A 113,017-nucleotide genomic window follows, 5' to 3' on the forward strand; every position below is an offset into this window, starting at 1 on the left:
CGTAGGCCGCTTCGATGCGAGCGATGGAGTCATGCAGGTTGTAGGGGTTGGTCGCCACGTCGCCGATATCCGCCACGCGCAGCGAGTCGAACGGCGCTGCGCGCGTCGCCATGTTGTAAAGCCGCAGCAGCACCGATTCGCTGCGAATCTGGCGCGGCCCGAAGCGCGCGCCCGTGCGGTTCGACGTGCCCAGATCGAACGGCACGCCGACAAAACAGGCGTCGAGCCCCTGCGCGCTTTCCGCGTGCGGCAGACGCATCATCGTGGCGATGCCGCCGAAGCGGGGCATCGCGTTGCCGCTCATGGGCTGGAAGTATTCGTCGCTCATCGCCGTTCCTCGTGGTTTGCGGGTGGGTTTTCGATATTCATCTGTTGTGGCCTATCATGCTAATGACCCTTTGCAGCAGTAGTTTGTCGCGCCAGAATCGAAACTTGAATCGCTAATTTTCAACGTTCACATTGATGAATTCATATGTATCTACAGGCGCCCTGGAGTTGACATGCTCGGCGCGCTGACCGATCTCGACCTGCGCCTGATACGCGTGTTCGTCGCCGTGGCGGATGCCGGCGGCGTGAGCGTCGCGCAATCCACGCTCAACGTGAGCCAGCCCACCATCAGCACGCAGCTTTCCACGCTGGAGACGCGGCTCGGCTTCCGGCTCTGCGAGCGCGGCCGCGGCGGCTTTCGGCTCACGACGAAGGGCGAGCGCTTCTACGCGCTAGCAAAGAAGCTCTACGCAGCCGTGGACGAATTCAGCAGCGAGGCGCGCCATATGGACAAGCAGCTCGTGGGCGCGCTCCACATCGGCCTGATCGGACATACGCCCGTGAGCCATAACGCGCGTATCAGCGAAGCCATTGCGCTCTTCAGGCGGCGCGACGAAGCGGTGCGTTTCTCGATTTCGGTGCGGCCGCCGGGCGAACTCGAAGAGCGGTTGCTGGCGGGCGACGTGGACATCGCCATCGGCTATTTCTGGCACCGCGTGCCCACGCTCGACTACACGCCGCTGTTCGAAGAGCGGCAGGTGGCGTACTGCGGGCGCGGCCACCCGCTGTATCGGCAGGCGGGGCGCGTCGACCCGGCGAAGGCCGCGGACTTCGAATGGGCGTGGCGTACGTATCCGCTGCCCGAGGTGCAGCTTTCCACGACGCCCGCCAAGGTGACCGCCCAGGCGGACAACATGGAGGCCGTCGCGCTGCTGATTCTTTCGGGCCACCACCTGGGATATCTGCCCCAGCATTTCGCGGCGCCGTATGTGAAGCAGGGGCTGCTCGCGGCGCTGAACCCCGCGAAGCTACGCTACGACGTAACGTTCCACATGGTGACGCAACAGCGCAGCCGCCGGGGGCCGATTGTCGAGGCGTTTCTCGAAGACATGCGGCGGGCGCATGGAGGGACGCCAACGCCAACGTGACAGGGGCAGAGGGGCACATGGGCACGTGGGCACATGGGCACTACAGGGGGCAACGCTCATCCTTATCCAAGCCGCATAAAACGGCCTCTTTGCGCGCGAATTCCGGAAGGGGCGTCCGTCGCGCGCCATCCCACGCCTCGCAATCCACGCGAACGGGCCAGCCTTGCGCCTATCCGTTCAATCCCTCCCGGCTGTCCCGGCCGCGCGCCGCCGCCGTGCAGCGCCGGTTCAGTTCCGACCGGATGAAGCGATCCGCCAGCAGCCGGCGAGTTTCGAGCAGCCCGTAGCGGATGCACAGAATGCCCTCGATGGCCTGCCAGTCGGCATAGCGTCCGCTGTCGGCCAGGCTGTAAGCCACGTGTCGTATCGTTTCGCGTCGTCCGGTCCTGAGCACGTCTGTCGTGGTCCTCACGATCTGCCCCCTTCGGCTTGGACATGTGCAGTGATGCGCCGGTGCGCGGCACCTCGTGCGTGCGCACCGGCATGTCGATCTTTTCAATATAGGACTGAGCCTGCGGATGCGGCAAGGCGGCAAGCTTCGGCACGCTTCGGCACGCTCCGGCAAGCGGCACAGGGCCGCGCATGCCCGCCGCATGCCCTGTGCTATGTTTGCGGCTCGCCCCACCTTCTGGCTGCTTTGTCCCCATGCCGATCATCAGCGAACTGTTCGTCTATCCGATCAAGTCGTGCGCAGGCATTGCGCCTGCCCGTGTCCGCCTCGGCGAAACCGGCTTCGATTACGACCGCAACTGGATGCTCGTCGATGCCGCGGGCGCGATGCTCACGCAGCGCGTTCATCCGCGGCTCGCGCTCGTGAAGCCTGCCCTCGGCGACGGCGTGCTGACGATCAGCGCGCCGGACCGCGCCCCGCTCACCACGCCGCTCGCTGCCCACGCGCTTCTCGAAACTCTTGCCGGCGCACCCACCGTGGCAGCCACGGTATGGAAGGACACGGTCGAAGCGCTCGATACCGGCGCCGAAACTGCCGCATGGTTCAGCGACTTCCTGGGCTTTCCCGCGCGGCTCGTGCGCTTCGCGCCCTCGGCGCGCCGCGAGGTGAGCCGCAAGTGGACCGGCGAATTCGTTTCAACGACGCAATTCGCCGACGGTTATCCGCTGCTCGTGCTGGGCCAGGCGTCGCTCGACGACCTCAATGCGCGGCTCGCGGCGAGGGGCGCGCCGCCCGTGCCCGTGAACCGCTTTCGTCCCAATATCGTGGTGACAGGGCTCGACCCTTACGAAGAAGACTACGTGGAGCGCCTCGAGATCGACGCGAACGGCGTGCCCGTGGATGTGCGGCTCGTGAAGCTCTGCACGCGCTGCCCGATGCCCACCATCGACCAGCAGACCGGCGCACCTGACCCGGCGTGGCCGCACGAGCCGCTCGACACGATGCAGGCCTATCGTGCGAACCCGCGTTTCGACGGCGCGCTCACGTTCGGCAACAACGGCATCGTGGTGGCCGGCAGCGGGACCTGGCTCGAAGTGGGCATGACCGTGAATGCCGAATTGGGCTTCGACGCCTGAGCGCCGGCCCTCGGGCAAGCGCGCGTGAGGCGTTGATCGCGGCGCCCGCGCTTGCCGAACATCACGCCGTAGCCGCCGCTTCCTGCAAGATCCAGTCGCGAAACAACTGCATCGCGGGCGACAGGCGGCGCGACTTCAGCCACGTGAGCCAGTAGGCGCCCGCACGCAGTTCCGCGTCGAACACGCGCGCGAGCGTGCCCGTCTGCAGTTCGTGCACGAACATGCGCGGCGGCGCGAGCGCCACGCCCGCGCCCTGAACGGCCGCTTCCGCCATCAGCCGCGACGAATCGAATACCGGCCCTGTTGCCGCGAGGGGCGTCATGCCGGCCGCCGCGAACCAGTTCGGCCATTCGTCGATGCGATACGAACGCAGCAGCGTTTCGTTGGCGAGATCGGCGGGCTTCTTGAGGCGTCTCGCGATAGCCGGTGCGCAGAGCACCGCGAGCGGGGCATCGAGCAGCAGCGTGTTGTGGGTGGCGGGCCAGCCGCCGTCGCCGAAGCGCACTGCGAAGTCGAGCCCTTCAGCCGCGAGGTCCACGAGGTTGTTGTGCGTGAGAAGGCGCAGTTCCACGAACGGATGCGTTTCGCGAAACTGCCGCAGCCGCGGAATCAGCCAGCCCACCGCGAACGTGCCCACGGCGCCTACCGTGAGCACCTGGCGGCGCCGTCCGCCTTCGAACTGCTTGAGCACAGTCTCGATGCGCCCGAACGATTCGCTGAGCACGGGCAGCAGGGCGAGCCCTTCGTCGGTGATGGCAAGGCCGCGCGGCAGGCGCTTGAAGAGCGCGCAGCCGAGCCGCGCTTCGAGCGTGCGCACCTGCTGGCTCACGGCGGCTTGCGTGACGTTGAGTTCCTGCGCCGCGCGCGTGAAGCTCAGATGCCGCGCCGACGACTCGAATGCCCGCAGCGCGTTGAGGGGAAGATGAAGACGCATGGTCGCCGAAGCCGATAGATTTTCTTTTGCGTGGCGGCAATTATCGTCGATTGTGGACTGCCCGCAACGGGCCGATAGTGCTGTTCCGGCAGCCCCCTTGCCCGACCATCACGACAAGAGACGACCCATCATGACCCATCGCCCGCATCGCCCACATCGCCCTTCGCGCCGTACCCTGTTGCTTGCCGCCGGCATGCTGCCGTTTGCGTTCACCCTGGAAACGCGAGCGCAGACTCCGTCAACGCCTTCGCAGGACGCTTCCGTGCGAGACGCGCTCGCTGCGCTGGAACGCACGTCGGGCGGGCGTCTGGGCGTATGCGCCATCCCGACCTGCGCGGGCGGTGAGGCGGGCAGCGAGGCGGGCTGCAAGCCGCGCGAAATCCGCTATCGCGCCGACGAACGGTTTCCCTTTTGCAGCACTTTCAAGATGGTTCTGGCCGCGGCGATTCTCGCGCGAAGCCTCGACGTGCCGGGCCTGATGCAACGGCGCATCCGCTACACCAAGCACGATCTCGCGCACTACTCGCCGGTTTCCTCGAAGCATGTGGAAGGCGGCATGACAGTAGCCGAACTATGTCAGGCCGCCATCCAGTACAGCGACAACACGGCGGCGAACCAGCTCATGAAAGTGCTGGGCGGTCCGCAGGCCGTGACGGCCTACGCGCACGCCACGGGCAACGCCGCCTTCCGGCTCGATCGCTGGGAGACCGAACTCAACACGGCCATCCCCGGCGACCTGCGCGACACGTCCACGCCGGCCGCGATGGCGCGAACGCTGCAGACGCTTACGGTGGGGCAGGCGCTGCCGTCCGCACAGCGCGATCAGCTCGTGACATGGCTGCGCGGCAACACGACGGGCGCGCATCGCATTCGCGCGGGTGTTCCGGCAGATTGGCAAGTGGGCGACAAGACGGGCACCGGCGACTACGGCACCGCCAACGATCTGGCCATTCTCTGGCCGCCCGGGCGTGCGCCGGTCATGCTCGCCGTCTACTTCACCCAGCGCGAGCCGAAGGTGAAGGCGCGCGACGACGTGATCGCGGCAGCGGCGCGCATCGTGGCAGGGGCGTTGGGATAGGGCGGTTGCGGGCGCGCTTCGGTTTCGGTGTCGGCTTTTGTTTCGGGCGGCCGCTTCAGGCGACAGGCCGCAGGCAGCCCGCAGCAGACGGTGTTCAAGCCGCCTGCGTGATGCGCCGGAACGCATTCGGCGCTACGCCGAGCGCTTCGCGAAAGCGATGGCTGAAGTGCGCCGCGTTCGCGTAGCCGCATTGCGCGGCCACCTCGGCTAGCGGCAGCGCCGTGTTGCGCAACAGTGCGCGCGCCCGCTCGATGCGCCGGCCCGCAATCCACGCATGCGGCGCTGCGCCGAACGAGATGCGGAACATCCGCGCGAAATGGTATTCGGAGAGCGCGGCCTCGCGGGCCAGATCGCCCAGCGTGACGGGCTGCGTGAGATGCGCGTCGATGTAGTCGCACAGGCGCCGGCGCACAGCCGGCGCGAGGCCGCCTTTCAGCGCGAGGCCGGCGCGCGTGGCGCTCTGCCCGCGCAGCAGCAGGCTCAGCACTTCGTGCGCGGTTTCGTTGACGCGCAGCCTGCCGTCGGCGTCGTCCCAGTGTTCGTCGATCAGCATCCGGCACAGCGCCGCGATGCGTTCGTCCTCGAAATAGGTGCGGTCGGCGAGCGTGAGTTCGCGCGGCTCGCGGTCCAGTTCCTGCACCGCGCGGCGCGTGAAATGCTCGGGCAGGAAGTAGAGGTGCAGGAAGTGCATTTCGCCGCGCACCCACCACGACGACTCGTGATCGCCCGGCAGCGCGCACAGGCGGCTCGGCGCGCCATAGCGGCCCGGCAGCTTGCGGCGCTCGGTGCGATAGCCGCCGTCCAGGTAGCACGACAGCGTGTGATGGCCCGGGTGGTCGTAGGCGGTTTCGACTTCGTCGGTGAAGCGCGACCATTCGGCGATGGCGAGCTGGTCGCCGAGCCACGCGAAGCGTTCGAGCTTCGCGTCCGTTTCACTCAATGTGCGGCACACCGAATGCAGCCCGAACGGCATCTCGCCGGCCTCGCGCAGGCGGGCGAGGATGTCGGGCGTGCCGTCGTTCGCGGGGGCAAGGGTGGGATCGCGCATGGTCGCGCCAGTATAAGGCCCGGCGCGGGCCCCTTGCCGGCGAGCTACCGGCCAGCCCAGAAAAGACCGCAATTCTGGACAACGGACTGCCCGCGCAGGGCGGCATAGTGGGTGTTCCTGGGCAGCTTGCGCCCGCGGCTCGCTGCGCGTCGAGCCGCGCGGCGGGGCGAACACGACAACCGATGCCCAGGCTCGCTACCCACCACCGTTCATTGCGCCATGAATCTCTTTCTTTACGCCGTCACCGTGCTGATCTGGGGCACCACGTGGATTGCCATCAAATGGCAGCTCGGCGCCGTGCCGCCGCCGGTTTCCATTGCGTGGCGTTTCTGGCTCGCGGCCGCCGCGATGTTTCTGCTGCTGCGCCTGCTCAGGCGGCCCATGAAGCCGCCGCGCGGCGCGTGGCGCTTTCTCGTCGCCCAGGGCCTTGCGCTCTTCTGCATCAACTTCCTGTGCTTCTACTACGCCGAGCAGGCGGTGCCGAGCGGGCTCGTGGCCGTGGTGTTCTCCACCGCGCCGCTGCTCAATTCGATCAACGGCCGGCTGTTCATGGGGCGGCCGCTCCAGCCGTCGGCCATTGCCGGCGCGGTGCTCGGCCTCGCCGGCATTGCGTGCCTCTTCCTGCAACAAATGGCGGGGCACGTCGGCGATCACGGCACGTGGTCAGGCCTTGCCATCGCGTTCCTCGGCACGATGTGCTTTTCGGCGGGCAACCTGCTCTCCAGCCGGATGCAATCGATCGGTCTCAATCCGCTCGTCACCAACGGCTGGGCCATGCTGATCGGCGCGGCGGTGCTCACGCTGGGCAGCGCGCTCGCCGGCCTGCCGTTCACGGTGGAGCTCACGCCGCGCTATCTGGGCGCGCTCGCCTATCTCGCCGTGCCGGGGTCAGTGATCGGCTTCACCGCATACCTGACGCTCGTGGGACGCATTGGACCGGAACGCGCGGCCTACTGCACGGTGCTGTTCCCGCTGGTCGCGCTTGCGGTGTCCACGGTGTTCGAGGGCTACCAGTGGTCGCCTCTCGCTGTGGTGGGCCTGCTGCTCGTGGTGGCAGGCAACCTCGTAGCGTTCGACGTCACGCGCCGCGTCTTCGTGCGGCGCGCGAGTTCGTAGGCTGAGAGTGGGTGAGCGCGACAGGTTGGCGCCGGAGCGCGTGGCATTCGGCATAGCCTGCGAGGGGCTCGTGTTGAGCGTGTTGGCGTCTTTTGAGGGCCGGAAGCAACTGCTGGACTGAAGCGCGAGGGAATAAAGTACGTGGGCCAGGCGTTATCGCTGGCAGTGCCGCGCGTCTCTTGCGCGGTGTCCGGCGGCGGGCTTTCATCCGCGCGGCCGTTATGCACCCTGGTACGCACCTTGGTACGCACCCTTCGAGCTTCCAGCAGAGCCACGATGAACACCAACACCCTACGAGCCCAGGCCGAACGCGCGCGCCCCGGGCCGGCCGCGCGCTACAGCCGCGTCGCCATCCTGCTTCATTGGGCCATTGCCGCAGGCATCCTCTGCAACGTGGTGCTGGCCTGGACGGTGGATGCCTTGCCCGACGACTGGGTGCGCCCCGTCATCGACACGCACAAGTCCATCGGCATCACGGTGCTGGGCCTCGTGCTCATGCGCATTCTGTGGCGCGCATCGCACCGGCCGCCGCCGCTGCCGCTCGCGTTTCCCCGGGCCGAGCGTTTCGCGGCGCACGTGGCGCACGGGCTGCTCTACGCGATCATGCTGGGCCTGCCGCTCTCGGGCTGGTTCCACGACTCGGCCTGGAAGGACGCAGGCACGCACCCGATGACGCTCTTCCATCTCGTGCCGTGGCCACGCGTGGGCTTCATCATGCATCTCGAACCGCAGTTCAAGGAGCACATGCACGACGTGCTTGGCGCCGTGCATACGTGGTTCGGCTACGCGCTCTATCTGGTGCTGGCGTTGCACGTGGGCGGCGCGCTCAAGCACGAGCTGATCGATCGTCATTCCGTTTTGCGGCGGATGTGGCCATGAGTTCCGTGCCCGATTTTGCAGCGCTCGAAAGGCGCAATGGCGAGCGCGACGTCAAGTGCAATCCCAGGCGCAACGACGAGGGCAATCCGGTGAGCCCGGCGGCGGACACGCACGCTCGCCCGCCGCGCTGCGCGTCTTCCATGACTCGATCGGCGGCTGCCGCGACCCATACGCTCGGCGACGCCTTCGCCCAGGCCTCGTCGCGCATCACGCCGCGCGGCACGCCGCTCGTGAGCGTGCTGATCCACGGCGGCGTGCTTGCTGTATGGATCGTGCTGTTCGCCCGCGCGTTCTTCCTGCACAACGTGGTGGCGTGGTCCGTGGGCATTGCCTATGTCGTGTACGACACGCTGCTGCTCGCGTTCGTCGCCTTCAAGACGCTGCCGCTGATGAAGTCGCAGACCTCGCACGCACCGGACGCCGCAGCGCAAGGCGCGCAGCCCACGCTCGGTGTGATCGTGGCGGCCTGGAACGAGGCGTCGGTGCTGCCCGTCACGCTCAAGGCGCTGCTCGAACAGGACGCGCCGCCCGCGCAGATCGTGATTGCCGACGACGGCTCCACGGATGGCACCGCCGCGCTGCTCGCGGGACGCTACGGTCTCGTGCCGCCGCTCGAAGGGCAGATCAGCGCGCCGAGCGTGCTGTTTCCCACGCTGCGCTGGCTGCGTCTGCCGCATGCGGGCAAGGCGCACGCACTGAACGCGGCAATTGCGCTGATGGAGACGGACACGGTGCTCACCGTAGACGCCGACACGCGTCTTGCCGGCACGGCGTGCGCCGCGATGCGCGACGCGTTCGCGCGCGAACCCGAACTGGTCGCGGCCACGGGCATCATCACGCCGATGTGTGCGCGCACGCTGACGGGCCGCTTTTTCCAGTGGTTTCAGACCTACGAGTACATCCGCAACTTCATTTCGCGCTTTGCGTGGATGCGGGCGGACAGCCTGCTGCTGGTCTCCGGCGCGTTTGCCTGCTTTCGTCGCGACGCGCTCGTCACGGTGGGCGGCTTCGACACGCAATGCCTCGTGGAAGACTACGAACTGATCCACCGGCTGCGCCGCTACGCCGTGGAGCACGGCAAGACGTGGCGCGTGCGCGTGATCGGCACCGCGCACGCGCACACCGACGCGCCCGGCACGCTCGCCGCGTTCCTGCGCCAGCGCCGCCGCTGGTTCGCTGGCTTCCTGCAGACGCAGTACTGGAACCGCGACATGGCGGGCAATCGGCGCTATGGTGCGCTGGGTCTGCTGATGATGCCGGTGAAGGCCATCGACACGTTGCAGCCCATCTACGGACTCACGGCGTTCGTGCTGCTGCTGACGTTCCTGTTTACGGGGCGCATCGGCATTGCGCTTTCGGTGTCGGCGGTGATCGTCGCGAAGATCGGGGTGGACCTCGCGTTTCACCTGTGGTCTGTGCACCTGTACCGACGCTGGACCGGCGAGCGCCGCGGCTCGCATTTCGCGCTCGCGGTTCTCGCGGCGCTGGCCGAGCCGTTCAGCTTCCAGTTGCTGCGGCACACGGGCGCGGCGCTCGGCTGGCTGCACCTGCTGACGGCGCGCAAGAGCTGGGGCGTGCAGGAACGAACAGGACTCGTCGACGAGGCGCGTCGGTGAAGGGCTGAAGAAGCGCTGAAGAAGAAGGGCTGAAGCGTTGCGCTGCTCAGCGGTCGCAGCGCTTTTACGTCCGCTTTTACGCCCGCTTTTACTCCCCCTTCTACGCCCGTTTCTACGAGCTGATGAGCCCAGCCGCCGGACGACGTAGCCGCCGCAAACACAAAGGGCCGCTTACGCGAGAATCTCCGAAAGGTGGTCGAGGCGCGAAGCCATCTCCGGGTCGCTCGGCTTTTCGAACACGTCGCAGAACGCGACGGTGGCCGCCTGGGCGCTGTTCGTGCTCTTCACCGCGGAAATGGCGCCCGATTCCGAGGTCTCGAGTTCCTGCTTCAGATAACCGTAATTGGCCGCCTGGCTCGACGGGTCGAGCCCGTGCTCGTGCGCGTAGTCGATGAGCCCCTGCTTGCGCGAGCCGCCCCACTGGGCAATGCCGTAGCCGTTGCCATTGTCGTCGGCCATGTTGGAACTGGGCGCGCCGATCGCGCCGCCCTGATTGATGCCTGAATTCATGCCGCCGCTCTCGTGCCAGAGGTTCGCCACGATGCCGGCGGCCTGGTCGCGCGTCAGACCGAAATCGTGCTGGAGGTTCGACACGTAGGCGTCCGCGGTCTGCTTGCTCTGTTCGGGCGTGAGCGCCGTGGTTTGCGGCGCAGTGCTGAGCGCAATGACCGAGCCCGTTTGCTGCGGCGAACCCGATTGACCGTTCGGCGTGCCGCTGTTGCCGGTGACGGGGGCGTTCGTGGTGCCGGTCGTGGCGGGTGTCGTGGTGCCGCCGGTCGTGCCGGTTGCGGCGCCGAGGTTGAACGCCGGCGCCTGGAAGTTCGAGGTGCCTGAACCGAAGCCGCCGCCTCCGCCACTGCCCGTGTTGCCGCTGCTGGTGTCGAAGTCGCCGTTCGCGGTGGCGACGCTGAGGTCGGCGAGCAGCTGTTCGATGTCCTGCATGATGCGCAACTCGATGTCCGACGCAGACGGCGTGTTGCCGGCCTGCGCGTCGTCCACGGGCGTCTGCGTGCGGAGGTACTGATTGGTGATGGTGTTGCTCATGGTAGTGACCGGGTCGTGAGAAAAAACGGAAAGCCGGACAAACGAAAGCACGAACGACACGTACGGCGGGAACGACAGGGCCGCGCGCAGGCGAGGGCGCACCGCCTGGTTGCTTCAGGACACTTTATTCATGCGTCATGGCAGCGCCGGTAAGGGCGCGAAGCGGCGTGTCGCGAAGCGAACGCAGGCGTGCCGGGAGGGACCCGGCGAGGGGACTCCCGCGAGGGACACCTGAAGCGGCAAGACAAGGGAAGGACGCGCCGCCGTCAGCGGCCGACGGCGCTCCAGGAGGTGAGGTGGGGTTGTTTCGGATGATGCAGCGCCGGAGATTAATCGCCGCCGCCGTACAGCGCGTTGATGCGGTCGAGCGTACCGTCCTGCTTCGCGCGCAGGAAGTCCTGATAGACCTCGGCGCGTGTCTTCGCGTGAGGCGCGCCGCTCGCGCTCATGCCGGGCAGCTGGCCGCCCACGGCGTCGTTCGTCATGGCTGCGTTGTCGCCTTGCGTCGCCGCCGTGCTGGTGGCGTCGGTCTGTGCGTAGGCCTGAGCGGCGCCGAGTGCGAGCGCGGCTGCTGTAATCAGGAGTGAAAGCTTCATGATGTGCTCCATTCGCCGAAATGGGACCGGAGTCGGTCGTCCCGATGCGATGCGTCCGTCGTAGCTGGAACGCGATATGCACGGGTTCGCGTGCGGCTTTGTGCGGATGAAATGACCGCGGGGGAGGCTGCGGCACACGCACGAAAGCGGCACGTGCAGGGTGAACCGTGCGTGGACGCGGGTTATTCCCGCTCAGGAACATTTATTTAGTCGGGGGCGAGCGATCAGTTGCGGCGCTCATCACTCGCCGTTGTTCGCCTCGCTGCGGTGCTGCGCGGCGAGCCGCTCCTGCTGGCCCGGCGGCACCGGGTCGTAATGACTGAACTGGATGCTGTAATTGCCGTCGCCGCCCGCCATTGCGTTGAGCCGCGACTGGTAGTCGTTAAGTTCCGCGAGCGGCACCTTGCCCGCCACCACGATCGCGTTGCCGCCCAGGGTGCGCGTGCCGTGCACCTGGCCGCGGCGCGCGGAGAGGTCACCTATCACGTCGCCCATCGCGGCTTCGGGCGCCATCACTTCGATATCCACGATCGGTTCGAGCACGATGGGCTGCGCCTTCAGCACGGCCTCGATGAAGGCCTTGCGCCCCGCCGTGGCGAAGGCTACTTCCTTCGAATCGACGGGATGGCTCTTGCCGTCGTAGACCGTCACGCGCACGTCCTGCATCGGAAAGCCCGCGAGCGGGCCGTTCTCGATCACCTGAAGAATGCCTTTCTCCACGGCGGGAATGAACTGCCCCGGAATGGCGCCGCCCTTCACGGCGTCCACGAATTCGAAGCCCGCGCCGCGCGGCAGCGGCTCCACGCGCAACATGACTTCGCCGAATTGCCCCGCGCCGCCGGTTTGTTTCTTGTGGCGGCAATGGCCCTCGGCCTTGCCGCCAATCGTTTCGCGCCATGCAATCCTGGGCGGGCGCGTCACGACTTCGAGCTTGTACTGCTCCGTGAGGCGTTCCAGCATGTAGCGCAGATGCAATTCGCCGAGGCCGCGCACCACGGTCTCGTTGGTGCCCACAGGGTGATCGATCACGAGGCACGGGTCTTCGGCGGCCAGCTTTTGCAGTATCTCCCACAAGCGCTGCTCGTTGCCGCGCCGCGCGGGCTCGATAGCGAGGCCGTAGATGGGCGTGGGGAAATCGAGCGGCGTGAGGTGGATGTTGCCGTCCTCGGGGGCGTCGTGCAGCACGGCGTCGAAGCCGATCTCGTCCACCTTCGCCACGGCGCAGATGTCGCCGGGGCCGGCGCGCTGGATGTCGGCGTGGTCCTTGCCCTGCAGCATCAGCAGGTGCGCCACCTTGAACGGCTGACGTCCTTCGCCGATATACAGCTGGCTGTCACGCGTCACGGTGCCCTGATGGATGCGAAACACCGCCATCTTGCCGATGTACGGGTCCATCACGATCTTGAAGACATGCGCGAGCACGTGCTTGTCCGCCACGGGTTGCGCATGCACGACTTCGACATGACCTTCTGTTTCGCGATAGAAGAGCGGCGGATTGCCTTCGGTGGGATTCGGCAGGAGCCGCACGAAGATGTCGAGCAACGCACCGATGCCCGCGCCCGTGGCCGCCGACGTGAAGCACACGGGCACGAGGTGCCCTTCGCGCAGCGCGCGCTCGAACGGTGCGTGCAACTGCTCGGGACGAATGGCCTCGCCTTGCTCCAGATAAAGCTCCATCAGTTCCGGGTCGAGTTCGATCACCTGATCGATGAGCGCGTCGTGCGCCGCCTCCACCGAAAGAAAGTCCGCTTCGCCCGACGGATTGAAGAAGCAGTCCACCACGTCGCGCCCCTGCTGCGCCGGCAGATTGATGGGCAGACAGGTCTTGCCGAACGCTTCCTGAATCTCGGCGAAGAGACGCGGCAGATCCACCTTTTCGCCGTCGATGCCGTTCACGACGATCATGCGGCACAGCTTGCGTTGCTCGGCGTACGCCATCATGCGCCGCGTGGTCATCTCGATGCCGGTGCGCGCGTTGATGACGATGGCCGCGGTCTCCACGGCGGGCAAGGCGCTGATCGAAAGGCCGGCGAAATCGGGATAGCCCGGCGTGTCGAGCAGATAGATGCGGGTGTCGTGGTAGTGGAAGTGGGTGACGGCGGAGGAGAGGGAGTGGTGGTACTTGCGTTCGAGCGGATCGAAGTCGCACAAGGCGGTGCCGCGCTCCACGGTGCCTTGCGTATGTACTGCGCCGCCCTGAAACAGGAGTGCTTCCGCCAGCGATGTCTTTCCGCATCCTGCGTGTCCCACCAGCGCAATGGTGCGGATGGCTTCGGGGCTGTAGTGCATGGCCGCCCTCGTCCGGAGATGGAGGTGCGGCCATTATTGGCGAAAAAAGCGGGCACGGCTAGTTGGGTATTCGAGCGTGGCCGGCAGAACGCATGAGCGCGGCCGCTTACGCTGCAACGCAATAACGGCGTGGCGCCGCTCCCGCTATGCGTTGCCGGCGAAGAGCGAGTCGTCTATCGGCAACGCGCGCAAGGCCGCTTCGACGAGCGCGAGGTCGGCTTCGCGGCTGCTCGCCTGGATGTCGCGCAATGGCGAAACGTCGAGCGCGATGGCGCGGCAGTGCGGGTAGTCGCGCACGCGCAGTTCCGGTGCGACGGTGGTGAAGAACGCGGTGGTGGGCACGTCGAAGCCGGCGGCGATGTGCACGGCCGCCGTGTCCGACGTGACGAGATGGCGCGCCTTGGCGACCCAGGCGAGAAAGTGCGCGGTATCCGGCGACAGTGCGCTCACGTCGATGTAGCGAGGATGATCCACCGCGCCGAAGCCGAGCACAGGCAGATCGAACCGGCGCGCGAGCGCATCGACGAGCCGTGTATGCGCCGAGGCCGGAATGCTGCGCACCGGCGTGCTCGCGGTGGGGCAGAACATCACGTACGGAGCGGTTTGCCAGGCCGCGGGCAACGCGGGCAGACGCAGCCGTTGCAGCCAGCGGTTGGCTTTGTGTGCGGCCGGGACCGTGGCCGCATCCACGCCGAGCGCTTCGAGAAAGAAGTCGATCATCGGCAGCCTCATGAACGCGGGCCAGAACAGATGATTGCCCACGTCGATGCGCGGCCCGTCTGCGGGCAGCGCGGCGAGCGGCCAGGGCAAGGCGCGAAAGTCGGCGATCACGCCTTGCGCGAGTGCGTAGAGCGCTTCGACATAGCGCGGCGCTTCGGCGGGCCGGTACACGGTGAAGCGCACGTGAGGATGTGCATGCGCGATAGCCTGAATCGCCGTGAGCCCGATGATGGAGTCGCCCAGCGTCACGCCCATGCCGTTGATGATGTGCGCCGCATGCGCTTCGCTGTAGTTGATGCGCAGCGGTTCGGCGAGCGCGCTGACGATGCCGTCTTGTACGCCGAGCGCGCGGGCGCCTTCGATGTCGCGGCCGGTAACTTCGAAGTCGTACGGCGCGACGATCTGCGCGTCTGCGCTCAGCAGTGAGCCGGGATGCGTAAGCGCTTCGTCGGGGCGCAACGTCGTCATTGTCCTTGTCCTCTGGCGGGCCCGTTTGTCGATCTGTCGATCGATGCGGATCGTACACGACTGCGTTCAGACACGCAGTCGAGCGCGCAATGCAGGGAGATGTGCGAGCCGCGCGACTCCTATGATGAATGCTTCACGGAACGCCAAATCGAACGTTCAAACGTGTTCCATAGAAAACTGTGCCGGGGGCCAAAGTGGGAACAAGGGGACGGGGTTCATCATGGGAGGCCGGGGCGCAGGCATGCGAAGACCGCGGCGCGATTCTTCAGCAGTCGGTGCTGTTTCGCGACATGCCTCAGGCATTGGTGCGGCATGCCGCGACCCACGTGGTGGAGCGCCGCTTGAACGACGGGGAAGCGCTGTTTCTCAAGCACGACCCGGACGACTTCGTCGCGTTCGTCGTATCGGGCCGCGTGTATTCGGTCATGTACGGGCCCGACGGACGCGAGCTCATCATCAACAGCACCGAGCCGGGCGATGTGGTGGGCGAGACCGCGCTCGTCGAATCCGGCGTGCGCGAATCCGCGGCGTTCGCGTGCGGGCACACGCGCATTTTCATTCTCGGCCGACGCCACTTTCCCGAACTCACGAAAGAGCCCGTGTTTCTGCAGCGTCTACTCATGCTGCTGCGCCTGAAGCTGCGCGAAGCGGCGGCGTTCGTGGAATCCGTCTGCCTGTATCGGCTCGAGTCGCGGCTTGCGCGCTATCTGGTTTCCGTGGTGGACCGGTGCGGGCGCGCCGAATACGGCGGCATCGTCGTGCCGCTGCCGCCCAGCCAGAGCAGCCTTGCCGCGATGGTGAACGCGAGCCGCCCCAAGCTCAATGCGCAACTGCAGACGTGGCGCCGCAACGGCCTTGTCACGTGGACGCAGGACAAGCTGCTCATCGTCGATGTCGATCAGTTGCGCTACATGGCCAACGTGGCCGGCGGCTGATGCACAACGCGCGCCCTTGAAACGAAAGCGCCGAAGCGGTGTGCCGCTTCGGCGTGCTGCCTGCGAGTTTCACGACTGTGACGAGTGTCGCCCGTGAACGCCACTCGCAAGGGCCGACCGCTCAGATCGCGCTGCCCGGAGGGTTCAGCGCGTTGAGGATCGTGAGGAGGCTCGTGAGGTTGTCGGCGACGCCCGTCTGCGCGACCTTTTCGGTGGCGCCCGCAGCAGCCGTCGTGTCGAGCGTGTAGACCTGCATCACGCCCTGGTTGGCGGCGGCTTGCGACAGCGTGTTCTGCTGCTGCTGCGACGACACCGAGTTCTCGAACAGGATGCCGGTGGAGTGGGCCATCGTCTGGTAGATCGAACCCATCGCCATGGCCGGAGCCTCGGCGACGACTTTCACGTTCGACTGCGTGACGGCGTCGGTGATCTGGTTATTGACGGAAGTGGGAAAGGCCATTGCTGTGCTCCTGAATCATGCGTTTCATGCGTTGAGGATGATGCCCTGCGTATCACGCGTGACGGCGGCGCGCCTTAGCGCTGACGGAACGCGTTGAGCACCGTGAGCAGGCTCGTGAGGTTGTCCGAGACGCCCGTCTGCGCGACCTTTTCGGTGGCGCCCGCGGCCGCGGTCGTGTCGAGGCTGTAGATCTGCATCACGCCCTGGTTGGTGGCGGCCTGCGTGAGCGTGTTCTGCTGCTGCTGCGCGGACACGGCGTTTTCGAACAGGATGCCGGTGGAGTGGGCCATCGTTTGATAGATGGAACCCATCGCCATGGCGGGCGCTTCGCCGACCACCTTGACGTTGGACTGCGTGACGGCATCGGTGACCTGGTCGTTCACGGAAGTGGGAAAGGCCATGTTGAGACTCCTTGAGGTTGGTGCACGGCACGTGCCGCGCTGGTTGCATGAACGTCCACCATGGGACTCTGTGAAGCTCTCAGGCCGCGGGCGGCGGGGCGGGCTGCGCGGCGCTGTTGGGGTTGGGCGCGGCGTTGCCTGCCGTGTTGCTCGTGGCGGTGTTTTGTGGCGTTGAGGCGTGTTGCGTCGCTAGGCCTTGCTGCGGTGGGGCTTGTTGCGTAGAGGCCTGTTGCGTAGAGGCTTGCTGCGCGCTGTCCGTCTGCGTGTCCGCTGGCGTTTTGTTCGCGTCGTGCAGTTGTGTGAGCGCATTCGCAAGCTCGCGCTGCAAGGGGCCGAAGTTCTGCTGGAAGCAGCGTTCCACCTCGCTCTTCACGAGATTCGCGAGACGGTCTGCGATCTGCGGCAGCACGAGTTGCGCGGCGGGCGGCACGCCGCTGCCTGGAAGGCTCAGCGCGGAAGGCCGCAGGTCGTTCAGCGAGCGTGCGCTCTCGACGATCTTGAGGATGGCGGCCTCTTCGTGCTCGTGGGCCTGCAACGCCTGCGCCGCCGTGCTCTGCAGTTTCTGCAGGATGTCGCGGATGACGTTCTCCGAGCGCTGACGTCCTTCAGCCAGTGCCTGTGCGGCCTGCGCGCGTGCGTGGTCGGCAGGGTCGCTCGACGTCGTGTTGCCTTGTACCTGAGTGGTGGCAGGCATCGCGGCAGGAGCGTCGCCGCTTGCCCACGACTGCTGGAAGTTCTCCAGTTCGCGCGCCTCGGCCGGCGTCAGGCTGCGTTTGAGCCAGGTCTCCGCGAGACGGCGCAACGAGGAGGAGACCTGCGATTCGATATCGCTCATGGGGTGTCCTTGTGTTCTTCGTGAATGGGCTGAATCGGCCTGAATCGGTGTGAGTGGGCGTGGTGCGATTCAGCTTGCCTTGCGGTTCGCGAGTGTCTGGCTGTACTTCGCGATGCTCTGATCGATCTTGTCGATGGCGAAGCTCGCGGCATCGGCCTCGATCGCGCCGGCCGCGGCGGCGACGGCGGCCGCAGCGCCCATCAGCAGATCGGTGGCCAGTGCACCCAGTGCGTCTTCGGCGGCGCCGGTCAGGTTCTCTTTGGCGATGTCTTCGGTCATCTTCTTGAGCAGCACGGCCTGGCTTGCGAGCGCGAGCTTGCTCACGCCGTCGAAGTAGTTCGCCGCCGACTGCGCGACGAGCCCCGATGCCTGGCTGATCATCATGTCCGGCGCAGTCGCGATCTGCGACGCCGCGTAGCTCGCGGTCTCCGCGTTCGTGAGCTGGACCGCCTGCACGATCTGGCTGTTGAGCGCATCCGTGGGCGGCGTGGCGGCTTGCATCTGCGCGGCGAGCAGCGTGTTCATGCGCGACAGCGGAGTGGGTTGTTGGGGCATGGGTATCGGCGTTGGTGTTGGCGTCGGGGTCGGCGTTGGTGTTGGTGTTGGCGTTGGCGTTGGCGTTGGCGTTGGCGTCGGCGTCGGCGTCGGCGTAGGCGTAGGCGTAGGCGTAGGTGTAGGCGTAGGCGTAGGCGTAGGTGCAGGTGCAGGTGCAGGCGCAGGCGCAGGCGCAGGTGCAGGTGCAGGTGCAGGCTCTGCCGTGCTGCCCGAAGCCGGCGCGGCGTCTTGTGCCTGCTGGGCAGGCGGCGCGTCCTGCGTCGTGCCCGTACCCGTAGCAGCGCCTTTGCCCGCATCGGCCCCCGGCGCCGCGCTTGAGCCCTGCGTCGCAGCCGCCGGCCGCGCGCCCTTCGTAAACAGATCCCAGATAGCCATGACGGAGTGCTCCAGTGTTGACCTCGACCGCTCGCGTTATGCGCATCGGCTGCGCTATTCGCCGATGGCCATGATCAGCGCCACGGCTTTCGACACCACAGCGGTCGATATCTGGTTCAGCGACTGCTGGCTCTGCACCGCGTTCTGCAGCGACAAACCCGCGGAGTGGCTCGCAACCTGGTAGAGCGATGCGATGGCCTGCGCCGGCGCCTCGGCAACGACCTTGACGTTGGTTTGCGTGACGGCGTCGGTGATCTGGGCATTGACTGCGGTGGAATCCGCCATGGAGTTTCTCCTTGAGGTCGTGGGTCCGTTGGATCGCGAGGCGCGGCTCGGGTAACGGCAGTAAGAACGTCTCAGCCGCGCATTCGTGAATGCCGGCGTGGCTGCGTGTGACGCTTTTCCACGGCGGCGCGCAGCTTGCGGCGCAATAGCTCGACACGTTTGCGCGCGAGCGCTTCGTTGATGTGCAGCTCCTCGGCAATCGCGGCGTAGGAAAGCTCGTGTTCGAACTTGAGCGAGAAGAGCTGGCGCTGCGCGGGCGTGAGCCGTTCGATGGCCTCGGCGATCAGCGCCAGTCCTTCGCCAAGCTCCACGATGTGCGCGGGTGAAATGGTGGTGGCCGCGGCGGCGCCCAGGTAGTCGGCATCGGACTCGTCGCAGTAGTACAGCACGCGGCCCTCGCGGCTCGCGTGGCGCACGCTGTCGAGGAACACATGATTGAGCACGGTGAAGAGAAACCCTTCGGGGTTGCGGATGCGATCGGGCATGCGCCGCATGTAGAGCAGGGCCTTGAGCGCGGTGTTCGCGACAAGATCGTCTGCGGCGACGCGATCGCCCTTGGCAAGGTTGCGCGCGCGTTGTTCGAGGTGGCCGCGAACGGAACGCCACGCGCGTTCGAACGCGGCATTCGCCGTGCATGACGCATCGGCGCGCGGGCGAAACGTGCCCGTGGGTAATACGTTGGTCTCGGGTCTCATCGCTATCTCGCGTGATGGGGTGCACGTGAGATTGGCGATGCGCAGAGTGCGTAGCTGTTACCTGGGTGACAACAAACGCCCCTCGTGTTCGATTCGACCCAACTTCATGCCCACTGCATCTGAATGCGGGCAGCGCTCATGCGCGCTGGTTGAATCGGATACTATGTGCGGCTTTTGCGAGCCTGCATGGCCCGCGCATAAGAGGCGACCATGGCTGCCAGTTCCTGGGCGGCGGGCGTGAGCGGCGCGTCCGCACGTTGCAGCAGGCCTATGTCCGTGCGCTTGACGCGCTCGCGAATGGGAACGGTGGTGAGCATGCGCGAGAACGACCGGTGCCGCGTCACTACCGAAGGCTCGAGCGAGAGGCAATCGGTTTCGATGATCAGGTGCAGCGCGTCGAACAGCGCCTCGGTGGTCACGAAAATTTTGGGCGGCGGCAGACGATGTTCGGCGAACAGATCGACGAGGCGGCTGGCGGGTGCCGTGCCCGCCGCGATGCCGGGCTGATGCGGCGCACGTGTCGCGATCCATTGGCAGCCCGCGAGCTGGCGCAGCGACGTGGCGGCGGCGAGCGGGTGCCCGCGCCGACACACCACGACCGGGTCCGACGCATAGAGCTTCGTGACTGTCAGCCCGGTGACGTCCGTATGTTTCGACACGGGGGCCACGGCGAAGTCGAGCGTGCCGTCGCGAATCCACGAGACCATCATGCGCGACGTGCCGCTCATGAGATGCACCGCCACGCGCTCGTAGCGCGCGCGAAACTCGCTGAGTACGGGAGCGAGCGTATCGACGAGCGGTTCCGTGGTCATGCCGAGCGAGACGGTGCCTTCGAATGCACCGCGCAATTGCGCCATCTCCTGTTCGGTGCGCTCGCACTCGCCCAGAATCGCGCCGGCGCGCGCGAGCAGCCGCTGGCCGAACGCCGTGAGCGCGATGCCGCGGTTCGTGCGCGTGAAGAGCGTGGCGCCCAGCGTGCTCTCCAGGTTTTGCAGCTGTTGCGTGACGCCGCTCTGCGCGGTGCCGAGCGCGCGCGCCGCGGCGCGCAGACTGCCGTGCTCCACGACAGCGGTGAAGATGCGCAATTGCGTGAGCGTGAGGGCCATGGCGATGGACGATCGGAAAAAACGATCATGATAGCGGGATCAGCACTCGTGCAGGCAGGCGGCCGAACGTACCATGGCGTTCCGTCGCGGCGGCCCCATGCCTCAACGAAGGTCGCACGCGAACCCTCCCGCCGTTTGCCCGGCTCATCACGATCGTCACGTCCATCATGCACACACGCATCACGCCCTTGCTCTCGCCTGCCATCGGCACGCGGCGCGAGCTTGTCAGTTTCCATTTCGGTTCTTCGTCCCTGGGGGACGGCGCCAAGATCTACATCCAGTGTTCCCTGCACGCCGACGAAACGCCGGCCATGCTGACAGGTGTGATGCTGAGACGCCGCCTTGCCGCGCTCGAGGCGCAAGGCGTGCTGGCCGCGGAGATCGTGCTCGTGCCGGTGGCGAATCCCGTGGGTCTTGCGCAGAACGTGCTGGGGCAGTTCGTCGGTCGCTTCGAATTGCTGAGCGGCAAGAACTTCAACCGGCATTTCCTCGATCTCGCCGCGCTTACGGCAGGCGTCGAAGAGGCCTTGACGAGCGATGCCGGGCGCAACGTCCAGATCGTGCGCGAAGCCGTGCGAGCGGCGCTTGCCGCGCAGACGCCGCAGACGGAGTTCGAATCGCTGCAGCTGGAATTGCTGAGGCTTTCGTTCGACGCGGACGTCGTGATCGACCTGCATTGCTCGCTCGAAGCCACCATGCACCTGTACACGAGCGACGCCGGATGGGAGGCGTTCGAACCGCTTGCGCGCTACCTGGGCGCGCGGGCGTCACTGCTCGCCACGGATTCGGGCGGCCTCGCGTTCGACGAAGCGCACAGCCTCTTCTGGTGGGGTTTGCAGCAGCGTGCGCCGGCAGGGCGGCCCGTGCGGGCGGGCACGGTGGCGACGACGGTGGAGTGTCGCGGTCAACGCGACGTGACGTGGGAGACGGCGCAACAGGACGCCGACGCCATTGTCGATTTCCTCATGCTGCGCGGCGCGATTCGCGGCGAGCCGAAGCCCTTGCCTGCGCTGCTCGCCGACGCTACGCCGCTTGCGGGCAGCGAGCCTTTTTACGCGCCGGTGAGCGGCATTCTGGTGCATCGCGTGGAGCCGGGCGCTGCGGTGCGCGCCGGTGATGCACTCTTCGATATTGTCGATCCGATCACCGACGAAACGGTCACGCTCACGAGCCGCACCGACGGCATCCTTTACATGCGGCGCGCCGTGCGTTTCGTGACGACCGGAGCGCCGCTGGGTCGCGTAAGCGGCGTGCGGCCCATTCGCAGCGGAGTGCTGCTGAGCGCGTGAGCGCATCCATTGCGCACTGAGCGTGGGCACGTGTTGCCCACCTCGTTCATCAGAGCGCGAGCGCGGCCGCGACGCCTGTCGCGATACCCGCCACCGCCGCGGCGATGGTCACGCCTTGCAGCCAGTTGCGCCGCGTGAGCAGCGTGATGGCCGCGAGTGCAATCGAGATCTGGATCAGCGTGGTGGCCTGCGCCCAGCGGTGGTGCCGGTGCAGTTGCGTTTCGGCTGCGGCGTCGTTTCGTTCCACTTCCTTTTCGAGCGCTTCCGCCTGCGTGCGGATGGGCTCCTTCTGGTCGCGATACTTTTTCACGTCGGCTTCGAACTTCGCACGCGCGGGCGAATCGGCGGGTGCGAGCGCCGCGCCCAGTTCCGCGAGATTCTGCTTTTCGCCCTTTGCCTGGTAGTAGGCCCACTGATTGGCCGCTTCGGTCTTGCGGATGGCGGCCTCGTTCTTGTAGTAGAGCGCGAGGTTCTCGGTCGTGCCGCTCTGGTAGGAGAGGATCGCGCCCACCGTGGCGAGCACCGCGGTCATCACCGCGATGCGGCCCGGCAGCGGGTCTGCGGACGGTTCGCCGCCGTGGGCGCTGTGTCCGCTGTGTCCATGTGCCGCGTGCTCCACGGCGTGATCATGGGGTCCGTGAACTTCGTATTCTTCAGGCATGGCTCGAGGCGTTCCGAGGAGACGTAAGAAAGGCGTTAGGGTAAAGCAAAGCAGGCCCGCGCGGTCAGGCGGGAAAACCATGGCGGGCGCGTCTTGTCGCAGCGACTCGTCGTGGCTGCCGGAGGTGACCGCCGGGTAGTGGTCACAGGGCTGTGGTCAGAGGGCTGTGGTCACGACAGTCGGCCGTAGGCGTTACGAGGCGGTCGTGCGGCGCTGCTCGATGCGCTCCGTGACCCAGCACACGGCGAGTGCGCACACCGTGCCGAGTGTGACTTCCGCGAAGCGCACGAGCGCGATGTTCCATGCCGGACCGCTCGCGGGCACGAGCAGCACGATGGTGGTCGTAATCGCGCCGAGGCGCGCGGCGCTTCCCATGTTGAAGCACCAGCAGCCCGCAATGACGATGGCCACGCTCGCCATATAGACCGCGAAATGCAGCCACGCGTGCGTGAAATGCGGCCACGCGTTCGTGGCGCCCGGGCCGCCGCCCAGCATGGCGCCCGCGAATCCGACCAGCCCGCCCGCTATCGCCCCGATGAACTGGTCGCGCGAGAGATGCATCGTGTCGCTGTAGCTGTTCTGCGTGACGGCGATGGCCGTGATCGCCGCCCAGAACGCCTGTTCGGTATGCAGCGCGAGGCCGATGCCATAGGCGAGGCTCGCGCTCAACACGGCCTGCAACGCCATCAACAGACCTTGGGCCAGACGTCCCTTGAACGGCAGCCCCTTGATGAGATCGAACATCGACCGTTGCAGGGCGTCGAGGGCATCGATGCGGTTTTCTTCGCGTGTCTTCATCGGTGAACGAGGGGGGGCTTCAGGAGGTGTTTTCATACGCAGAGCGTCCGCAGGTATTGGGCCGCGTGTTCGAGATCGTGTTCGATGGCGCGCCGCACGCCGGCTGCATCGTGTTGCTTCAACTGTTGCATGAGTTCGTCGTGGGCGTGGTTGAGCGTTTGCGCGAAAGCGGCGTCGCCGAACAGCAAGTTCGAAATCGGGCCCACCTGGAGCCACACCGTTTCGATCAGATCGACGAGCAGCGGCGAGCCGCCTGCGCGATAGAGGATCAGATGGAACTTCTCGTTGGCGTCGAGGTAGCGCTTGTGCTTGCCTTGCGCGAGCGCGTCGGCCATGGCGGCGGCGAGTGTGTCGAGGCGGCCGATGTCGCGTGCCGAGAGGTGCGGCACGCCGCGCTCCGCGGCCTGGCCTTCGAGTATCAGGCGCACGTTGAGCACGTCGTCGAATTGCGCCTTCGTGAGCTGGGGCACCACGACGCCGCAGTTCGGCACATTGACCACGCCCGATTCGGCCGCGAGCCGTTGCAGCGCCGCGCGCACGGGCATTTCGCCCACGCCGAGCTGCGCCGCGAGGTGATGGATCTTGAGCCGCTCGCCCGGCATGAAGCGGCCTACGGTGAGCCACTGACGCAGCGTGGCGTAGGTCTCGTCCTGGAGCGAATGATGATGGCGGGTTTTCATTGAACTCGATGTGTCTTTACGTGGGTCACGTGAGCGCGGCGAGGCACGCGGCGAACGTATCGACGAGGCGATCCACGTCTTCGGCCGTCGTTTCCGGACACACCAGCATCATGTTGTGGAACGGCGTGATGAGCACACCGCGGTTGAGCAGGTACAGATGAACGATGTGCTCGAGTTCGTCGTCCAGTTGCGCTCTCGCCTCGCTGCCGTTGCGCGGCGGAGTGGGCGTGAACTGGAATTCGGTGCGCGCGCCCACGCGCGTCACGCACCAGGGCAGCGTGTGGCGCGCAATCGCCTCGTTGAGTCCGTTTTCGAGACGGCTCGCCAACGCGAACATATGGGCATAGGCCGCTTCGGTCATGACCTCGGCGAGTGTTGCCCGCATCGCGCTCATGGCGAGCATGTTCGCGGTAAGCGTGGTGCCGATACCCGAGTGACCGGGCGGCGCGGCGCGCTTCGCCTGCTGCGCGCGGGCCGCGAGTTCGGCGCTGAAGCCGTAGACCGCGCACGGCACGCCGCCGCCCACGGGCTTGCCGAGCACGAAGAGGTCCGGCTCGATGCCGTGCGCCTTCGCGTAGCCGCCGGGGCCGCTGCTGATGGTGTGCGTTTCGTCGATGGCAAGCAGTGTGCCGTGGCGCCGGATGAGCGCCTGGGCTTCCTGCCAGTAGCCGGCCTCGGGTAGCACCATGCCGATGTTCGTCATGGCCGGCTCCGCGAGCACGCAGGCCACGTCGTCGTGCTTCAACGCATCGGCCAGCGCGGCGAGGTCGTTGAATTCGACTACGCGCGTGTGTTCGAGCAGGTCGTGCACCTGGCCCAGCAGGCTCGCGCGCTGGGTGGGCCGTCCGTCGATCAGATCGACGAACACGTCGTCCACCGTGCCGTGATAGCAGCCGTTGAACACGACGATCTTGTCGCGCCCCGTGGCGGCGCGCGCCCAGCGCAGCACGAAGCGGTTGGCGTCGCTCGCTGTCATGGCGAACTGCCAGTAGGGCAGGCCGAAACGGCGCGCGAGTTCGGCGCCGACCCACACCGCGTCTTCGCTGGGCAGCATCGTGGTGAAGCCGCGTTCGGCCTGGGCCGCGAGCGCACGTGCGACGGGTGGCGGCGCGTGGCCGAACATGGCGCCCGTGTCGCCGAGGCAAAAGTCCACGTAGCGGTGGCCGTCCACGTCGGTGAAGCGGGCGCCGCGTGCTTCGTCCACGTAGAGCGCGAAGGGCGTGGACCAGTCGTTCATCCAGTGCAGCGGCACGCCGAAGAGCAAATGCTGCGCGGCTTGCGCGGAGAGCGCCTGCGACTTCGGCCGCGCGGCGGCAAAGGCATGACGTTCGTGCTCGAGCAGCGCTTGCGCGCGTTCCCAGTTCACACCGTGACGAATCTTCAAGCGACGCTCCTTCGAATAGTGACCCACGCCTGGGTGCGTGTGAGCCACACGCACCGGTTCGTGGCGACATTGGATTTGATCAAATCCTGGCACGGAAAGCGGACGCTGTAAATTTGATCAAATTGCCCGTGCGCGCACGGCGCCCGGGTCCAGGGTGGCAGGGAGCGAAGGCGCGGCGTTGTTTGTCGTGTGGCATCGCGAAACCGTCATAAACCGCGGGCTCCCGCTGCGCCGGCCATGCCGGTGCCCTCCCGCCGCGCTCCGGCGAGCGTCGCGCGGGCAGGGTAAAATGCCGCCGAGCCCCGTCTGGCGCGGCTCAGCAGGCGATAGGGATAGGCAATTCCCGCGATCAAACTAACCAATTTTGCAGCGGTGCAGCATTCCCGTAATCTTCGTCTGTCGCAGTTTTATTCACGTTTCAACCCAAACGTCTCAACCCAACCGCGTAAGGAAAGCACGCATGTCTCTCATCAACACGCAAGTCAAACCGTTCAAGGCCACGGCATACCACAACGGCGAATTCGTGCCGGTTTCGGAAGAGAACCTCAAGGGCAAGTGGTCGGTCGTCGTGTTCTACCCGGCTGACTTCACGTTCGTGTGCCCGACGGAACTGGGCGACCTGGCCGATCACTACGCCGAGTTCCAGAAGCTGGGCGTCGAAATCTACGGCGTGTCGACGGATACGCATTTCACGCACAAGGCGTGGCACGACACGTCGGACACGATCAACAAGATCCGCTATCCGCTCGTCGGCGACCCGACGGCTACGCTTGCCCGCAACTTCGAAGTGTTGATCGAAGAAGAAGGTCTCGCGCTGCGCGGCACGTTCGTGATCAACCCCGAAGGCCAGATCAAGCTGTACGAAGTGCATGACAATGGCATCGGCCGCGACGCCAAGGAACTGCTGCGCAAGGTGCAGGCTGCGCAATACGTGGCAGCGCACCCGGGCGAAGTGTGCCCGGCGAAGTGGACGCCCGGCGCCGAAACGCTGAAGCCGTCGCTGGACCTCGTCGGCAAGATCTAAACGCTCTCATAACGACCACGGTCGTTCCCGACCGGGCCACTTTCCCCGCTCATTTGCATGAGCCGCAGGCGCCATTCGCGCCTGCGGGTGGCCCGGTGTTTGCCTTTTTTCTGTACCGCCATTCGCCGGAAATCGCCATGCTCGACGCCAATCTCAAGAATCAACTCAAGAGCTATCTCGAAAAAATCACGCAGCCTATCGAGATCGCCGCATTTCTCGACAACGGCGAGAAGTCGGCGGAATTGCAGGGGCTGCTGCAGGAAATCGCTTCCCTGTCGGATCGCATCACGCTTGCCGAGCATCGCGACGCGGCAGCCCAGGGCGAGCGCGCGCCTTCGTTCACGCTGCGCCGCCCCGGTACGGACATCGCCGTGCGTTTCGCGGGCATTCCGATGGGCCACGAATTCACCTCGCTCGTGCTGGCGCTGCTGCAGGTGGGCGGGCATCCGGTGAAGCTCGAGCCGGAAGTGATCGAACAGATTCGCAACCTCGACGGCGATTTCGCCTTCGAAACCTATGTGTCGCTGTCGTGCCAGAACTGCCCGGAGGTGGTGCAGGCGCTCAACGTGATGTCGGTGATCAATCCGCGCATTCGCCACGTGACGATCGACGGCGCACTGTTCCAGGACGAAGTGGAAGCGCGCCAGATCATGGCGGTGCCCACGATGTACCTGAACGGCGAGGTCTTCGGCCAGGGCCGTTGCAGCGTGGAAGAGATCCTCGCGAAGCTGGATACTGGCGCGAGTGCGCGCGCGGCCGAGAAGCTCAACGCGAAGGAAACCTTCGATATGCTCGTGGTGGGCGGCGGCCCCGCGGGCGCCGCAGCCGCGATCTACGCGGCGCGCAAGGGCATCCGCACAGGTGTGGTGGCGGAACGCTTCGGCGGCCAGGTGCTGGATACGCTCGCCATCGAAAACTTCATCTCCGTGCAGGAAACCGAAGGACCCAAGTTCGCGGCGGCGCTGGAGCAGCACGTGCGCGCCTATGACGTCGACATCATGAATCTGCAGCGTGCCGAGGCGCTCGTGCCGGGCGAGCAGATCGAGATTCGCCTCGCGAGCGGCGCGGTGCTGCGCGCGAAGAGCGTGGTGATTGCGACGGGCGCGCGCTGGCGTGAAATCGACGTGCCGGGCGAGCGCGAGTACCGCAACCGCGGCGTGGCGTATTGCCCGCACTGCGACGGCCCGCTCTTCAAGGGCAAGCGCGTGGCTGTGATCGGCGGCGGCAACTCCGGCGTGGAAGCGGCGATCGACCTCGCCGGCATCGTGAGCCACGTCACGTTGCTCGAATTCGGCGCCGAACTGCGTGCCGATGCCGTGCTCCAGCGCAAGCTGTTCAGCCTCAAGAACGTGACGGTCATCAAGCAGGCGCAGACCACGGAAGTGGCCGGCGACGGCAGCAAGGTCACGGGCCTGCACTATCTGGAGCGCACCACGGGCGAGAAGCGTCATCTCGAACTGGAAGGCGTATTCGTGCAGATCGGCCTCGTGCCGAACACGGAATGGCTCAAGGGCACGGTCGCGCTCTCGAAGCACGGCGAGATCGAAGTGGACGCGAAGGGCCAGACGTCGGTGCCGGGCGTGTTCGCCGCCGGCGACGTGACGACGGTGCCGTTCAAGCAGATCGTGATCGCAGTGGGCGAAGGCGCGAAGGCTTCGCTGGGCGCGTTCGAGCATCTGATCCGCTCGTCGGTGGAGCGTGAGCAAGACGCGCAGCAACTGGCCGAAGTGGAATAAGCCGACGCCGGCACAGCTGGTCAGCTCAGCAAAAAAGAAACGGCCCGCCATGAATGGCGGGCCGTTTTTTCATTGGGCGCGACGGGATGCGATCGCGTGGAATGCGGCGCGATCAGCCGCGCGCGTTTAGCCGCCCTTAGCCGCCCTTAGCCGCACTCAGCCGCACTCAGCCGCGCAAGCCGATCTGCTTCTTCCAGCTATCGACGATGCGCTTCGCGAGCGCATCGTAATTGCCGCCGAAGTGATGGTCGCCCGGCGTGCGCACGAGTTCGATGCCCTTGCCCGCGAGCGACGGACACAGCGAATCGGGCTCGCGCTCGCCGTACACGCACTGCACGATGGCGGGCGGCATCTTCGCGAGTTCGGGGCTCACCGGCAGCGCCTTGTCGCTTGCAGGCATGCCGAGCCAGCCGGTCACGCGAATCTGGAAATCGGCGTCGGGCGCGAAGCCCAGCAGCGACACGAATGACACCTTCGCCCGCATCGCCTCGGGCAGGCGGTTGTACGCGAACGGCATGACGTCGGCGCCGAACGAATAGCCGACGAGCGCGATCTGGCGCGTGTGCCAGCGCGCGCTGTAGGTCTTCAGCACGCGGGCCAGATCGTGGCTGGTTTGTGCGGGCGTCTTTTCGCGCCAGAAATAGCGCAGCGAATCCCATCCCACCACCGAAACGCCTTGCCGCTGCATCGCTTCGGCAATGGTCTTGTCGAGATCGCGCCAGCCGCCGTCGCCGGAAATCACGACAGCGAGCATGTCCGAAGGGTGCGCCGCAGGCAGTTCGACGAGCGGCAAGTCGGAGACGTCCTCTTCGCTCTGGACCTCGGCGCGCAGATGCGGCTCGGTCAGCGCGACGAGGCGCGCGGCCTTCGTCATGCCGGGGGCGAACGTCTCCTGGGTGATCTGGTGTGCACCGGTTGTCGTCGCAGGAATCGCGGAGCCGGCTGCGGAATTCGCCGCGCGGGTCATGCCTTTGGCGAGGAATCCAGGCAGTCCGGGGCCGCGGCTCAGAGCCGGGTCGGCGGGGCAGGGCGCGAAGCGCGCGTCGAGCGTCTTGTCCGCATCGACCGATACCGCGCCTGCAATCGTATTGGCCGGCGCCTGCGCGAGCGTGCGTTCCGCGAGCAGCGCGCCTTCGCCCGTGCCGGCGACAATCGGCGAGTAATAGCGGTTCGATTCCACCTGGCGTTCAAGCTGATGCCCGATCGCTTCGGCGTCGCCGTAAAGCTTGTGGCAGTTTTCGCGCGTGGCGGCGGTGAGCTTCGCGGCGTAGCGCGCCGTATCCACGCCCACCACGAGGGCGCCGTGGCGCGCGAGCGCGTCCGCGGCCTGCTGGTCGGACGGCGCCCAGCCGCTTGCCTGCGAAAACAGCACGACGAAGCCACGCATGTCGCCCGCGGGCTTCGTGACGGTGACGTCGCCATAGCGGCCGCCCGCTACGTGGTCGGGTGTTTCGGCGTGCGCGGAAGGCGCGAAGGCGAGGGCCGAAGCGAACGTCAACAGCGCGGCCGACGCCGCGCGCACGAGGCGCGGCGAGCCGGCTACCTTGCGGCCTGCCGAAGCCGAAGCCGGCTCACGAACCACGCGTGCTGCCCGGATCAAACCTACTTGAATCAACCCAGTAGCCTTCACGACCGCGACCCTCCCGCCAAAAGCGAAAGATCGGCCAGCGTGAGCAGCACGCTAACCGACCCGGAAGCCGCCAGATAACGTGGCTCCCAGTGCGGCTGAAACTTGTTCTTGAAGCCGCGCAGGCCGCGGAAGTTGTAGAACCAGCCGCCGAAGCGCCAGGCGAGCGCCGCGGCGCGGTGCCAGGGCGAAGCGAGCGGTGTCGGCTGCATGCCCGAGAGCGGCGCGACGCCGAGGCTCAGCGAGCGGAAGCCCGCGCTCTTCAGATGCAGCGCGAGCTGTGTGAACAGATATTCCATGGCGTAGGGCGAAGCGTCGGGCAGGTGGCGCATCACGCCGACCGTCGCTTCGGTATGGAGGTCGGTGGTCATGAAGGTGACGAAGGCGAGCGGCTTGCCCTGCTGGCGCACCAGCATCACGGATTGCGCCGCGAGGTAGCCCGCCGTGAAGGCCGCCACCGAGAAGCTCTTTTCGCGCGCCACGCGGCTTTCCAGCCACGCGTCGGAGATCTCGCGCAGGATGGGCAGGCAGTCGGGCACGCGGTCCGGCTCGATCAGCTCGATGGAAAAGCCGTCGCGCTCGCCGCGCTTCAACGCGTAGCGCAGATGCGCACGGTGCGAGCCCTTCAGTTCGAACTCGGGCAGCGCGATGTGCGCTTCCTCGCCGAGTTTCATGAGCGTGAGACCGGCATCCAGATAGAGCGGCAGCGCATCGGCGCGCACCTGGTAGAACGCGGCGCGCCCGCCGTGCGCGTGAGCGAGTGCGACGAACTGGCGGATCAGGTCGGGCCATTCGCAGCGCGAACCCACCGGGTCGTGCAGCGCGGCCCACGTGCGTCCGCGCTTGGCGTACATGAGGAAGGCTTCGCGCGACTCGGAGAACAGGAAGCTCTTGTCGCCCATCATCGCGAGCACGGCGTCGCTGCGCTCCTGGGCGCGCACGATACGCGCGGCTTCGAGCAGATCGGCCTCCTCGGGCTTTTCGAAGCGGCCCGGCGCGGGCCGCAGCAGTTGCCAGCACGCGAGCGCCGCCGCAAGCAGGCCGGCGGCGAGTGTGGCGCGCAGAGCGCGCGGCGCGCGTTCGTCGAATGCGAACTGCCACCAGAGGTGCTGTGAGTATTGAACGTCGCGGAAAGCGAAGAAGAGCAGCCACACCGCGAGCGCGATCACCATGCCCACCGAGACCAGCCAGCCCGGCGTGAAGCGTTCGGCGAACAGCGACGAATGACGGTTGAAGCGCTTGCGCGTGGCGAGCAGCAACGCAATCAGCACGCACAGCACGCCCGCTTCCACGAACGCAAGACCCTTGGCGAGCGAGAGCGCGAGGTTCAGCGACGCAATGATGAGCGCGAACCACCAGGCCGCGTCGAGGCGCCGCAGCAGACCGCGGGCCACGAAGAGCAGCAGCACGCCGAACAGGCTCGCGAGCATCTGCGAGCTTTCCATGACCCACAGCGGCAGCACCGTTTGCAGGATCGCGATGCGCTTCATGAACGCGGGCGTCGCGCCCGAAATCACGAGCATGCCGCCCACCACGAAGGTGCAGATGGCGAGAAAGAGCGGCGCGAGCTGCGAGACGCTTTGCGCACCGCGCTGCGCAAACCCGGACGCGAGCGGTGCCTTGAGCGCGCGTCCTTCGAAGACGGCGAGCACGCCGGCGGAGAGCGCGAGCGGCACGCCGAAGTAGATCGCCCGATAGGCGAGCAGCGCGGCGAGCACCTGCGGCATCGGCACGCTGCCGCCGAGCGCGTAGACCATCGCCGCCTCGAAGACGCCCACGCCGCCCGGCGTGTGGCCGATCATGCCGAGCAGCATCGCGGCCGCGTAGACGGTGACGAACTGGACAAAGCCCACGTGCGCGGTTGCCGACGTGTCGCCGTGCGGCAAGAGTGCCCAGAGCGCGAGGCCGGCCGCGACCACGTCGACTGCGGCGAGCGCGAGTTGCGCCACGAGGTCGCGGCGTGCCGGAATGTTGAACGAGAGGGCGTCGCGACCGAAGAGTCGCAGCTTTTTAGGCGCCGTGCCGCACGCCGCGATCAAGGCGCCGCTGCCGGCGAGCAGCACTGCGCCGAAGAGCCGCAGCGTGTCGGGCGCGAGCCCCATCATGCCGGCGAGCGTGCCGGCCGAGGCGACCATGCCGGCCGACGTCATCATCGCGAGGGCCAGTGCGAGCGTGACGCTCGTGAACACGGTCATGCGGCCCACCTGCACGGGCGTGACGCCCGCCACGCCGTACACGCGACAGCGCACGGCGCCGCCCGTCAGCGCGCCGAATCCCGTGGCGTTGCCCAGCGCCGAGCCGACGGTGGCGCCCACCCACAGCGGCAGGCGCGGCACTTTGGCATCGACGTAGCGCAGCGCCACCGCATCGCGGCCGACGAGCGCCACGAAGCTCGCGGCGGTGGCGCCGAGCGCGCCGATCCACTCGCTCGCGCTCAGGTGATACAGGTGCGAGACGACGGAGCGGTAATTGACGGTTTGCGAGAGGTGTTGAAAGACCAGCAGCAGGAGCGCGCACACGCTTGCCGCAAGGACGGGCACCGTAAAGCGCTGCAGGTGCCGCGAGCCACAGACGCGCCGCGCAAGAGCACGGACGCGGGCGAAGCGGGATGAATCAGTGTCGGACATGTATCGGCAAGGATATGGACTGGCATCGTGCCGCTGTGACCTCGAAGTTCGAGGCGCTGTCCGGCGGCGGCACGGTCGATCCTTTACAGCTTGTTTACGCGTGTCGGGCGGGCGGAGCTTCCGCCGACCCTTCTAGCGCGTGACCGCGCGCCTGCGTATGCGCCCACCGGCGTGTTCCGCCCGTTAGCGCGCGTAAAGATTTCGTAAAAGACAGCAAACGCTTATAACGGCCGAATGGTTGACGGGCTTTAGGGAAATGTCTGGATTTGTTGTGTTAATGAAAGATTTAATCCGGGCCGGCGTTTATTTGTGTTTTGCGGACGCTTTGTCGATCGGGCCGGCGATGAGCGGGGCCAGCGCGGGAAGTCGGTGCCGCTGAAGGTGGGCCGGTAAATGGGGGGGCAAATGGGGGCAAATGGGGCGCGTCGAAGCGAGCGCTCAGGGGACCAGGTCCCAGGGATCAGGCCTCCGGAACTAAGCCTTGGCCCGGCCTTGCGTGGTGAGCCGCACGGCGGCGACGCTTGCGGCCATCACGGCGAGCATGCCGAGCAGTTGCGTCGCCGAGAGCCGTTCATGCAGCACCACGAAGCCCAGCGCCGCGCCGATCGCGGGCTCAAGGCTCATGAGCACGCTGAAGGCGCCCATGTTCATGCGCCGCAGCGCCATCATTTCGAGCGAATACGGCAGGAGCGGCACGAGCAGCGCGAGGCCTGCGGCCGTCGGCCACAGGGCGGCGGGCAAGCCGGCCGGATCGAGCGTGCGCGCTACCGGCAAGGCGACGACGGCGGCAACGGCGAGCGACAGCGCGAGTCCTTCCTGCTGCGAAAACAGCTGGCCGACGCGACGGGTAAGGACGATGTACGCGCCCCAGCCCAAAGCGGCGCCGCACGCCAGCAGCATGCCGGCCGGGTCCAGCGGACCGTGGGCGCTGCCCGTGCTCATGGCAAGCACGCCGGCGCCGGCCAGCACCGGCAACGCGAAGCGCGGCCAGCCGCGCAGCGCCGTGGCGGCCACCGCGAGCGGCCCCAGAAAGCCGATGGTCGCCGTGGCGCCAAGCGGAATACGCAGCACTGCCTCGAAGTAGCAGAGCGTCAAGCCCGCCATCGCCGTGCCGAGCGCGAGCGCCGCCCGCCATTGGGCGCCGGTCAACCGCAAGAGACGCGGCCGCGCCAACAGGAGCAGTACAAGGGCGGCGCACACCAGCCGCGACGCGGTGACGGAGGCGGAGCCGTGCGCGGCCATCAACGGCTCGGAGAGCGCCGAGCCCAACTGCACGCTGATCATGGAGCCCGTCGCGAGCGCGGGGCCCGCGAGGCGCGGCGATGCGGATTCGGTGGCTTGCGGTGTCACGGTCGAGTCTCCGTCGATAGTGTCACCACAGTACGCGCGCGCTGGGTTCAAAGGAACGTGGCAGAATCTATCGCCTCCCATAACGTTCTCTTATGGCTATGGATCTCGATATCGGATCGTTGCGCGTCTTTCTTGCCTGCGTGCGGCTCGGCAGCATCAGCCGCGCGGCGCAGGCGTTCGGGCGCACGCAGCCGGCGCTCAGCCAGCAATTGCGCCGGCTCGAAGAACTGGTGGGCGACGCGCTGTTTCAGCGCGCGGCCAAAGGCGTTTCGCTGACCGATGCGGGGATGGCGTTGCTGCCCTACGCCGAGCGCATCGTCGCGCTTTCGGGCGAGGCGCTGGCGGCCGCGCCCCGCGCCACGTTGTCGGGGCGTTGCAGCGTGGGTCTCCTGGAAGACCTCACCGGTACTGCGTTGCCCGCCGCGTTCGCGGACTTCAGTTGTCTGCATCCCTCGACGACGCTCGAACTACTGGTGCTGGGCGGTGCCGAGACGATGGCCGCGCTGGAGGCGGGCCGCATTCAGCTTGCGCTCTGCGATGCCGCGTTTCTGGAACGGCCGCTGCGCTGGGGCACGCATGTGCCGCTCTGGTGGGCGGCGGCCGAGGGCTTCGATGCGTTCTCAGACCCGCTGCCGCTCGTGCTGTTCTCGGAGCCGTGCCGCTGGCGCAACGTCATTTTTTCGGCGCTCGCGCAGGCGGGGCGCCAGTGGAAGGTGGCGTTCGAAAGCGGCAGTCTTTCGGCGGTTCAGGCGGCGGTGCGGGCGGGCGTCGGCGTGGCTACGCTGTTGCCCACGGCGACCGGACCGGGCATCGCGCGCGTGCCCGACGCGGTCGGTCTGCCCGTGCTGCCCGACATCGAAATTGGACTCGCGCGGCGGGCCGGCAATGAAGAGGACGGTCTCGTGAACGCGGTGGAGGCGTTGCTCAAGCAGTTGGTGGCGTAGAGAAAGCGCGCAGAGCGCACGTGGCAGAGGCCGCTGAATGGGAAAGAGGTGCAGCCGAAGTCCGAGAGAGAAAGGCGCAGCCAGAATCGCCGAATGGGAAAAATGCGGCCGAGGCCATTAAAAGGGAAGAACGCGGCCGAAGCCACCGAAAAAGAAAAACGCGGCCGAAGCCACCGGAAAAGAAAAACGCGGCCGAAGCCGCGTAAGCGCATCATGCGGCCGGACGGGCCGAATCAGCGTGGAGATCGAGGAGATCGCCTTCGGGAAGACGATGCAACAAAGCCGCCCGAATATAGCGAAATCCACTGACGATATTGATTCCGGAAATGGCAATTCAGTGTTGAATGTGATGCAGGAATGACGATGCCGATCGCTCGCGGGCTCGCCTGATGCCCGTTTAGCCGCTGTTTCAGGACGAATGCCGTACAAAGCGACAGGTCCTGCCGATACACCGCATGCAGGTACCGTCATTATTTCTTATCCGTCGAATAACAATTGTGCGGAATAATGGGAATTTCATTGGCCGCTCGTCACCATTTTGATACAACGCGTTTAGTCAGCGAATCGACTGGAATTAAGGCGGGTTAGTCTCCTCGGGCAATTGCAGCATGGGTCAATCTCATTGGTTAGCCTCATTGGCTACCCATTTCGCGCGCATTGCCTCGTTTATAAACAGGAGAACATCAATGAAAAGACTCGCCCTTACCATGCTGGCGCCGTCCGCACTGTTTGCGGCCGGCGCGGCCCACGCGCAGACCAGCGTGACGCTGTACGGCACCATCGATACCTCGATCACCTACGTGCACAACGCTCAGGGCAACCAGAATCTCTGGGCGCTCGGCAACAGCAGCAACGGCAACCTCTCCGGCACGCGCTGGGGTATCAAGGGTTCGGAAGACCTGGGCGGCGGTCTCCATGCAATCTTTCAGCTCGAAAACGGCTTCAATCCTTCGACAGGACAACTCGGCCAGGGCAGCCGCCTGTTCGGCCGTCAGGCTTATGTCGGGCTGGCGAGCGCGCAGTACGGCTCGCTCACGCTCGGGCGTCAGTACGATCCGCTGATCGACCTCGTGCAGGGCCTCACCGAAGACAACTACTTCGGCAGCGCCTTCGCCACGGCGGGCGACGTGGACAACTACGACAACAGTTTTCGCGTGAACAACGCCGTGAAATACGCGTCGCCGGTCTGGTACGGCCTGCAGGCCGAGGCGATGTATTCGTTCGGCGGCGTGGTGGGCAGCACGGGCGCGGGGCAGTCGTACGCGGCGGCGGTGTCGTACACGAACGGGCCGCTCGGCGTGGCCGCGGGCTACTTCTATGCCGCCAACAGCCAGGCGACAGCAGTGCCGCGTACGACATGGGACAGCACGTCGGACGGCACCTTCGACGGTCCCGTCAACACCGGCTACCAGACTGCCCACTCGCTTTCCATCGCGCGCGTGGCGGGCCAATATGCGCTCGGCCAGTTCACGTTCGGCCTCGCCTACAGCAACGCGCAATACCGTCCCGACAGCAGCTCGACCTTCGTTTCCAGCGAGAAGTACAACACGGGCCAGGGCTGGTTGAACTACCAGGTTGCCGCGCCGTTGCTGGTGGGGCTCGGCTACAGCTACACGAAAGCAAGCGGCGATACGTCCGCCACTTATCACCAGGTTTCGCTGGGCGCCGACTACAACCTCTCGAAGCGCACCGACGTCTATTTGACCGCCGCATATCAGCACGCGAGCGGCCAGACGGGCAACGGTACGGGCGGTTCGATGCCGGCACAGGCGTCCATCGGCTCGTACGGCTATGCCGGCACGAGCACGCAGGAGATGGTCAATCTGGGGCTGCGCCACAAGTTCTGACCGGTGTTGGTCGCGCCATGCACGTCGCCGCGCGGCCGCGTTGCCCCGAAAAGGGTGAAAAGGGCGAACGCGGTACGCGGCGGCGGCTCCGCATCGTCGTGACCGGATGGCGCTTCAATACGGCCTCCCGTCACGTTGCGAACACGCGGAACAAGCCGGCGAACAGGCCCGAGAAACGCGCGAGCACCGTGCGCGGTGCCCGCCACGCACTCGTCAGCGAGACCCGTGCGGCTTCGTGGCTGTCGGTGCTGAGCCAGATCCGCTCGCCGCGTTGCAGGCGCATTGTCTCGCCCGCCTTCATCCAGTAGTCGTAGGGCGAGCGAATGCGCGTGAGCCAGATGCGTTCGCTGTGCACGCGCAGTTCGGCATCGGCGGTGACGCGCCAGGTGACGGTGACGGCCGGGTTCACCGCGAAATGGAGCACGAGCTTCGGCAATGCCTCGTCGTCGCGCGGGTTTTGCTGCGCGGGCCGGCGGCTTAACAACTGAGATGCGGACTGCAAGCTGGACTGCTGTGACGCCTCTTCCATCTTCTTTCTCCGTCAGTAGAAGCCGACAGAGGAAGGGCGCCGTCACCACAAACTAAAAGGCCCCAAACCTTGTCGGCGGGGCCTTGTGATACGCAAGTGATGCTACCTGCTATCGCGCACGCGTCCCCCATGACTCGAACCAACGGGCGTAACCCCAATGGTTGTTCATTGGCTTATTAATCGCGATGGTGGCGAGGGCTGGCGTATGCATGCGAACGAGTGTGTCTCGACTGGCGGGTAATTGTCAATCTTTGTGTCAACCTGCGCCGAAAAAACATTCGCGAGCAGGCTCGCCGCAGCGGACGCAGCCCTTCATGCGGTCACTCATGCAGCCCTTCATACGACCCCTCATGCGGCCCTTCATGCAGCCCTTCATGCAGCCTTCCACGCCGATGGGAAATGCAGATGGAACCGCGTGCCTGCCTCGTCGCTTTGCACGCTCACGGTGCCGCCGTGCAGGTCCATGATGGTCCGCACGATCGCGAGGCCGAGACCCGTGGAGCCGGCCGCCGTGCTCGTGCGCGATTCGTCGGCGCGGTAGAAGCGGTCGAAGATCCGTTCGAGATGCTCCGGTGCGATGACGGGCCCGGGGTTGGCCACCGTGACCGTGATGCCCTGGGCGTCCGGCGCGGCGCTCAGCGTCACGGTCTCGCCGCGCGGCGTGTAGCGCAACGCGTTGGCGAGCAGGTTGCTCACCGCGCGGCGGAACAGGTCCACGTCGGCGCGCAAGGTGCCCTTCGCGTCCACGCGAAGGGCAATGCCGTTTTCGTCCGCGATGCCTTCGAAGTAGTCCGCAATGCGCGTGAGTTCTTCCTGCGCTGCGAACGTGCTCGCACTGCGCGCGAATTGCGGATGTTCGGCGCGCGCGAGGAACAGCACGTTTTCGACCATGCGCGACAGGCGCTCGCATTCCTCGATGTTCGACACCAGCAGCGCCTGATATTCGTCGACGGAACGCGGCCGCGCGAGCGCCACCTCGCTCGCGCCGCGCATGTTGCCTAGCGGTGTGCGCAGATCGTGGGCGAGGTCCGCCGTGAACTGCGAGAGCCGCTGATAGCCGAGTTCGAGCCGGGCGAGCATCGCGTTCAGCGCGTTGGCCAGCGCGCGCAGTTCGGCGGGCGCTTGTGCCGCATCGATGCGCGTATCGAGCGCGCCCACCGTGACGCGCGCGGCGCTGCCCGCCATGTCGCGCAGCGGCTTGAGCGTCTCGCGCACGGCCGCGTAGCCGAGTATGGCCGCCGCCGTGAACGCGCACAGCGTGATGCCCGCAATGATGAGCCGGTAACGCGCGAGCAACGCTTCGCGGTCGCTCATCTCGCGGCCCACCACGGCTTCGATCACGCTGCCGTCGCGCAACTGCATGCCCGTGGCGACGCCGCGCAGGCTCAAGCCGCCCGCACCGCGCCACGCAGTCACGTCGTGTTCGAGAATGCGGTGCGTGAAGGAGACCTGCTTCAGCGTGCCGATCGCAAACTGCGACGGGTTGCGTTCGAGCAGCACGTTGCCGGCCTTGTCCGTGATGCGCATGAAGAACGCCTGGTTGCCGAGCACGAGGCTGTTGAGCCGCGACTCGTGCTCGCGGATGTCGTCGATGCCCTGCAGTTCTTCGGCGAGGCGGCGCAGGTGGCGCGCGGTGAGCACGAGATCAAGGTCGTCCTGCGCGCGGATCTGATCGGCGAGCGCGTCGTAGAGCACGGCGCCGCCCGCCGCGAACACGAGCACCGTGATGGCGGCAAACCAGAGCGCCAGCCGCGCGGTAAGCGACAGCGGCCGGCGCATCAGCCTTCTCTCGCTTCGAGCACGTAGCCGACGCCGCGCACGGTATGAATCAGCTTCACGGCGAAGTCGTCGTCAATCTTCGCGCGCAAGCGGCGAATGGCGACGTCCACCACGTTCGTGTCGCTGTCGAAGTTCATGTCCCAGACGTAGGAGGCGATCTGCGTGCGGCTCAGCACCTCGCCGGTGCGTCTTGCGAGCAGATGCAGCAGCGCGAACTCGCGCGGCGTGAGGTCGATGCGCTTGCCCGCGCGCCGCACGCGCCGCTGGCTCGCGTTGATTTCGAGGTCGGCGATGGTGAGTGCGTCGCCCTCGCGCGCCTGGCCGCGCCGCGCGAGGGTGCGCACGCGCGCGAGCAGCTCGACGAATGCGAACGGCTTGATGAGGTAGTCGTCCGCACCGAGTTCGAGGCCGCGCACGCGGTCTTCCACTTCGTCTCGCGCGGTGAGGAACAGCACGGGCGTGTCCTTGCGGCCGCGCAACTGCTGCAGCACCTGCCAGCCGTCCATGCCGGGCAGCATGACGTCGAGCACGATCACGTCGTGTGCTTCCTCGAGCGCGAGGTGCAGCCCGTCCACGCCGTTGCGGGCGACGTCCACGACAAAGCCGGATTCTTCGAGGCCCTTCTTCAGATAGTCGCCGGCCTTGGGCTCGTCTTCGATCACGAGAATCTTCATTACGGCACCCTCGTTGGTGAACTGGAAAATGAGCTAAGAAAATAAGCTGGAAAGAGCTGGAAGTGAGCAGACAAACGAGCCAAAAACTGTTGCCGATGATACCCGGCGCGCGGCGCGGCCATCATTACATCTTTGTCATTCTTGCGCCATGGAGCCGCAAATGCAGACCCCGCAGACTGCGCACATCTTTTCTGCGCCCGGGTCTTCGCCATGTGGATCGTCAAAGTCGCGCTGCGGCGCCCCTACACGTTCATCGTTCTCGCGCTGCTGCTCGCGATTCTCGGGCCGTTGATGATCCTGCGCACGCCCGCCGACATCTTCCCGAACATCGACATTCCCGTCATCAGCGTGGTGTGGAGCTACAACGGTCTCTCGTCGGAAGACCTGTCGCGCCGCATCGTGGCGCCGTACGAACGCGCGCTGACGTCCGACGTGGAAGACATCGAACACATCGAATCGCAGTCGCTGAACGGCGTGGCGGTCGTCAAGATCTTCTTCCATCCGGGCGCGGACATCACGCGTGCGATGAGCGAAGCGTCCACGGGCGCGCAGTCGCTCTTGCGCATCCTGCCGCCCGGCACGCTGCCGCCGCTCGTGCTCACGTACAACGCCTCGACCGTGCCCATCATGGAACTCGCGCTGTCGAGCAAGACGTTGCCCGAACAGCAGCTCTACGACCTCGGCAACAACTTCATCCGCACGCAGCTGGCCACGGTGCAGGGCGCCGCGGTGCCCATTCCGTACGGCGGCAAGGTGCGGCAGATCATGGTCGACATCGACCCGCAGGCGCTCGCCGCAAAGCACCTCACACCGACGGACGTGGTGAACGCCGTCAACGCCCAAAACCTCGTGCTGCCCGGCGGCACCGCGAAGATCGGCACGTTCGAATACAACGTGAACATGAACGGCGCGGCGCGCTCGGTGGCCGAACTCAACGCGATTCCGGTGCGCGCGAATCCGGACGGCACCGTGATCTATCTGCACGACGTCGCTACCGTACGCGACGGCTACGCGCCGCAGACCAACATCGTGCGCCACGACGGCCAGCGCGCGGCGCTGCTCGAAGTGGAGAAGAGCGGCAGCGTATCGACGCTCGACATCATCTCGAACATCAAGCAGCTCCTGCCGCGCATCCGCTCGCAAATGCCGGCGGCGCTCGACATCCGCACCGTGACGGATCAGTCCACCTTCGTGAAGTCCGCCGTGTCGGGGGTGGTGCGCGAAGGCCTGATCGCGGCGGGGCTCACGGCGGCCATGATCCTGCTCTTTCTCGGCAGCTGGCGCGCCACGCTCATCATCGCGATCTCGATTCCGCTCGCCATTGTCTCGTCGCTGATCGCGCTCTCGCTGCTCGGGCAGACCATCAACATCATGACGCTCGGCGGACTCGCGCTCGCGGTGGGCATTCTCGTGGACGACGCGACGGTGGCCATCGAGAACATCACGCACCATCTCGAGCAGGGCGAGCCGCTGCTGCAGGCCATTCTCTACGGCTCCGGCGAAATCGCGGTGCCTACGCTCGTCTCCACGCTGTCCATCTGCATCGTGTTCGTGCCCATGCTGCTGCTCTCCGGCGTGGCGCGCTATCTGTTCACGCCGCTGGCCGAAGCGGTGGTGTTCGCGATGCTCGCGTCGTACTTTCTCTCGCGCACGCTGGTGCCCACGCTCGCGATGTATCTGCTGCGACACACGAAATCGACAGGCGAGGCGGGTCTGCCTGACGCGGGCAGCGCGCCGCGCTTCCAGGCGCTGCGGCGTTTCCAGCAGCGCTTCGAGGCCGCGTTCGAAGGTCTGCGCCAGCGCTATCGCCGCACGCTCGAACGGGCGCTCGCGCAGCCGCGTCGCTTCGTGGCGGGCTTCATCGTGATCGCGTTCGGTTCGCTCGCGCTTGCCCCGTTCCTTGGCCGCGATTTCTTCCCGCAGATCGATTCGGGACAAATCCGCCTGCACATGCGGGCGAAGACGGGCACGCGCATCGAGCAGACGGCGCGTCTGACCGACGAGGTGGAAGGCACCATCCGCACCGTGATTCCGCCTGCCGAGCTTTCCACCATCGTGGACAACATCGGGCTGCCGGCGAGCGGCATCAACCTCTCCTATACGAGTTCGGGGCCCATCGGCAGCGCGGATGCCGACATTCTCATCACGCTCAACGCGAAGCACCATCCCACAGCGCAGTACGTGGCCGCGCTGCGGCAGAAGCTTGGCACCGCGTTTCCGGACATCACGTTTTCGTTCCTGCCTGCGGACATGGTGAGCCAGATCCTCAACTTCGGACTGCCCGCACCCATCGACATCCAGGTGATCGGCACGAACCTCGACCAGAACCGCGCGTTCGCCGATGCACTGCTCGCAAAGCTGCGGGGCGTGGACGGGCTTGTCGACCTGCGCATTCAGCAGCCCGCCGACCAGCCTGCCATCAACGTGGACGTGGATCGCACCAAGGCATTGCAGGCGGGCCTGCAACAGCAGGACGTGGCGCGCAGCCTGCTGATCGCGCTCTCGGGCAGCGCGCAGACGTCGCCGAACTTCTGGTTGAATCCCACCAATGGCGTGAGCTACCCCGTCATTACGCAGACGCCGCAGTACGACATTCACTCGCTGCAGACGCTTGCCAACATTCCGCTCGCGGCCACCTTCACGCCGGGCACGGGCGGATCGGGCAGCAACGCGGGCGCGGTCACGGGCATTCTCGGCACGCTCGGCACGTTCTCGCGCGGCTCGCAGCAGGCGGTGGTGTCGCACTACAACGTGCAGCCCGTCATCGATATCTACGCCTCTGTGCAGGGGCGCGACCTGGGCGGTGTGGCCGCGGACGTCACGCGCATCGTCGATGCGGCCAAAGCGCAGTTGCCGCGCGGCGCGCGCGTCGTGATCCGCGGCCAGGTGCAGACCATGCACGACTCGTTTGCGGGTCTGGCGGCCGGCATCACGTTTGCCGTGCTGCTCGTGTACCTGCTCATGGTCGTGAACTTCCAGTCGTGGCTCGATCCGCTCGTGATCGTCTGCGCGTTGCCCGGCGCGATGGCCGGCATTCTCTGGATGCTGTTCGTCACGCACACCACGCTCAGCGTGCCCGCACTCACGGGCGCCATGATGTGCATCGGCGTGGCGACGGCGAACAGCATTCTCGTTGTGAGCTTTGCGCGCGAGCGGATCGCCGAAGGCATGGCGCCGCTGAAGGCCGCGCTCGAGGCCGGCGTGAGCCGCTTCCGTCCGGTGCTGATGACGGCGCTCGCCATGGTGATCGGCATGGTGCCGATGGCGCTCGGTCTCGGCGACGGCGGCGAGCAGAACGCGCCGCTGGGCCGCGCCGTGATAGGCGGACTGCTTGCCGGCACGCCCACGACGCTGCTCCTTCTTCCCGTGGTGTTCGCCCTCGTGCACGGCTGGCTCGCCTCGCGGCGGCGCCATGCGGTGGAGCAGCCCATCGATACCAGCATCCTGAATTGAGCGGAGTTGACCATGTCTCCCAGCGATTTCGACACGGCCGCGCGCGACGCGCAGGCACCCGGCGAGGCTTCGGCCGGTGAAAACACGGACCGGACGAGCCAGACGAGCCAGACGAGCCAGATGAACGACAGCGAGCGCAGCGCCGCCGCCGACCTGCCTGCCGGCAAACCGGTCTCAGCACGGAATCGGTGCGGTCGGCGTGGTCGACGTGGTCGACGCATTGCCTTGGTGGCCGCCGCCGTGGCGGCAGCGCTCGCGGCGGGCATCGTGCCGCGCCTGTCCGCCCACGCGGCGTTGAAGAAGCAGACCGCGATGCTCGAAGTCCCAACGGTGCAGGTGACGAAGCCTACCGTGGCGCCCGCTGACCAGCCGCTCGTGCTGCCGGCCGACATCGAGGCCAACCAGCAGACGCCCGTCTTCGCGCGCACGAACGGTTATCTGAAAGCGTGGTACGCCGACATCGGCACCCACGTGAAGGCGGGGCAACTGCTCGCCGTGATCGATGCTCCCGAAGTGGACGCAGCCCTGCGCGCCGCGCGCGCCGACGAAGCGCAGGCACGGGCAAACGACCAGCTTGCGCAGGTAACGGCCTCGCGCTGGCAACAGCTCGTGGACACGCACGCGGTCTCGCAGCAGGAGACGGACATCAAGGTGAGCGACGCGCAGGCGAAGCATGCCGCGCTGCTCGCGGCGCAGTCGAACGTGGCGCGGCTTGCGCAGATGCAGTCGTACGAGAAGGTCTATGCGCCGTTCGACGGCGTGGTGACGGCGCGCAACGTCGACGTGGGCGCGCTGATCGATGCGGGCAGCGCGGGCGGTCCGGCCAAAGAGATGTTCGACCTCGCGCAGACGCGCACGCTGCGCGTCTATGCCGACGTGCCGCAGAACGATGCACCGGCCGTGAGCGACGGCACGCCGGCGTGCCTCATCCTCACGCAGCAGCCGGGCGAATGCCATGCCGGCACCGTGGTGCGCAACAGCGGGGCGATCAATCCGTCCACCCGCACGCTGCGCGTGGAAGTGGATGTGCCCAACAACGACGGTGCGGTGCTGCCCGGCTCGTACGGCCAACTGCGGCTGACGTTGCACCGCGCGCGGCCGGGGCTTTCGGTGCCCGTGAACGCGTTGCTGTACCGGCCGCAGGGCGTGCAGCTCGCGACCGTCGATGCCGGCCATCGTGTCGTGCTGAAAACGATCACGCCAGGGCGCGACTTCGGTACGCGCATCGAGGTGGTCACCGGCGTGGGGGCGAACGATCAGGTCGTCCTGAATCCGTCGGACTCGATCACCGATGGCGAGCAGGTGCGCATCGCGCAAGCGGGTGGGGCGCAATCATGATAGACGATGTTTTCTGCGGGCTCGTCGGGCGTATCAGGCAGCGTGTCGGCGCCAGGGCGGCAAGCGAGGGTGGACTCTGCGCTGCGGACCAGCGCTGCCGCCACAACGATGAAGGCACGATGCGGCACGCTCGTGTCGCGCTTGCGGGCGTGCTCGCCGCGCTGCTGCTGGGTGGCTGCATGATCGGCCCTGACTACGTGCGCCCGCAGGTCGATGTGCCTGCGGCGTACAAGGAGGGCGCGTTGTCCACCTCGTCGCCGGCCGCTGCCACTGCCGTTGCCACTGAGGTAGCGGGTGGCGACGCGGCGTCGTCCGCCTGGACGCACGCCACGCCTGCCGATGCCGCCGCCCGCGGCTCATGGTGGACGCGCTTCGGCGACGCGCAGCTCGCTGCGTTGGAGTCGCGTGTCGACGTGTCGAACCTGACCGTGCAGAAAGCCGCCGCGCAGTGGCGCGAGGCGCGCGCCATGGTGGCCTCCGCGCACGCGGACTGGTTCCCGACCATTGGTGCCTCCACGGCTGCGTCGAACCTGCATGACTCGGCGAACGTCATCGGTCACCAGCAGACGGCGGGCAAGACGTTCCAGGACTACGCCGTGGTGGCCGACGCCACGTGGGAGCCGGACCTCTGGGGCCGCGTCGCGCATGAAAACGACGCCGCCCGCGCGAACGAGCAGGCCAGCGCCGCGGATCTGGAAAGCGTGCGGCTTGCCATGCAGTCCGAGCTGGCCGTCGACTATTTCAATCTGCGCACGCTCGACGCCACGCAACGCCTGCTCGACCAGACGCTCGCGGACTACCGCCAGGCGCTCAATCTGACCACGAGCCGGTATCGCATCGGCATCTCGTCGCAGGCGGACGTGGAGCAGGCGCGCACGCAGCTGCAAGCCACCCAGGCGCAGGACCTCGACCTCGGCGTGGCGCGCGCGCAATACGAGCACGCCATTGCGACGCTGATCGGTCAGCCGGCCTCCACATTCACGCTGTCGCCCGCCGCAGCCGACTTCACGCCGCCTGCGATTCCGCCCGGCGTGCCATCGCAGCTGCTGGAACGCCGGCCCGACATCGCCGCCGCCGAGCGGCGCGTGGCCGCGGCCAACGACGAGATCGGCATCGCGGAGTCGGCGTTTTTCCCGAACCTCGTGCTCTCCGCGGCGGGTGGGCTGGAAAGCTCGGCGCTCTCGAACTGGCTGATGGCGCCTTCGCGCGTGTGGTCGCTCGGGCCAGCACTGGCGGGCACCCTGTTCGACGGCGGCCGTCGCAGAGCGGAGACCGACCGCGCGAAGGCGCAGTACGACGCCAGCGTGGCCGACTACCGGCAGACGGTGCTCGCGGCGTTCCAGCAGGTGGAGGACAACCTCGCGGCGTTGCGCATCCTGCAGCAGGAGACGACGCAGCAGGATGCGGCGGTGCAGTCGGCCGACAAGACGCTGCAGCTGGAACTCGAGCAATACCGCGTCGGCACCGTGAATTATCTGGATGTGGTGGTGGCGCAGAACACGGCGCTCACGAACGAGCGCGCAGCCGTCGACTTGCGGCGGCGCGAAATGGACGCGAGCGTGGATCTCGTGAAGGCGCTGGGAGGTATCTGGTAAGGCGGAATGGCCGCGGCGCGTGCCGTGAGAAAGGGCGGAGCGCGTCCTGGCATTCGTCGGCCGACTGTTGTAATCTACCGACAGGCTATCTGATATACTACATACGGAATATTGATTTTTGCGGCGACGCACCATATGATTGAGTCATCCGTTCTCTCAATCTTATGGAGCTTCAAATGGAATTTGTATCTCTCGGGCTTTTTGCCCTCGCCGTGGTGGGTCTGGGCGCTGCCGCAACTGTGCTGCTGACCCGGTGGGTGCCGACATCCGTGGCGCGCCAGGCCGCTCTGCACGGCCGGTTTGCCGATCTGGGCGACGTGCCGGCTGCCGTTCCCGCCGCTTCGTATCGTCCTGCTGTCCGTAAAGAGGCGATGAATGTCGTCGGAACTTCGAACTGAAGCGAGAGTAACGCCGATGGCGACCCCTCTCACGCTCGCGTTGCAACCCATCAACGCGAGCGCCAGCTTGCGCGATCAGGCCTACGCGATGCTGCGTCAGGCCATTGCCGATGCGGACATCTACCAGTCGCACGACGAAATAAGGCTGGACGAGCGCGAACTGAGCGAAAAGCTCGGCGTGAGCCGCACGCCGGTGCGCGAGGCGATGACGCTGCTCGAGCAGGAAGGTTTTCTGCGCATGGTGCCGCGCCGCGGCATCTATATCGTGCGCAAGAGCAAGCGCGAGATTGTCGAGATGATCCAGATGTGGGCGGCGCTCGAAAGCATGGCGGCGCGTCTTGCCACGCTGCATGCGAGCGACGGGGAAATCGCGAAGCTGCGCCACATGTTCGACGACTTTCGCGACACCACGCCCGCCGAGCACATCGAAGAGTACTCGGACGCGAACATCGCCTTTCACCAGGCCATCGTGGAACTCTCGAAGTCGCAGATCATTCTGGACACCATCAAGAACATCTTCATCCACGTGCGTGCGATTCGCCGCATGACCATTTCGCAGAGCGATCGCGCGTCGCGGTCCATCGTCGATCATCTGCGCATCATCGAGGCGCTGGAGAAGCGCGACACGGAACTCGCGGAAAAGCTCGTGCGCCAGCATTCGCTCGATCTGGCCGCTTACGTCGAAGCGAACTGCGACTTCCTCGATTGAACACGGCGGCGGGCGGCGCATGCGCCGCCCGCCGCTTTAGTTCATCTTCCACTCACGCCGAATCACATCGCCCGCAGCGCTTCGACCATCGTTGCGCCGAGCGCCGCCGGCGACTGCGCGACGTGCACGCCCGCCGAGCGCATGGCCTCGATCTTCGCGCCGGCCGTGCCCGTGCCACCCGAAATGATTGCGCCCGCATGGCCCATGCGCCGGCCGGGCGGCGCGCTGACGCCCGCGATGAAGCCCACCACGGGCTTCTTCGTGCGCGCGTCTTTCAGGAAGCGCGCGGCGTCTTCCTCTGCACTGCCACCGATCTCGCCAATCATGATGATGCCTTCGGTGTCGTCGTCGGCGAGGAACATTTCGAGACAGTCGATGAAGTGCGTGCCGTTCACGGGGTCGCCGCCAATGCCGATGCACGTGCTTTGCCCGAGTCCCGCCGCGGTGGTTTGCGCCACCGCTTCATAGGTGAGCGTGCCCGAACGCGAGACCACGCCGATTTTGCCCGGCCGATGAATGTGGCCCGGCATGATGCCGATCTTGCATTGGCCCGGCGTGATGACGCCCGGGCAGTTCGGACCCACGAGCCGCGTGCGCGAACCGGCCAGCGCACGCTTCACGCGCACCATGTCGAGCACGGGAATGCCTTCGGTGATGCATACGACGAGCGGCACGCCGGCGTCCACGGCTTCCAGGATCGCGTCGGCCGCCACGGGCGGGGGTACGTAGATCACCGAAGCATTCGCGCCCGTTCGTTCCACTGCGTCGGCCACGGTGTCGAACACGGGCAGCCCCAGATGCGTCGTGCCACCCTTGCCGGGGGTGACGCCCCCCACCATCTGCGTGCCGTAGGCGAGGGCCTGTTCCGAATGGAACGTGCCCTGCGAGCCCGTGAATCCCTGGCAAATCACCTTCGTACCACTATCGATGAGGACGGCCATGTCAGTGCACTCCTTCAACGGCCTTGACCACCATGGCGGCGGCATTGGCGAGATGATCGGCGGAAAGAATGGGCAGGCCCGATTCGCGCAGGATCTGTTTGCCCAGTTCGACGTTGGTGCCTTCAAGCCGCACCACGAGCGGCACGTCCAGTTCCACTTCGCGCGCCGCGGCAACCACGCCTTCGGCAATCACGTCGCAGCGCATGATGCCGCCGAAGATGTTGACGAGAATGCCCTTCACCTTCGGGTCGCGCAGAATCAGCCGGAATGCCGCGGCCACGCGTTCCTTCGTGGCACCGCCGCCCACGTCGAGGAAGTTGGCGGGCTCGCCGCCGTAGAGCTTGATGATGTCGAGCGTCGCCATCGCAAGGCCGGCGCCGTTCACCATGCAACCGATGTTGCCGTCGAGCGTCACGTAGTTGAGCGCATGCTGCGCGGCTTCGAGTTCGGCCGGGTCTTCCTCCGCTTCGTCGCGCATGGCTTCGATCTGCGGATGGCGGAAGAGGGCGTTGTCGTCGAAGTTGATCTTCGCGTCCAGCGCGAGCAGGTCGCCGTCTTCCGTGACGACGAGAGGATTGATCTCGACGATGGAGGCATCCAGTTCCACGAACGCGCGCCACGCAGCCAGCATGAACTGCGTGGCTGCATTGATCTGCTTGCCTGAGAGCCCCAGCGCAAACGCCAGCCGGCGTGCGTGGTAGGCCTGCATGCCCGTAGCCGGATCGATGGCGAGCTTCACGATCTTCTCCGGCGTGCGGGCGGCCACGTCCTCGATCTCCATGCCGCCTTCGGTCGATGCCATCACGGTGACGCGCGAGGTGCTGCGGTCGATCAGCATTCCCAGGTAAAGCTCGCGTGCAATCGCGCAACCTTGCTCGACGTAGACGCGTTTCACCTCGCGCCCGGCCGGCCCCGTCTGCTTCGTTACCAGCACGGAAGACAGCATTTGCTCCGCGTGGCTCGTCACTTCTTCCGCTGAGCGCACGACGCGCACGCCGCCCTTGCCGTTGGGGTCGTCGGCGAAACGGCCTGCGCCGCGCCCGCCCGCATGAATCTGCGCTTTCACGACCCATGCCGGGCCGCTGAGCGCCCGTGCCGCCTCGCCGGCTTCGTGGGCCGTAAAGGCCACGCGCCCTTCGGGCACCGCCACGCCGTACTGCCGCAGCAGCGCCTTCGCCTGATATTCGTGAATGTTCACTGTCTCCTCGCTCGCGTTCGTCCGTTCCAAAGGGCACCGCAGCCGGTGCGGGAAAGATCGTGCTTGACGACCTTAAAAATATGGTATGTGATATATCACACGTCATCAAGACGTGACGAAGTCCAGGGTTTTCCCGGAAATGCAGGGCGCGAAGGCTGGAAAATTTGAGTTAATCACTTGAACCAAAAAGAGATTTGGCTCGAACCACCAGTGAATGGCACGGGAAAATTCGTCTTGATTGAATGTGATATATCACATACGGTGTATTGAAAAGCGGTCGCAGGCTATCCGCGTGCCGGGTGTCTTCGATGTGAGCAGCAGTCGCCGTTGAACAAACCGATCGACCAGGAGACGACCATGTCCGCAGTGGTTTCACCCGTCAGCCCCAGCGGCACCACGACCGCAGAAGACACCCTCAAGCAGAAAAGCCGTGACGCGAACATCGTCTCGGGCGGCCATCTGGTTGCGCGAGCCCTGAAGAACGAAGGGGTGGACACCATCTTCACGCTGTGCGGCGGCCACATCATTGACATCTATGACGGCTGCGTCGACGAAGGCATCCGCATCATCGACGTGCGTCACGAGCAGGTAGCCGCGCACGCGGCAGACGGCTATGCGCGCCAGACCGGCAAGCTCGGTTGCGTGGTGACGACGGCCGGCCCCGGCTGCACGAACGCGGTGACCGGCATCGCCACGGCGTTCCGCTCGGAAAGCCCGGTGCTGCACATTGGCGGCCAGGGCGCGCTGGGTCAGCACAAGATGGGTTCGCTGCAAGACCTGCCGCACGTGGACATGATGTCGCCCATCACGAAGTTCGCGGCCACGGTGCCCAGTACCGAACGCGTGGCCGACATGATCTCCATGGCTGCACGCGAGTGCTTCAACGGCGCACCCGGGCCCGCCTATCTCGAAATTCCGCGCGACGTCCTGGACCGCGAAGTCGACCTCACGCGCGCCGTGATTCCGCAACCTGGCCACTATCGCGCGTCGACGAAATCCATTGGCGACCCGCGCGACATCGAGAAACTGGCCGACATCCTCGTCAACTCGGAACGGCCGGCCATTCTCTACGGCCAGCAGGTATGGACGGCACGCGGCCACGAAGAAGCCATCGCGCTGTTGCGCGGCCTCGACATTCCCGGCTACTTCAACGGCGCAAGCCGCGGCCTGCTGCCGCCGGGCGACCCGCATCACTTCGACCGCACGCGCTCGCAGGCCTTCGCCAACGCGGACGTGCTGATCGTGGTGGGCACGCCGTTCGACTTTCGCATGGGCTATGGCCGGCGCATCAGCAAGGAGCTCACGCTGGTGCAGATCGACATGGACTACCGCACGGTGGGCAAGAACCGCGATATCGACCTCGGCCTCGTGGGCGACCCCGGTGCGATTCTCAATGCCGTCTTGCAGGCCACGAGCGGCCGCGTCAAGAACGACCGGCGCGAAGCGCGGCGCAAGTGGATGGCACAGCTTCAGGATGCCGAAATGACGGCCACCGAAAAGCTGATGCCACTCTTCAAGTCGAACAACACGCCGATTCATCCGTACCGCGTCGCCTATGAACTCAACGCGTTCCTCGGCGAGGACACCATCTACATCGGCGACGGCGGCGACGTGGTGACGATCTCCGCGCAAGCCGTGCGTCCGCGCCGGCCGGGTCAATGGATGGACCCGGGCGCACTCGGATCGCTCGGCGTGGGCACTGGCTTCGCGATTGCCGCGAAGCTCGCGCATCCCAACAAGGAAGTGCTCTGCTACTACGGCGACGGCTCGTTCGGCATGACCGCCTTCGACATGGAAACGGCCAATCGCTTCGGCGTGCCGTATCTCGCCGTGATCGGCAACAACTCCGCGATGAACCAGATTCGTTACGGACAACTGGCGAAGTACGGCGAAGAGCGCGGCAACGTCGGCAACCTGCTGTCCGACGTGCCCTTCAGCAAGTTTGCCGAAATGCTGGGCGGCTACGGCGAGGAAGTGCGCGACCCCGCGCAGATCGCGGGCGCCCTGCAGCGTGCCCGTGAAGCGATTCATCGCACCGGTCGCTCGGCGGTGGTGAACATCTGGGTCGACCCGCGCGAATATGCGCCGGGCACGAAGAACCAGACCATGTACAAGTGACGCGCCGATCACGCGAATCAGGAGAAGGAGACATCAAATGGGCAAGGCACTCGATGGTGTGCGCATTCTCGACTTCACGCACGTGCAGTCTGGCCCCACCTGCACGCAATTGCTCGCGTGGTTCGGTGCGGACGTAATCAAGGTGGAACGCGCAGGCGCAGGCGACATCACGCGCGAGCAACTGCGCGACGTTCCCGACGCGGACAGCCTCTACTTCACGATGCTGAACGGCAACAAGCGTTCGATCACGCTCGACACGAAAAACCCCGAAGGCAAGCGCGTGCTGGAAACGCTGATCCAGCATTGCGATGTGCTCGTGGAGAACTTCGCGCCGGGTGCGCTGGACCGCATGGGTTTCACGTGGGAGCGCATCCAGGAACTCAATCCGCGCATGATCGTGGCTTCGGTGAAGGGCTTCGGGCCCGGGCCGTACGAGGACTGCAAGGTCTATGAGAACGTCGCGCAATGCGCGGGCGGTGCGGCCTCCACGACCGGCTTCGACGATGGGCCGCCCGTTGTGACCGGCGCGCAGATCGGCGACAGCGGTACGGGCCTGCACCTCGCGCTCGGCATCGTGACGGCGCTCTATCAGCGTGTGCAGACAGGCCGCGGTCAAAAGGTGCTGGCAGCCATGCAGGACGGCGTGCTGAACCTGTGCCGCGTGAAGCTGCGCGACCAGCAGCGGCTCGAACGTACCAGCGTGCTCAAGGAGTATCCGCAGTATCCGAACGGCACCTTTGGCGAAGCCGTGCCGCGCGCCGGCAATGCATCGGGTGGCGGGCAACCGGGCTGGATCCTGAAGTGCAAGGGCTGGGAGACCGATCCGAACGCTTACATTTACTTCATCACCCAGGCGCCGGTGTGGGATCGCATCTGCAATCTGATTGGCCGGGAAGACTGGATCAGCAATCCTGACTATGCAACGCCGAATGCGCGCCTGCCGAGGCTCAAGGAAATCTTCGCCGAGATCGAGCACTGGACCATGCAGCGCACCAAGTTCGAAGCGATGGAGCTGCTCAACAAGTACGACATTCCGTGCGGACCGATCCTCTCGATGAAGGAGATCGCTGAGGACCAGTCGCTGCGCGCGACAGGCACGATCGTCGAAGTGGACCATCCGGTGCGCGGCAAGTACCTGACGGTCGGCAACCCGATCAAGCTTTCCGACAGTCCGACCGACGTGAAGCGTTCGCCGCTCCTTGGCGAGCACACCGACGAGGTCATGGCGGAACTCGGTTACTCGTCGGAGCAGATCAGCGCGCTGCGGGCTGCGGGCGCGATCTGAAGGCTGTTCTGACGACCGCTTTCAAGCGCGACGCCGCCACCCTGGAATAGCCGGCCTCTCGCGCTCGCCGCCGCTCTTCGTTGTCTGCCCGGCAGAGGACATGCAACGCGACACCCGGGCGCCGCATCGCGGCGCGCAGGGCGGCTCTTCTTCAACCTGTTTCGGAGACGGCAGGACATGGCATACGAAGACGCACTCACGCTCAAGGAACGCGGCACGGCCGCCGTTCAGGACGCAACCGGCCGCGCGGGGAAGACGCACAAGGACATCGTGCGGCACATTCTCGATCACGTGAAAGCCGAAGGGCGCAACGCGCTCACGGCGCCGGAAGGCAAGCTCATTTGCGACGTCTACGGCATCGCGGTGCCGAAGGAAGGCGTGGCGGCCACCGCTGCGGACGCGGCGCAGCTCGCGAGTGAAATCGGATTCCCAGTGGTACTGAAGATCGTGTCGCCCGACATCCTGCACAAGACGGAAGCGGGCGGCGTGCTGGTGGGACTCGCGAACGCGGAGCAGGTAACGCAGGGCTTCGCGACCATCATGGAAAACGCGAAGCGCTACAACGCCAACGCGAATCTCGTGGGTGTGCAGGTGCAGCAGATGGTGGGCGGCGGCCAGGAAGTGATCGTGGGCGCCGTGACCGACCCCTCGTTCGGCAAGCTCGTGGCGTTCGGTCTTGGCGGTGTGCTGGTCGAAGTGCTCAAGGACATCACGTTCCGCCTTGCGCCGGCCACACGCGACGACGCGCGCTCCATGCTCGACGGCATCGCTGCTGCGGAAATGCTGAAGGGCGTGCGCGGCGGCGAGCCGGTGAACCGCGATGCGCTCGCTATGCTGATCGAAAACGTGTCGCGGCTCGTCACGGACTTCCCTGAAATCGCGGAGATGGATCTGAACCCCGTGTTCGCGAGCAAGACAGGTGCGATTGCCGCGGACGTGCGCATCGTGCTCGACTTTTCACCGCCCGTGGAGCGCTATCGTCCCGGCCAGGAAGACATCGTGCGGCAGATGAACCGCATCATGCGGCCGGATCGCGTCGCGGTGATCGGTGCCTCGTCGGAAGACGGCAAGATCGGCAACTCGGTGATGAAGAACCTCATCAACGGCGGCTACCAGGGCGATATCTATCCGATCCACCCGAAGGCCGACGAGATCATGGGCCGCAAGGCGTATCGCAGTGTGCTCGACGTGCCGGGCGATATCGACGTGGCGGTATTCGCGATTCCCGCGAAGTTCGTTGCGGCGGCGCTCAAGGAAGTGGGGCAGAAGGGTATTCCGGGCGCGGTGCTGATTCCGTCGGGCTTCGCGGAAACGGGCAACGTGGAAGGCCAGCAGGAGATCGTGGCGATTGCGCGCGAGTACGGCATCCGCCTGATGGGGCCCAACATCTACGGCTTCTACTACACGCCGAAGAACCTCTGCGCGACGTTCTGCACACCGTACGACGTGAAGGGCAAGGCCGCGCTCTCGTCGCAGTCGGGCGGCATCGGCATGGCGATCATCGGGTTTTCGCGTGCGGCGAAGATGGGTGTCTCTGCGATCGTCGGGCTTGGCAACAAGTCCGACATCGATGAAGACGATCTGCTCACGTTCTTCGAGCAGGACGACAACACGGAAATCATCGCGCAGCACTGCGAAGACTTGAAGGATGGCCGCGCATTCGCGGAGGCGGCGCGCCGCGTGTCGAAGAAGAAGCCGGTCGTGGTGCTGAAGGCGGGGCGCACGAGTCTTGGCGCACGCGCGGCCAGTTCGCACACCGGCGCGCTCGCCGGCAATGACCGCATCTATGAAGACGTGTTCAGGCAATGCGGCGTGATTCGCGCGCGCTCGCTGCGCGATCTGCTCGAATTCGCGCGCGGCATTCCGAAGATGCCCACGCCGAAGGGCGAAAACGTCGTGATCATCACGGGCGCGGGCGGCTCGGGAGTGCTGCTCTCGGATGCCTGCGTGGACAACAGCCTCTCGCTCATGACCATGCCGCCCGATCTGGACGCCGCGTTCCGCAAGTTCATTCCGCCCTTCGGCGCAGCAGGTAACCCCGTGGACATCACGGGCGGCGAGCCGCCCACCACGTATCAAAACACCATCCGGCTGGGCCTCGAAGACCCGCGTATTCACGCGATCATCCTTGGCTACTGGCACACCATCATCACGCCGCCCATGGTGTTCGCGAAGCTTGTGGTCGAAGTGAAGGAAGAGATGAAGGCGAAGGGCATCGAAAAGCCCATCGTGGCATCGCTCGCGGGCGACGTGGAAGTGGAAGAGGCGGCGGCCTATCTCTACGAGCACGGCGTGCCGGCGTACGCGTACTCCACCGAAATTCCGGTGGCGGTGCTCGGCGCGAAGTACCGGTGGGCACGCGCGGCAGGCCTCATCTGATGCCGGCGTGAGTGAGCGAATGCGACGGGCCGCACGCTGTGTGGCCGGTCGCACATAGACGGGCATCGGCAACGTTCAGCATGGTGCGGACGACCGGCATGACGACACGTGTGCAGGGCCGGACCGCCACGGAGGCAAGCATGGAAACATGGATGCGCTTCATGTCCAGCGACGGCGGTATCGCGTTTGGACGCGTCGAGAACGGCTATCTGCACGAATACGAGGGCATCGACCAGCCCGTGCCGACCGGCGCCGTGCTCTCCCTGCGCGCGTTGACGCCGCTTGCGCCCTGCGCGCCGGGCAAGGTGGTGGCGCTATGGAACAACTTTCATGCGCTTGCCGCGAAGCTCGGCAAGGCCGTGCCCGCGCATCCGCTTTTCCTCATCAAGCCCGCGGGTTCCGTGATCGGGCCAGGCGAGGCGATCCGGCGACCGTCCAGCTACGCAGGCAAGATCGCGTATGAAGGCGAGTTGGGCATCGTGATAGGGAAGCGTTGCCGCGATGCGAGCCTCGAGGCGGCCGAGGCGGCCATCTTCGGCTACACCATCGTCAACGACGTGACCGCCGCCGAACTGCTCAACGAGAACCCGGATTTTCCGCAGTGGTGCCGCGCGAAGGGATTCGATACGTTCTGCGCAATTGGCCCGGCGATCGTCTCGGGCTTCGACTGGCGCGCAGCGCGCGTAGTGACCACGTTAGATGGCGCCGAGCGGCAGAACTATCCCTTGGCGGACATGGTGCTCACGCCCGCGGAGCAGGTCAGCATGATTTCGCACGACATGACGCTGGAGCCCGGTGACGTGATTGCATGCGGCACGTCGCTCGGCGTGGGCTCGATACGCGATGGCGCGACGGTCACGATCGCGATAGAAGGCATCGGCGAGCTTGCCAACACACTGGCCGCGACGCAGGCGCAGCAGCCGACGGTAGCGACAATGGCGGGGCAGGAATGAACGCGGTTGCGCACAGGCTGTATGTGCGCACAGGGCTGCGGCGATGCATGCTGCCGTGCCGAAACCCGAAGCGAGGCTGTGAGTCAGTGGGCTGTGAGTCAGTGGGCTGCGAGTCAGTGGGCCGGGAACCCCCGGCCCATGAATCAGTTTCCCGCCTGGGGCGAGATCTCGCGGAAGTACTCGCTCTTCTTGCTGAGAATCAGCTGCGCGAGAAAGTCGGCGTCATAGGCGCGATGCAGATGCGCATGAAACCGTTCGATGTAGGCCGTGATGCGCGCAAGCTCGCTGCTGAACTCGTTGAGCGCGGCGAGCGTGTCATGGTCCCAGCGAAAGCGCAGCCCCAGGTCGCTGAACGCCGCGTTGTAGGCGTCGAGGTGGGCGTCCGCCGCGCTTTCGGTCGCGCTGCGGGACGGGTTGCGCGTGATGGAATGGGACAGAACCGAAGCGTGATTCATGGTCGGACTCCTGTGCAGTCGAGTGAGAGAACTCGACTCCAGCATAGAGGCCGCGATGGATTTGCAATAGTTAAAGTTTTATTGGAAGTCCATAACTTAGCCTTTATGCACCGTCGATTCGGTCACGCGCGTGATCCGTTCGATCAGCTGCGCGCCTTCTTCCATGAGAAAGCGCTTGAAGGCGAGCGCAACGGGCGGCAGCCGCTTGTTGCGGCGATGCACGACGTACCAGTTCAACATGACGGGGAAGGTCTCCACGTCGAGCACGACGAGATTGCCCACCTGCAATTCGAGCGCAATGGTGTGGGCGGAAAGGAAGGCGATGCCCATGCCGGCAATCACGGCCTGCTTGATCGTTTCCGTGCTCTTGATCTCCATGGCGATCTTGAGATTCGAGAGCTTGCCGGCGAAGCCTTCTTCCATGGAATTCCACGTGTCCGATCCGCGTTCTCTCACGATGAACGCCTCGTTCGCGAGCGTGTTCAGCTTGATGTTGCGCTTGTGCGCGAGCGGATGATTGGGCGCCGCCACGATCACGTACGGATGCGGCGCGAAAGGCTCGTTGATGGAGTCCATCTCGTGTGGCGGTCGCACCATGACGGCGAGGTCGGTTCGGTTCGTGGCCAACTGATGCAACAGTTCCTCGCGATTGTGCACCGCGAGGTTCAGCACGACGCCCGAATAGCGGCGCATGAATTCGGCAAGCAGGCGCGGAAAGAAGTAGTCGCCCGCGCTGATCACGGCAACGTTGAGCGTGCCGCCCGAGACGCCCTTCAATTGCCCCATCGCTTCGTCCACTTCGTGGAACTGCTGGATGATGGCGCGGCTGTAGTGAAGCATTTCGGTGCCGGCAGGCGTGAGGTAGATCTTCTTGCCGAGCTGCTCGAAAAGCGGCAGGCCCGCATGTTCCTCGAGCTGCCTCACCTGCGTGGAGACGGCGGGTTGTGTGAGGTGCAATTCCTCTGCGGCGCGCGAGAAGCTGAGATGGCGCGCCACCGTCTCGAACACCTTGAGCTGGCGCAGCGTGGCGTTTCTCATCGTCATGGCCTTATCCATAAACGAAGGCGAATGCTGATAATAACAAACTTTAATTATGAGTAATTCAGCAATGACCCTAGCATGACTTTGAAAGCATGAGTCGCCGGCCGGGAAATGCGGGTTAACGCGCGGGTAGACGCGGCGCAAAGCAGTAAAAAGCGGGAAGAAGTGGTAAAGAACGGCGAAAAACAAGGAGGGCGCGGTTCCGGAGCATGCCTGGAGCCGGGCAGGCGGGAGCGAAAGGCGGCACAGGTTTTATTCCGCATTTTGCTTAATTCCCGCAATGGAAAATCCGGCAGTCCAATAGCCGGAACATAACCATAAGGCGGAATGGATGCAGGCCGGCATATTGGCCTGTTGCCCTGAATACATAGCGGAGACAAGTCTCATGGAAGACGTCAATCAACCGGCGGCCGGTCCGTTCTGGCAGAACCGCTGGTGTCAGCTTGTCATCGGCATGATGTGCATGGCGCTGGTGGCTAACCTCCAATATGCCTGGACCCTCTTCGTCGCGCCGATGAACGCGAGACACCATTGGGGCCAGGCGTCGATTCAACTCGCGTTCTCCATCTTCATCCTGACCGAGACGTGGCTCGTGCCGGTGGAAGGCTGGCTCGTGGACCGCTTCGGCCCGCGTCCCGTCGTGGCAGGCGGCGCAGTATGCGCCGGGCTCGCGTGGGTACTCAACTCGTATGCCACGACGTTGCCCATGCTGTACGTTGCCGCCGTGATTGCGGGCGTAGGCGCAGGCGGCGTGTACGGTACCTGCGTGGGCAATGCGCTCAAGTGGTTCCCGGACCGCCGCGGCCTTGCCGCAGGCCTCACGGCTGCAGGGTTCGGCGCAGGCGCTGCCGTGACGGTGATTCCGATTGCCAACATGATCACGCGCTCGGGCTACGAACACACCTTCCTGTTCTTCGGCCTGCTGCAGGGCATCGCGATCTTCGTGCTCGCGCTGCTGCTCAGGAAGCCTCAGATCCGTGCGGTGACTGCGCAGAAGAAGCGCTTCGCGGTATCGCGCATCGACTTCACGCCAGGGCAGATGATCAAGACGCCGGTGTTCTGGGTCATCTACGTGTGCTTTGTCGCGGTGGCGGCGGGCGGCCTGATGGCCACCGCGCAGATCGGCCCCATCGCGAAGGACTGGGGCTTGGCCCGCATACCGATGACGGTGTTTGGCGCAACGCTGCCGCTGCTCACGCTCACGCTTTCCATCGACAACATCTGCAACGGCTTCACACGTCCGCTATGCGGGTTCATCTCCGACAAGATCGGCCGTGAGAACACCATGTTCCTGATCTTCATCGGCGAAGGGCTCTCGCTGCTCGGCATGATGCAGTTCGGCACGAACCCCTATGCGTTCATGGTGTTCGCCGCGCTCATCTTCCTGTTCTGGGGCGAGATCTTCTCGATCTTCCCGGCCATTTGCGCGGACACGTTCGGCAGCAAGTACGCAGCTGCAAATGCAGGCACGCTCTACACGGCGAAGGGCACAGCGTCGCTGCTCGTGCCGATCGCGTCGGTGCTTTCCGCAACGGGCGGGTGGAGCGCGGTGTTCGTGGCCTCCGCGGTCATTACGATTGCCGCGGGTGTATCGGCCAAGTTCATTCTGCAGCCCATGCGGGCACGCTGGATCGAATCGGGCGAAGCCTTGTCCGGTGCGGTGCGCAATGGCAACGGCGGCGCGTCGCGGCTCTCGCACTGGCCTGAGCAGACCGGCGAGTAATCACGTGAGCAGGAAGGCGAGAGGCAAGAGCGCGTAAGCGTGCAAGGCTTCATCGAAGGAACGGTCGCACATGAACGTTTCGCTGCATCAGTTGAAGGTTTTCGTGGCGGTGGCGCGTGAGCGCAGTTTCACGCGCGCCGCGCGCGAGTTCGGGCTCACGCAGTCCGCAGTGAGCCGCTGTATTCGCGAGCTCGAAGATGCCATCGATCTGCGGCTCTTCGATCGCACCACGCGCCAGGTCGCGCTGACATCGGCGGGCGCGGGGCTCGAGCAACGCATTGGGCGGTTGCTCGACGAGATCGAACTCGCGCTCAACGAGGGCCGCGCGTCGTGCGTCGGCCATACCGGTGTCGTGGCGCTGGCCAGCAATGCCGTGTTGTCGTCCGGCTGGTTGCCTCTGGGACTCGCGCAGTGCGCTGCCGCATTTCCGGCGCTTGCCGTGCGCATTCGCGATTTGCCGCAAGCCGCTGCGATTCCGGCCGTGGAGCAGGGCGAGGTCGATTTCGCGCTGATCGCGGATTCGCTGGTAGCTGGGAACGCAACGGTCGCGGCGGCCGGCACCATCGAAGCACAGCCGCTTTTCACGACGCCGCTTTGCGCCGTGCTGCCTGTGGGCCACGTGCTCGCGCAACGCGACGCGCTTACGTGGTGCGACCTCGATGCGACGCCGCTCATTACGCTCAACGACGACGCGTGCGGCCACGGTGTCATCGCGCGGGCACTGGCCGCGCGCGCGCCCTATGCGGCACCGGTTCAGGAGCTCGGCCATCTCGCCGCGGTGCTGCGGATGGTGGAACTCGGGCTCGGCGTGGGACTGTTGCCCGTGGGGGCGCATTGGCCCGCGCCCTCCGCCGCATTGGCGGTGCGCGTGCTGCAACCCGAAGTGACGCTCACGACCATGCTGGTGCGGCGCAAGAACCGCTCGCTGCGTCCGAATGCTGAAGCGGTGTGGCAGCAGCTTGTCGACTATGCCCGCGAAGGGACGAATGAAGCGGCAAGCGCAGCAGCCGCAGCCCCTGGCGACACCGCAGCCGTAGACAAAAGCGTGCAAGCCGCATCGCCGGACGCCCCTGATACCGCCGCCGCTCTCGCCCGCCCTCCGGTGCGCACGGTCGCATCGTCGCACGGTGCGCAGCGACCGCCGTCCTTCACGGCGCGCATCGCCTGAGGCATGGGCCTTGCATCCGGGGACGCGAAGGCCCGCGAGCGATCCAGCGTGCAGCGCCCATGTGAACCACCACGCGGAGCGAGCGAATTGCAACCCTTCGATCGATGCAAGGAGTCTCACCATGGAATCAACCACCCACGCAGACCTCATCCGCCATGATCTGCTGATAGACGGCAAGCGCATTGCGCCCAGCGGCGGCGACTATTCCGTCGACCTGAACCCGGCCACGGAAGAGCCCATCGCGCTCGTTGCGCAAGGCACGGTGGCGGATGTCGACGTCGCCGTGCGGGCCGCGCGTGCCGCGCTGAAAGTCTGGAACGGTATGCGTGCCGGCGAACGCGGGCGCATTCTGGGCCGCTTCGCCGAGTTGTTGCGCGAGCATCAGGACGAGATCGCGGCGCTCGAAAGTCTCGATGCGGGCAAGCCCATCGCCGCCGTGATGCGCCAGGACGTCCCGGCCGCCATCGACACGCTCGCCTACTACGCGGGCTGGTGCGACAAGATCAACGGGCAGGTGGTGCCCGTGCGTCCCGACGCCCTCACCTACACGGTGCGCGAGCCGGTAGGCGTGGTGGGCGCGATCGTGCCGTGGAACTTCCCGCTCATGATCGGCATGTGGAAGATTGCGCCCGCGCTCGCGTGCGGCTGCACGCTCGTGGTCAAGCCGGCGGAGATCACGCCGCTTTCGGCGCTGCGTATCGGCGAACTCGCGCTCGAAGCCGGCGTGCCGCCCGGCGTGCTCAACATCGTGACCGGCAAGGGCAAGGTGGTGGGCGACGCGCTCGTTGCGCATCCTGGCGTGGACAAGGTCACCTTCACGGGCTCGCCCTCGGTGGGGCGCGGCATTCTGCAAGGCGCCGCGGGCAACTTCAAACGCGTGACGCTCGAGCTGGGCGGCAAGTCCGCAAACGTGATCTTCGCCGATGCGAATCTCGACCAGGCCGTGCGCGCGGCGGCGTCGGGCATCTTCTTTAACACGGGGCAGGTGTGTTCCGCGGGTTCGCGCATCCTCGCGCATCGCGATGTCTACGACGACGTGGTGGAGCGACTCGCGGCACGCGCGAAAGCGATTCGCGTGGGCGACCCGTCGGGGCGCGACACGTCCATGGGGCCGCTCGTTTCCGCAGCGCAGATGAAGACCGTGCTCGACTACGTGAGCATTGGCCGCGACGAGGGCGCGGCGCTCGTCACGGGCGGCAAGCGCATCGGCGAACGCGGCTTCTATGTGGAGCCCACGGTGTTCGCGAACGTCGAGCACGAGATGCGCATTTCGCAGGAGGAAATCTTCGGACCGGTGGCGAGCGTGATCCGCTTCGAAGACGAAGAGGACGCTGTGCGTATCGCAAACGGCACCGCCTACAGTCTTGCGGCCGGCGTGTGGAGCGCCGACATCGGGCGCGTGCATCGCATGGCGCGCGAATTGCGCGCGGGCACGGTGTGGATCAATACCTATGGCTATACCGACGTGCGCCTGCCTTGGGGCGGTACGGGCGATTCGGGTTTCGGGCGCGAGCACGGCGACGTGGCGATCGAAAACTTCACGGAGCCGAAGGCGGTATGGCTCTCGCTCGCGCAGTAATGCGGCAGCGGGCGTAAAAAAGGCGGGCCGCTGACACGGCCCGCCTTTTGTTTTTACTGCGTCAGGGCTGTGCGCAATGACGTACGCAGCAATGACGTACGCGCGCGAGACGCGGATATCACGCGCCCTGCAACGCCATCCGTTCGCGCTGCTTTACCAGGCCGAGCACGATGTCGATGGTGGGTGTCGGCTCGCCAATCAGTCGCCCCATCTCCTGCACGACGGTCAAGAGCGGATCGATCTCCAGCGGCCGGCCGTGTTCCAGATCGACGAGTGTCGAGGTCTTGTGCGCGCCCACCGCGCCTGCGCCATCGATGCGACGCTCCACGTCCACGCGAAAGTGCACGCCGAACTGCTCGGCAATGCGCTTGGCTTCCAGCATCATCGTGCGCGACAGTGCGCGCGTGGCCGGGTCGCTCGTGATGATGTCGAGCGTGGCATGCGTGAGCACGCTGATCGGATTGAAGCAGAGGTTGCCCCAAAGCTTCAGCCAGATTTCGTCGCGAATGTTGTCGCGTATCGGCGCATCGAATCCGGCGGCCTGCATGATCTCGTGCAATTGCTGGATGCGCGGCGTGCGCTCGCCGCTCGGCTCGCCGATGGGAAACTTCTTGCCGTACACGTGTTTGATGACGCCAGGCGCCGCGATTTCAGCAGCGGGATACAGCACGCAGCCGATGGCGCGTTCAGGCGTGAGGCGCGTCCATTGCGCGCCGTCCGGATCGACGCTTTCCAGCCGCGTGCCCGCGAACTTGCCGCCGTGCTGATAGAAGTACCAGTACGGAATGCCGTTGGTGCCCGTAACGATGGCGGTGTGGCTACCCAGGAGCGGCTGCATCGAATCGATGACGCCGGCGACCGAATGGGCTTTGAGCGTGATGATGACGTAGTCCTGTACGCCCAGTTCGCGCGGGTCCGAGGTGCAACGCACCCTGGCCACGTGTTCCTCGCCGTCTATCAGAAGCCGCGCACCGTTGGCCTGCATGGCGGCGAGGTGCGGCCCGCGCGCAACGAAACTCACGTCCGCGCCCGCGCGTGCGAGTTCCACCCCCATGAGCGCGCCGATTGCCCCCGCCCCGAAGATACAGATCTTCATGATGACATCCCCACTGACGATGAAAGGCCGGTTGCCCTTTGCACGCGTGGGCGCTGCGCCGCGTCCCGTTCAGGCGAACGGGAACCGGGCGCGCCGGCGAGGGCGATGATCACAGCATAGGAGGCAATGTCGATTCACGACAGTTAAAGTTTTTCGATTCAACCATTAGGAATGGCTTATGAACGCCTTCAGGCGCGGCGTGCGAACAGGAAACTGACGCCGATGGCGCCAAGGAACGCACCGCAGCAACGGTTGAACCAGCGGCGCACCGAGGCGCGCGCGAGCCAGCGCGCCAGATACACGCCGGCCGCGGAGTAGAGCGCAATCGCAATGCATTCGAGCACGAGAAAGCTCGCGCCGAGCACCGTGAACTGCGGCAGCATGGGCTTCGCGATGTCGACGAACTGCGGCAGAAACGCCGTGAAAACGAGGATCGCTTTGGGATTGCCCGCCGCGACGAAACACTCGCGCCGGACCATGTGCGCAAGCGAGCCGCCGTCGTCGGCCATCGCAGCAAGCGGCCCGGCATCGCTGCGCCAGAGCTGGATGGCGAGCCAGACCAGATACGCGGCGCCCGCCAGCTTGATCGCGAGGAAAAAGAGTTCGGAGGCTTGCAGCACGACCGCGAGGCCCGTCGCCGTCAGCACGATCATCGTCGCAAAGGCGACGAGGCGGCCTGCGCCGGCAATGACCGCCTTGAGGAAACCGTGTCGCGCGGCGGCGTTGATGGAGAGCAGGTTGTTCGGGCCCGGCGCCATGTTGAGGGCAAAGCAGGCGGGCAGGAAGAAGAGCCAGGCGGAGAGGGACATGGCACATCACCAGTGTGGGGGGATGCGCGGATTGTAGCGTGCGGCACGCGCGCGAGTCCCCTTGCGCGGGTTTCGGCTGCACTGTTTAATCCGCTGCACGACATCGAACACAACGGAGAGCCGCATGAAAGGCAGCACCATCGAGTACCGGCATGCGAAGGGCCGCGCCGTGCGCGAACACATGAAGCGTTCGTCGCACCGTCAGATCGGCGATCTGAGTCGCGACCCGCTCGCGCCGCTGCGCGAGCAGGCCGCGCACTACGCACCGCGGTTCGTGGCGCTGCATCACGGCCGCATGGCGGTGTCGCCGCTCGCGTTCTTTCTCGGCAGCGCGGCGTTGCATGCGCATGACCTGAGCCGCGTGCCTCATACCGGCATGCTTGTGCCCCTCTGCGGGAATGCGCATCTGCTCAACTTCTGCGGCTTCGTCACTGCCGGGCGCGAGCTGGCGTTCGAAGTCGACGCGTTCGACGAAGCCGCGATAGGCCCGTGGGAATGGGACGTGAAGCGCCTCGCTGTGAGCCTCGTGCTGGCGGCACGTCAGCGGCGGCTATCCAGCCGCGCGGCCGAAGAACTGGTGCTGGCCGCCGTGGCGCAGTATCGCGACCGCATGCGTCAGTACGCGCAATACGGCGCCGTCGAGATGTGGCACGAGACGATCACGTTCGACCACATGATCGAAAGCGCGCTGGCACCGGAGGCGCGTCGCGCCATCCGGCGCGCTCTGGAAAAGGGCGCGGCGGGGGCGGATGGCAGCGCGCCCGGCTCGCTCGTCGATCGCACTGCGCACGGCTTCGCATGGCGCAACGCGCCGCCCACGCTATTTCGCGCAGAGCACGCCGCGCCGTTGTTCGCCCCCGACGAGGGCGGGTTCGAAGAGGGCGCAGACTGGCGCAGCGTGATCGAGCCGATGTGGGAGCAGTATCGCGTGACGCTGGCGCACGACCGGCGCGCCTTGCTCGATCAATTCACGCTTCAGGATCTCGCTTTCCAGATCGAGGTCGAGAACGGCGCGAGCCGGGACTTCGTGCTCTTGTGCACCGATCATCACGACAAGCCGCTCTTTCTTCAGGCGAGGGAATCGCACCCGTCCGCCGTTGCGCGATACGTCGATGCCGGCTCGCCACGCGCCTTGCCCGCACGTCATGACGGCGAGCGCGTAGCGATGGCGCAGCATCTGCTGCAGGCTACGAGAGACGTTTTTGCAGGCTGGACCACCCGTGCCTCGCAGCGTTCCTTCCATGTGCGCGAATGGCGCGACAGGAAGCTTGCCGCGAATGTCGGTCTGTTCGACAGCATGCTGCTTGAAAGCTACGCGCGGCTCTGCGGCTGGGCGCTCGCGCGGGCGCATGCGAAGGCGAGCGGCGAGGCCATCGAGATTGCCGCCTACATGGGCCGCAGCGATCAGTTCCCGCAGTCGCTCGCGGCGTATGCGCGCGTCTATGCAGACAAGGCGGAGCACGACTACGATGTGTTCCTTGCGGCGTGCCGAAGCGGCAAGCTCGAAACGCAAAGCGAAAACGACGTCGCCGCAGGCATGTCCCGCACGCGCGCCGCATGACGTCATGCGCGGCACGCGCCAATCGTATGCATCACATCAAGGAGACAAGGCAAGGTGAGCATGGGAACAGAGGTCCAGGGTCATGAAGGCAGCGCGGCAGATCCGCGCGCAGGCAAGGTTGCACTCGTCACGGGTGCGGGCAGCGGGATAGGGCGCGCCGTGGCGAAGCGTCTCCTCGCGCACGGTTATCGCGTGGTACTGGCAGGGCGTCGCGCCGCGCTGCTCGATGCGCTAGTGGCCGAAGCGCAGCAACTCGGTCAGGAAGCGCTGGCCGTGCCTTGCGACGTCGCGGATGCCGCAAGCGTCGCGCATCTCTTCGACACCATTCGTTCGCGCTATGGGCGGCTCGACGTGCTCTTCAACAACGCGGGACGCAACGGGCCGCCCGTGGAGATCGACGAACTCGACGTCGACGTCTGGCGTGCCGTGGTGGATACGAACCTCACCGGCGTGTTCCTGTGTACGCGCGCGGCCTTTGCGTTGATGAAGTCGCAGTCGCCGCGCGGCGGCCGCATCATCAACAACGGTTCCATTTCCGCGCACGCGCCGCGACCCAACAGCATTGCGTACACCGCGACCAAGCACGCGATTACGGGGCTCACGAAGTCCGTATCGCTCGACGGACGCAAGTACGACATTGCCTGCGGGCAGATCGACATCGGCAACGCGGCCACGGAAATGGCCGAGCGCATGGCGCGCGGCGTGCCGCAGGCCAACGGCGAAATCGCCGTGGAACCGCTGATGGACGTTTCGCACGTCGCCGACGCGGTGCTGCACATGGCGGAACTGCCGCTCGCCGCGAACGTGCAGTTCATGACCATCATGGCGACGAAGATGCCGTTCGTGGGGCGCGGCTGACCACGCCGCGCGAACCGATAACAACAACGGAGAGCAATGACGATGGACACACAGACCGTACACGCTTACGACACCCGTGCGGCCGCGTACGCGCAGGAATGGCACACGCAGCCCGCGCCCGACGACATGTACGCGTTGCTCGAGCGCTACTTCAGGCCGGGGCCTACGGCGGACGTGGGTTGCGGCGCGGGCCGCGACACGGCGTGGCTCGCGGCGCATGGCTACGATGCGTGCGGTTTCGATGCATCGGAGGGGCTGCTCGAAGCGGCGCGTGCGCTGCACCCGGGGCTGCGCTTCGAGCACGCGGTGTTGCCCGAACTCGCGAACGTCGCATCGGGTGCTTACGAGAACGTGTTGTGCGAGACCGTGATCATGCATCTCGAGCCCGCGGCGGTAACGCCTGCCGTGCAGCGGCTGCTCGACATCACGCATGCGGGCGGTACGGTTTACCTGAGCTGGCGCGTGACCGCGGACGCCTCGCAGCGCGACGGCAACGGACGGCTCTACGCTGCCTTCGACAAGGCCGCAGTGCTCGACGCACTGAGCGCCGACGACACCGTGCTGTTCGACCGCGAGGAGGTAAGCGCATCGTCGGGCAAGCGTATTCATCGGCTCATCGTGCGCAAGGGCGGCACGGCGTGACGGCACGGCAGGCAGACGGCGCGGGCGCGTGACAGCAGCGGCGCCGTCTGCGCGATCAGCGGCGCTCCCGTATACTGGCGCGATCGCGTTCATGCCGTTTCGTTTGTCTGCCGTGCACGATTGCCTGCACCCCGACGATCCTCGTCCGCAACCACCTCTGCGCCCCACCGATGACGATTGTTGTCGCGGCGGCTGCGCGCCCTGCGTTTTCGATCTCTACGACGAGGCGTGCGAGCGCTACCGCGCCGCGCTCGCAGCGTGGGAGGCGCGACAAGCGGCTCACGCGGAGCATGCGCACGAGGCACAGCAGAAAACCCCGCGCGTAAAGCCTCGCTCATGACCGACCTTCTGTCTCCCGCCATCGACCCCGCCGCACTTGCGGCGCTCCACGACTTCGTGCGCCGGCATCCGCGGCTTTTCGTGCTGACCGGCGCGGGCATCAGCACCGACTCCGGTATTCCCGGCTATCGCGACGAAAACGGCGAATGGAAGCGTTCGCCGCCCATCACGTTGCAGGCGTTCGTCGGTTCGCACGAGGCGCGGCAGCGCTACTGGGCACGCAGCATGGTGGGCTGGCCCGTGGTCGCGCACGCGCATCCGAACGAGGCGCATCGCGCGCTCGCACGCATCGAAGCGGCGCAACACGTGGCCGCGCTCGTCACGCAGAACGTGGACGGGTTGCATCAGCGCGCGGGCAGCGCGAACGTGATCGAGCTGCACGGCAGCATTGGCGGCGTGACGTGCATGGACTGCAGCACGGCGTATTCGCGCGCGTCGCTTCAGCAGACCCTGGAGCGCGACAACCCGGCCTTTGCCGGCGCCAACGCGGAACCCGCTGCGGACGGCGACGCGCATATCGAATGGGCCGATCTCGCCGCGTTTCGCGTGCCCGTGTGCGAGGTCTGCGGCGGCATGCTGAAGCCCGCTGTCGTGTTCTTCGGCGAGAACGTGCCGCGCACGCGTGTAGAAGCCGCGAGCGCCGCGCTCGATGCGGCCGACGCGGTACTCGTGGTGGGCTCGTCGCTCATGGTGTATTCAGGCTTTCGCTTCTGCGTGTGGGCCGAGCGTGCGGGCAAGCCGGTTGCGGCCATCAATCTCGGCAAGACACGTGCGGACCCGATGCTCGCGTTGAAGGTGGAGGCGCCGTGCGGCGAGACGCTGGCCGCGCTCGCGGGACAACTCGCGGCCGCTACTGGATAGAGGGCTCGAAGCAGGCTCATCGCGGGGTTTGCAGCAGGTTTGCAACGGCACCGTAACGCGCCCGCAACGCGTCAGATTCCCAACTCAACTCCATTGCCATCACGACAAGGACGTGCCGATGCTCACCACACTCGAAGAACTGGAAGCGCTTTACGGTCAGCCGCATGAGCGGTCCGTGCGCAAGGAAATCCGCTACGTCAACGAAAGCTACCGGCAGTTCATCGAACGCTCGCCTTTCGTCGTGCTTGCGACGGCGGGCCCCGAAGGGCTCGATTGCTCGCCGCGCGGCGACGCGCCGGGCTTCGTGCGCATCGTCGACGAACGCACGCTCGCCATGCCGGACCGCATCGGCAACAACCGCGTGGACAGTCTGCGCAACATCCTCGCGCAGCCGCACGTGGGGCTTCTCTTCATCGTGCCGGGCGTGGGCGAGACGCTGCGTGTGAACGGGCGCGCGCGCATCAGCACGGACGAGGCGCTGCTCGAGAGCTTCGCCGTGGAAGGCAAGCGGCCGCGCACGGTGGTGATGATCGACGTCGATGCGGTCTACTTTCATTGCTCGAAGGCGCTGGTGCGCTCGAAACTCTGGGACCCGGCGCAGCACGTCGAGCGTTCGCTGCTGCCGAGCGCGGGCGAAATGATCAAAAGCATCCGCGACGATTTCGATGCCGTGGCCTACGATCGCGAGCTGCCCGAGCGCCTGAAGACGGGCCTGTACTGAGGCCCGTGCTGAGGCCCGTATTGAGACCTCTCCTGAGCGGGCCCGCGAATTGCCGTCGATGAGCACGCGAGGGCAGCGAACGGCCATTTCCCTTATCCTTTGACCCTCGACGCCGCGCAGTGAGCGCAACGCGCACGCGGCATCCCCGTTTTCTGAAGTGGAGAACCGACATGGGCAAACAGGCAATCGGCGTAGTAGGGCTGGCCGTGATGGGACGCAATCTGGCGCTCAACATCGAGAGCCGGGGCTACGCGGTTTCGGTCTATAACCGCAGCCGCGAAAAAACCGACGAACTGATCGCGGAATTCCCCGACCGCAAGCTGGTGCCGACCCACACGCTCGAGGAATTCGTGGCCTCGCTCGAAAAGCCGCGCCGCATCCTCATGATGGTGAAGGCCGGCGAGCCGACCGACGCCACCATCGCGGCGCTCAAGCCGCTGCTCGACAAGGGCGACATTCTGATCGACGGCGGCAACACGCCGTTTCAGGACACCATCCGCCGCAACCAGGAACTCGCGAAGGCGGGCTTTCATTTCATCGGCACGGGCGTGTCGGGCGGCGAAGAGGGCGCGCTCAAGGGGCCGTCCATCATGCCGGGCGGCCAGCGCGAAGCCTACGACCTCGTGGCGCCTATCCTCACCGAAATCGCCGCGAAGGCGCCCGACGGCGAGCCGTGCGTCGCCTACATGGGCCCGGACGGCGCGGGCCACTACGTGAAGATGGTGCACAACGGTATCGAGTACGGCGACATGCAGCTGATCGCCGAAAGCTACGCGGTGCTGAGCCAGGTGGCGGGGCTGTCGAACGCGGAACTCGCCGACGTCTACACCGAGTGGAATCAGGGCGAACTCGATAGTTACCTGATCGAGATTACCTCGAAGATTTTCCGCAAGAAGGACGACGAAACGGGCAAGGACCTCGTCGACGTGATTCTCGACCGCGCCGCGCAAAAGGGCACCGGCAAGTGGACGAGCCAGAACGCGCTCGACCTCGGCGTGCCGCTGCCGCTCATCACCGAATCGGTGTTTGCGCGTGTGCTGTCGTCGCTGAAGACGCAGCGCGTGGCCGCAAGCAAAGTGATCGAAGGTCCGCAGGCGAAGCCCTTTTCGGGCGACCGCGCCGCGTTCGTTGAAGCAGTGCGCCGCGCGCTGTACCTGAGCAAGGTGATCTCGTACGCGCAGGGTTTCGCGCAACTGCGTGCCGCGTCGGACGAGTACAAGTGGGATCTCGACTACGGCACGATCGCGAAGATTTTCCGTGCGGGCTGCATCATCCGCGCGCGCTTCCTGCAGAAGATCACGGACGCCTATGCCCACGACAAGGCGCTCGCCAACCTGCTGCTCGATCCGTACTTCCGCGATATCGCGGCGCGCTACCAGAGCGCGCTGCGCGAGGTGGTCGTGGCCGCGGTGACGGCCGGCGTGCCGGTGCCCACGTTCGCGTCCGCGGTGGCCTACTTCGACGGCTACCGCTCCGAGCGTCTGCCCGCGAACCTCGTACAGGCACAGCGCGACTTCTTTGGTGCGCACACGTTCGAGCGCGTGGACAAGCCGGGCAGTTTCCACGCGCATTGGGCGTGACGGAGCGGGCGGGTGGCGCGGACTATTGCTGTAATCGATTGTTTCAATCGGCCATTTTCGGCTTCATTATTGCGATTGGAACAATAGACTTTGGTCAAAGTAAGGGTTTCCCCTAGAGGATGTCTTGCCTAGACTTGTCTTCAAGCGCTGCACGACAGGGTGTCGGGCAGCCAAAACAGACAAGTTTCGGAGGTCATCATGAATGCAAAGTCTTTTGTTTCCGCAGTTGCCGTTGCCACGCTGCTCGCCGCTCCGGTGGCGTCGTTTGCGCAGTCGAACCAGCCTGTGACGCGTGCGCAAGTGCGTGCCGAACTGATCCAGCTCGAAAAGGCCGGCTACAACCCGGCGGCTGACCGCGTCGATTACCCGGCCGACATCCAGGCCGCCCAACAGCGTGTCGCGGCGCAGGCCCAACTGGCTCAAGCCGACACGAGCGGTTACGGTGCGCAAACGGTGGGGTCGTCCGCAGCAGGTAGCGCGGCGACGAAGACCGCGCCGAACCTCGGCGTGTACTTCGGGCACTAAAGCAGTTGCGCTGCCTGGCGGGTGCCTGTAGCAGCGCAGGCTGGAAGCAGGCGACGCGGATAACGTGTCAGAGGGAATGAAAAAACGCGGACCGGTTACCCGGTCCGCGTTTTTTTATGGGGTGGCGCGCCGGCATTGTGCCGATGCGAGAACCTTCAATGCAGCGTATGCCGCCGCGTGAGATCGTCGAACAGGCCCTCGCTCGGTTCGAGGGCAAAGAGCCAGGTTTCGTCGTACCCGCTCAGCGTATCGAGTGCATCGCGCAAACGCTCGATGGCAAGCGCAGACACTTCGACTTTCGCTTCCACGCCGCCCGACAGACGGGCCACGCTCGCGAGCTGGACGAGTTCGTCGGCGGCTTCGGCCACGTCCGCTGCGAAGACGAGGTGTGTATTGAGCAATTCGACGAGACCGGGCGACGCTGCAATATCCTCGAGGTTCAACTGCACGGACAGAAAAGTGGCTTTGTTCATGCTGGCGGTCCTTACCGATATGGCTTGCGACGTGGCAAACGGTGAGTGGAGGGAAACTGGGCAGCAGGACCCAGTATAGGCCAGCAGTCTCGTGATGCAATGCGCCTGCGGCCGCAGTTGCCGACCTCGCGCCGGGCACGCCGGTTGCGCATGCGCCCTATAATCGGGCTCTCCATTCATCAGCTTTGCCGGTTCCGTCTGCCCATCGTGTTCCTGGCGCCGCTCCGGTCAGGTACCGTACGCAGCCGGGCCGTTCAGCGCCCACATCATGAAAATCATACGCAGCAAGACGTTCACGGCGCCGCGCGCATGGGGCGCGCTCGACATCGCCAACATGAACGGCATCACCACGCGGCTGCACTGGACCGACCAGCCGTACCGCTGGCACGTGAACGACGGCGAAGAGGTGTTCGCGGTGCTGGACGGCCGCGTGGAGATGCGCTATCGCGACAACGGCGCGGAGCAGAGCACGGTGCTGGAAGCCGGCGACATCTTCTTTGCGTCGATGGGCACCGAACACGTCGCGCATCCCATTGGGGAAGCCAGAATTCTTGTAATCGAGTCGGAAGGCAGCGTGTAGCGCGGGCGCCGGCCCCGGCCACGGCGCCGGTCGGTGAATTCGCGCGAACGAACCGCGGCTTGCGGCAATCGAATGTGGGTTGGCATCAGCGAGCGGAGGACAACAACGATGATTCGACAGCAGCGCAACGTGGGCATGGATCTGGCAAGGACGCTGGCAAAGGCGGCGGCGAGCACCGGTGCAACGGTCGTGCTCGTTTCCGGCTGTACAACCGGCTGGATGCCCTGGGAACAGCAACCCACCTACCCGAGCGCGAGTGTGCAGCGCACACAGCAGCCGGTGCCCGCGGGCTATTACCGCGTCAACCCTGGCGATACCGTAGCGGGCATTGCAGCGGCGTTCGGCCAGCGCAAGCAGGACATCGCAGACTGGAACCACATTGCCGCGGACGTGCCACCGCTGCCCGGCCAGGTCCTGAGGGTGGCGCCGCAGCCCGCGGCGCAGGCCATGTCGCCGGGTGCCGGCACGGCTGCTAATGGCGCGAACGGGATGGCAGGCGCCAACGCGGCGCCGGCGGTGCGGCTCGCCTGGCCGGTTCAAGGCCCGGTGCTGAAACCGTTCGTGGCCGGCAAGACGAATGGCATCGTGATCGGCGGCACCGAGGGCGAGACGGTGAAAGCGGCCGCCGCGGGGCGCGTGGTCTACGCAGGCACGGGGCTCGAGGCGTATGGGCCGCTCGTCATCGTGAAGCACAACGACTCGCTGATTACGGCTTATGGCCACAACAGCAAGCTGCTCGTCAAGGAAGACGACGCGGTCGCGCAAGGCCAGGCCATCGCCGAGATGGGGGCCGACGCGAAAGGCGCGGGCACGCTCGAATTCGAAGTGCGCCGCGACGGCAAGCCTGTCGATCCGCTCGGCTATCTGCCGCGGCAAGGCGGCTGATCTCCGTCGCGAGGCATTGCCCGACGTTGCCCGATACGGCGCGAACCGTGCGCCGCGGCCGTCGCCAGCTCAGCGTCCATCGCCTGCGGCGTGGCAACGCTTTTCGTTTGGAAATACACTTTCTCCTCTGTGCGATGGGCACTGCGTGTGCCCGTCTCACCATTTGCACCCGTCACGAGGACATGACGCATGATCGATTTGCGTAGCGATACCGTAACGCGGCCCAGCGAGGGCATGAAGGCCGCGATGATGCGCGCCGAGGTGGGCGACGACGTGTGGGGCGACGACCCCACCGTGCAGCGCCTGCAGGACACCATGGCCGAGCGCGCGGGCAAGGAGGCCGGGCTCTTCTTTCCGAGCGGCACGCAGAGCAATCTCGCGGCGTTGATGGCGCACTGCGCGCGCGGCGACGAGTACATCGTCGGTCAGGCTGCGCACACCTACAAATACGAAGGCGGCGGTGCCGCGGTGCTGGGCAGCATCCAGCCGCAGCCGCTCGAGAATGCCGCGGACGGCTCGCTGCCGCTCGAGAAAATCGCCGCCGCCATCAAGCCCATCGACGATCACTTCGCGCGCACACGCCTGCTCGCGCTCGAAAACACGATTGGCGGCAAAGTGCTGCCGCCCGCTTACGTGACCGAGGCCGTGCAGCTCGCACGTCAACATGGGCTTGCCACGCATCTGGACGGCGCGCGCGTCTATAACGCGGCGGTCGCGTCGGGGCAGCCGGTCGGCACGCTGACGGCGCCGTTCGATACCGTCTCGATCTGCTTTTCGAAGGGACTCGGCGCGCCGGTGGGGTCGGTGCTCGTCGGGAGCCGCGAGTTGATCGAGCGCGCGCACCGCTGGCGCAAGGTGCTGGGTGGCGGCATGCGTCAAGCCGGCGTGCTCGCGGCCGCGTGCCTCTATGCGCTCGAGCACAACGTCGAGCGGCTTGCCGAAGATCACGCGAACGCCGAGCATCTCGCGGCCGGGCTCGCGAGCATCGATCAGGTCACGGTGCAATCGCAGGCCACGAACATGGTGTTCGCGCAGTTTCCGAAGGAACACTGCGCGCCGCTCGAAGCGTGGCTCAAGGAACGCGGCATCCTCACGCAGATGTTGTACGCGTCGCGGTTCGTGACGCACCTCGACGTGTCGCGTGCGGACATCGACACGTTCGTCGCGGCTGTGAAGGGATATTTCGCACGCTAACTGTGCGAGCGGGCGGGGCGCGCGGTGTGGTTTCTCGACGCGCGCCCCGTCGGTTTTTTTGCGGGCTAACGCTTGCCGCTAATGAGGCTGACGGGCAAGAAGACGTCAGCGCGTCCCTCAGTCGTATTTATAGACGCCCTGCTTCGTCTTGCGTCCCAGGTGCCCCGCGGCGACCAATTCGCGCAGCAGCGGGCACGCACGATACTTGGTATCACCGAAGTCCTTCAGGAATACGTCCATCACGGAAAGGCACACGTCGAGGCCGATCAGGTCCGCGAGCGCGAGCGGCCCGATGGGATGGTTGGCGCCCAGCCGCATGCCCGCGTCGATTTCCTCCGCGCTCGCCACGCCTTCCGCCAGCACGAAGAACGCCTCGTTGATCATCGGCACGAGGATGCGGTTCACCACGAAGCCCGGCGAATTCTTCACACCGATCGGCGACTTGCCGAGGCGCTCCGTCAGTTCGCGCACGGAGTCGGCCGTCGCGGCGCTCGTCTGCAGACCGCGAATGATTTCGACAAGCGGCAGAAGCGGCACCGGATTGAAGAAATGCATGCCGATGAAGCGCGTGGGGTCCGCAAGCGTGGCGCCGAGCGAGGTGATCGAAATGGACGACGTGTTCGACGCGATGATCGCGTGAGGCTGCACCACCGCCTCGATCTGCTTCAGGATGCGGTTCTTCAGCTCCACGTTTTCGGTGGCGGCTTCCACGACGAGATCCGCGGCGGCGAGGCGCTGGTAGTCCGTGGACGTCTCGATGCGGGCCAGCGCCGCGTCGCGCGTTGCGGCGTCCAGCTTGTCTTTTGCGACGAGCCGCTCGAGGCTCGACGTCAGCGTGGCGACGCCCTTGGCGAGCGCGGCGTCGGTGACGTCGATCATGATCACCTTGAGCCCAGCGACGGCGGCTGTCTGCGCGATGCCGTTACCCATGGTGCCTGCGCCCACCACACCCACTGTTTCGATAGTCATGCTCGCTTCCTTTGAGTTTCGTTGGAGATTCTGTTGAGCCGGCGCGAAAAAAATGCGCGCCGTGCCGGGAATGTCTGAGGAGAAGAGGGCGGCGATGCGCTCGCCGCTGCCAGTGCTCATCGTATCAAGCGGAAGGCGCGCGCAGCCACGGGGCTCGCGCAAACGAAACGAAGAAGGTGGGCGCGCGGACGTTCGCCGATTCGCCTCGCGCGTGGCGACCCGCTATCGCCTGACGGCTGCCTTCTAGCGACCCGTCGGCCCGACCGGCGTGCCGAGGCGATGCGACGGCGCGAAGAGCCGCAAGCCGCTCGCAATCGCGGCGGCGCCGGCGAATACGGCGCCGGCCGCGAGCGAAAGCGTGGGCCCATGACGGCCGGCCATGCTGAAACTGAGCGCGACGAGCGCTGCCCCGGTGGTCTGCCCGAGCAGCCGCGAAGTCGCGATGATGCCGCTTGCGCCGCCGCTGCGTCCGGGCGGCGCGCTCGACATGATGGCCTTCAGATTGGGCGACTGAAAAAAGCCGAAGCCCGCGCCGCAGATCGCCATGCGAATGCCGATCTCGTGCACCGTCGGATAGGCGGGCAGCAGCGCGAGCGAGGCCATGCCGGCACTCAGCACCGCAAGCCCGATGGCGCCGAGCAGACCGGGCGGGTAGCGGTCGGAAAGACGCCCCGCGAACGGCGCGGCAAGCGCGACCACCACGGGCCACGGCGTCATGAGAAAGCCTGTTTCCACCTGACTGCGATGAAGTACGCCCTCGAAATAGAACGGCAGCGAAACGAACGCGAGCCCCTGCGCTGCGAACGAGCAGACCGCCGTGAGCGCCGAGAGCGCGAATACGGGCCGCCGGAACAGATCGACGGGCAGCATCGGCGCGGGGTGCCCTGCTTCACGGCGCATCAACAGCCAGCCGAAGACGATCGCGATGGCGCCCGCAATCAGCACGCGCGGCGCGGGCGCACGCTGCGCCGCTTCGCCCAGCGCGAAGATCAGCGCGGCAAAGGTGATCACGTTGAGCAACGCGGCGAGCGGATCGAAAGCATGGCTGCCGCGCGGCGTGGCGGGCAGCGCGGGAAGCGCGAACGCCAGCGCCACGACGCCGAGCGGCACGTTGACGGCGAAGAGCCAGGGCCACGCGCCGAACGAGAGAATCAGCGACGCCACGGTCGGTCCCACGGCAAACGACACGCCCACCACGAGCGCATTCATGCCCACACCGCGGCCCAACCGATGCGCGGGGTAGAGCGAGCGGATCAGCGCGATGTTGACGCTCATGATCGCGCTTGCGCCAAGGCCCTGGAGAATGCGGGCGGCGGCGAGCATCGGCAGCGTGGAAACGAGCGAGCAGGCGAGCGACGCGACCGTGAAGGTGGCGAGCCCCGAGATGTACACGCGCCGGTGTCCAACGATGTCGCCCAGCGCCGCGAGCGGCAGCAGCGTCGCGACCATGGCGAGCTGGTAGGCGTTGATGATCCACACGGACGCCGCAGGCGCGGCGTGCAGGTCGGCCGCGATGGCCGGCAGCGCGGTGTTGGCGATGGCCGTGTCCAGCGTGGCGAGCGCGACCGCCAGCATGATGGCGGCCATTGCGCGGCGCTTTTTGCCGGACATCGGTTCGTCGATATCGTCGGTGCGGGCTGGGGTAGCGGAGGTATCGGACAAGATGGGCTCGTCGGTGGCTGGGGCCGGCGGCCCGCCGGCAGCCCGTCACGCGATTGTTACAGAGGCGCCGTGATCGTGCAGTGAACGCTTCAAAGGCAGGCTGCGGAGCCCGGAGGGCCCGCCAGACAAGGGGCAAGGCTTACGGTGCAATAACACAACTAACGGTCTGTTCCGGCTAGCGCCTTCGAACTGGCACCGCAGCGGACGTGCTACCGGCCATTCGCTCGTTTCAGTCTTCAGGAAAGGCGGGGAACGCCGGGCGGACGCCGCGGGTTGACGTCTCGCGGAGCCGCTCTGGCGGCGTCGTGACGTGGGTTCGCGCGGTACCCGCAGCGTTGCCTCAGGAAAGCGATGCCAGCAGGATCGACAGTTTGCGGACGTGGGCCTTGAATGCGTCGTCGGTCTCGCGGTCGCGGGAGGAGCTGGGGTGCGGCGTCTCGGCGAGTTCGGCCTGTGCCTGGAACTCGTCCGCGATACGGCGTCGCGTTTCGGGCGGCAGTGCGCGGATCACCGACACCAGCAACAGTTCCTGTGCGTGAAGCATCCCCAGGGTCAAGGCTGCATTCATGGTGGCCTCCATTTTTTCCGGCTTCGTCCATCGGGCGTTCGCAAGCTGCGGGCCAACGCGCTGTGCACTCTGTTGCACTGTACTGCACGCGGGCGCGGTACAGCATGCATCGTGCATGGGCCAGTGCAGTCCGTGCCACTCAGTGCATCGTGCGATGACACTCGTCAGCACCGGCATTGCATTGCATGGCAATGCGTTTCATGTTGGCGCACGGCGCATGCACTTCGCGTTACGTCCCCCTTGCGTTGCGCTGCGGCTTACCGTGGCATGCATCGCCCTCGCTGCACTCCACTGCGCAAAATGTCCTACTCTGCATATTTACCCGTCGGACCGGTTTCCCCCGCCCGCCTTGCTGGCACGGCATTCGCGTGCAGGAAGCCGCATCGTTTTTCCGGGAGGTTTCGATGACGACCGTGGATCTGGAGTTCGACCAGCTCAACAGTACCGTCGAGGCGCTGCGGCGCTCCATTTCAAACCGTCTCATGTACGGTGTCGGCAAGGACGCCGTGGCAGCGCGTCCGCAAGATTGGCTCCACGCGGCAGCGCTCGCCGTGCGCGACCGGCTCGTCGCGCGCTGGATGAAGACCACGCGCATGCAGTACGAACAGGATGCGAAACGGGTCTATTACCTGTCGATGGAATTCCTGATCGGCCGCACGTTCACGAATGCGCTGCTCGCGCTCGGCATATACGACCCCATGAAAGAAGCGCTCGCCAGTCTCGGCGTGGACATGGAAGCGCTCACCGATCTCGAACCCGACGCCGCGCTCGGCAATGGCGGCCTTGGCCGGCTCGCCGCGTGCTTTCTCGATTCGATGGCGACGCTCGGCATTCCGGGCTTCGGCTACGGCATTCGCTACGAGTACGGCATGTTTCGCCAGGAGATCGTGGACGGCGAACAGGTGGAGGCGCCCGACTACTGGCTGCGCGCGGGCAACCCGTGGGAATTCCCGCGGCCCGAGGTTCAGTATGTGGTGCACTTCGGCGGGCGCACGGTGCAGCGCGAAGGCCGCATTGAGTGGATCGACACGCAGCACGTGAATGCGATGGCCTACGACACCGTGATTCCGGGCTTCGCGACAAGCGCGACGAACACGCTGCGCCTGTGGTCCGCGCGCGCCACGGAGGAGTTCGATCTCTTCGCGTTCAACCAGGGCGACTATCAGCGCGCGGTGGAAGCGCGCAACGCGTCGGAGAACGTCTCGCGGCTGCTGTATCCCGACGATTCCACGCCGGCCGGGCGCGAGTTGCGTCTGCGCCAGGAGTACTTCTTCGTCTCCGCGACGATGCAGGATCTGATTCGCCGCTATCTGCGCACGCACAGCACTTTTGGCCGGTTTTCCGAGAAGGTCGCGGTGCACCTGAACGACACGCACCCCGTGCTCGCCATTCCCGAGCTGCTGCGGTTGCTGGTCGACGTGCATCACGTACCGTGGGACAAGGCGCTTGCCCACGTGCAGGAGATGTTCTCGTACACCAATCACACGCTCATGCCCGAGGCGCTCGAAACGTGGGACGTGGAACTGCTCGCGCGTCTGCTGCCGCGTCACCTCGAAATCATCTTCGACATCAACGCCGAATTCCTCAAGCAGGTGAGCGAGCATTCGGACCACGACGTCGATCTGATCCGGCGCATTTCGCTCGTGGACGAATACGGGCAGCGGCGCGTGCGCATGGCGCATCTCGCGATCGTGGCGAGCCAGAAGGTGAACGGCGTATCGAAGCTGCATTCGCAACTGATGACGCGCGACATCTTCGCGGACTTCGCGCGCATGTACCCCGAGCGCTTCACCAACGTCACCAACGGCATCACGCCGCGGCGCTGGCTTGCGCAGGCAAGCCCCTCGCTTTCGTCGTTGATCGACATGCAGATCGGCACGCACTGGCGCACCGATCTGTTCGAACTCGCGAAGCTGCGCGAGCTGCGCAACGACCCTGCGTTCATTGAGGCGTTCCGCGAAGCGAAGCGGCAAAACAAGATACGCCTTGGGCATCGGCTCATGCACCAGACGGGTGTGTCCTTCGACCCCGACGCGCTCTTCGACCTGCAGGTGAAGCGCATTCACGAATACAAACGCCAGTTGCTGAACGTGCTGCACGTGATCGTGCGCTACAACCGCATTCGCGAGAACCCGCAGCGCGACTGGGTGCCGCGCGTGGTGATGTTTGCCGGCAAGGCGGCGTCCGCGTATCGCATGGCGAAGACCATCATCAAGCTCATCAACGACGTCGCGGCAAAGATCAACAACGACCCCGCGGTGGGCGACCGGTTGAAGGTGGTGTTCGTGCCGAACTACGGCGTGAGCGTGGCCGAGCTGATCATTCCGGCGGCCGATCTTTCGGAGCAGATTTCGATGGCGGGCACCGAGGCCTCGGGCACGGGCAACATGAAGCTCGCGTTGAACGGCGCGCTCACCATCGGCACGCTCGACGGCGCGAACATCGAAATTCGCGACGCGGTGGGCAAGGACAACATCTTCATCTTCGGTCACTCCTCCGACGAAGTGGACGACCTGCGCGCCGGCGGCTACCGGCCGCGGCAGATCTACGAAGAAAACGCCGAACTGCACACGGCGCTCGACCAGATTCGCACCGGCTTCTTCTCCCCCGGCGATCCGCTGCGCTTTTCGGACATCTTCCACACGCTCGTGGATTGGGGCGACCACTACATGGTGCTGGCCGATTTCGCGTCGTTCGCGAAGACCCAGGAAGAGGTGGATCGCCGTTTTCGCGATTCGCGCGCCTGGGACCAAAGTGCTATCGAAAACGTGGCCGGCATGGGCTTCTTCTCGTCGGACCGCACGATTGCCGAGTACGCGCGCGACATCTGGCGCGTGAAGCCGCTGGAGAGGGGCTGAGATCTGCTGAGGCGATTGTGGCGCCGCGGGGGCGAGGCGCCACGGCCGGGGCGTCGCCGCTGCGGCTCTCGTTACTGCTGTTGTTGCTGTTGCTGCTGCGTTTTCGCAGCAGCCAGCGCGTCTTTCACCGCGCGCTCCACGCGTGCGACGAAATCGGCATCCGTACTCGACACCGCTTCGCGATCGCCCGCCGCGGTCGCGACAATGAGCCGATGCGTCACGTCCTGGGTCGTCCATGCGAGCCCGCCCACCACCACGAGCATGGCGCCGCACACGAGCGCGGCCGCCGTGCCGAACCAGCCGCCCGCGATGGCAACGGCCACGCCGCACAGGCTGATGACCGTCGGTACGACACGGTTCTTGCCCACCGTGATGACCCGCACGTCGCGCACGTCACGCAACGTGAAGACCTGCCCGGCCGCGGAGATTGCGTTGCGCGTGACGGAGACGCCGCGTTCGTTGAAAGGAGTATCCATTGCCATTGCTTCGTTACCCAATGCCTGAAAGCGCTGCATGCGAGTGCTGCATGAGCCGGAAGGGCGAAGGGTACCAGAAGCGCGATGGAGACCGTAAGAAGCGCACCGCCGCCCGAAAAGAACGCGAGCCGCGCAAAAAAAAGCGCCCCGAAGGGCGCTCTGCTGATGCATGGGCGACGCACCGCGTAGCGCGTGCGCCGCCGGCAAGATGTGCCGCTTAGAACTTGTGGCGAATCCCCACGCGCACGGCAACCTGGTTGTCCGACGTGCCGGACGTGTTGAAGTAGCTCGTGCTCGAACCAATCTGCGCCGGCACCTGCGTGCCGTTCGCGAGGTGGCCCGAAGCCTGCTCGTAGACGCCGAGCAGGTACACGTCCGTGCGCTTGCTGAGGGCGTAATCCACCACGGCGTTGACCTGGTTCCAGTGCGCCGAGAAGAGGCCCGACGAGCGCGAGTACGTGTAGCCCGCAGCCGCCGACAGTGCCGGCGTGAACGCGTACTTGCCGCCGAATTCGTAGGCGTTGTACATCGTCGACGAACCCGTGATGGGCGAGAGCAGCGTGTTGGTCCACAGGGCCCACAGCGTGGCCGGGCCGAACGCGTAGCGCGCGCCGATACCGAACGAACGCAGGTCCTTGATGGTGCCCGTGTTGATGCCGAAGATCGCCGTCGTGAACGCAGGCGACGCCTGGCTCGGGAAGCGGATGTCCGTATAGGCCGCGCCGATGCCGAGCGGACCCGCGGCGTAGTTCGCGCCGAAGCTGTATGCGCGCGACGAACCGGCGACCGGGTTGGCCGTCGTGCCCGTCTGCGGCGCGCCCGCGAATGCGCCGGCCTGGTTCGAGAAGCCGTACAACGCGCCGAACGTGAAGCCTGCGAAGTTCGCGCTGCTGAACTTGACCGCGTTGTTGATGCGGCTCGACGTGAGCTGGTCGATGTCGTTGACGTGGTAGGCATAGTTGCCCGCTGCCGTCAGACCGCCCGTGGAGTAGCTGCCGCCCAGGTAGTCGGTCGTGAACGAATACTGGCGACCGAAGGTCAGCGAGCCGACGTCGGTCTTCGACAGACCCACGAACGCCTGGCGCCCGAACATCGCGCCGCCCTGGCCCAGCGTGCCGTTGCCGCTGTTGAAGCCGTTTTCGAGCACGAAGATCGCCTTCAGGCCACCGCCCAGGTCTTCCGTGCCGCGCAGGCCCCAGCGGCTGCCTTGCGCGACGCCGTCGTCGTACTTGAACAGCTTGTCGCTGCCCGTGGAGGTCTTGCTGTTGTTCACGTAGCTGATACCGGCGTCGATCAGGCCGTACAGCGTCACGCTGCTTTGAGCGTGGGCGGTGCCGCCAAGCGTGGCGAGAATAGCGGCGGTCAAGACTTTCTTGTTCAAGGCGTGTTCTCCAGGAGAAAAGAATGCAATAGCCGCACCTGATCTTCGGCAGGTCATGCGACGGGCTGCAATGTAAGGGCCGGCAACGAAAGGAATGTGACAGCAAGAATTTCGGAGGGAGTTGTGGTGCGGACGCTACATAGCGATGGCGTCGCATAGGCAGCGAGGCGCGGGACAAGAGCGCGACTGAATCGTGCAGAACGAGACTGCGCAGCGGCGCGCAAGCGTTTGCGCGTGCAACCACCGCGAGTCAGCGAAGGGAAAGAGGCGACGAGGGAAGGCAGGACGGATGAAGCGCGATGGCCGGCGGGATACCGAAGCCGGCCATCGGGTCATGCGATGCGATAAGGGGTTGGATTGAGGCGTGGCGTTGAGCCGCAGAGTCACCCCAATAACGGGCACCGCCTATGAACGGCGCCCGCGACGTTCACTGCGAGAGCAGCGACCCCGTGCGGATGGGCGTTGCGCCGGCGACGCGCGCCACTTCCATGCCCGCCGTCGCAAGACGTGCACGATGCCGCGCGTAGAGCACACCGCTCACGGTGCATTTGAGTGTGGTGATTTCGTCCGTGAGCGGGTCGACGATATCCGCGATAGCCGTGCCCGCTTCCACCCACTCGCCGTACATCGCGCGGAACACGAGCACGCCGCTCGCCGGCGCGACGATGGGCTCCGTGCCGGCGAGCGGCGTGGCGTCGAACGCGAGCGGCGGCAGCGGCGCGGCCGTGCCGTCGATCACGCCGCGCAGCGTGAGGTACTCGATGATTCCTTGCGCGTCTTTGTCCGCGAGTTCGTACGAGACGTCGGCCTGGCCGCGCAGTTCCACCGTGACGGAGATCGAGCCGTTCGGAATCGGGAAGCGGTCGCCGAAGCGTTCGCGCAGATCGGACCAGCAGAAGCTGTGAATCTCGTCGAACGGATTGCCGATGGAGTTGAGCGCAAGCAGCGACGTCTTCGCGTCGAGATAGCGTGCGAGCGGCTCCACGTCGTCCCAGAGGTCGGGGTTCGTGTACAGATGCAGCGCCGCTTCCCAGTCGCAATGCAGGTCGAGCACGACGTCGGCGTCGTACGAGAGGCGTTGCAGCGCGAGGCGTTGCGAATCCAGTTCCGTTTTCGGGTGCTGCGCATCGAGCACTTCGCGCATCGTCGCGCGAATGGCGTTGCGGTTTGCCTCCACGTCGCCGGTGAGGCGCTCTTCGATATGCGGCAGCACGAGCGCGGCCAGATCGTAGAAGTTGCGATTGAAGTTTTGCGCCGTGTTCGATTCGAAGCGGCCCGCCAGGTGGCCCAGCACGTGCTGGTTCAGGCCGATCGGGTTCGGTACGGGCACCACGACCACTTCGCCGCGCATCTTGCCTGCGGCCTCGAGCGCGGCGAGCTTGCGGCGCAGTGCCCACGAAACCAGCATGCCCGGCAGTTCGTCGGCGTGCAGGGACGACTGGATGTAGATCTTCTGCCCGCCGGCAGGGCCGTAGTGGAAGCTCGTGATCTGGCGGGCGGTGCCGAGCGTCGGCGAAATCAGCGGATGGTTCTTGGTCTGCATGATCGATGGGGTCCGTGCAGCGCGTGCCGCACGAAAGACAGTTGAGGTGGCGTTGAGGGAATCCGCCGATCTTAGCCGATATGGGCACGCTGTGCGGAGCGTGCCGCGATGAGTCGCGCCTGGGGCCTGGTTCAGGCGCGCTTGCGGCGATACGGCGCGCCAAAACAAAACGGGCCGCGCGTATCGCGCAGCCCGTTTGCGTACTGCTGGTTCACGCGGCCGGTCCGTGCAGCCGGTGCGGCGTGTGCCGCAGCCGGCTGTAGGGAGAACAGCGCGGAGAACCGCGGAATCAGCCGCCGTACACGTCGAAGTCGAAGTACTTCTTCTCGAGCTTCTTGTAGGTGCCGTCCTTGAGGATGTCGGCGATCGCCTTGTCGATCTTCGCCTTCAGGTCGGTATCTTCCTTGCGCAGGCCGATGCCGGCACCGTTGCCGAGAATCTTCGGATCGACGAGGTCCTTGCCCACGAACTCGTAACCGGCGCCGCGCGGCGTCTTCAGGAAGCCGATGTCGGCCTGCACGGCGTCTTGCAGCGCTGCGTCAAGGCGACCCGACAGCAGGTCGGCGTAGACCTGATCCTGGTTCTGATACGGCACGACCTTGGCGCCCTTCGGCTCCCAGTAGGTCTTCGCGTACGTTTCCTGGATCGTGCCCTGTTCGACGCCCACGGTCTTGCCCGCGAGCGATTCAGGCGTCGGCTTGATGCCCGAGCCCTTCTTGGCGACGAGGCGCGTCGGCGTGTTGAAGAGCTTCGACGAGAACGCGATCTGTTCGGCGCGTTGCGGCGTCATGGACATCGACGACAGCACGCCGTCGAACTTCTTCGCCTTCAGTGCGGGGATCATGCCGTCGAAGTCGTTTTCCACCCAGACGCACTTGGCCTTCAGGCGCGCGCAGATTTCATTGCCGAGGTCGATATCGAAGCCGACCAGCTTGCCGTCGGAGGCCTTCGATTCAAACGGCGGGTAGCTGGCGTCGACGCCGAAACGAATCGTCGTCCAGTCTTTGGCATGGGCGCCCGCCGAAAGGGCAAGCAGGGCAACCGTCACGGCCGCAAGCAGTTTTTTCACTGTTTTTACTCCTCGGAGTGGTTCGAATAGCCATGCGCGCGGTTGTGCCGCCCGCAGGGCGGAGGGTGGCGCCTGTCGCGCCCGGCCCCTGTTATGGCCGCCGGCCGGCGGCCAGCAGAGCGCGCCAAGCTTACCAAGTCAAAATTAAAGCGGAGCTAGTGTAATACCGGATGGCGCGGCCAAGGCAGATCGCGACACGGCGCAGCACGGCTTCTTTTGCGCGGGCGCGACAGCCGTGCGTGGCGGGCTTTACAAGCCTGTTGCGATGCGGCAGGGCGGCACGCGATGAAGGCGTCCCGAAAGGTCGCTCTAGAGGCGCGGCTGCGACTTTATGCCAGACGTATGTCGCGCGCGCCTCTGCTCATGCCCCGCGGTGCTCAAACGATGCGCTGGCCGGCGCGATAGGTGGCGCGCGGAACGGGCAGCGCATCGAGCATGGTCACGCGCACCATGTCCGCCCGCAGGCCCGGCTCGATCGCGCCGCGATCCGTCAGACCGGCGTGGCGCGCGGGCTCCGACGAGACCGTGGCCAGTGCGCGCGGCAGGCTCCAGTCGGCCTTGTGGACCAGTTCGAAGGCGGCGGTGAGCAGGCTGGAGGGCACGTAGTCCGAGGAGAGGATGTCGAGCAGGCCCGCCTGCGCGAGTTCGAGCGCCGACACGTTGCCCGAATGCGAGCCGCCGCGCACCACGTTCGGCGCGCCCATCACGGTGGCGATGCCGCGTTCGCGCGCGGCCTGCGCCGCTGCGCGTGTGGTCGGAAATTCGGAGATCGCGACGCCCTCGGCGGCGGCCTGCTCGACGTGTTCCACGAGCGTGTCGTCGTGGCTTGCCACCGGAATGTTGCGGGCCTTGCAGCGCGTAACGATCTGATGGCGATGCGTGTCGGCGAAACGCTGCTGTTCGTCGGCCAGTTCGGCGAGCATGGTGGCCGCCTGCTCGTCGGTCCATTTGCCGTGCCGTTCCTGATAGCGGCGCCATTGCGCGGGGTCGTGCCACTGGCGCTGGCCAGGCGTGTGATCCATCACGGACGCGAGCCGCATCAGCGGATGCGTGCACAGTTCGTCGAACAGCTCGACTACGTCTTCGGTCGCGATTTCGCAGCGCAGGTGCAGGAAGTGCTCGGCACGCAGCAGTTGCCGCGTGGCGAAGCGTTCCAGCGAGGCCGCGCAGCGCATCTGCACGTCGCGTCCGCGTACGCCCACCGAAAGGCGCGTGCCGATGGCGAGCGCGTCGAACACGGTCGTGATGCCTGCGGCGGCCACCTGGGCGTCGTGAATCACGAAGGCGGCGTCGGTATTCCATTGCACGCCGGGGCGCGGCGCGAGATGTTTTTCGAGATTGTCCGTATGAAGCTCGATCAGGCCGGGCAGCAGGTAGTCGCCGGCCCAGTCTTCGGCTTCGGGCGCCGAGGTGGTGCCGCGCTGGACCTCGCGGATCGTGCCGTCCTCGATGCGCACCACGCCTTCGAATACCTCGTCTCGCGTCACGATGCGAGCGTTCTTGATCAACATCGGTTGGCTCCTTGTTCTGCGGGCCGCGTATGCAGGACCGCTTTCGTTCGGCATAGTCGTGTCGCTCAATGCAGCGCGGCCAGTGTGAGTGCGTTCGCGCCGCAAGACAAAGGCGGCTGCAATTCGAGGCGTCGCGTGGCCACTTTCAGGCGCGTGTCTTCGTCATGGAAGATACCGACAATTGCCGCGCCGCGCTCGCGCGCTTCCACGATCAAATCCGCCACGACGTCGCGATTTTCGGCATCGAGCGACGCCGTGGGCTCGTCGAGCAGCAGCAGCGGATGTTGCGCGATCAGACCGCGCGCAATGTTTACGCGCTGTTGCTCGCCGCCCGAAAACGTGGCGGGCGCGAGCGGCCACAGTCGCTTCGGAATGTTGAGCCGCTCGAGCAGCGCGGCGGCGCGATGCTCGGCTTCGTCTTGGGGCACACCGCGCGCCACGAGCGGCGCCGCGACGAGCGCGAGCGTGGGCACGCGCGGGATCACACGCAAGAACTGGCTCACGTAGCCCATCATGTGACGGCGCAGATGCAGCACGTCGCGCGGCTCGGCGTTCGTGATGGCGATGCAGTGTGCGGCGGGGTTCGTGCGCGTCGAGTCTTCAGCCGCGGATTCGGCACCATCGACTGCCGCCCCGCAGCGCACGGCAATCATGCCCGCACTCGCGAGGTAATTGCCATACAGGCAGCGCAGCAGCGTGCTCTTGCCGGCGCCCGAAGGGCCGACCAGCACGACGCACTCGCCGCGCGCGACGTCGAGCGACACGCCCGCGAGCGCTTCGATTTCGATGCCGCCCTGGCCGTGCAGCGTGAAGGTCTTGTGCACGCCGACGGCGCGCAGCATGAGCGCGGGGCGGTCGGCGAACGCGCGGGCCATGTCGTGCGCCGTGGTCTGCGTTTGCGGTTCCGTGAGAGTAGAAGTCATGGGCACATTCCGGTTTCCGGTATTTCCAGTAGACAGTGCAGGGCGTGCGTCATACGGGCAGCACGGACGAAACGAGCGTCTGCGTGTACGGATGCTGCGGATCGTCGAGCACCTGGTCGGTCAGGCCGGACTCCACCACCTCGCCGCCTTGCATGACCATCAACCGATGCGCGAGCAGTCGCGCCACGCCGATGTCGTGCGTGACGATCAGCACCGAAAGATGCAGCGTGCCCGTGAGCGTGCGCAGCAGATCGAGCAGGCGTGCCTGCACGGAGACGTCGAGGCCCGCGGTGGGTTCGTCCATGAACACGAGGCGGGGGCCCGTCACGAGGTTGCGTGCAATCTGCAGCCGTTGCTGCATGCCGCCTGAAAACGCGGTGGGCAACTCGTCGATGCGCGAAGGGTCGAGTTCGACGCGCGTCATCCATTGCGTGGCGTTGTCGCGAATCTGCCCGTAGTGGCGCGCGCCCACCGCCATCAACGGCTCGCCGATGTTGGCGCCGGCCGAGACGCCGATACGCAGTCCATCGCGCGGATTCTGCTGCACGAAACCCCATTCGGTGCGCATGAGCAGACGGCGGCGCGGTTCGGAAAGCGCGAACAGGTCCAGCGTGTCGCCGTGCGCGGTGGTGTAGTGCAGCGTGCCCGCGTCGGAGGGCGTGCGCAACGCGAGTGCATTGAGCAGCGTCGTTTTTCCCGAACCCGATTCGCCCACGATGCAGAGCACCTCGCCGGGATACAGATCGAAGCTCACGTCGCGGCAGCCGTTGCGGCCGCCATACTGCTTCGTAAGATGACGTGCGCTGAGGAGCGGTTTCATGCGGCGTCTCCTGTCGCGGTGTTCGCGCAATTTTCAGCGGACTCGCGGCGCGTGTGGCAATAGTCGCTGTCCGAGCAGACAAACATGCGCGTGCCTTCGTCGTCCACGATCATTTCATCGAGAAAGCTCTCGCGCGATCCGCACAGCGCGCACGCATGCTCCCAGCGCTGAATCTCGAACGGGTGATCGTCGAAGTCGAGACTGCGCACGTTCGTGTACGGCGGAATCGCGTAGATGCGGCGTTCGCGCCCCGCACCGAAGAGCTGCAACGCAGGGTTGCGATGCATCTTCGGGTTGTCGAACTTGGGGATGGGCGAGGGCGAAGTCAGGTAGCGGCCGTTCACGATCACGGGGTAGTCGTAGGTGGTCGCAATGCTGCCGTGGCGCACGATGTCCTCGTAGAGCTTCACGCTGATGAGGCCGTAGTCCGCAAGCGCATGCATCTTTCGCGTTTCGGCCACGCGAGGCTCGAGCCGGAACAGCGGCTCGGGCATGGGCACCTGGTAGACGAGAATCTGCTTCTCGGTGAGTGGTGTTTCGGGAATGCGATGGCGTGTCTGGATGATCGTGGCGTCCGCGGTCTTGCGCGTGGTGGCCACCGCCGCCGTGCGTGCGAAGAAGCGGCGAATATTGACCGCATTCGTCGTTTCGTCGGAGCCCTGATCGATCACCTTCAGCGTGTCGTGGCGACCGATGATCGACGCCGTCACCTGGATGCCGCCTGTGCCCCAGCCAAAAGGCAGCGGCATTTCGCGCGATGCGAACGGCACCTGGTAGCCCGGCACCGCAACGGCCTTGAGCACGGCGCGGCGAATCATGCGCTTGGTCTGCTCGTCGAGGTAGGCGAAGTTGTAGCCTTCTGCGTCGTGCGACGCTGGGCCCGACAGTGTTTCAGGCGCGTTCATGCGCTTGCTCCTTGTCTGCTTCGTGTTCGCTTTCGCTGCGTGCGACGTGTGCTACGGCGTGTTCCTTTTCTCGTGGCGCAATGTGTGAGGCATCGTGTTGAGCCCGCTGCTCGGCACGTAGCCGCCGCACGAGTTCGAGTTCCGACTGGAAGTCGACGTAGTGCGGCAACTTCAGGTGCTGAACGAAGCCCGACGCCTCCACGTTGTCGCTGTGCGAGAGCAGGAATTCCACGTCCTGGGTGGGCGATTCGATCGGCTCGCCGAGTTCATCGGCGCGCAGCGCGCGGTCCACGAGCGCCATCGCCATTGCCTTGCGTTCCGCGTGTCCGAACGCGAGGCCGTAACCTTGCGTGAAGGTGGGCGGTACGTCTTTGCTGCCCGCGAACTGATTCACCATCTGGCACTCGGTGACGTCGATTTCGCCAATCACCACCGCCTCGCCCAGTTCGTCGAGCACCATCTCGACGTCTACCGATCCAAAGCGGATCTCGCCCGCGAACGGATGCGAATTCGCGTAGCCGCGTTGCGTGGCGTAGCCCATCGCGAGCAGGAAGCCTTCGTCGCCGCGCGCGAGATTTTGCAGACGCGTGGCGCGATCTGCGGGGAATGCGAGCGGCTCGCGCGTGAGGTCGCCGGGCTCACGGCCCGCAGGCGAGGGCACTTCCTGCTCGATCAGGCCTTCGCGATCCAGCAGCGCGACGACGCGAGGCATGGAACTGGCGGCGGGCGCGTGGCGGGTGTTCATGCTTTCCAGAGGGGGGCGTGCATCTTGCGACGCGTCCGTTGCGTGAACCGTATTGCCTTCTTCATCCGAACCTTCAGCCAGCAACGCGAAATCGAGCAAACGCTGCGTGTAATCGTAGGTCGCGCCCAGCAACTGACCGCCGGGCACATCCTTGAACGTAGCCGAAATGCGGCGTTCTATCTGCATCGCTTCGGTTTCGATGGGCAACGTGTAGCCGAAACGCGGCACCGTGGTGCGCCACGCGCGCAGCAGAAAGATCGCTTCCACCAGGTCGCCCGCGGCCTGTTTGATGGCGAGCGCAGCCAGTTCTTCGTCGTAGACCGAGCCTTCGGTCATCACGCGCGCCACGGCAAGACGCAACTGCTCGCGAATCTGCCGCACGCTGAGTTCGGCGACGCGCGTGTCGCCGCGACGTGCCTCGTCGAGCAGACGCCATGAAGCCTCGATGGCGCGCTCGCCTCCTTTGACGGCGACGTACATCAGTTCACCTCCGCGAGCGTGGTGCGCGGCAAGCCGATGAGCGTTGCGCCGCAGACGAGGTAGCAGTCGATCCCGCAAGGAAAGAGCGGGCCCAGCGCGGCGCGTTCGTGCCAGAAGCGTGCGGGCAGGCCAACGGGTGCGATGGTGTGCGTATGCTCGATGCCGGGGCCGCGCAGCACGACCCGCGTGCCGCCCGTGAGCGCGGTGACGCGGATCAGCAGCGTCGCCGCGTGTTCGGGCGATTCCGGTTCCCCCAGCGAAAAGCGCTCGAGCGACGGCAACGTGTCCGCGTCGTGCACGTAGGCGAATGCGGCGTCGTGCGCCTCTTCAGTGAGCGGCGCGCCAGTGTGAAAACGCAGCGCAGAACCCAGCACCGCGTCGGGCTGCGCGAGCCAGACCGGCGTGGAGTAATCGCAGAGGGCAAGCAGTGCGGCGAACGCGGCAAGATCGGCGCGCGAACGCAGGCTGCCCGAGGTATCCGCGGAGGGCAGCGGCGTTTCGATCGTGCCGATTCTGCCGGGGCGCGAGAGAGCGTCGAGCAGCGTGCGGAAGACCGCTTGCGTGTCGTGAACGGGATCGGCGAAGCCGGGCGTCAAGGCGGAAAGCGCAATCTGCGCCGCATTCGCTGTCGGGTGAGCCATATTCGTTGCAGTCGGTTCGTTCATCAGTCGCCCCGCACCATGGTGAAAAATTCGACACGCGTGGAGGCCACCGCCTGTTCACGCGCCGAGCGCGCTGCGGCGATGCGTGCCGCAAGCGGTTCAATCAACTGCGCGTGAAGTTGCGCGTGCCGATCGGGCAATTGAAGCAGCGCGTCGGCAAGCGCCGCGAGTTCCGCACGCCGCTTGTCGCGGCCCAGATGGCATGCCACGCCGATCGCAGCGTCGGCTGGCGTGTCGCTCGATGTGTCGCTATTCGTGCTGCGCAGTCGTAGCGTGGCGCGTGTGACCGTGGCTTCGCCCAGGTTGAATGCGTCGCCACTGCCGCCGACGCGACCGCGCACCATCGCGAGCCCGGTCTCGGGCCGGCGCAGCCAGTCGTAGGCGGGACGCGGCTGCCCTTCGAGCGCACGGACAAGGGCCGCTTCGAGTTCGGAGCGAGACGTGCGGGCAAGCACGGCCATCCATTGGCGCCGCGCTGAAGGCGTGGGTTGGGTAGGTTCAGCAGACGTTGCGTTCATCGACGATCCTCTCTGGCGCAATGCCGTGTGTCGAAACGGGCGGGGGGCATGCAGTGCCGCCATTTGACCATCTATTCATCTAAACGTCTAGACGTTTAGATGTAGAATTGCGCCTGTTCTGCGAGGCGTGGCGTTTCATACTTCCATCACGCGCTGCGCACTACAATGCGAGGTCGATTATTTGAACCTGGGGGAATGACAGCACCATGACATCCACCGACGAAGCAACGCGGGGCACGCAGCTCGAACGCGGCGCGGGCGTGGCGGTATGGCGGCAGATCGAGCAGATTCTGGCCGCTGAAATCGCGGCGCGCGGCTTCGGTGAAGACGGGCGCCTGCCCAGCGAAGGCGAACTCGCGCGGCGCTTCGACGTCAATCGCCATACCGTGCGGCGCGCCATGCTCGGACTCGCGGCACAAGGGCTCGTCAGCGTGGAGCAGGGGCGCGGCACATTCGTGCAGCCTGGCGCCATCGACTACACGATCGGCCGCCGCACGCGCTTCACCGAGAACCTGCGCCAGCAGCATCACGCGGCGGCGGGCAAGGTGCTGTCGTCTTCGCGCGTGAAGGCCGACCCTGCGGTGGCGAAGGCGCTGGGGCTGCGTGCGGGCGCGCTGGTCTATCGCATGGAAACGCTGCACGAGTCTGACGGTGTGCCGCTCACCTACGCACGCAGCTGGTATCCGGCGGCGCGTTTTCCCGACCTGCCCGCCGTCATGGATCGCGCGGGCGGCAGCACGAAGGCCTTTGCCGAATACGGCCTCACGGACTACCTGCGCAAGTGGAGCCGCATCGGCAGCGTGCTGCCCGATGCCGAGGTGGCGCGGCGGCTCAACATCAACCGGCAGCAGCCGGTGCTGTGGGTCGAGAACGTGGACGTGGATCCGGATGGCACGCCGATCAAGTACGGTGTTACGCACTTCGCTGCGGATCGCGTGCAACTGCTCGTGGAAAACGAGCTATGAGCGCGGGGGCCGCAGCAGGGTTTGCAGGCAACGCGCACGCGCAATGGTCTTCTGAAGCGCGCTTCGCGCTGTATTACGCGCCGCCGCGCGAGTCGCCTTGGTGGGCCGAAGGGTGCGCGTGGCTGGGCCGCGATCCTGAAGTCGATGTGACGCTCGCCGCGCCCCAGCCGCCGGCTTTGCAGCACCCGCTGCGAGCGCTCACCAAGGCACCGCGCCGCTACGGCTGGCACGGCACGCTGGTGCCGCCTTTCCGTCTCGCGCCTGGTGTTGCGTCTCATCAGGCATTCGAGGCCGCGTGCAGATGGGCACAGCGTCAGACCGGCTTCGACTTGCAGGCCGAGGCCGCCACGCTCGGCAATTTCGTCGCGCTTCGTCCGGCCACGTCGGAAGGTGACGCGCAGATGCGCGCGCTCGCTGCCGATGCCCTGCGAACGCTTGCGCCGCTGCGTGCACCACTCGCCGCGGCCGATCTCGCCCGCCGTCACGAAGCGCCGCTTACGCCGCGTCAGCGCGAGCTGCTCGATGCGTGGGGCTATCCGTACGTGTTCGAGGAGTTTCGCTTTCACATGACGCTGTCCAGTTCGCTCGACGACGCCCACGAACGCGACACGCTGTGCGCCTGGTGGGCGCAGCGCGTGCCGCAACTCGGCGCGTTGCCCGTGCACGGCGCCGCGCTTTTCGTCGAACCCGCGCCGGGCGCACCGTTCGTGTTGTGGCAGCGCCTGCCGTTCGCGGGCGCTTGCATCACGGCACACATCGACGCCACGGCCAACGGAGCGCGAAGCCGATGACGAAGGGCAACTACGGCAGCCTGATCTACGTGATGGGCCCCTCCGGGGCGGGCAAAGACGCGCTGCTCGGCTTCGCGCGCGAACATCTGCACGAGCCGCGCGTGCTGTTTGCGCACCGCTACATCACGCGGCCCAGCGGCAACGGCGAGAACCATGTGCCGCTCACGTCCGCGGAATTCGAGGCACGTTCATTGCTCGGACTCTTTGCGCTCGAATGGGCCAGTCACGGTTTGCGCTACGGGATCGGTATCGAACTCGACGCGTGGCTCGCGCGCGGCTGCACGGTGGTCGTGAACGGTTCCCGTGCATATCTGGACCGCGCGCTGGAGCGGTACGCGCAACTGCACGTGGTTCATGTAGAAGCCGCGCCCGACGTGCTGGCTACGCGGCTCGCCTCGCGAGGGCGCGAGACCGCTGCCGAGGTCGCGGCACGTCTCGCGCGCGAGGCGCCCTTCTGTACGCCGGCGGGCGTCGCGCTGACCCGCATCGACAACTCCGGCTCGCTGCATGAAGCAGGGCGCGCGTTTGTCGAGGTCGTGCGCCGCATCGCCGGCTGAACGCAAAAAATCTTCCCGTCGCGGTCGAAGCGGAAGGGGCTCGTTCGTCGTCGTAGAGGTACAGCCCATCACGCAACGAGGAACCTCGACATGGAAACCTTCGACGACGACCTGCTCCGCTTCGAAGCACACGGTGCGCCAACGTTGCCCGCCGCCGCGGACGAGGGCTACGTGGATCACGACGGCGCCCGCATCCGCTACGCGCTGCATGGCAGCGGCGCGCCGGTCGTGCTGCTGCACGGCGGCCTCGGCCATGGCGGCAACTGGGGATACCAGGTGCCGGATCTCGTCGCGGCCGGGCGCTCCGTGCTGCTGATCGACAGCCGCGGCCACGGACGCAGCACGCGCGACGCGCGTCCGTTCACCTACGAACGCATGGCGTCGGACGTGCTCGCCGTCATGAGCGCGTTGCATATCCAACGCGCGCCCGTGGTGGGTTGGAGCGACGGTGCCTGCATCGCCCTGATCCTCGCGATGAAGGCGCCCGAGCGCGTTGCAGGCGTGTTCTTCTTCGGCTGCAACATGGACCCGAGCGGCACGAAGCCCTTCGTGCCGACCGACGTGATCGACCGCTGCTTTCGGCGGCACGCGCTCGACTATGCCGCGCTCTCCGCCACGCCCGACGACTTCGACGCGTTCGTTGCCGCCGTGACCGAGATGATGCGCACCGAGCCGAACTACACGGCCGCGGACCTTGCCAAAATCCGCGTACCGGTGGCGATCATCCACAGCGAGCACGACGAGTTCATCAAGCGCGAGCACGCCGAATATCTCGCAAGCAGCATTCCAGGCGCGCAATGGATCGTGCTGCCCGACGTCAGCCATTTCGCGCCATTGCAGCGACCTCGCGCGTTTAATCGCGTACTGCAGAGGTTTCTTGAACGGCTCGCTCAACTGGGCGACTAACCCTGAGCGCATGCGAGCCATTCGCGCGTGCCGCGGGTCGCGGATAAAATGGGTCGACCCGCTCCCGGCTGCTTCCAGCTGATTTTCACCTGACTTCCAGGCTTGCCTGCATCCGTGTAGCAGCGTTTTATCTATCCGCACTCGATCCGCCATCCATGACGACGCATACGAACAGCATTCACGCCGTGCCACAGGACGATGCCACCACGCCCAGGTTCTGGCGTGATGCCGCGTTGCCTTTCGTCGAGGCGCGCTCGGTGCGGGATGGCCGCAAGGTCTGCTACACGCGCCACACGCACGACACGTTTTCCATTGGCGCCGTCACGGGCGGGCACAGCACGTACCTGAACGGCTCGAAGGGCACGTCGCTCCAACCGATTGGCGCGGGCGCGGTGGTGGTCGTGAACCCGGAAGAGCTTCACGCGTGCAACCCTGTGGCCGACGAGGCATGGTCCTATTGCATGATCTATGTGGACGTGCAGTGGCTCACAAATCTGCAGCGCGAACTCGGCTTCAGCCACAACCTCGGTTATCGCGGCTTTGCCACCACGTGGACCACCGCGCCGCATCTGTATGCCGGACTCAACGGCCTCTATGCGACGCTGACCGATCCGCACGGCGATCTGTTGCACAAGCACGGCGCGGTGATCGACTTCTTCACGAACCTGCATCGCGCGCTCAACCCGGCCCCTTCGCGTGCCGACGAGGGGAACCTCAAGCTGGCGCGCGCGGCCGACTACATCCGCGAGCACTGCACGCGTGCACTGCGGCTCGACGAAATCTGCGCGGCGGCCGACCTGTCGCCGTCTTATCTGATCCGCGCGTTCAAGCAGCATTACGGCATGACGCCGCACGCGTGGCTCGTCAACCGGCGCGTGGATTACAGCCGCGCGCAGCTCAAGCGCGGCCGCGCCATTGCGGACGTCGCCATCGACGCCGGCTTCGCGGACCAGGCGCATCTGCAACGCGCGTTCCGGCAGTATGTTGCGGCTACGCCGGGGCAATATCGGGCGGCGATGCGCGTGGGCCAGGAAGCCTGAGCGTCGTGCTATTCGACGCTATCGTGAGCGAATAGCGAATAGCGAATAGCGAATAGCGAATAGCGGATCGCGAATAGCGAAGCGCGATGGCAAGTCGCGTGAACAGCGCTTCCGTCACGCGATGGCTTGAGCGAGCGGACGCTGCATCAGCGGCTGAAGAACTAGGCCATCAACAGATAAACCGCACTCGCGGCGAGCAAAACCGCCATCAAACGATTGAACAGCCTCACACGCCGCACGTCGCGCAGATAGCGGCTCAAAAACGACCCGACATACGCCCAGCTCGCGATCGACCCGTAGCAGATCAGAAAGTAGATCGCCGCGAATTCCCATACCCGGCTGCTTCCACCATAGGCCGCGTAGGCGCCCATGCCCGAGAGGCACGCAAGCCATGCCTTCGGATTGAGCCACTGCATCGTGGCGCCGGAGAGCAGCGAGGGCGCCTGGATGGCGTCCGCCGTGTCGAGCCGGCCGTCGTCCGTGGCGAGCTTGAAGGCCATGTAGAGCAGGAACGCGACGCCTGCCCACTGGATCGCATGCGTGGCGCCTGGCCATCGCACCAGCAGTTCATGCAGCCCGAGACCCGTGAGTACGAGCAGCGCGGTGAAGCCCACCGTGGCGCCCGTGACGTGCCTGAGGCTCGCGGACAAGCCGTAGCGTGCACCGCTCGTGAGCGCCACGATGTTGACGGGACCGGGCGTGACGGACGTGGCGAGCGCGAAGGCCGCCATGGAAAGATAGATGCTCATGAGGCGCCGATACCTTGCGTGCTGGAAGAACGAGATCGCAAGGTACCGGCGGGCAGGCCGCGCGTATTGAAGAAAATTGCCCTGGGCGCTCAGAGGCAGGCGTCGCGCGTGGACGGACAGATCACGCGCCCTGCGAATGCTCCGCGCGCACCTCGCTTAGCGATTGGCGCTGTCGTCCCGCGTCGTCGAAATTCGCGGGTGCGAGCCACGCTTCGAAGGCCTGTTTCAGCAGCGGCCACTCCTTGTCGATGATCGAGTGCCAGGCCGTGTCGCGGTTGCGTCCCTTGTAGACGATGGCCTGCCGGAAGATGCCCTCGAACTGGAAGCCGAGCCGCGCCGCCGTCTTGCGCGAGGGCGCATTGAGGCTGTCGCATTTCCATTCGTAGCGACGGTAGCCGAGCGTATCGAAGACATAGCGCATGAGGAGGAACTGCGCTTCTGTCGAGAGCGGCGTTTGTTTGAGAAGCGGCGAGAACGTGACGTGGCCCACCTCGATGACGCCATGCGCGGGTTCGATCCGCATGAGTGCCAGCGAGCCCACGGCCTTGCCCGTCTTGCGGTCGATCACGGCGTAGTGGCGTGGGTCGGTGCTCTGCGCCGCGGCTTCGGCGTGACGCCGATAGTCTTCCGGGCGCTCGAACGGACCCACCGCCAGGTAAGTCCAGTCGCGCACGTCGGCTGCGGCGTGATAGGCCGCGTAGAGGTCTGCGGCGTGACGGTCGGCGTCGAGCGGTTCAAGGCGGCAGTACGTGCCTTCGAGCGTGACCGCTTCGGGCACGGGGCGGGCCGACCAGCCTGGCACCGGCTCGCCGATGGGTTGTCCGTATTCGTTCATCAGCGCATTCAAAGGCGCGTTGGTAGGTGCAGACATGGCAGGCCCGTTCGGTTCGATGCGGCAAGTAGAAAACGGAAAACTCTAGCGTCGTCGCGGGCCGCGTTGAAGACCCACGGGCCGCGCATTCGGAGCCACGAACGCGGCTTTCATCCGTTCGGCGCGTACCCTGGCCATGCACTCGAAGCACTGACCTGGCGGCAGCGAAAGAGTAACAAAAGGTAACGCCTTGCAAGCTGAACCCGCTGAGACCCTTGCCACACGGTTCGCGCGCCGATTCACCCCTTACCGGATTCACGAAGGTGACACGGTCGCGCCGGTATGCTGCCCGCCATTCGGCAGTGGCTGGAGCAGCAATCACGACGTGACGCTCTGGGCGAGCGTCACGCCCATCCAATCGACCGGACCCGCCGCAAGAAAGCACACCAGGCAGGACCCACCCGGGCCTACCCGGAGCGACCCGGACCGACGAACACCCACCAGAAGCCAGGGCAACAAGATGAACGGAAGCTCAAGACCGCTTACGCGAATGCCGACGGTGTCGAACGAGTCGTATGCATCGCGTGCGTTGCATAGGTTGCATACGTTGCATGTACCACTCCTGCGGCCCCTGTCGCGCGTGAATTCGCGCCGCGCGATCGCCTTACGCCGTTCCCCGCTTGCATGGTTCGCGGCCACGCTGCTCTCTGTTTCGCTCGCCGCCTGCGGGCCAAGCGACGCGAACAACGAAAGCGCGAGCAACGGCACGGCCGCGAACGACAACACGGGCAGTCCGCCTGCCCAGGCCTTGCAGTCCGCGGCCAACGCCCAGCTTCAGGCCGCGGCGCCTTCCGCCGACGGCCTCGCCTCACCCGTCATGCACTACGCGCAGTAACCGTTGCGCAGAGCCGCTCGGCGCGTGCCGTACCGACGCGAGCGGACCTCTGTTTTTCCGTTGAAGCTTGCCCCTACCTCTGGACGAAACAAGATGACCTCGAAGAATCGTCGTGACTTTCTGCGTCTTGCCGCCGGCTCGGCCGGTGCTGCCGCGATGCTCGGCGCGCTGCCGCAAACCATTCGCGATGCGCTCGCCATTCCCGCTCACAACGCCACGGGAACGATCGAAGACGTCGGCCACATCGTGATCCTGATGCAGGAGAACCGCTCGTTCGATCATTACTTCGGCACGATGCGCGGCGTGCGCGGCTTCGGCGATCCGCGGCCCGTCACCCTGCAAAACGGCAAGTCGGTCTGGTACCAGCCGAACGGCGTGGGCGGCTATCTGCTGCCGTTTCATCCGGATGCGCCGAACCTCGGCATGCAGTTCGTGCAGGACCTGCCGCACGGCTGGACCGACACGCACGGCGCGTTCAACAACGGCCGCTACGACGGCTGGGTTCCCCACAAGGGCACCACGACGATGGCGTACCTCACGCGCAACGACATTCCGTTCCACTACCAGCTCGCCGACGCCTTCACGATCTGCGACGCGTACCACTGCTCGCTGATGGGCCCGACCGATCCGAACCGCTACTACATGTGGACGGGCTGGGTGGGCAACGACGGCTCGGGCGGCGGCCCCGTGATCTCGAATGCCGAAGCCGGCTACGGCTGGAGCACGTATCCCGAGGTGCTGGAGCAGGCCGGCGTGTCGTGGAAGATCTATCAGGACATCGGTACCGGGCTCACGGCAGCGGGCTCGTGGGGCTGGACGCAGAACCCCTACATCGGCAACTACGGCGACAACTCGCTCCTGTACTTCCACCAGTACCAGAACGCGCAGCCCGGCTCGCCGCTCTACGAGAAGGCGCGCACGGGCACGAACGTGAGCGCGGGCGGCACGCTGTTCGACGTGCTGCAACAGGACGTGTCGAACGGCACGCTGCCTCAGGTCACGTGGATCGTGGCGCCCGAGGCCTACACCGAGCACCCCAACTGGCCCGCGAACTACGGCGCGTGGTACGTGGAACAGGTGCTCAAGGTGCTGACGTCGAACCCGGAAGTGTGGAGCCGCACGGCGCTCTTCATCACCTACGACGAGAACGATGGCTTCTTCGATCACATGGTGCCGCCGTATGCGCCGTCGTCGAACGGGAACGGTGCCTCCACGGTGAGCACGGCCAACGAGATCTATGCCGGCGACTCGAGCAACCAGGCCGGTCCCTACGGCCTCGGCGTGCGCGTGCCGATGACGGTGGTCTCGCCGTGGAGCCGCGGCGGCTGGCTCTGCTCGCAGGTGTTCGACCACACGTCGCTGATCCGCTTCATCGAACGCCGCTTCGGCCGCCAGTACAACATTCCCGAATCGAACATCACGCCGTGGCGTCGCGCGGTGTGCGGCGACCTCACCACGGCGTTCAACTTCGCGAATCCGAACGGTTCGTGGCCGCAGTTGCCCGACACCACGGGCTATGCGCCGCCCGACCGTCTGCGTCATCCCGACTACATTCCGCTGCCGCCGCTCGTGCAGTCGCTGCCGCGTCAGGAGCGCGGGCTGCGTCCGGCGCGCGCGCTGCCTTACGAGCTGTTCGTGCACGGTCACGCGGAAGGCGAGAGCGGACGCTTCCGCCTCGAGTTCTTCAACCGTGGCGAGGTGGGCGCGGCGTTCTACGTGACCTCGCAAAGCCGCACCGACGGACCGTGGGCCTACACCGTTGAAGCCGGCAAGAAACTTTCGACCGCATGGACGCCGCTTTCTTCCACGGACGACGTCTACGACTTCGCCGTGCATGGCCCGAACGGTTTCCTGCGCGAGTTCAAGGGCAACTATTCGGTGTCGACCGCAGCGGGCAAGGGCCGCCACGCACGCCTCGAAGTGCAGACGGGCTACGACGTGGCGAACGGCAACGTCTCGCTGCGCATCGTGAATCGCGGCACCGCCGCGCGCCACATCACGGTGACGAACGCGTACGGCACGGGTTATCCGCGTGTGTTCACGGTGAAGCCCGGCGATCACGTGGAAGACTATTGGGACCTGCGCGGCAGCCACGGATGGTATGACCTCTCCGTGGTGGACAACGGCGACAGCGCGTTCCTGCAGCGCTTTGCCGGTCACGTAGAGACGGGGCGCCCGAGCGTCAGCGATCCGGGGATCGCCACGGTTTGAGGGCGCGGGTTTGATGTGATGCAGGTTACTGCCCGCTGGGCCTGGCCCGGCGTTTGAGTGCAGGTTGTGAAGCCGTTACGGTGCACTGCCGGTGCATGTGCCGTAACGGCTTCAGTTCATGGTGGCATCGGTTGCCATGAACTTTGTTGCAGCAGTTGTTCGATTCATGCACACGGCGGTGCAGGTTCATTCAAGCCTGCGTCAGACACGCCGTGTGCCATTCACCTCACTGCGCGCCTTCGGGCAGATGCTTGCGCTTCGCCAGTTCCTGCGCCATCGCGTAGTGCTGCTGGATCGTGGGCAGCGCCTTGCGTGCGGCGTCCTTCAACGGCTCGTTGCGTCCCGAAGCGATTTCCGCCTGGAACGCCGAGAGCGTTTTTTGTCCGCCGCCCAGCGCGACCTGTTCGATGTAGGCCTTGTCGAAGTCGGCGCCGCGCAGGTTCTTCACGCTGTCGAGTGCCGCCACGTCGGGGTCGTTCTTCGGCACGTCCACGCCACGCGGGCTGGCGGCGCGCAACGCGGCGGACACCTTCGCGTCGTCGCTCGCCACGCGTTCGGCAAAGGCCTTGACGTCGCGGTCGGTGGAGCGCGCGGTGGCGATGCGCGCGGCGTCGATCTGCGTGGACACGCCCTTGGTGGCATCGGCAACGAACGCTTCGTCTGATGCGTGGAGTTTCGGGGCGTCGGCCGGTGATTGCGGCTGCTGTGCGTGGGCTGTGCCGGCGAAGGCGGTGAGAAGCGTGGTGACACAGACGGCAGAACGAGCGGCGAGGGCGAGAGGCAAGCGGGTCATGAATTCTCCGTGTGAGGATGAAGGGCAGGGCGCGAGGGCAGTGCTGACGGCCGTTCAAAACTTGCCGATGCAGCACCGCTTCGCGCCACGCGAATTGCCGGAGGGATTCTAGAAGCGCCCGCAGGGCCGAGGTGAAACGCTCATGTGGCTTGTGTAACCACGAGTAACGCTGCGGTAACGCTGCGAGCGATGCGGTCGAACGAACGCATGCGCGGCTACGCATCGATGTTCACGCCTTCGCGTTCAGGCACACGTCGTATCGTAGGCGGGCGCTTGAATCACATAACGCGCCACGCCGTCATGCGTCCCTATCGTCCCTATCGCCCCAGGTTGTTCACCGCTTCGTAGTGGTTGCGCTTGTTCTCGTACATCGCCTTGTCGGCGGCACGCAGCATGTCTTCGAGTCGCGTGCCCTTCTCGCAGGTCGCGCTGCCCATTGAGAAGCTGAGCCGCGGTCCCGTGTAGAACTGGTTGTTGAGTTCGACGAGCTTGACGATGCTTTCCATTGCCATTTCGGCGTCGCGCGCGTCGGCGCCGGGCATCAGCACCGCGAACTCGTCGCCGCCGATGCGCGCCGTCTGGAACGGCTTCTGCACCGCCTTGCCGAGCACTTCGCCGGCGCGGCGCAGCAGGGCGTCGCCCGCTGCGTGCCCGAGCTGATCGTTCACGGCCTTCAGGTTGTTGAGGTCCACGATGATCGCGCTTACCGGGAACGGCCCCTTGCGTTCCAGCCGGTTCAACTCGTCCACGTAGAACGAGCGGTTCTTGAGCTTGGTGAGCACGTCGTGCTTGCCGAGATATTCGAGGTACATCTCCGCCTTCTTGCGCGCCGTGATGTCTGTGAGCGCGAGCAGCACGAGGTCCCAATGTCCCTCGTGCCCCGGAAACACCGAGAACTGCAGGTGCACGTTGACCTCGTTGCCGTCCAGCGCGTAGTTGACCACTTCGCGCTGCTGGAAGAGCCGCCCCTCCCACAGGTCGATCAGCTGCTCGCGAAAGTGCGGACGCATGTCGTCGCGGAACACGTCGGGCAGGCGCGAGAGCAGCGTCGCCTTGTCCGGCGACTTGAACATGCCGAGCGTGTGCTGGTTGACGTCGAGCACCTGGATTTCGGCCATGCAGCGCTCCACGAACTCGGGGTGCACGTCGGTGAACGTGCGAAAGTCCGTGATGCCTTGCATGCGCACTTCTTCGAGCAGCATCTTGATGGTCGAGAAGTTCTCGATCCAGAGCGAAACCGGCGAGTACTCGAACACGCCGCGCGCGTACTGCTCGCTTGCCGTGGCGCGGCGGCGCGCGTCTTCGAGTTCGGTGATGTCGTCGATGGCCACGAGCACGCGGTCCCATTGCGCCTCGTGCCCCGGCAGGATCACGCCCTTGAGCAGAATGTCGAGGCGCCGGCCGTCGAGCGTGTAGTTGACGCTCTTGCTTTCGAATGCCGTTTTGCCCGACCACATCTGCACGAGTTCGTCGACGTGCGCTTCCAGCATGTCGTCGCGCAGCACGTGATCGAGCCGCGACACCAACTCTTCGAAAGACTGCGCGCGGTAGAGCGCGAGCGTATGCCGGTTCACCTTCAGCACGCGGATGCACGCCGAGCACGCGGCCACCCGCTTCGTGTCTTCTTCCAGAAAGCGGCGCAGGTCCGTTACGCCCTCGGCGCGCCAGGCGTCGAAGAGCGCGCGCAGCTGGCTGTAATCTTCGAGCCACAGCGAGGTGGGCGTGAGGTCGAAGAAATCGAACAGGGCGACGCCCATCGTTTCGAAGCTGGCCGGAGGGGTGGGGGAGCCTGGTTGCATGGCGGTCGGTAGGGACGGGTAGGTTCGGATGCTGATGCTACCGGTTCGAGGGGCATCGCGCTCGCATCGTTATCGTTTGGTTAACGGCAGCACGGCGCGCAAGTTGAGTTGCCGCGCGTAGAGGGTTTTACCCAGCGGGGTTTTACCCATCGGCGCCTCGTTCGCCGGGTGTGGCGAAGCATTCGCGCGCGGCGCGCTGCAGGCACGAGACGAATTGCGCGGCGGCGGGCGTGGGCCGCAGATCGCGGCGCGAGATGACGCTCAGATCGTAACTGGGCAGCGTTTCTTCGATGCCGGCCGCGCGGATGCCGAGCGGCGCGACCATCGCGGCGAGCGGCCGGGTGAAGCAGCCGATCACGTCGGTCTGCGAGACGAGCCCGAGCGTCACGGCAAACGACGACGGCGCGCGCAGCAGCCGTTTCGGCACGGGCAGCCCGTGGGCGCTGAACATCGCCATCATCACGCTGTGCGGGAAGTGGTCGGCGCCCACGGTCACGATCCATTCGGCGTCCACGAGGTCGGCAAGGCGCCGCGCCTTCGCGAGCGGATGCCCGGCGCGCATGGCGACGACGAACTGCGTCGAGTAGAGCGGTTCCTGCACGAGGTCGCTATCGAGCGCCTGTACGTGGTGGATCGCCGCGATATCGAGGCTGCCGTTGCGCAGCCGCGCGACGGCGTCCGGCACCGTGACTTCCTCCAGATGCAGTTGCACGAGCGGCATGGCCGCGCGAAAGGCGGAGACGGCGTGCGGCAGCGCTGTAAGCGCGATGGAAGGCATGGTGCCCACGCTCACCTTGCCCGCCAGCTCGCCTTTCACCTGTTCCACGGCTTCGACGGTGCGCTGCATGTCGCCCAGCAGTTGCTCGGCGCGCGGCAGCAGCGCGAGCCCGCACGTCGTGAGTTCGATGCCGCGCACGCTTCTCACCATCAACTCGGCATTGAGCGCGTTTTCGAGCTCGCGGATGGTGTGCGTCACGGCCGGCTGCGTAATGCCCAGTTCGCGCGCGGCGGCGCGCAGGCTCTTGTGGTGGGCGGCCGCGACAAAGGCCTGGAGCTGCTGGAGCTTCATGGGCGACGTGAGGGTTAACCCTGTGATAAGCAGACTTAATCGGGGTGAAAAAAACAGCATCTTATTCGAAGGAAATTGCGCCGATATAGTGCTCGCCCATCAACCAGGGTTCCCTGAAGGAACCGCCGATGAGGAGTAACCGATGACCCAGGCCACACGTCTCACCGAAGTCGCCGATCTGCAGCCCGCGGCCGAAGCGCTGCGCGAAATTCGTCACCAGATTCACCGCCATCCCGAACTGGCCTACGAGGAAGTCGAAACGGCCGATCTCGTCGCGCAACGGCTCGAAGCGTGGGGCTGGCAGGTGACGCGCGGCGTCGGCAAGACCGGCGTGGTGGGCACGCTCAAGGTGGGTGATGGGGTAGGCAACAGCGCGCGCAGCATCGGCATTCGCGCGGACATGGACGCGCTGCCCATCGTCGAAGAGACCGGCTTGCCGTATGCGAGCGCCACGCACGGCAAGATGCACGCGTGCGGTCACGACGGCCACACCACCATGCTGCTGGGCGCCGCGCAGCATCTAGCGGCCACGCGCCGGTTCTCGGGCACGGTGCATCTGTATTTCCAGCCCGCCGAGGAAAGCGGCGTGGATAGCGGCGCGAAAAAAATGATCGAAGACGGCCTCTTCGAGCGTTTTCCGTGCGACGCCGTGTTCGGCGTGCACAACCATCCGGGCGCGGAGCCGGGCGTGTTCCTGTTTCGCAAGGGGCCGTTCATGTCGGCGGGCGACAAGGCTGTGATCGTGATCGAGGGCGTGGGCGGCCACGCCGCACGCCCGCATCTGACGGTGGACCCCGTGGTGGTGGCGTCGAGCATCGTGATGGCGCTGCAAACCATCGTCGCGCGCAACGTGGACCCGGCGCAGCCCGCGGTGGTCACGGTGGGCTCGATGCATGCGGGCACCGCGAACAACGTGATCGCGAGCACGGCGCGGCTCGAATTGAGCGTGCGCTCGTTCAGCCCCGACGTGCGCGCGCTGCTGAAAAAGCGCATCGCCGAACTCGCGCACGCGCAGGCCGAGAGCTACGGCGCGAAGGCGACGGTGGAGTACATCGAAGGCTATCCGGTGGTGATCAATTCCGAGGCCGAGACCGATTTCGCCGTCGAAGTGGCGCGCGAACTCGTGGGCCACGACAAGGTGGTGGCCCAGGCCGACCTGCTGATGGGCAGCGAAGACTTCGCCTTCATGCTTCAGAAGCGGCCCGGCACGTTCCTGCGCATCGGCAACGGCGTGGGCGAAGACGGCTGCATGGTGCACAACCCGCACTACGACTTCAACGACACCAACCTGCCGGTGGGCGCGGCGTTCTGGGCGCGGCTCGTCGAACGTTACCTGGGGCAGCGATGAGCACCGCCACGCAAACCGTCGCGCCGGCCACGCGCGCGGGCCGCGGCGCGATTGCAGCCGCCGTGATCGGCAACTGGCTGGAGTTCTTCGACTTCACCGTCTACGGCTTTTTCGCGGTGATCATCGGCAAGCTGTATTTCCCGTCGGCGGATTCCACCAACTCGCTGCTGCTTTCCGTCGGCACCTTTGCGGCGGGCTTTTTCACGCGGCCGCTCGGCAGCGTCCTGTTGGGCGTCTACGCGGACCGCAAAGGACGCAAGGCGGCGCTCAACGTCACGATCCTCCTGATGGCGCTCGGCACGGGGCTCATCGCCATTGCGCCCACTTACGCGCAGATCGGCGTCGCGGCGCCGGTCGTCATCGTGCTCGCGCGGCTGATTCAGGGCTTCTCGCAGGGCGGCGAGTTCGGCGCGGCCACCTCGACGCTGCTCGAACAGGGCAACCGCACGAGCCGCGGCTTTCGCGCCAGCTGGCAACTGGCCACCCAGGGCGCGGCGGCGCTGACGGGCTCCGGCATTGCCGCCGCGCTTTCGGCTGCGTTGCCGAGGGCGGCGCTGGAAGCCTGGGGGTGGCGCGTGCCGTTTATGCTGGGTCTACTGATCGCGCCGGTCGGCATCTATCTGCGCCGGCGTCTCGCCGACGACGACCTCGGCGCCGAGCATCACGGCCTCTCGCGCGGCGTACTGCGCGAGCTGTTCACGGAGCATCTGCGCACGCTGTTGCTCATCACGCTCACGGTGATGGGCGGCACGGTTTCCATCTACATCCTCAACTTCTACATGCCCACGTACGCGATTCACACGCTGGGTCTGCCGATGTCGCTTTCGATGCTGGTAGGGGTGGCGGCGGGCGTCGTGGTGCTGGTGATGTGCCCCGTGTTCGGCGCGCTCTCGGATCGCCTGGGAAGCCGCAAGCTGCCGCTGCTCGTGGGGCGCGGCGCGCTTTTGCTGATGCTCTTTCCCGCCTTCCTGCTCATCAACCGCTTTCCGTCGCTGCCCGTCATCATGGGGCTCACGGCGCTGATGCTGCTGTGCTACTCGATGGGCTCGGCGTCGGAGTTCGCGCTGATGTGCGAATCGTTCCCGCGCCGTGTGCGGGCTACGGGCATTTCGATCGCGTATGCGCTCGCGGTTTGCGTGTTCGGCGGCACGGCACAACTGGTGGCGACGTGGCTGATCCGCGTGACGGGCAGCAAGCTCGCGCCGGCGGGTTATGTCGCGCTGTGCGTGCTGGCGTCGCTGGTGGCGGTCTCGCTGCTGCGCGAGACCGCGAAGGAAGCGGCGGACTGACGGCGAGGGCTGGCCGGCGCGCTCAGCCGCGCAGGGCCACCATCTGCGAAACGCGTTGCGCCGCCTGCTGAAGCGGCTCCAGAAAAGTCTTCACCATCTGTTTCGCCGAGGTGCGCTGCGCGTTGCCGCTGATGTTCATGGCCGCGATGACGCGCCCCTGGCGATTGCGGATAGGCGCCGAGAGCGAAATCAGGCCGCCTTCCAGCTCCTGGTCCACAATGGCCCAGCCCTGGCGACGCACCTGCGCGATGATCTTCTTCAACTCGTCCTTGTCCGTGACCGTGCGCGGCGTGTGCGTCTGGAGCGGCGAGGCGTCGAGGGTGGCGTCGAGCGCGGCTTCGTCGAGTGCGGAAAGCAGCACGCGACCCATCGACGTGCAATACGCGGGCAGGCGGCTGCCGATCGACAGATTGATCGTCATGATCTTGTGCGTGGGCACGCGCAGCACGTAGACGATTTCGGTCCGGTCGAGCACGGCCGCCGAGCAGCTCTCGTGAACCTCGGCCGACAGTTCCTCCATCACCGGCTCGGCAAGATTCCAGAACGGCATCGAGGTCAGATAGGCGAAGCCGAGGTCGAGAATCTTCGGCGTGAGCCGGAAGAGCCGCCCTTCGGTTTCCACATACCCCAGCGTTTGCAGCGTGAGCAGGATGCGCCGCGCGCCCGCGCGCGTGAGACCCGTGGCGGCGGCGACTTCGGTCAGCGTCTGCTCGGGCCGCTGGGCATTGAAGGCGCGGATCACGGAAAGACCGCGCGCGAACGACTGCACGTACGAATCGCCGGGTTTGTCGGGCGCCTGGGCGGCGGTGTCGGGAACGGGCGTGAGGTCGTCGTGGGCTTGGCTCATAAACGCAAGGGGGGAAGGCGGGGACGGCAAAAGGCGCGCCGTTTCAGGAACCCGTGAAGATAGCGCATGCGTTTTGTTTCGCCAACCGCGCTTCGCGCGGATCTTGCGGCGGATGCGAACCTGCGGTGGGCACAGCGGCGGCCGACTCTGGCATTCCTGAAGCCCGACAGGCGGGCACGCTCGTCATGCGACGCGCAGGCGGCGGTTCGGCTGCTGGAGCGCGCGCGCTGGTAGACCGCAGCGGTCCGGCGCGTGGCTTGACATGCCGGTCCGGGCAGGCCTACCATCGGCCTCAATGTTCGTTATACGATCTACGGTTCGTATATAGAACTTTGAGCCATGATCTGCCACCGGAGACACAGATGACCGAAGCCTTCCTGTGCGACGCCATTCGCACCCCCATCGGCCGCTACGCGGGCGCCCTCGCGCAGGTGCGCGCCGACGACCTGGGCGCCGTGCCGCTCAAGGCGCTGATGGAGCGCAACAAGGAAGTGGACTGGAACGCGATCGACGACGTGATCTTCGGCTGCGCGAACCAGGCCGGCGAAGACAACCGCAACGTGGCCCGCATGTCGTTGCTGCTCGCGGGCTTGCCGCAGGGCGTGCCGGGCTCGACGGTGAATCGCCTGTGCGGCTCGGGCATGGACGCCGTGGGCATTGCGGCGCGCGCCATCAAATCGGGCGAGGCCGGGCTGATGATCGCGGGCGGCGTGGAAAGCATGAGCCGCGCGCCGTTCGTGATGGGCAAGGCCGCCGCGGCGTTTTCGCGCGAGGCGGCCATCTACGACACCACGATCGGCTGGCGCTTCGTCAATCCGCTCATGAAGCAGCAATACGGCGTGGATTCGATGCCGGAGACCGGCGAAAACGTGGCGCAAGACTACGAGGTGAGTCGCGCGGACCAGGACGCCTTCGCGCTGCGCAGCCAGCAGAAGGCTGCGCGCGCGCAGGCCGACGGCACGCTCGCGCAGGAAATCGTGCCGGTCACGATCCCGCAGAAGAAGGGCGAGCCGGTGGTGATTGCGAAAGACGAGCATCCGCGCGAAACGAGCCTCGAAGCGCTCGCGAAGCTCAAGGGCGTGGTGCGGTCCGACGGCACGGTGACGGCGGGCAATGCCTCGGGCGTCAACGACGGCGCGGCGGCGCTGCTGCTCGCGAGCGAGGCAAGCGCGAAGCGCTTCGGCCTTGTGCCGCGTGCACGCGTGCTGGGCGTGGCGACGGCGGGCGTCGCGCCGCGCGTAATGGGCATCGGCCCGGCGCCCGCCACGCAGAAGCTGCTCGCGCGGCTTGGCATGACCATCGGTCAGTTCGACGTGATCGAGCTGAACGAGGCGTTCGCCTCGCAAGGGCTCGCCGTGCTGCGCATGCTCGGCGTGGCCGACGACGATCCACGCGTGAATCCGAACGGCGGCGCCATCGCGCTGGGGCATCCGCTCGGCATGAGCGGCGCGCGCCTCGTGACCACCGCGATGTATCAGTTGCAACGTACCCAGGGCCGCTACGCGCTCTGCACGATGTGCATCGGCGTGGGCCAGGGCATCGCGATTGCGATCGAACGGGTTTGATCGACGCGACCTGCGCCTGAGCTTCAAGGCGCGGGGGCGCGGCCTATGTCAGCGTCCCCGCGCGTCCGCGCTGCCACATTCCCGCAACCGCAGATATCCCAGCGCGCACGCCGCAATGGCGAGTGGCCAGAGCAGATACCAGCCGGTCAGCGCAAGCAGTCCCACCACGGCCACGAATGCTACCGCCGCGCAGCGGTGGGCGGCGCTGCCGCGCGGCAACAGCCGCAGCGCCGCGGCCGTTCCCAGCACGTAAATCGCGACCAGCGAGCCCGTCGTCATCAATACGAGCGACTTCGTCCCGATGCCGCTCGCTGCCACCAGAATCAGCATGCCCGCTGCGAGGGCGAACACCATAGCGAGGCTGCGGCGCGGCACATCGCCCGCCAGACTGCCGCGTGCCAGCCATGCCGGCAGCGCGCCGTCGCGGCCCAATGCCGCGCCCAGCTTGGCGGCGCCCGCGAAATACGCGTTCATCGTGCCGAGCGTGAGCAGTAGCGCCGCCACGGCCGTCAACGCCTGAGCCTTGCCGCCCACGCCGGTGGCCAGCAGTTGCGCGAGCGGCGCAGTCGATGCACCCGCTGCCGGCCCGAGCACGAGCACGCTCGCGGCGGCCACCGCCATGTAAAGCACGCCGACGATCACAACCGCGATGCCCGTGGCGAGCGGCAAGTCGCGTGCGGGATGCCGGAACTCGCCCGCGAGATGCGTGATGGCCTCCCAGCCAGCAAAGCTCCACACGAGCAACGCCGCGGCAGGCCCGACGGCAAGCCAGCCGTGCGGCGCGAACGGATGCAGGTTGGCCGCGCGCGCATGCGGTGCCGACGCCGCCACCGCGACCAGCAGCAATCCCACGAGAAGTGCGGCGAGCACGAGCTGCAAGCGCCCGGACACCGTCAAGCCCCACGCGTTGGCCGCGCTCACGATGAGCACCAGCGCGGCGGCCGTCACGATCGTCGTGTGCTCGCCGCCGCCGAACGCCGCGGCCACATAGGCGCCGGCGAACATGCCGGCGGCTGGCGACCCTGCCGGCACCGTGAAGTAGAAGCACCAGCCCACCACGGCTGCGGCGCGCGGCCCGAACGCATTGCGCACGTAGGTCGAGACGCCGCCCGCATCGGGAAAGCGGATGCCGAGCGCGGCGAACGTCGCGGCAAGCGGCGCCGAGAGCACGACGAGCGCGAGCCACGCAAGCAGCGAGGCCGGTCCCGCCACCTGTGCGGCGAGCGCGGGTAGGGCGATGACGCCCGTGCCGAGCACGGCGCCGATATAGAGCGCCGTGCCTTGCAGCACGGTGAGCCGGCCGCGTCGGACGGGCGCCGACGAGCCGTTCTCGTGCGCGATGCGGGAGGCTGTGGCATCAGCTTGAGCCCCGGTGCTTGCCGGGACGCGTTTCTGAACGGTGGACATGAACGGTTCCGTAGTGAGGAAGCGCGGGTGCGGTGCACCGTTGCCTCGACTGTTCTTATACTGCCCAATAGCTGACAACCGGTGTCAGGATCTCCAGAACTGCGAGGAACACGCCGTATGCGTACGAGCCGCCTCATTTCAATGCTGCTGTTGCTGCAAGGCCGCGGACGCGTCACGGCGCAGGCGCTGGCCGACGAGTTCGAGATCTCGATTCGCACCGTCTATCGAGACATCGATCAGCTGAGTGCAGCCGGCGTGCCGGTCTACGCCGACCGCGGGCCCGGAGGCGGCTTCGCGTTGCTCGACGGCTATCGCACGCCGCTTGCCGATCTCACCCGTGCCGACGCCGACACGCTTGCACTCGCCGGCCTGGGCGGTGCGGCTGCGGACCTCGGTCTCGCCGACGAATTGCGCGCCGCGCAACTGAAGCTCATCGCTGCCGCCCCCGACGACAGCGGCGCGGCGATGGCGCGAATCGGCGCACGGCTGCATATCGATCCCGTGGACTGGTACAAGCGGCCCGCGCCGGTGCCGCTGCTGCCGCAGCTGGCGAGCGCGGTGTGGCAGCAGAAGCGCGTCGCGATGCATTACCGCAGCTGGCAGGGCACCGGCATGCGCAAGCGCGAGCCGCTCGGGCTCGTGCTCAAGGCGGGCGACTGGTATCTGGTGGCGCGCGTGCGCGACAGCCAGCGCGTCTACAAGGTGGCGAACATCACGCGGCTCGACGTGCTGGACAACGAGCGCTTCGAGCGGCCAGGCGATTTCGATCTGCGCTCGCAATGGAGCGCGTCCGTTGCGGCCTACGAGAAGAGCCTGCTCAAGGGCACGGCGCGGTTGCGGGTGACGCGCGAAGGCATGGTGCGGCTCGCGAAGCTGGGCGCGGCGTCGGTGGAGCAGGCCGCGATTGCGCCAGCGGACGCTGACGGCTGGCAGGAAGTGACGTTGCCCGTGGAGACTTTCGACTTCGCCGCTGAACAACTGCTGGCGATGGGGCCGAACGTCGAGGTGCTTGCTCCGCCCGAGCTACGGGAGCGGCTGCGTGAACTGGCGGGGCGGGTGGTGGCGCTGAATGGGGGGTAGGACAGCGCGCGCCAGAGCGCGCCGCATCAATACGGTGCCATCCCGACGCGAGACGTCAGGCAGGCATACACCAACGTGACGGCGAGAAACACAAACAGAAGCGCCGATATAACGCGTGCGACGCGACCGGTATTCGCCACCCTCGTGAAAAGGACGCTCCCGACGAGCATGAAGGCAATGCCCGTGAAGAAGTCGCTTGCCACGCCGCCGAGGGCGCCGTCGGCCCGACTGTCGACAAGGCTCATGTAGTCGTAGCTCAGAAGGCGATGCAGTTGGTCGAGACTTCTGAGTCGAATCAGCGTGCCTGCGACGAAGGCGAGTCCCACTATCGCAATTAGCGAGGCAACGACGGACAGCATGACTGCGGCTCGTTGTTTCATGACTTAGCCGACCGTGTAAAAAGCCTGCATCTGCGCATAGAACAGAATGCCGAAGATAACGACGGACCAGCCCAACGCAAAAGCGAAGCGCCTGGCGTCGCGATCTGCCTTGAGTGCAGACACGGCTGCAACCACGCTGATGGCTGCGAGCAGCAGCACGTAAAAGCGGCTGGCCAGCAATTCGGTTTCCGGTATGGCGCGGTCGGCGCGATTGGCCCAATGGTACGTGATCGACTTCAGTGCCAGTCCATCGCCGATGACCGCGGGTTTGAGCAGCAAGGCTATTGCCGGCGCGCCCGCACCGAAGTAACACAGGGCGAGCACGACGAACGCCATGACGATAAGCCGCAGTCTCATAGATTGTTGAACTCGGCGAAGTTCCAGCGGACATGTTTGTTCATGGTGCCCCAGACATCGCTGTCCCAGTTTTGGTAGTTGCCGTAATGGCGCTGATACATCCACTTGCCGCCGCGCTGCTCATAGCTGGCGTCCTGAACGGGGGCGCCCAGATAGTTCGAGCTTTCCCGGTTGCCGTCGTTCGTTGAGCGCAACCACGGACCGAGTTCGAGGTAGCTCGTCCATTTTCGCCTGGGTGTTTCACCCGGGCCCGGGAAGTTGCCCTGCATGATATCGATCTTGCCACGCGCAACGCCAGTAACCACCTGAATGTGGCCGCCGTTGAATTCGACGAAGAGGTCACCTGGCAACAGATCGCTCTCCGCAACAGGCAAGGCGTTCTTCAGTACGTCGGGAGCGCCGCTCGCATAGGCCACGTCGAGCGCGAATCCGGCGGGTGTCGGGGGAGCCGTTTTGTTACCCGACCTGAAGTCCTTGTCGATGTTTTTGAAGACCGCTGAATCCGTCTTGATTTTCAGTGGAAGTTTGTTGCGCGACGCAAATTCTATGAGGACCTCGAATGCGAAGTCTTCGCACGTGAACCGGTTTGCTTCGTTGCCGCCAGTGGGCGATCCGTCGACAGGTTCACTGTCCAGTCTGGACATGTCGACCTTGCGAGCCTGTATTTCTTTTGCGAGGGACGGTGCCGCGGCATGATATTGCGCGATCCATTGGGCATTCCATTCGTGGCGGTGAATCCAGTAGACCTTGCATTGCACCGTGATCGGCTTGCGGTCATCCCTGGGGGTCATCACGCCGCTGGCTAACTGCATTATTCGCCCCCCACGATGTGAAGCAGAAACTGGACGTCGTGCGCACCGTTAGCCGATACCAGATCGGTTACGCCGGCGCTCGATGTGGTGCCCTCCACGGTTGTGCCATCCGCACTCTTGAGAAGGTAGGGCAGTCCTTCAACCGGCTCGCCGTCGCTATTAATTATCTGGAAGTGCTGGTTATAGCCGTTGAAGGCGTGCGCAAGAGGCTCGCCATTTGCGGCAAAACCCATGGTCGGTAATGCATCACCTTCGAAGCTTTCGAACATGACGGATTGGGATGCAATCATGGTCGGCGGTGGCGAGCATTTGCACATGCAGATATCGCCTTCCAGTGCCCGGTCCTTTCCCATCATGGAGCCGGGCCAGCGAGGGCCACGGGCGGCGATCGCGCCGACCGATTTGCAGGCGGGACAGTCCACCCGTGCGCCGACAAAAGTGAATTCGGTGCCGTTATGCGTTACGCCGGGAAT

103 protein-coding genes and 1 pseudogene (2 of these 104 running past the window's edge) are annotated in these 113,017 nt (G+C 65.9%); 47 read left to right on the plus strand and 57 right to left on the minus strand.

Annotated elements, in window-relative coordinates; translation table 11 throughout:
- Positions 1–328: the start of an agmatinase gene (gene speB / locus PXJ20_RS20155; protein ID WP_421032032.1), read on the minus strand. It extends 626 nt beyond the left edge of the window; only the first 328 of its 954 coding nucleotides appear in the window; the start codon lies at positions 326–328; its stop codon lies beyond the left edge, outside the window.
- A gap of 172 nt (positions 329–500) precedes the next feature.
- On the opposite strand from speB, the gene PXJ20_RS20160 reads away from it, so the two are divergent.
- A complete protein-coding gene (locus PXJ20_RS20160) occupies positions 501–1,415 on the plus strand; it encodes a LysR family transcriptional regulator (protein WP_017775281.1) in 915 nt (304 codons plus the stop codon).
- Between the two features lie 169 nt (positions 1,416–1,584).
- Here the strand turns inward: PXJ20_RS20160 and PXJ20_RS20165 are convergent, their stop codons facing one another.
- Positions 1,585–1,773, minus strand: a complete 189-nt coding sequence (locus tag PXJ20_RS20165; RefSeq protein WP_421032033.1) for a hypothetical protein — start codon at positions 1,771–1,773, stop codon at positions 1,585–1,587.
- A 287-nt stretch (positions 1,774–2,060) separates the two neighbouring features.
- On the opposite strand from PXJ20_RS20165, the gene PXJ20_RS20170 reads away from it, so the two are divergent.
- Positions 2,061–2,942, plus strand: coding sequence for an MOSC domain-containing protein (locus PXJ20_RS20170; RefSeq protein ID WP_421032034.1), 882 nt, complete (start codon positions 2,061–2,063; stop codon positions 2,940–2,942).
- A 61-nt stretch (positions 2,943–3,003) separates the two neighbouring features.
- On the opposite strand, the gene PXJ20_RS20175 is transcribed toward PXJ20_RS20170, so the two are convergent.
- The gene (locus tag PXJ20_RS20175; protein WP_199542265.1) at positions 3,004–3,876 is read right to left on the minus strand and encodes a LysR family transcriptional regulator; all 873 of its coding nucleotides are present in this window, start codon (positions 3,874–3,876) and stop codon (positions 3,004–3,006) included.
- Positions 3,877–4,006: 130 nt separating this feature from the next.
- Here PXJ20_RS20175 and bla point away from each other — a divergent pair, with 130 nt between their 5' ends.
- A complete protein-coding gene (gene bla / locus PXJ20_RS20180; RefSeq protein WP_421032035.1) occupies positions 4,007–4,954 on the plus strand; it encodes a class A beta-lactamase in 948 nt (315 codons plus the stop codon).
- A gap of 94 nt (positions 4,955–5,048) precedes the next feature.
- On the opposite strand, the gene PXJ20_RS20185 is transcribed toward bla, so the two are convergent.
- Positions 5,049–5,927, minus strand: coding sequence for a helix-turn-helix domain-containing protein (locus PXJ20_RS20185; RefSeq protein ID WP_126878754.1), 879 nt, complete (start codon positions 5,925–5,927; stop codon positions 5,049–5,051).
- Positions 5,928–6,221: 294 nt separating this feature from the next.
- Between PXJ20_RS20185 and PXJ20_RS20190 the strand changes: the two genes are divergently transcribed.
- The 3 genes from PXJ20_RS20190 (at position 6,222) to PXJ20_RS20200 (ending at position 9,613) form a co-directional block, all read left to right on the plus strand.
- Positions 6,222–7,118, plus strand: a complete 897-nt coding sequence (locus PXJ20_RS20190) for a DMT family transporter (protein WP_017775287.1) — start codon at positions 6,222–6,224, stop codon at positions 7,116–7,118.
- 276 nt (positions 7,119–7,394) lie between these two features.
- Positions 7,395–7,997, plus strand: coding sequence for a cytochrome b (locus PXJ20_RS20195; protein WP_017775288.1), 603 nt, complete (start codon positions 7,395–7,397; stop codon positions 7,995–7,997).
- A 140-nt stretch (positions 7,998–8,137) separates the two neighbouring features.
- Positions 8,138–9,613: a glycosyltransferase family 2 protein gene (locus tag PXJ20_RS20200; RefSeq protein ID WP_199542644.1), complete on the plus strand. Its 1,476-nt coding sequence runs from the start codon at positions 8,138–8,140 to the stop codon at positions 9,611–9,613.
- A 171-nt stretch (positions 9,614–9,784) separates the two neighbouring features.
- On the opposite strand, the gene PXJ20_RS20205 is transcribed toward PXJ20_RS20200, so the two are convergent.
- From PXJ20_RS20205 to PXJ20_RS20220, 4 genes are all read right to left on the minus strand, one after another.
- The gene (locus tag PXJ20_RS20205; RefSeq protein ID WP_421032036.1) at positions 9,785–10,657 is read right to left on the minus strand and encodes a phage tail tip lysozyme; all 873 of its coding nucleotides are present in this window, start codon (positions 10,655–10,657) and stop codon (positions 9,785–9,787) included.
- 329 nt (positions 10,658–10,986) lie between these two features.
- The gene (locus PXJ20_RS20210) at positions 10,987–11,253 is read right to left on the minus strand and encodes a DUF4148 domain-containing protein (RefSeq protein ID WP_157977846.1); all 267 of its coding nucleotides are present in this window, start codon (positions 11,251–11,253) and stop codon (positions 10,987–10,989) included.
- 240 nt (positions 11,254–11,493) lie between these two features.
- On the minus strand, positions 11,494–13,542 hold the full coding sequence (fusA, locus tag PXJ20_RS20215) for an elongation factor G (RefSeq protein WP_421032037.1): 2,049 nt from the start codon (positions 13,540–13,542) through the stop codon (positions 11,494–11,496).
- Between the two features lie 144 nt (positions 13,543–13,686).
- A complete protein-coding gene (locus tag PXJ20_RS20220; RefSeq protein ID WP_421032038.1) occupies positions 13,687–14,730 on the minus strand; it encodes a glycosyltransferase family 9 protein in 1,044 nt (347 codons plus the stop codon).
- Positions 14,731–15,071: 341 nt separating this feature from the next.
- On the opposite strand from PXJ20_RS20220, the gene PXJ20_RS20225 reads away from it, so the two are divergent.
- Positions 15,072–15,665 carry a Crp/Fnr family transcriptional regulator gene (locus tag PXJ20_RS20225; RefSeq protein ID WP_233425723.1) on the plus strand — a complete coding sequence of 198 codons (594 nt, stop codon included), beginning with the start codon at positions 15,072–15,074 and terminating at the stop codon, positions 15,663–15,665.
- 121 nt (positions 15,666–15,786) lie between these two features.
- Here PXJ20_RS20225 and PXJ20_RS20230 read toward each other — a convergent pair whose 3' ends face one another.
- From PXJ20_RS20230 to PXJ20_RS20260, 7 genes are all read right to left on the minus strand, one after another.
- Complete coding sequence (locus tag PXJ20_RS20230) at positions 15,787–16,125, minus strand: RebB family R body protein (RefSeq protein ID WP_017775295.1); 339 nt, start codon at positions 16,123–16,125, stop codon at positions 15,787–15,789.
- 74 nt (positions 16,126–16,199) lie between these two features.
- The gene (locus PXJ20_RS20235) at positions 16,200–16,526 is read right to left on the minus strand and encodes a RebB family R body protein (RefSeq protein WP_017775296.1); all 327 of its coding nucleotides are present in this window, start codon (positions 16,524–16,526) and stop codon (positions 16,200–16,202) included.
- 79 nt (positions 16,527–16,605) lie between these two features.
- Positions 16,606–17,361 carry a hypothetical protein gene (locus tag PXJ20_RS20240; protein ID WP_421032039.1) on the minus strand — a complete coding sequence of 252 codons (756 nt, stop codon included), beginning with the start codon at positions 17,359–17,361 and terminating at the stop codon, positions 16,606–16,608.
- A gap of 69 nt (positions 17,362–17,430) precedes the next feature.
- Complete coding sequence (locus tag PXJ20_RS20245; RefSeq protein WP_199542271.1) at positions 17,431–17,916, minus strand: hypothetical protein; 486 nt, start codon at positions 17,914–17,916, stop codon at positions 17,431–17,433.
- 429 nt (positions 17,917–18,345) lie between these two features.
- Positions 18,346–18,576, minus strand: a complete 231-nt coding sequence (locus PXJ20_RS20250) for a RebB family R body protein (RefSeq protein ID WP_017775300.1) — start codon at positions 18,574–18,576, stop codon at positions 18,346–18,348.
- Positions 18,577–18,647: 71 nt separating this feature from the next.
- Positions 18,648–19,271 (minus strand): RNA polymerase sigma factor, encoded by a 624-nt coding sequence (locus PXJ20_RS20255; RefSeq protein WP_413215156.1) that lies wholly within the window; start codon positions 19,269–19,271, stop codon positions 18,648–18,650.
- A gap of 161 nt (positions 19,272–19,432) precedes the next feature.
- Positions 19,433–20,377 carry a LysR family transcriptional regulator gene (locus PXJ20_RS20260; RefSeq protein WP_126878712.1) on the minus strand — a complete coding sequence of 315 codons (945 nt, stop codon included), beginning with the start codon at positions 20,375–20,377 and terminating at the stop codon, positions 19,433–19,435.
- A 167-nt stretch (positions 20,378–20,544) separates the two neighbouring features.
- Here PXJ20_RS20260 and PXJ20_RS20265 point away from each other — a divergent pair, with 167 nt between their 5' ends.
- Positions 20,545–21,666: a succinylglutamate desuccinylase/aspartoacylase family protein gene (locus PXJ20_RS20265; protein ID WP_421032040.1), complete on the plus strand. Its 1,122-nt coding sequence runs from the start codon at positions 20,545–20,547 to the stop codon at positions 21,664–21,666.
- Positions 21,667–21,715: 49 nt separating this feature from the next.
- Here PXJ20_RS20265 and PXJ20_RS20270 read toward each other — a convergent pair whose 3' ends face one another.
- The 4 genes from PXJ20_RS20270 to PXJ20_RS20285 all read right to left on the minus strand — a co-directional run bounded on the left by PXJ20_RS20270 (position 21,716) and on the right by PXJ20_RS20285 (position 25,189).
- A complete protein-coding gene (locus tag PXJ20_RS20270) occupies positions 21,716–22,327 on the minus strand; it encodes a DUF4337 domain-containing protein (RefSeq protein WP_126878710.1) in 612 nt (203 codons plus the stop codon).
- Between the two features lie 192 nt (positions 22,328–22,519).
- Positions 22,520–23,125, minus strand: coding sequence for an FUSC family protein (locus PXJ20_RS20275; protein WP_126878709.1), 606 nt, complete (start codon positions 23,123–23,125; stop codon positions 22,520–22,522).
- Between the two features lie 32 nt (positions 23,126–23,157).
- Complete coding sequence (locus PXJ20_RS20280) at positions 23,158–23,805, minus strand: GntR family transcriptional regulator (RefSeq protein ID WP_421032041.1); 648 nt, start codon at positions 23,803–23,805, stop codon at positions 23,158–23,160.
- A gap of 25 nt (positions 23,806–23,830) precedes the next feature.
- Entirely contained in the window at positions 23,831–25,189 is a 1,359-nt protein-coding gene (locus tag PXJ20_RS20285) for an aspartate aminotransferase family protein (protein WP_421032042.1), read from the minus strand.
- Positions 25,190–25,649: 460 nt separating this feature from the next.
- Between PXJ20_RS20285 and ahpC the strand changes: the two genes are divergently transcribed.
- A complete protein-coding gene (gene ahpC, locus PXJ20_RS20290) occupies positions 25,650–26,213 on the plus strand; it encodes an alkyl hydroperoxide reductase subunit C (protein WP_042303364.1) in 564 nt (187 codons plus the stop codon).
- 137 nt (positions 26,214–26,350) lie between these two features.
- Positions 26,351–27,949: an alkyl hydroperoxide reductase subunit F gene (gene ahpF, locus PXJ20_RS20295; RefSeq protein ID WP_421032043.1), complete on the plus strand. Its 1,599-nt coding sequence runs from the start codon at positions 26,351–26,353 to the stop codon at positions 27,947–27,949.
- A gap of 166 nt (positions 27,950–28,115) precedes the next feature.
- On the opposite strand, the gene PXJ20_RS20300 is transcribed toward ahpF, so the two are convergent.
- The 3 genes from PXJ20_RS20300 to PXJ20_RS20310 form a co-directional block, all read right to left on the minus strand.
- A complete protein-coding gene (locus tag PXJ20_RS20300) occupies positions 28,116–29,471 on the minus strand; it encodes a virulence factor family protein (protein WP_421032650.1) in 1,356 nt (451 codons plus the stop codon).
- Positions 29,472–29,575: 104 nt separating this feature from the next.
- On the minus strand, positions 29,576–32,203 hold the full coding sequence (gene mprF / locus PXJ20_RS20305; protein ID WP_421032044.1) for a bifunctional lysylphosphatidylglycerol flippase/synthetase MprF: 2,628 nt from the start codon (positions 32,201–32,203) through the stop codon (positions 29,576–29,578).
- A gap of 474 nt (positions 32,204–32,677) precedes the next feature.
- Positions 32,678–33,553 (minus strand): EamA family transporter, encoded by an 876-nt coding sequence (locus PXJ20_RS20310; protein WP_421032045.1) that lies wholly within the window; start codon positions 33,551–33,553, stop codon positions 32,678–32,680.
- Positions 33,554–33,645: 92 nt separating this feature from the next.
- Here PXJ20_RS20310 and PXJ20_RS20315 point away from each other — a divergent pair, with 92 nt between their 5' ends.
- Together PXJ20_RS20315 and PXJ20_RS20320 are read left to right on the plus strand one after the other, a co-directional pair.
- On the plus strand, positions 33,646–34,497 hold the full coding sequence (locus PXJ20_RS20315) for a LysR family transcriptional regulator (RefSeq protein ID WP_421032046.1): 852 nt from the start codon (positions 33,646–33,648) through the stop codon (positions 34,495–34,497).
- Between the two features lie 686 nt (positions 34,498–35,183).
- Entirely contained in the window at positions 35,184–36,344 is a 1,161-nt protein-coding gene (locus tag PXJ20_RS20320) for a porin (protein WP_421032047.1), read from the plus strand.
- 130 nt (positions 36,345–36,474) lie between these two features.
- Here PXJ20_RS20320 and PXJ20_RS20325 read toward each other — a convergent pair whose 3' ends face one another.
- From PXJ20_RS20325 to PXJ20_RS20335, 3 genes are all read right to left on the minus strand, one after another.
- Complete coding sequence (locus tag PXJ20_RS20325; protein WP_413215146.1) at positions 36,475–36,873, minus strand: DUF2917 domain-containing protein; 399 nt, start codon at positions 36,871–36,873, stop codon at positions 36,475–36,477.
- Positions 36,874–37,245: 372 nt separating this feature from the next.
- Positions 37,246–38,652: a heavy metal sensor histidine kinase gene (locus tag PXJ20_RS20330; RefSeq protein WP_421032048.1), complete on the minus strand. Its 1,407-nt coding sequence runs from the start codon at positions 38,650–38,652 to the stop codon at positions 37,246–37,248.
- The gene (locus PXJ20_RS20335; protein WP_421032049.1) at positions 38,652–39,326 is read right to left on the minus strand and encodes a heavy metal response regulator transcription factor; all 675 of its coding nucleotides are present in this window, start codon (positions 39,324–39,326) and stop codon (positions 38,652–38,654) included. Before PXJ20_RS20335 ends, PXJ20_RS20330 begins: the two co-directional genes overlap by 1 nt.
- Before the next feature lie 210 nt (positions 39,327–39,536).
- On the opposite strand from PXJ20_RS20335, the gene PXJ20_RS20340 reads away from it, so the two are divergent.
- The 5 genes from PXJ20_RS20340 (at position 39,537) to PXJ20_RS20360 (ending at position 46,819) form a co-directional block, all read left to right on the plus strand.
- Positions 39,537–42,779, plus strand: a complete 3,243-nt coding sequence (locus PXJ20_RS20340; protein WP_421032050.1) for an efflux RND transporter permease subunit — start codon at positions 39,537–39,539, stop codon at positions 42,777–42,779.
- Between the two features lie 12 nt (positions 42,780–42,791).
- Positions 42,792–44,117 carry an efflux RND transporter periplasmic adaptor subunit gene (locus tag PXJ20_RS20345; RefSeq protein ID WP_421032051.1) on the plus strand — a complete coding sequence of 442 codons (1,326 nt, stop codon included), beginning with the start codon at positions 42,792–42,794 and terminating at the stop codon, positions 44,115–44,117.
- Entirely contained in the window at positions 44,114–45,712 is a 1,599-nt protein-coding gene (locus PXJ20_RS20350) for an efflux transporter outer membrane subunit (protein ID WP_421032052.1), read from the plus strand. Before PXJ20_RS20345 ends, PXJ20_RS20350 begins: the two co-directional genes overlap by 4 nt.
- A gap of 176 nt (positions 45,713–45,888) precedes the next feature.
- The gene (locus tag PXJ20_RS20355; protein WP_017775322.1) at positions 45,889–46,110 is read left to right on the plus strand and encodes a hypothetical protein; all 222 of its coding nucleotides are present in this window, start codon (positions 45,889–45,891) and stop codon (positions 46,108–46,110) included.
- Positions 46,088–46,819, plus strand: coding sequence for a GntR family transcriptional regulator (locus PXJ20_RS20360; RefSeq protein WP_421032053.1), 732 nt, complete (start codon positions 46,088–46,090; stop codon positions 46,817–46,819). Before PXJ20_RS20355 ends, PXJ20_RS20360 begins: the two co-directional genes overlap by 23 nt.
- Positions 46,820–46,881: 62 nt before the next feature.
- On the opposite strand, the gene sucD is transcribed toward PXJ20_RS20360, so the two are convergent.
- Complete coding sequence (sucD, locus tag PXJ20_RS20365) at positions 46,882–47,760, minus strand: succinate--CoA ligase subunit alpha (RefSeq protein ID WP_017775324.1); 879 nt, start codon at positions 47,758–47,760, stop codon at positions 46,882–46,884.
- A gap of 1 nt (position 47,761) precedes the next feature.
- A complete protein-coding gene (gene sucC, locus PXJ20_RS20370) occupies positions 47,762–48,958 on the minus strand; it encodes an ADP-forming succinate--CoA ligase subunit beta (RefSeq protein ID WP_421032054.1) in 1,197 nt (398 codons plus the stop codon).
- A gap of 357 nt (positions 48,959–49,315) precedes the next feature.
- Between sucC and PXJ20_RS20375 the strand changes: the two genes are divergently transcribed.
- From PXJ20_RS20375 to PXJ20_RS20390, 4 genes are all read left to right on the plus strand, one after another.
- Positions 49,316–51,076: a thiamine pyrophosphate-binding protein gene (locus PXJ20_RS20375; RefSeq protein ID WP_421032055.1), complete on the plus strand. Its 1,761-nt coding sequence runs from the start codon at positions 49,316–49,318 to the stop codon at positions 51,074–51,076.
- A 37-nt stretch (positions 51,077–51,113) separates the two neighbouring features.
- Positions 51,114–52,361: a formyl-CoA transferase gene (frc, locus tag PXJ20_RS20380; protein ID WP_421032056.1), complete on the plus strand. Its 1,248-nt coding sequence runs from the start codon at positions 51,114–51,116 to the stop codon at positions 52,359–52,361.
- A 177-nt stretch (positions 52,362–52,538) separates the two neighbouring features.
- A complete protein-coding gene (locus tag PXJ20_RS20385) occupies positions 52,539–54,740 on the plus strand; it encodes an acetate--CoA ligase family protein (RefSeq protein WP_421032057.1) in 2,202 nt (733 codons plus the stop codon).
- 140 nt (positions 54,741–54,880) lie between these two features.
- Positions 54,881–55,693, plus strand: a complete 813-nt coding sequence (locus PXJ20_RS20390; protein ID WP_199542300.1) for a fumarylacetoacetate hydrolase family protein — start codon at positions 54,881–54,883, stop codon at positions 55,691–55,693.
- A 143-nt stretch (positions 55,694–55,836) separates the two neighbouring features.
- Here the strand turns inward: PXJ20_RS20390 and PXJ20_RS20395 are convergent, their stop codons facing one another.
- A complete protein-coding gene (locus PXJ20_RS20395; protein ID WP_199542301.1) occupies positions 55,837–56,148 on the minus strand; it encodes a hypothetical protein in 312 nt (103 codons plus the stop codon).
- Between the two features lie 96 nt (positions 56,149–56,244).
- The gene (locus PXJ20_RS20400) at positions 56,245–57,192 is read right to left on the minus strand and encodes a LysR family transcriptional regulator (protein WP_126878684.1); all 948 of its coding nucleotides are present in this window, start codon (positions 57,190–57,192) and stop codon (positions 56,245–56,247) included.
- Positions 57,193–57,574: 382 nt separating this feature from the next.
- Between PXJ20_RS20400 and oxlT the strand changes: the two genes are divergently transcribed.
- The 3 genes from oxlT to PXJ20_RS20415 all read left to right on the plus strand — a co-directional run bounded on the left by oxlT (position 57,575) and on the right by PXJ20_RS20415 (position 61,659).
- Complete coding sequence (gene oxlT / locus PXJ20_RS20405; protein WP_421032058.1) at positions 57,575–58,912, plus strand: oxalate/formate MFS antiporter; 1,338 nt, start codon at positions 57,575–57,577, stop codon at positions 58,910–58,912.
- 70 nt (positions 58,913–58,982) lie between these two features.
- The gene (locus PXJ20_RS20410; protein ID WP_421032059.1) at positions 58,983–60,080 is read left to right on the plus strand and encodes a LysR family transcriptional regulator; all 1,098 of its coding nucleotides are present in this window, start codon (positions 58,983–58,985) and stop codon (positions 60,078–60,080) included.
- 121 nt (positions 60,081–60,201) lie between these two features.
- Positions 60,202–61,659: an aldehyde dehydrogenase family protein gene (locus PXJ20_RS20415; RefSeq protein ID WP_277598456.1), complete on the plus strand. Its 1,458-nt coding sequence runs from the start codon at positions 60,202–60,204 to the stop codon at positions 61,657–61,659.
- A 118-nt stretch (positions 61,660–61,777) separates the two neighbouring features.
- On the opposite strand, the gene PXJ20_RS20420 is transcribed toward PXJ20_RS20415, so the two are convergent.
- Together PXJ20_RS20420 and PXJ20_RS20425 are read right to left on the minus strand one after the other, a co-directional pair.
- The gene (locus PXJ20_RS20420) at positions 61,778–62,755 is read right to left on the minus strand and encodes a 2-dehydropantoate 2-reductase (RefSeq protein ID WP_413215133.1); all 978 of its coding nucleotides are present in this window, start codon (positions 62,753–62,755) and stop codon (positions 61,778–61,780) included.
- Positions 62,756–62,943: 188 nt separating this feature from the next.
- Positions 62,944–63,564, minus strand: coding sequence for a LysE family translocator (locus PXJ20_RS20425; RefSeq protein WP_017775336.1), 621 nt, complete (start codon positions 63,562–63,564; stop codon positions 62,944–62,946).
- A gap of 124 nt (positions 63,565–63,688) precedes the next feature.
- On the opposite strand from PXJ20_RS20425, the gene PXJ20_RS20430 reads away from it, so the two are divergent.
- The 8 genes from PXJ20_RS20430 (at position 63,689) to PXJ20_RS20465 (ending at position 70,651) form a co-directional block, all read left to right on the plus strand.
- Positions 63,689–65,125: a DUF2252 domain-containing protein gene (locus tag PXJ20_RS20430; RefSeq protein ID WP_421032061.1), complete on the plus strand. Its 1,437-nt coding sequence runs from the start codon at positions 63,689–63,691 to the stop codon at positions 65,123–65,125.
- A gap of 60 nt (positions 65,126–65,185) precedes the next feature.
- Positions 65,186–65,983, plus strand: coding sequence for an SDR family oxidoreductase (locus PXJ20_RS20435; protein WP_126878677.1), 798 nt, complete (start codon positions 65,186–65,188; stop codon positions 65,981–65,983).
- Positions 65,984–66,025: 42 nt separating this feature from the next.
- Positions 66,026–66,625 carry a class I SAM-dependent methyltransferase gene (locus PXJ20_RS20440; RefSeq protein WP_421032651.1) on the plus strand — a complete coding sequence of 200 codons (600 nt, stop codon included), beginning with the start codon at positions 66,026–66,028 and terminating at the stop codon, positions 66,623–66,625.
- Between the two features lie 91 nt (positions 66,626–66,716).
- Entirely contained in the window at positions 66,717–66,965 is a 249-nt protein-coding gene (locus tag PXJ20_RS20445) for an oxidoreductase-like domain-containing protein (RefSeq protein ID WP_126878674.1), read from the plus strand.
- Positions 66,962–67,825, plus strand: a complete 864-nt coding sequence (locus PXJ20_RS20450; protein ID WP_199542307.1) for an NAD-dependent protein deacetylase — start codon at positions 66,962–66,964, stop codon at positions 67,823–67,825. Before PXJ20_RS20445 ends, PXJ20_RS20450 begins: the two co-directional genes overlap by 4 nt.
- A 118-nt stretch (positions 67,826–67,943) precedes the next feature.
- Positions 67,944–68,546 carry a pyridoxamine 5'-phosphate oxidase family protein gene (locus PXJ20_RS20455; protein ID WP_413215130.1) on the plus strand — a complete coding sequence of 201 codons (603 nt, stop codon included), beginning with the start codon at positions 67,944–67,946 and terminating at the stop codon, positions 68,544–68,546.
- Between the two features lie 170 nt (positions 68,547–68,716).
- Complete coding sequence (gene gndA, locus PXJ20_RS20460) at positions 68,717–70,126, plus strand: NADP-dependent phosphogluconate dehydrogenase (RefSeq protein WP_017775342.1); 1,410 nt, start codon at positions 68,717–68,719, stop codon at positions 70,124–70,126.
- A 198-nt stretch (positions 70,127–70,324) separates the two neighbouring features.
- Positions 70,325–70,651, plus strand: a complete 327-nt coding sequence (locus tag PXJ20_RS20465; protein ID WP_017775343.1) for a DUF4148 domain-containing protein — start codon at positions 70,325–70,327, stop codon at positions 70,649–70,651.
- A gap of 155 nt (positions 70,652–70,806) precedes the next feature.
- On the opposite strand, the gene PXJ20_RS20470 is transcribed toward PXJ20_RS20465, so the two are convergent.
- Complete coding sequence (locus PXJ20_RS20470; protein WP_017775344.1) at positions 70,807–71,124, minus strand: hypothetical protein; 318 nt, start codon at positions 71,122–71,124, stop codon at positions 70,807–70,809.
- A gap of 268 nt (positions 71,125–71,392) precedes the next feature.
- Here PXJ20_RS20470 and PXJ20_RS20475 point away from each other — a divergent pair, with 268 nt between their 5' ends.
- From PXJ20_RS20475 to ltaE, 3 genes are all read left to right on the plus strand, one after another.
- Entirely contained in the window at positions 71,393–71,704 is a 312-nt protein-coding gene (locus PXJ20_RS20475) for a cupin domain-containing protein (RefSeq protein ID WP_421032062.1), read from the plus strand.
- Positions 71,705–71,812: 108 nt separating this feature from the next.
- Positions 71,813–72,589, plus strand: a complete 777-nt coding sequence (locus PXJ20_RS20480) for a peptidoglycan DD-metalloendopeptidase family protein (protein WP_233411691.1) — start codon at positions 71,813–71,815, stop codon at positions 72,587–72,589.
- 189 nt (positions 72,590–72,778) lie between these two features.
- On the plus strand, positions 72,779–73,783 hold the full coding sequence (ltaE, locus tag PXJ20_RS20485; RefSeq protein ID WP_421032063.1) for a low-specificity L-threonine aldolase: 1,005 nt from the start codon (positions 72,779–72,781) through the stop codon (positions 73,781–73,783).
- 117 nt (positions 73,784–73,900) lie between these two features.
- Here ltaE and PXJ20_RS20490 read toward each other — a convergent pair whose 3' ends face one another.
- The 3 genes from PXJ20_RS20490 to PXJ20_RS20500 form a co-directional block, all read right to left on the minus strand.
- Complete coding sequence (locus PXJ20_RS20490) at positions 73,901–74,752, minus strand: 3-hydroxybutyryl-CoA dehydrogenase (RefSeq protein ID WP_017775348.1); 852 nt, start codon at positions 74,750–74,752, stop codon at positions 73,901–73,903.
- A 243-nt stretch (positions 74,753–74,995) separates the two neighbouring features.
- On the minus strand, positions 74,996–76,363 hold the full coding sequence (locus PXJ20_RS20495; RefSeq protein WP_421032652.1) for an MFS transporter: 1,368 nt from the start codon (positions 76,361–76,363) through the stop codon (positions 74,996–74,998).
- A gap of 391 nt (positions 76,364–76,754) precedes the next feature.
- The gene (locus tag PXJ20_RS20500) at positions 76,755–76,982 is read right to left on the minus strand and encodes a hypothetical protein (RefSeq protein WP_026121566.1); all 228 of its coding nucleotides are present in this window, start codon (positions 76,980–76,982) and stop codon (positions 76,755–76,757) included.
- 404 nt (positions 76,983–77,386) lie between these two features.
- Here PXJ20_RS20500 and PXJ20_RS20505 point away from each other — a divergent pair, with 404 nt between their 5' ends.
- Entirely contained in the window at positions 77,387–79,840 is a 2,454-nt protein-coding gene (locus tag PXJ20_RS20505; protein WP_421032064.1) for a glycogen/starch/alpha-glucan phosphorylase, read from the plus strand.
- Between the two features lie 71 nt (positions 79,841–79,911).
- On the opposite strand, the gene PXJ20_RS20510 is transcribed toward PXJ20_RS20505, so the two are convergent.
- From PXJ20_RS20510 to phnG, 11 genes are all read right to left on the minus strand, one after another.
- Positions 79,912–80,316, minus strand: coding sequence for a DUF6232 family protein (locus PXJ20_RS20510; protein ID WP_126878663.1), 405 nt, complete (start codon positions 80,314–80,316; stop codon positions 79,912–79,914).
- 217 nt (positions 80,317–80,533) lie between these two features.
- Positions 80,534–81,697 (minus strand): porin, encoded by a 1,164-nt coding sequence (locus PXJ20_RS20515; RefSeq protein WP_126878662.1) that lies wholly within the window; start codon positions 81,695–81,697, stop codon positions 80,534–80,536.
- Positions 81,698–82,124: 427 nt separating this feature from the next.
- Positions 82,125–83,240, minus strand: coding sequence for a succinylglutamate desuccinylase/aspartoacylase family protein (locus tag PXJ20_RS20520; RefSeq protein ID WP_421032065.1), 1,116 nt, complete (start codon positions 83,238–83,240; stop codon positions 82,125–82,127).
- Positions 83,241–83,529: 289 nt separating this feature from the next.
- The gene (locus PXJ20_RS20525) at positions 83,530–84,309 is read right to left on the minus strand and encodes an ABC transporter substrate-binding protein (protein WP_017775355.1); all 780 of its coding nucleotides are present in this window, start codon (positions 84,307–84,309) and stop codon (positions 83,530–83,532) included.
- A gap of 377 nt (positions 84,310–84,686) precedes the next feature.
- A complete protein-coding gene (locus tag PXJ20_RS20530) occupies positions 84,687–85,820 on the minus strand; it encodes an alpha-D-ribose 1-methylphosphonate 5-triphosphate diphosphatase (RefSeq protein ID WP_017775356.1) in 1,134 nt (377 codons plus the stop codon).
- A 65-nt stretch (positions 85,821–85,885) separates the two neighbouring features.
- Positions 85,886–86,743 carry a phosphonate C-P lyase system protein PhnL gene (locus tag PXJ20_RS20535; protein ID WP_421032066.1) on the minus strand — a complete coding sequence of 286 codons (858 nt, stop codon included), beginning with the start codon at positions 86,741–86,743 and terminating at the stop codon, positions 85,886–85,888.
- Between the two features lie 49 nt (positions 86,744–86,792).
- Positions 86,793–87,563, minus strand: coding sequence for a phosphonate C-P lyase system protein PhnK (gene phnK, locus PXJ20_RS20540; protein ID WP_126878660.1), 771 nt, complete (start codon positions 87,561–87,563; stop codon positions 86,793–86,795).
- Positions 87,560–88,468: an alpha-D-ribose 1-methylphosphonate 5-phosphate C-P-lyase PhnJ gene (locus PXJ20_RS20545; protein ID WP_126878659.1), complete on the minus strand. Its 909-nt coding sequence runs from the start codon at positions 88,466–88,468 to the stop codon at positions 87,560–87,562. The genes phnK and PXJ20_RS20545 overlap by 4 nt, the downstream gene beginning before the upstream one ends.
- Positions 88,455–89,693 carry a carbon-phosphorus lyase complex subunit PhnI gene (locus tag PXJ20_RS20550; RefSeq protein WP_421032067.1) on the minus strand — a complete coding sequence of 413 codons (1,239 nt, stop codon included), beginning with the start codon at positions 89,691–89,693 and terminating at the stop codon, positions 88,455–88,457. The genes PXJ20_RS20545 and PXJ20_RS20550 overlap by 14 nt, the downstream gene beginning before the upstream one ends.
- Positions 89,693–90,334, minus strand: coding sequence for a phosphonate C-P lyase system protein PhnH (phnH, locus tag PXJ20_RS20555; protein ID WP_026121567.1), 642 nt, complete (start codon positions 90,332–90,334; stop codon positions 89,693–89,695). The genes PXJ20_RS20550 and phnH overlap by 1 nt, the downstream gene beginning before the upstream one ends.
- Positions 90,335–90,357: 23 nt before the next feature.
- Positions 90,358–90,873 (minus strand): phosphonate C-P lyase system protein PhnG, encoded by a 516-nt coding sequence (gene phnG / locus PXJ20_RS20560; RefSeq protein WP_421032068.1) that lies wholly within the window; start codon positions 90,871–90,873, stop codon positions 90,358–90,360.
- Between the two features lie 206 nt (positions 90,874–91,079).
- Here phnG and phnF point away from each other — a divergent pair, with 206 nt between their 5' ends.
- The 5 genes from phnF to PXJ20_RS20585 all read left to right on the plus strand — a co-directional run bounded on the left by phnF (position 91,080) and on the right by PXJ20_RS20585 (position 95,132).
- Positions 91,080–91,838 (plus strand): phosphonate metabolism transcriptional regulator PhnF, encoded by a 759-nt coding sequence (phnF, locus tag PXJ20_RS20565; RefSeq protein ID WP_017775363.1) that lies wholly within the window; start codon positions 91,080–91,082, stop codon positions 91,836–91,838.
- Positions 91,835–92,629: a DUF1045 domain-containing protein gene (locus tag PXJ20_RS20570; protein WP_413215121.1), complete on the plus strand. Its 795-nt coding sequence runs from the start codon at positions 91,835–91,837 to the stop codon at positions 92,627–92,629. The genes phnF and PXJ20_RS20570 overlap by 4 nt, the downstream gene beginning before the upstream one ends.
- A complete protein-coding gene (phnN, locus tag PXJ20_RS20575) occupies positions 92,626–93,186 on the plus strand; it encodes a phosphonate metabolism protein/1,5-bisphosphokinase (PRPP-forming) PhnN (RefSeq protein WP_413215120.1) in 561 nt (186 codons plus the stop codon). Before PXJ20_RS20570 ends, phnN begins: the two co-directional genes overlap by 4 nt.
- Positions 93,187–93,276: 90 nt before the next feature.
- On the plus strand, positions 93,277–94,092 hold the full coding sequence (locus PXJ20_RS20580) for an alpha/beta fold hydrolase (protein WP_413215119.1): 816 nt from the start codon (positions 93,277–93,279) through the stop codon (positions 94,090–94,092).
- Positions 94,093–94,247: 155 nt separating this feature from the next.
- Positions 94,248–95,132, plus strand: coding sequence for an AraC family transcriptional regulator (locus PXJ20_RS20585; RefSeq protein ID WP_413215118.1), 885 nt, complete (start codon positions 94,248–94,250; stop codon positions 95,130–95,132).
- Between the two features lie 161 nt (positions 95,133–95,293).
- Here PXJ20_RS20585 and PXJ20_RS20590 read toward each other — a convergent pair whose 3' ends face one another.
- Entirely contained in the window at positions 95,294–95,881 is a 588-nt protein-coding gene (locus PXJ20_RS20590) for a LysE family translocator (RefSeq protein WP_421032069.1), read from the minus strand.
- Between the two features lie 130 nt (positions 95,882–96,011).
- Positions 96,012–96,752: pseudogene (locus PXJ20_RS20595) on the minus strand (GNAT family N-acetyltransferase); the annotation flags it as partial.
- A 547-nt stretch (positions 96,753–97,299) separates the two neighbouring features.
- Between PXJ20_RS20595 and PXJ20_RS20600 the strand changes: the two are divergent.
- The gene (locus tag PXJ20_RS20600) at positions 97,300–97,587 is read left to right on the plus strand and encodes a hypothetical protein (protein ID WP_421032070.1); all 288 of its coding nucleotides are present in this window, start codon (positions 97,300–97,302) and stop codon (positions 97,585–97,587) included.
- Between the two features lie 93 nt (positions 97,588–97,680).
- The gene (locus PXJ20_RS20605; RefSeq protein ID WP_421032071.1) at positions 97,681–99,798 is read left to right on the plus strand and encodes a phosphocholine-specific phospholipase C; all 2,118 of its coding nucleotides are present in this window, start codon (positions 97,681–97,683) and stop codon (positions 99,796–99,798) included.
- Between the two features lie 226 nt (positions 99,799–100,024).
- Here PXJ20_RS20605 and PXJ20_RS20610 read toward each other — a convergent pair whose 3' ends face one another.
- From PXJ20_RS20610 to PXJ20_RS20620, 3 genes are all read right to left on the minus strand, one after another.
- A complete protein-coding gene (locus PXJ20_RS20610) occupies positions 100,025–100,591 on the minus strand; it encodes a DUF4142 domain-containing protein (protein ID WP_421032072.1) in 567 nt (188 codons plus the stop codon).
- A 317-nt stretch (positions 100,592–100,908) separates the two neighbouring features.
- Positions 100,909–102,390, minus strand: coding sequence for a sensor domain-containing diguanylate cyclase (locus tag PXJ20_RS20615; protein WP_026121570.1), 1,482 nt, complete (start codon positions 102,388–102,390; stop codon positions 100,909–100,911).
- Between the two features lie 142 nt (positions 102,391–102,532).
- Positions 102,533–103,459 (minus strand): LysR family transcriptional regulator, encoded by a 927-nt coding sequence (locus tag PXJ20_RS20620; RefSeq protein ID WP_421032073.1) that lies wholly within the window; start codon positions 103,457–103,459, stop codon positions 102,533–102,535.
- A gap of 142 nt (positions 103,460–103,601) precedes the next feature.
- Between PXJ20_RS20620 and PXJ20_RS20625 the strand changes: the two genes are divergently transcribed.
- Together PXJ20_RS20625 and PXJ20_RS20630 are read left to right on the plus strand one after the other, a co-directional pair.
- The gene (locus PXJ20_RS20625; protein WP_126878827.1) at positions 103,602–104,807 is read left to right on the plus strand and encodes a M20 aminoacylase family protein; all 1,206 of its coding nucleotides are present in this window, start codon (positions 103,602–103,604) and stop codon (positions 104,805–104,807) included.
- On the plus strand, positions 104,804–106,096 hold the full coding sequence (locus tag PXJ20_RS20630; protein ID WP_413215112.1) for an MFS transporter: 1,293 nt from the start codon (positions 104,804–104,806) through the stop codon (positions 106,094–106,096). Before PXJ20_RS20625 ends, PXJ20_RS20630 begins: the two co-directional genes overlap by 4 nt.
- 22 nt (positions 106,097–106,118) lie before the next feature.
- On the opposite strand, the gene PXJ20_RS20635 is transcribed toward PXJ20_RS20630, so the two are convergent.
- A complete protein-coding gene (locus PXJ20_RS20635) occupies positions 106,119–106,943 on the minus strand; it encodes an IclR family transcriptional regulator (RefSeq protein ID WP_421032074.1) in 825 nt (274 codons plus the stop codon).
- A gap of 362 nt (positions 106,944–107,305) precedes the next feature.
- Here PXJ20_RS20635 and pcaF point away from each other — a divergent pair, with 362 nt between their 5' ends.
- Complete coding sequence (gene pcaF / locus PXJ20_RS20640) at positions 107,306–108,508, plus strand: 3-oxoadipyl-CoA thiolase (RefSeq protein ID WP_421032075.1); 1,203 nt, start codon at positions 107,306–107,308, stop codon at positions 108,506–108,508.
- Positions 108,509–108,556: 48 nt separating this feature from the next.
- Here the strand turns inward: pcaF and PXJ20_RS20645 are convergent, their stop codons facing one another.
- Positions 108,557–109,849 (minus strand): APC family permease, encoded by a 1,293-nt coding sequence (locus tag PXJ20_RS20645; RefSeq protein ID WP_421032653.1) that lies wholly within the window; start codon positions 109,847–109,849, stop codon positions 108,557–108,559.
- A 183-nt stretch (positions 109,850–110,032) separates the two neighbouring features.
- On the opposite strand from PXJ20_RS20645, the gene PXJ20_RS20650 reads away from it, so the two are divergent.
- The gene (locus tag PXJ20_RS20650; RefSeq protein ID WP_421032076.1) at positions 110,033–110,995 is read left to right on the plus strand and encodes a helix-turn-helix transcriptional regulator; all 963 of its coding nucleotides are present in this window, start codon (positions 110,033–110,035) and stop codon (positions 110,993–110,995) included.
- 26 nt (positions 110,996–111,021) lie between these two features.
- Here the strand turns inward: PXJ20_RS20650 and PXJ20_RS20655 are convergent, their stop codons facing one another.
- The 4 genes in view from PXJ20_RS20655 to PXJ20_RS20670 are tightly spaced (at most 24 nt apart) and all read right to left on the minus strand, a layout consistent with a single transcriptional unit that may run on beyond the window.
- The gene (locus tag PXJ20_RS20655; RefSeq protein ID WP_421032077.1) at positions 111,022–111,354 is read right to left on the minus strand and encodes a hypothetical protein; all 333 of its coding nucleotides are present in this window, start codon (positions 111,352–111,354) and stop codon (positions 111,022–111,024) included.
- A 24-nt stretch (positions 111,355–111,378) separates the two neighbouring features.
- Positions 111,379–111,711, minus strand: coding sequence for a hypothetical protein (locus PXJ20_RS20660; RefSeq protein WP_199542350.1), 333 nt, complete (start codon positions 111,709–111,711; stop codon positions 111,379–111,381).
- A 17-nt stretch (positions 111,712–111,728) separates the two neighbouring features.
- On the minus strand, positions 111,729–112,544 hold the full coding sequence (locus PXJ20_RS20665; protein WP_421032078.1) for a hypothetical protein: 816 nt from the start codon (positions 112,542–112,544) through the stop codon (positions 111,729–111,731).
- Positions 112,544–113,017: the 3' portion of a PAAR domain-containing protein gene (locus tag PXJ20_RS20670; RefSeq protein ID WP_421032079.1), read on the minus strand. Its footprint extends 63 nt past the window's final position; 474 of the gene's 537 nt are visible here — the last part of the coding sequence; the start codon falls outside the window, past its right edge; it ends in the stop codon at positions 112,544–112,546. The genes PXJ20_RS20665 and PXJ20_RS20670 overlap by 1 nt, the downstream gene beginning before the upstream one ends.

The organism is Paraburkholderia sp. A1RI_3L (assembly GCF_048957895.1).
Lineage (GTDB): Bacteria > Pseudomonadota > Gammaproteobacteria > Burkholderiales > Burkholderiaceae > Paraburkholderia > Paraburkholderia kururiensis.

Coding starts and splice junctions, on each gene's coding strand:
- PXJ20_RS20170 (WP_421032034.1), top strand. CDS start 2,061: ATGCCGATCATCAGCGAACTGTTCGTCTATCCGATCAAGTCGTGCGCA.
- PXJ20_RS20570 (WP_413215121.1), top strand. CDS start 91,835: ATGAGCGCGGGGGCCGCAGCAGGGTTTGCAGGCAACGCGCACGCGCAA.
- mprF (WP_421032044.1), bottom strand. CDS start 32,203: ATGTCCGACACTGATTCATCCCGCTTCGCCCGCGTCCGTGCTCTTGCG.
- PXJ20_RS20175 (WP_199542265.1), bottom strand. CDS start 3,876: ATGCGTCTTCATCTTCCCCTCAACGCGCTGCGGGCATTCGAGTCGTCG.
- PXJ20_RS20190 (WP_017775287.1), top strand. CDS start 6,222: ATGAATCTCTTTCTTTACGCCGTCACCGTGCTGATCTGGGGCACCACG.
- oxlT (WP_421032058.1), top strand. CDS start 57,575: ATGGAAGACGTCAATCAACCGGCGGCCGGTCCGTTCTGGCAGAACCGC.
- PXJ20_RS20360 (WP_421032053.1), top strand. CDS start 46,088: ATGTCGTCGGAACTTCGAACTGAAGCGAGAGTAACGCCGATGGCGACC.
- PXJ20_RS20445 (WP_126878674.1), top strand. CDS start 66,717: ATGCCGTTTCGTTTGTCTGCCGTGCACGATTGCCTGCACCCCGACGAT.
- PXJ20_RS20490 (WP_017775348.1), bottom strand. CDS start 74,752: ATGACTATCGAAACAGTGGGTGTGGTGGGCGCAGGCACCATGGGTAAC.
- PXJ20_RS20185 (WP_126878754.1), bottom strand. CDS start 5,927: ATGCCGTTCGGGCTGCATTCGGTGTGCCGCACATTGAGTGAAACGGAC.
- PXJ20_RS20240 (WP_421032039.1), bottom strand. CDS start 17,361: ATGAGCGATATCGAATCGCAGGTCTCCTCCTCGTTGCGCCGTCTCGCG.
- PXJ20_RS20250 (WP_017775300.1), bottom strand. CDS start 18,576: ATGGCGGATTCCACCGCAGTCAATGCCCAGATCACCGACGCCGTCACG.
- pcaF (WP_421032075.1), top strand. CDS start 107,306: ATGACCGAAGCCTTCCTGTGCGACGCCATTCGCACCCCCATCGGCCGC.
- PXJ20_RS20530 (WP_017775356.1), bottom strand. CDS start 85,820: ATGTTGATCAAGAACGCTCGCATCGTGACGCGAGACGAGGTATTCGAA.
- PXJ20_RS20590 (WP_421032069.1), bottom strand. CDS start 95,881: ATGAGCATCTATCTTTCCATGGCGGCCTTCGCGCTCGCCACGTCCGTC.
- PXJ20_RS20385 (WP_421032057.1), top strand. CDS start 52,539: ATGGCATACGAAGACGCACTCACGCTCAAGGAACGCGGCACGGCCGCC.
- PXJ20_RS20220 (WP_421032038.1), bottom strand. CDS start 14,730: ATGACGACGTTGCGCCCCGACGAAGCGCTTACGCATCCCGGCTCACTG.
- PXJ20_RS20470 (WP_017775344.1), bottom strand. CDS start 71,124: ATGAACAAAGCCACTTTTCTGTCCGTGCAGTTGAACCTCGAGGATATT.
- PXJ20_RS20455 (WP_413215130.1), top strand. CDS start 67,944: ATGCTCACCACACTCGAAGAACTGGAAGCGCTTTACGGTCAGCCGCAT.
- PXJ20_RS20315 (WP_421032046.1), top strand. CDS start 33,646: ATGGCTATGGATCTCGATATCGGATCGTTGCGCGTCTTTCTTGCCTGC.
- phnK (WP_126878660.1), bottom strand. CDS start 87,563: ATGAAACCGCTCCTCAGCGCACGTCATCTTACGAAGCAGTATGGCGGC.
- PXJ20_RS20495 (WP_421032652.1), bottom strand. CDS start 76,363: ATGTCCGGCAAAAAGCGCCGCGCAATGGCCGCCATCATGCTGGCGGTC.
- PXJ20_RS20425 (WP_017775336.1), bottom strand. CDS start 63,564: ATGTCCCTCTCCGCCTGGCTCTTCTTCCTGCCCGCCTGCTTTGCCCTC.
- PXJ20_RS20395 (WP_199542301.1), bottom strand. CDS start 56,148: ATGAATCACGCTTCGGTTCTGTCCCATTCCATCACGCGCAACCCGTCC.
- PXJ20_RS20440 (WP_421032651.1), top strand. CDS start 66,026: ATGGACACACAGACCGTACACGCTTACGACACCCGTGCGGCCGCGTAC.
- PXJ20_RS20665 (WP_421032078.1), bottom strand. CDS start 112,544: ATGCAGTTAGCCAGCGGCGTGATGACCCCCAGGGATGACCGCAAGCCG.
- PXJ20_RS20325 (WP_413215146.1), bottom strand. CDS start 36,873: ATGGAAGAGGCGTCACAGCAGTCCAGCTTGCAGTCCGCATCTCAGTTG.
- fusA (WP_421032037.1), bottom strand. CDS start 13,542: ATGCACTACAGCCCCGAAGCCATCCGCACCATTGCGCTGGTGGGACAC.
- ltaE (WP_421032063.1), top strand. CDS start 72,779: ATGATCGATTTGCGTAGCGATACCGTAACGCGGCCCAGCGAGGGCATG.
- PXJ20_RS20650 (WP_421032076.1), top strand. CDS start 110,033: ATGCGTACGAGCCGCCTCATTTCAATGCTGCTGTTGCTGCAAGGCCGC.
- PXJ20_RS20655 (WP_421032077.1), bottom strand. CDS start 111,354: ATGCTGTCCGTCGTTGCCTCGCTAATTGCGATAGTGGGACTCGCCTTC.
- PXJ20_RS20200 (WP_199542644.1), top strand. CDS start 8,138: ATGACTCGATCGGCGGCTGCCGCGACCCATACGCTCGGCGACGCCTTC.
- bla (WP_421032035.1), top strand. CDS start 4,007: ATGACCCATCGCCCGCATCGCCCACATCGCCCTTCGCGCCGTACCCTG.
- PXJ20_RS20160 (WP_017775281.1), top strand. CDS start 501: ATGCTCGGCGCGCTGACCGATCTCGACCTGCGCCTGATACGCGTGTTC.
- PXJ20_RS20420 (WP_413215133.1), bottom strand. CDS start 62,755: ATGAAGATCTGTATCTTCGGGGCGGGGGCAATCGGCGCGCTCATGGGG.
- ahpC (WP_042303364.1), top strand. CDS start 25,650: ATGTCTCTCATCAACACGCAAGTCAAACCGTTCAAGGCCACGGCATAC.
- PXJ20_RS20350 (WP_421032052.1), top strand. CDS start 44,114: ATGATAGACGATGTTTTCTGCGGGCTCGTCGGGCGTATCAGGCAGCGT.
- PXJ20_RS20235 (WP_017775296.1), bottom strand. CDS start 16,526: ATGGCCTTTCCCACTTCCGTGAACGACCAGGTCACCGATGCCGTCACG.
- PXJ20_RS20630 (WP_413215112.1), top strand. CDS start 104,804: ATGAGCACCGCCACGCAAACCGTCGCGCCGGCCACGCGCGCGGGCCGC.
- PXJ20_RS20450 (WP_199542307.1), top strand. CDS start 66,962: ATGACCGACCTTCTGTCTCCCGCCATCGACCCCGCCGCACTTGCGGCG.
- PXJ20_RS20610 (WP_421032072.1), bottom strand. CDS start 100,591: ATGACCCGCTTGCCTCTCGCCCTCGCCGCTCGTTCTGCCGTCTGTGTC.
- PXJ20_RS20580 (WP_413215119.1), top strand. CDS start 93,277: ATGGAAACCTTCGACGACGACCTGCTCCGCTTCGAAGCACACGGTGCG.
- PXJ20_RS20355 (WP_017775322.1), top strand. CDS start 45,889: ATGGAATTTGTATCTCTCGGGCTTTTTGCCCTCGCCGTGGTGGGTCTG.
- PXJ20_RS20230 (WP_017775295.1), bottom strand. CDS start 16,125: ATGGCCTTTCCCACTTCCGTCAATAACCAGATCACCGACGCCGTCACG.
- PXJ20_RS20545 (WP_126878659.1), bottom strand. CDS start 88,468: ATGAACGCGCCTGAAACACTGTCGGGCCCAGCGTCGCACGACGCAGAA.
- PXJ20_RS20390 (WP_199542300.1), top strand. CDS start 54,881: ATGGAAACATGGATGCGCTTCATGTCCAGCGACGGCGGTATCGCGTTT.
- PXJ20_RS20330 (WP_421032048.1), bottom strand. CDS start 38,652: ATGCGCCGGCCGCTGTCGCTTACCGCGCGGCTGGCGCTCTGGTTTGCC.
- PXJ20_RS20625 (WP_126878827.1), top strand. CDS start 103,602: ATGACCCAGGCCACACGTCTCACCGAAGTCGCCGATCTGCAGCCCGCG.
- PXJ20_RS20660 (WP_199542350.1), bottom strand. CDS start 111,711: ATGGCGTTCGTCGTGCTCGCCCTGTGTTACTTCGGTGCGGGCGCGCCG.
- PXJ20_RS20550 (WP_421032067.1), bottom strand. CDS start 89,693: ATGTACGTCGCCGTCAAAGGAGGCGAGCGCGCCATCGAGGCTTCATGG.
- PXJ20_RS20430 (WP_421032061.1), top strand. CDS start 63,689: ATGAAAGGCAGCACCATCGAGTACCGGCATGCGAAGGGCCGCGCCGTG.
- PXJ20_RS20465 (WP_017775343.1), top strand. CDS start 70,325: ATGAATGCAAAGTCTTTTGTTTCCGCAGTTGCCGTTGCCACGCTGCTC.
- PXJ20_RS20475 (WP_421032062.1), top strand. CDS start 71,393: ATGAAAATCATACGCAGCAAGACGTTCACGGCGCCGCGCGCATGGGGC.
- PXJ20_RS20275 (WP_126878709.1), bottom strand. CDS start 23,125: ATGAAGACACGCGAAGAAAACCGCATCGATGCCCTCGACGCCCTGCAA.
- PXJ20_RS20400 (WP_126878684.1), bottom strand. CDS start 57,192: ATGACGATGAGAAACGCCACGCTGCGCCAGCTCAAGGTGTTCGAGACG.
- PXJ20_RS20480 (WP_233411691.1), top strand. CDS start 71,813: ATGATTCGACAGCAGCGCAACGTGGGCATGGATCTGGCAAGGACGCTG.
- PXJ20_RS20535 (WP_421032066.1), bottom strand. CDS start 86,743: ATGACTTCTACTCTCACGGAACCGCAAACGCAGACCACGGCGCACGAC.
- phnG (WP_421032068.1), bottom strand. CDS start 90,873: ATGAACGCAACGTCTGCTGAACCTACCCAACCCACGCCTTCAGCGCGG.
- PXJ20_RS20585 (WP_413215118.1), top strand. CDS start 94,248: ATGACGACGCATACGAACAGCATTCACGCCGTGCCACAGGACGATGCC.
- PXJ20_RS20605 (WP_421032071.1), top strand. CDS start 97,681: ATGACCTCGAAGAATCGTCGTGACTTTCTGCGTCTTGCCGCCGGCTCG.
- PXJ20_RS20410 (WP_421032059.1), top strand. CDS start 58,983: ATGAACGTTTCGCTGCATCAGTTGAAGGTTTTCGTGGCGGTGGCGCGT.
- PXJ20_RS20620 (WP_421032073.1), bottom strand. CDS start 103,459: ATGAAGCTCCAGCAGCTCCAGGCCTTTGTCGCGGCCGCCCACCACAAG.
- PXJ20_RS20510 (WP_126878663.1), bottom strand. CDS start 80,316: ATGGATACTCCTTTCAACGAACGCGGCGTCTCCGTCACGCGCAACGCA.
- phnF (WP_017775363.1), top strand. CDS start 91,080: ATGACATCCACCGACGAAGCAACGCGGGGCACGCAGCTCGAACGCGGC.
- PXJ20_RS20270 (WP_126878710.1), bottom strand. CDS start 22,327: ATGCCTGAAGAATACGAAGTTCACGGACCCCATGATCACGCCGTGGAG.
- PXJ20_RS20520 (WP_421032065.1), bottom strand. CDS start 83,240: ATGCAGACCAAGAACCATCCGCTGATTTCGCCGACGCTCGGCACCGCC.
- phnN (WP_413215120.1), top strand. CDS start 92,626: ATGACGAAGGGCAACTACGGCAGCCTGATCTACGTGATGGGCCCCTCC.
- PXJ20_RS20415 (WP_277598456.1), top strand. CDS start 60,202: ATGGAATCAACCACCCACGCAGACCTCATCCGCCATGATCTGCTGATA.
- PXJ20_RS20260 (WP_126878712.1), bottom strand. CDS start 20,377: ATGGCCCTCACGCTCACGCAATTGCGCATCTTCACCGCTGTCGTGGAG.
- PXJ20_RS20335 (WP_421032049.1), bottom strand. CDS start 39,326: ATGAAGATTCTCGTGATCGAAGACGAGCCCAAGGCCGGCGACTATCTG.
- gndA (WP_017775342.1), top strand. CDS start 68,717: ATGGGCAAACAGGCAATCGGCGTAGTAGGGCTGGCCGTGATGGGACGC.
- PXJ20_RS20340 (WP_421032050.1), top strand. CDS start 39,537: ATGTGGATCGTCAAAGTCGCGCTGCGGCGCCCCTACACGTTCATCGTT.
- PXJ20_RS20205 (WP_421032036.1), bottom strand. CDS start 10,657: ATGAGCAACACCATCACCAATCAGTACCTCCGCACGCAGACGCCCGTG.
- PXJ20_RS20435 (WP_126878677.1), top strand. CDS start 65,186: ATGGGAACAGAGGTCCAGGGTCATGAAGGCAGCGCGGCAGATCCGCGC.
- PXJ20_RS20265 (WP_421032040.1), top strand. CDS start 20,545: ATGCACACACGCATCACGCCCTTGCTCTCGCCTGCCATCGGCACGCGG.
- PXJ20_RS20210 (WP_157977846.1), bottom strand. CDS start 11,253: ATGAAGCTTTCACTCCTGATTACAGCAGCCGCGCTCGCACTCGGCGCC.
- frc (WP_421032056.1), top strand. CDS start 51,114: ATGGGCAAGGCACTCGATGGTGTGCGCATTCTCGACTTCACGCACGTG.
- PXJ20_RS20320 (WP_421032047.1), top strand. CDS start 35,184: ATGAAAAGACTCGCCCTTACCATGCTGGCGCCGTCCGCACTGTTTGCG.
- PXJ20_RS20345 (WP_421032051.1), top strand. CDS start 42,792: ATGTCTCCCAGCGATTTCGACACGGCCGCGCGCGACGCGCAGGCACCC.
- PXJ20_RS20500 (WP_026121566.1), bottom strand. CDS start 76,982: ATGAATGCAGCCTTGACCCTGGGGATGCTTCACGCACAGGAACTGTTG.
- sucD (WP_017775324.1), bottom strand. CDS start 47,760: ATGGCCGTCCTCATCGATAGTGGTACGAAGGTGATTTGCCAGGGATTC.
- PXJ20_RS20505 (WP_421032064.1), top strand. CDS start 77,387: ATGACGACCGTGGATCTGGAGTTCGACCAGCTCAACAGTACCGTCGAG.
- PXJ20_RS20245 (WP_199542271.1), bottom strand. CDS start 17,916: ATGCCCCAACAACCCACTCCGCTGTCGCGCATGAACACGCTGCTCGCC.
- PXJ20_RS20280 (WP_421032041.1), bottom strand. CDS start 23,805: ATGAAAACCCGCCATCATCATTCGCTCCAGGACGAGACCTACGCCACG.
- phnH (WP_026121567.1), bottom strand. CDS start 90,334: ATGGCTCACCCGACAGCGAATGCGGCGCAGATTGCGCTTTCCGCCTTG.
- PXJ20_RS20375 (WP_421032055.1), top strand. CDS start 49,316: ATGTCCGCAGTGGTTTCACCCGTCAGCCCCAGCGGCACCACGACCGCA.
- PXJ20_RS20195 (WP_017775288.1), top strand. CDS start 7,395: ATGAACACCAACACCCTACGAGCCCAGGCCGAACGCGCGCGCCCCGGG.
- PXJ20_RS20255 (WP_413215156.1), bottom strand. CDS start 19,271: ATGAGACCCGAGACCAACGTATTACCCACGGGCACGTTTCGCCCGCGC.
- PXJ20_RS20635 (WP_421032074.1), bottom strand. CDS start 106,943: ATGAGCCAAGCCCACGACGACCTCACGCCCGTTCCCGACACCGCCGCC.
- ahpF (WP_421032043.1), top strand. CDS start 26,351: ATGCTCGACGCCAATCTCAAGAATCAACTCAAGAGCTATCTCGAAAAA.
- PXJ20_RS20615 (WP_026121570.1), bottom strand. CDS start 102,390: ATGCAACCAGGCTCCCCCACCCCTCCGGCCAGCTTCGAAACGATGGGC.